The organism is Pseudomonas sp. FP2294 (genome assembly GCF_030687625.1).
GTDB classification, from domain to species: Bacteria; Pseudomonadota; Gammaproteobacteria; order Pseudomonadales; family Pseudomonadaceae; genus Aquipseudomonas; species Aquipseudomonas shahriarae.
This window is the reverse complement of the sequence record NZ_CP117441.1, coordinates 1,033,580-1,146,626: the sequence shown is the minus strand read 5'-3', so window position 1 is coordinate 1,146,626 and position 113,047 is coordinate 1,033,580. Positions and strand designations below refer to the sequence as shown.

109 protein-coding genes, 1 tRNA gene and 1 pseudogene (2 of these 111 cut by a window edge) are annotated in these 113,047 nt (G+C 60.9%); 44 read left to right on the top strand and 67 right to left on the bottom strand.

Translation table 11 applies throughout. The annotated features are described in order from the left end of the window. From guaB to PSH73_RS05040, 3 genes are all read right to left on the bottom strand, one after another. Positions 1–1,262 carry the 5' portion of an IMP dehydrogenase gene (gene guaB, locus PSH73_RS05050; RefSeq protein ID WP_003209646.1) on the bottom strand. It extends 208 nt beyond the left edge of the window, so the window shows 1,262 of its 1,470 coding nt (coding positions 1–1,262); its start codon is at positions 1,260–1,262; its stop codon lies beyond the left edge, outside the window. Positions 1,263–1,421: 159 nt separating this feature from the next. Beyond that, positions 1,422–1,970, bottom strand: a complete 549-nt coding sequence (locus tag PSH73_RS05045; protein ID WP_057437964.1) for a hypothetical protein — start codon at positions 1,968–1,970, stop codon at positions 1,422–1,424. A gap of 135 nt (positions 1,971–2,105) precedes the next feature. Continuing rightward, on the bottom strand, positions 2,106–2,873 hold the full coding sequence (locus tag PSH73_RS05040) for a sulfite exporter TauE/SafE family protein (protein WP_057960561.1): 768 nt from the start codon (positions 2,871–2,873) through the stop codon (positions 2,106–2,108). Between the two features lie 99 nt (positions 2,874–2,972). Between PSH73_RS05040 and PSH73_RS05035 the strand changes: the two genes are divergently transcribed. The 4 genes from PSH73_RS05035 (at position 2,973) to leuA (ending at position 8,171) form a co-directional block, all read left to right on the top strand. Next, positions 2,973–3,863 (top strand): LysR family transcriptional regulator, encoded by an 891-nt coding sequence (locus PSH73_RS05035; protein ID WP_057960562.1) that lies wholly within the window; start codon positions 2,973–2,975, stop codon positions 3,861–3,863. Between the two features lie 30 nt (positions 3,864–3,893). Beyond that, on the top strand, positions 3,894–5,273 hold the full coding sequence (xseA, locus tag PSH73_RS05030; protein WP_057960563.1) for an exodeoxyribonuclease VII large subunit: 1,380 nt from the start codon (positions 3,894–3,896) through the stop codon (positions 5,271–5,273). Positions 5,274–5,276: 3 nt separating this feature from the next. Further along, positions 5,277–6,098 (top strand): M23 family metallopeptidase, encoded by an 822-nt coding sequence (locus PSH73_RS05025; protein WP_057960564.1) that lies wholly within the window; start codon positions 5,277–5,279, stop codon positions 6,096–6,098. 393 nt (positions 6,099–6,491) lie between these two features. After that, positions 6,492–8,171, top strand: a complete 1,680-nt coding sequence (leuA, locus tag PSH73_RS05020) for a 2-isopropylmalate synthase (RefSeq protein WP_057960565.1) — start codon at positions 6,492–6,494, stop codon at positions 8,169–8,171. Positions 8,172–9,024: 853 nt separating this feature from the next. Here leuA and PSH73_RS05015 read toward each other — a convergent pair. From PSH73_RS05015 to trmJ, 21 genes are all read right to left on the bottom strand, one after another. Beyond that, a complete protein-coding gene (locus PSH73_RS05015) occupies positions 9,025–9,816 on the bottom strand; it encodes an amidohydrolase (RefSeq protein ID WP_057438035.1) in 792 nt (263 codons plus the stop codon). Further along, the gene (locus tag PSH73_RS05010) at positions 9,804–10,952 is read right to left on the bottom strand and encodes a pyridoxal phosphate-dependent aminotransferase (RefSeq protein ID WP_120731741.1); all 1,149 of its coding nucleotides are present in this window, start codon (positions 10,950–10,952) and stop codon (positions 9,804–9,806) included. Before PSH73_RS05010 ends, PSH73_RS05015 begins: the two co-directional genes overlap by 13 nt. A 218-nt stretch (positions 10,953–11,170) precedes the next feature. Beyond that, positions 11,171–12,640, bottom strand: coding sequence for a ribosome biogenesis GTPase Der (gene der, locus PSH73_RS05005; protein WP_057437955.1), 1,470 nt, complete (start codon positions 12,638–12,640; stop codon positions 11,171–11,173). A gap of 134 nt (positions 12,641–12,774) precedes the next feature. Beyond that, a complete protein-coding gene (gene bamB, locus PSH73_RS05000) occupies positions 12,775–13,926 on the bottom strand; it encodes an outer membrane protein assembly factor BamB (RefSeq protein WP_057437953.1) in 1,152 nt (383 codons plus the stop codon). After that, a complete protein-coding gene (locus tag PSH73_RS04995) occupies positions 13,919–14,560 on the bottom strand; it encodes a tetratricopeptide repeat protein (RefSeq protein WP_057437951.1) in 642 nt (213 codons plus the stop codon). The genes bamB and PSH73_RS04995 overlap by 8 nt, the downstream gene beginning before the upstream one ends. Positions 14,561–14,601: 41 nt before the next feature. After that, a complete protein-coding gene (hisS, locus tag PSH73_RS04990) occupies positions 14,602–15,891 on the bottom strand; it encodes a histidine--tRNA ligase (RefSeq protein ID WP_057437949.1) in 1,290 nt (429 codons plus the stop codon). Between the two features lie 23 nt (positions 15,892–15,914). After that, complete coding sequence (gene ispG, locus PSH73_RS04985) at positions 15,915–17,024, bottom strand: flavodoxin-dependent (E)-4-hydroxy-3-methylbut-2-enyl-diphosphate synthase (protein ID WP_057437947.1); 1,110 nt, start codon at positions 17,022–17,024, stop codon at positions 15,915–15,917. A gap of 2 nt (positions 17,025–17,026) precedes the next feature. Beyond that, the gene (locus tag PSH73_RS04980; RefSeq protein WP_198818063.1) at positions 17,027–18,022 is read right to left on the bottom strand and encodes a RodZ family helix-turn-helix domain-containing protein; all 996 of its coding nucleotides are present in this window, start codon (positions 18,020–18,022) and stop codon (positions 17,027–17,029) included. Further along, positions 18,022–18,780, bottom strand: coding sequence for a type IV pilus biogenesis/stability protein PilW (gene pilW / locus PSH73_RS04975; RefSeq protein WP_057437943.1), 759 nt, complete (start codon positions 18,778–18,780; stop codon positions 18,022–18,024). Before pilW ends, PSH73_RS04980 begins: the two co-directional genes overlap by 1 nt. Positions 18,781–18,792: 12 nt before the next feature. After that, entirely contained in the window at positions 18,793–19,941 is a 1,149-nt protein-coding gene (gene rlmN, locus PSH73_RS04970; RefSeq protein ID WP_057437941.1) for a 23S rRNA (adenine(2503)-C(2))-methyltransferase RlmN, read from the bottom strand. Between the two features lie 28 nt (positions 19,942–19,969). Beyond that, positions 19,970–20,395, bottom strand: a complete 426-nt coding sequence (ndk, locus tag PSH73_RS04965) for a nucleoside-diphosphate kinase (protein WP_017846179.1) — start codon at positions 20,393–20,395, stop codon at positions 19,970–19,972. 91 nt (positions 20,396–20,486) lie between these two features. After that, the gene (iscX, locus tag PSH73_RS04960; protein ID WP_057437937.1) at positions 20,487–20,687 is read right to left on the bottom strand and encodes a Fe-S cluster assembly protein IscX; all 201 of its coding nucleotides are present in this window, start codon (positions 20,685–20,687) and stop codon (positions 20,487–20,489) included. Positions 20,688–20,701: 14 nt separating this feature from the next. Further along, positions 20,702–21,043 (bottom strand): ISC system 2Fe-2S type ferredoxin, encoded by a 342-nt coding sequence (gene fdx / locus PSH73_RS04955; RefSeq protein WP_016977666.1) that lies wholly within the window; start codon positions 21,041–21,043, stop codon positions 20,702–20,704. A 3-nt stretch (positions 21,044–21,046) separates the two neighbouring features. Further along, the gene (gene hscA, locus PSH73_RS04950; protein ID WP_057960568.1) at positions 21,047–22,909 is read right to left on the bottom strand and encodes a Fe-S protein assembly chaperone HscA; all 1,863 of its coding nucleotides are present in this window, start codon (positions 22,907–22,909) and stop codon (positions 21,047–21,049) included. 51 nt (positions 22,910–22,960) lie between these two features. Beyond that, positions 22,961–23,482 carry a co-chaperone HscB gene (gene hscB / locus PSH73_RS04945; protein WP_057437935.1) on the bottom strand — a complete coding sequence of 174 codons (522 nt, stop codon included), beginning with the start codon at positions 23,480–23,482 and terminating at the stop codon, positions 22,961–22,963. A gap of 8 nt (positions 23,483–23,490) precedes the next feature. Further along, the gene (iscA, locus tag PSH73_RS04940; RefSeq protein ID WP_010565230.1) at positions 23,491–23,814 is read right to left on the bottom strand and encodes an iron-sulfur cluster assembly protein IscA; all 324 of its coding nucleotides are present in this window, start codon (positions 23,812–23,814) and stop codon (positions 23,491–23,493) included. A 28-nt stretch (positions 23,815–23,842) separates the two neighbouring features. Beyond that, a complete protein-coding gene (iscU, locus tag PSH73_RS04935; RefSeq protein ID WP_028617851.1) occupies positions 23,843–24,229 on the bottom strand; it encodes a Fe-S cluster assembly scaffold IscU in 387 nt (128 codons plus the stop codon). 99 nt (positions 24,230–24,328) lie between these two features. Continuing rightward, complete coding sequence (locus tag PSH73_RS04930; RefSeq protein WP_057437931.1) at positions 24,329–25,543, bottom strand: IscS subfamily cysteine desulfurase; 1,215 nt, start codon at positions 25,541–25,543, stop codon at positions 24,329–24,331. Positions 25,544–25,593: 50 nt separating this feature from the next. After that, positions 25,594–26,085 (bottom strand): Fe-S cluster assembly transcriptional regulator IscR, encoded by a 492-nt coding sequence (gene iscR / locus PSH73_RS04925; protein ID WP_038446306.1) that lies wholly within the window; start codon positions 26,083–26,085, stop codon positions 25,594–25,596. A gap of 299 nt (positions 26,086–26,384) precedes the next feature. After that, the gene (gene cysE / locus PSH73_RS04920; RefSeq protein WP_057960569.1) at positions 26,385–27,170 is read right to left on the bottom strand and encodes a serine O-acetyltransferase; all 786 of its coding nucleotides are present in this window, start codon (positions 27,168–27,170) and stop codon (positions 26,385–26,387) included. Positions 27,171–27,172: 2 nt separating this feature from the next. Further along, on the bottom strand, positions 27,173–27,943 hold the full coding sequence (gene trmJ, locus PSH73_RS04915; RefSeq protein WP_057960570.1) for a tRNA (cytosine(32)/uridine(32)-2'-O)-methyltransferase TrmJ: 771 nt from the start codon (positions 27,941–27,943) through the stop codon (positions 27,173–27,175). Between the two features lie 145 nt (positions 27,944–28,088). On the opposite strand from trmJ, the gene suhB reads away from it, so the two are divergent. Continuing rightward, entirely contained in the window at positions 28,089–28,904 is an 816-nt protein-coding gene (suhB, locus tag PSH73_RS04910; protein WP_003175971.1) for an inositol-phosphate phosphatase, read from the top strand. A 204-nt stretch (positions 28,905–29,108) separates the two neighbouring features. Here the strand turns inward: suhB and PSH73_RS04905 are convergent, their stop codons facing one another. The 6 genes from PSH73_RS04905 to queA form a co-directional block, all read right to left on the bottom strand. After that, positions 29,109–29,651, bottom strand: a complete 543-nt coding sequence (locus PSH73_RS04905) for a glycine zipper 2TM domain-containing protein (RefSeq protein ID WP_029298576.1) — start codon at positions 29,649–29,651, stop codon at positions 29,109–29,111. A 123-nt stretch (positions 29,652–29,774) separates the two neighbouring features. Continuing rightward, complete coding sequence (secF, locus tag PSH73_RS04900; RefSeq protein WP_057960571.1) at positions 29,775–30,689, bottom strand: protein translocase subunit SecF; 915 nt, start codon at positions 30,687–30,689, stop codon at positions 29,775–29,777. 9 nt (positions 30,690–30,698) lie between these two features. Continuing rightward, positions 30,699–32,567, bottom strand: a complete 1,869-nt coding sequence (gene secD, locus PSH73_RS04895) for a protein translocase subunit SecD (RefSeq protein ID WP_305462045.1) — start codon at positions 32,565–32,567, stop codon at positions 30,699–30,701. Positions 32,568–32,629: 62 nt separating this feature from the next. After that, positions 32,630–32,968 carry a preprotein translocase subunit YajC gene (gene yajC / locus PSH73_RS04890; protein WP_003175975.1) on the bottom strand — a complete coding sequence of 113 codons (339 nt, stop codon included), beginning with the start codon at positions 32,966–32,968 and terminating at the stop codon, positions 32,630–32,632. Positions 32,969–33,011: 43 nt separating this feature from the next. Beyond that, positions 33,012–34,127 carry a tRNA guanosine(34) transglycosylase Tgt gene (gene tgt / locus PSH73_RS04885; RefSeq protein WP_162947783.1) on the bottom strand — a complete coding sequence of 372 codons (1,116 nt, stop codon included), beginning with the start codon at positions 34,125–34,127 and terminating at the stop codon, positions 33,012–33,014. A 5-nt stretch (positions 34,128–34,132) separates the two neighbouring features. Next, complete coding sequence (gene queA / locus PSH73_RS04880; protein ID WP_057437921.1) at positions 34,133–35,182, bottom strand: tRNA preQ1(34) S-adenosylmethionine ribosyltransferase-isomerase QueA; 1,050 nt, start codon at positions 35,180–35,182, stop codon at positions 34,133–34,135. A gap of 108 nt (positions 35,183–35,290) precedes the next feature. Here queA and PSH73_RS04875 point away from each other — a divergent pair. The 3 genes from PSH73_RS04875 to PSH73_RS04865 all read left to right on the top strand — a co-directional run bounded on the left by PSH73_RS04875 (position 35,291) and on the right by PSH73_RS04865 (position 36,205). Next, positions 35,291–35,375 (top strand) — tRNA-Leu (locus PSH73_RS04875). A 94-nt stretch (positions 35,376–35,469) separates the two neighbouring features. Beyond that, a complete protein-coding gene (locus PSH73_RS04870) occupies positions 35,470–35,799 on the top strand; it encodes a hypothetical protein (RefSeq protein WP_057437918.1) in 330 nt (109 codons plus the stop codon). Between the two features lie 34 nt (positions 35,800–35,833). Continuing rightward, a complete protein-coding gene (locus tag PSH73_RS04865) occupies positions 35,834–36,205 on the top strand; it encodes a PH domain-containing protein (protein WP_057437917.1) in 372 nt (123 codons plus the stop codon). 114 nt (positions 36,206–36,319) lie between these two features. Here the strand turns inward: PSH73_RS04865 and PSH73_RS04860 are convergent, their stop codons facing one another. Beyond that, positions 36,320–36,397 (bottom strand): hypothetical protein, encoded by a 78-nt coding sequence (locus PSH73_RS04860; protein ID WP_305462685.1) that lies wholly within the window; start codon positions 36,395–36,397, stop codon positions 36,320–36,322. Positions 36,398–36,534: 137 nt separating this feature from the next. Here PSH73_RS04860 and PSH73_RS04855 point away from each other — a divergent pair, with 137 nt between their 5' ends. Next, a complete protein-coding gene (locus PSH73_RS04855; RefSeq protein ID WP_120731731.1) occupies positions 36,535–37,014 on the top strand; it encodes a hypothetical protein in 480 nt (159 codons plus the stop codon). A 12-nt stretch (positions 37,015–37,026) separates the two neighbouring features. Then, a complete protein-coding gene (locus PSH73_RS04850) occupies positions 37,027–37,269 on the top strand; it encodes a hypothetical protein (protein WP_120731729.1) in 243 nt (80 codons plus the stop codon). Positions 37,270–37,702: 433 nt separating this feature from the next. On the opposite strand, the gene PSH73_RS04840 is transcribed toward PSH73_RS04850, so the two are convergent. Continuing rightward, the gene (locus tag PSH73_RS04840; protein WP_057437911.1) at positions 37,703–38,215 is read right to left on the bottom strand and encodes a type VI secretion system amidase effector protein Tae4; all 513 of its coding nucleotides are present in this window, start codon (positions 38,213–38,215) and stop codon (positions 37,703–37,705) included. Between the two features lie 314 nt (positions 38,216–38,529). Between PSH73_RS04840 and psrA the strand changes: the two genes are divergently transcribed. The 4 genes from psrA (at position 38,530) to phnX (ending at position 42,829) form a co-directional block, all read left to right on the top strand. After that, a complete protein-coding gene (gene psrA, locus PSH73_RS04835; protein WP_198818064.1) occupies positions 38,530–39,621 on the top strand; it encodes an iron-containing alcohol dehydrogenase PsrA in 1,092 nt (363 codons plus the stop codon). Between the two features lie 92 nt (positions 39,622–39,713). Further along, on the top strand, positions 39,714–41,009 hold the full coding sequence (locus PSH73_RS04830; RefSeq protein WP_305462042.1) for an MFS transporter: 1,296 nt from the start codon (positions 39,714–39,716) through the stop codon (positions 41,007–41,009). A 37-nt stretch (positions 41,010–41,046) separates the two neighbouring features. Continuing rightward, complete coding sequence (locus PSH73_RS04825; protein ID WP_216312510.1) at positions 41,047–41,919, top strand: LysR substrate-binding domain-containing protein; 873 nt, start codon at positions 41,047–41,049, stop codon at positions 41,917–41,919. A gap of 82 nt (positions 41,920–42,001) precedes the next feature. Next, positions 42,002–42,829, top strand: coding sequence for a phosphonoacetaldehyde hydrolase (phnX, locus tag PSH73_RS04820; protein ID WP_198800090.1), 828 nt, complete (start codon positions 42,002–42,004; stop codon positions 42,827–42,829). A gap of 63 nt (positions 42,830–42,892) precedes the next feature. Here the strand turns inward: phnX and PSH73_RS04815 are convergent, their stop codons facing one another. After that, complete coding sequence (locus PSH73_RS04815; RefSeq protein WP_169960773.1) at positions 42,893–43,276, bottom strand: cytochrome c family protein; 384 nt, start codon at positions 43,274–43,276, stop codon at positions 42,893–42,895. Between the two features lie 55 nt (positions 43,277–43,331). Further along, on the bottom strand, positions 43,332–43,892 hold the full coding sequence (locus tag PSH73_RS04810) for a hypothetical protein (protein WP_216312508.1): 561 nt from the start codon (positions 43,890–43,892) through the stop codon (positions 43,332–43,334). 174 nt (positions 43,893–44,066) lie between these two features. Between PSH73_RS04810 and PSH73_RS04805 the strand changes: the two genes are divergently transcribed. After that, positions 44,067–44,786, top strand: a complete 720-nt coding sequence (locus PSH73_RS04805; protein ID WP_305462038.1) for an SDR family oxidoreductase — start codon at positions 44,067–44,069, stop codon at positions 44,784–44,786. Between the two features lie 17 nt (positions 44,787–44,803). On the opposite strand, the gene PSH73_RS04800 is transcribed toward PSH73_RS04805, so the two are convergent. Continuing rightward, complete coding sequence (locus PSH73_RS04800) at positions 44,804–45,736, bottom strand: hypothetical protein (protein ID WP_115127472.1); 933 nt, start codon at positions 45,734–45,736, stop codon at positions 44,804–44,806. A 193-nt stretch (positions 45,737–45,929) separates the two neighbouring features. Here PSH73_RS04800 and PSH73_RS04795 point away from each other — a divergent pair, with 193 nt between their 5' ends. The 3 genes from PSH73_RS04795 to PSH73_RS04785 all read left to right on the top strand — a co-directional run bounded on the left by PSH73_RS04795 (position 45,930) and on the right by PSH73_RS04785 (position 49,361). Further along, positions 45,930–46,307: a response regulator gene (locus PSH73_RS04795; RefSeq protein ID WP_057444523.1), complete on the top strand. Its 378-nt coding sequence runs from the start codon at positions 45,930–45,932 to the stop codon at positions 46,305–46,307. A 202-nt stretch (positions 46,308–46,509) separates the two neighbouring features. Next, the gene (locus PSH73_RS04790) at positions 46,510–47,124 is read left to right on the top strand and encodes a biliverdin-producing heme oxygenase (RefSeq protein ID WP_057437896.1); all 615 of its coding nucleotides are present in this window, start codon (positions 46,510–46,512) and stop codon (positions 47,122–47,124) included. Continuing rightward, positions 47,121–49,361: an ATP-binding protein gene (locus tag PSH73_RS04785; RefSeq protein WP_305462036.1), complete on the top strand. Its 2,241-nt coding sequence runs from the start codon at positions 47,121–47,123 to the stop codon at positions 49,359–49,361. Before PSH73_RS04790 ends, PSH73_RS04785 begins: the two co-directional genes overlap by 4 nt. A gap of 172 nt (positions 49,362–49,533) precedes the next feature. Here the strand turns inward: PSH73_RS04785 and PSH73_RS04780 are convergent, their stop codons facing one another. After that, the gene (locus PSH73_RS04780; protein ID WP_057960582.1) at positions 49,534–49,992 is read right to left on the bottom strand and encodes a transposase; all 459 of its coding nucleotides are present in this window, start codon (positions 49,990–49,992) and stop codon (positions 49,534–49,536) included. A 174-nt stretch (positions 49,993–50,166) separates the two neighbouring features. Here PSH73_RS04780 and PSH73_RS04775 point away from each other — a divergent pair, with 174 nt between their 5' ends. Both PSH73_RS04775 and PSH73_RS04770 read left to right on the top strand, forming a co-directional pair. Continuing rightward, positions 50,167–52,086, top strand: a complete 1,920-nt coding sequence (locus PSH73_RS04775) for an alkaline phosphatase D family protein (protein WP_120731716.1) — start codon at positions 50,167–50,169, stop codon at positions 52,084–52,086. Positions 52,087–52,224: 138 nt separating this feature from the next. After that, a complete protein-coding gene (locus PSH73_RS04770; RefSeq protein ID WP_057960584.1) occupies positions 52,225–53,238 on the top strand; it encodes a diguanylate cyclase domain-containing protein in 1,014 nt (337 codons plus the stop codon). Positions 53,239–53,241: 3 nt separating this feature from the next. On the opposite strand, the gene PSH73_RS04765 is transcribed toward PSH73_RS04770, so the two are convergent. After that, the gene (locus PSH73_RS04765; protein WP_057437889.1) at positions 53,242–54,270 is read right to left on the bottom strand and encodes an amino acid ABC transporter substrate-binding protein; all 1,029 of its coding nucleotides are present in this window, start codon (positions 54,268–54,270) and stop codon (positions 53,242–53,244) included. Between the two features lie 148 nt (positions 54,271–54,418). Here PSH73_RS04765 and PSH73_RS04760 point away from each other — a divergent pair, with 148 nt between their 5' ends. The 3 genes from PSH73_RS04760 to PSH73_RS04750 all read left to right on the top strand — a co-directional run bounded on the left by PSH73_RS04760 (position 54,419) and on the right by PSH73_RS04750 (position 57,920). Further along, the gene (locus PSH73_RS04760; RefSeq protein ID WP_128593804.1) at positions 54,419–55,345 is read left to right on the top strand and encodes a LysR substrate-binding domain-containing protein; all 927 of its coding nucleotides are present in this window, start codon (positions 54,419–54,421) and stop codon (positions 55,343–55,345) included. A gap of 1,037 nt (positions 55,346–56,382) precedes the next feature. Further along, a complete protein-coding gene (locus tag PSH73_RS04755; RefSeq protein WP_186626328.1) occupies positions 56,383–57,651 on the top strand; it encodes an aspartate aminotransferase family protein in 1,269 nt (422 codons plus the stop codon). After that, positions 57,639–57,920: a hypothetical protein gene (locus tag PSH73_RS04750; protein ID WP_057960587.1), complete on the top strand. Its 282-nt coding sequence runs from the start codon at positions 57,639–57,641 to the stop codon at positions 57,918–57,920. The genes PSH73_RS04755 and PSH73_RS04750 overlap by 13 nt, the downstream gene beginning before the upstream one ends. Positions 57,921–57,952: 32 nt before the next feature. Here the strand turns inward: PSH73_RS04750 and PSH73_RS04745 are convergent, their stop codons facing one another. The 3 genes from PSH73_RS04745 to PSH73_RS04735 form a co-directional block, all read right to left on the bottom strand. Then, positions 57,953–59,986 (bottom strand): c-type cytochrome, encoded by a 2,034-nt coding sequence (locus PSH73_RS04745; protein WP_120731713.1) that lies wholly within the window; start codon positions 59,984–59,986, stop codon positions 57,953–57,955. 164 nt (positions 59,987–60,150) lie between these two features. Then, a complete protein-coding gene (locus PSH73_RS04740; protein WP_170044835.1) occupies positions 60,151–61,758 on the bottom strand; it encodes a 5-guanidino-2-oxopentanoate decarboxylase in 1,608 nt (535 codons plus the stop codon). Between the two features lie 118 nt (positions 61,759–61,876). Beyond that, positions 61,877–62,761: a LysR substrate-binding domain-containing protein gene (locus tag PSH73_RS04735; protein ID WP_057960590.1), complete on the bottom strand. Its 885-nt coding sequence runs from the start codon at positions 62,759–62,761 to the stop codon at positions 61,877–61,879. 234 nt (positions 62,762–62,995) lie between these two features. On the opposite strand from PSH73_RS04735, the gene PSH73_RS04730 reads away from it, so the two are divergent. The 8 genes from PSH73_RS04730 (at position 62,996) to PSH73_RS04695 (ending at position 70,832) form a co-directional block, all read left to right on the top strand. After that, the gene (locus PSH73_RS04730) at positions 62,996–63,778 is read left to right on the top strand and encodes an ABC transporter ATP-binding protein (protein WP_038446245.1); all 783 of its coding nucleotides are present in this window, start codon (positions 62,996–62,998) and stop codon (positions 63,776–63,778) included. Between the two features lie 47 nt (positions 63,779–63,825). Beyond that, positions 63,826–64,599 carry a transporter substrate-binding domain-containing protein gene (locus PSH73_RS04725; protein ID WP_170060196.1) on the top strand — a complete coding sequence of 258 codons (774 nt, stop codon included), beginning with the start codon at positions 63,826–63,828 and terminating at the stop codon, positions 64,597–64,599. 18 nt (positions 64,600–64,617) lie between these two features. Next, positions 64,618–65,331 carry an ABC transporter permease gene (locus PSH73_RS04720; RefSeq protein ID WP_057437878.1) on the top strand — a complete coding sequence of 238 codons (714 nt, stop codon included), beginning with the start codon at positions 64,618–64,620 and terminating at the stop codon, positions 65,329–65,331. Between the two features lie 12 nt (positions 65,332–65,343). Next, positions 65,344–66,033, top strand: coding sequence for an ABC transporter permease (locus PSH73_RS04715; RefSeq protein ID WP_305462031.1), 690 nt, complete (start codon positions 65,344–65,346; stop codon positions 66,031–66,033). Between the two features lie 21 nt (positions 66,034–66,054). Further along, entirely contained in the window at positions 66,055–67,236 is a 1,182-nt protein-coding gene (locus tag PSH73_RS04710) for a pyridoxal phosphate-dependent aminotransferase (protein WP_057960592.1), read from the top strand. 132 nt (positions 67,237–67,368) lie between these two features. Further along, positions 67,369–69,105, top strand: coding sequence for an amidohydrolase (locus PSH73_RS04705; RefSeq protein WP_120731706.1), 1,737 nt, complete (start codon positions 67,369–67,371; stop codon positions 69,103–69,105). Further along, positions 69,102–70,019, top strand: a complete 918-nt coding sequence (locus PSH73_RS04700) for a GTP-binding protein (protein ID WP_305462029.1) — start codon at positions 69,102–69,104, stop codon at positions 70,017–70,019. Before PSH73_RS04705 ends, PSH73_RS04700 begins: the two co-directional genes overlap by 4 nt. Positions 70,020–70,127: 108 nt before the next feature. After that, complete coding sequence (locus tag PSH73_RS04695) at positions 70,128–70,832, top strand: hypothetical protein (RefSeq protein WP_169960557.1); 705 nt, start codon at positions 70,128–70,130, stop codon at positions 70,830–70,832. 661 nt (positions 70,833–71,493) lie between these two features. Here PSH73_RS04695 and cyoE read toward each other — a convergent pair. From cyoE to cyoA, 5 genes are read right to left on the bottom strand one after another with little or no spacing between them, the layout of a single operon-like run. Further along, positions 71,494–72,381: a heme o synthase gene (gene cyoE, locus PSH73_RS04690; protein WP_029300217.1), complete on the bottom strand. Its 888-nt coding sequence runs from the start codon at positions 72,379–72,381 to the stop codon at positions 71,494–71,496. An 11-nt stretch (positions 72,382–72,392) separates the two neighbouring features. Then, entirely contained in the window at positions 72,393–72,728 is a 336-nt protein-coding gene (gene cyoD, locus PSH73_RS04685; protein ID WP_029300215.1) for a cytochrome o ubiquinol oxidase subunit IV, read from the bottom strand. Next, a complete protein-coding gene (cyoC, locus tag PSH73_RS04680; RefSeq protein ID WP_038446230.1) occupies positions 72,728–73,354 on the bottom strand; it encodes a cytochrome o ubiquinol oxidase subunit III in 627 nt (208 codons plus the stop codon). The genes cyoD and cyoC overlap by 1 nt, the downstream gene beginning before the upstream one ends. Positions 73,355–73,357: 3 nt before the next feature. Further along, positions 73,358–75,376: a cytochrome o ubiquinol oxidase subunit I gene (gene cyoB / locus PSH73_RS04675; protein ID WP_057444528.1), complete on the bottom strand. Its 2,019-nt coding sequence runs from the start codon at positions 75,374–75,376 to the stop codon at positions 73,358–73,360. A gap of 3 nt (positions 75,377–75,379) precedes the next feature. Beyond that, complete coding sequence (gene cyoA / locus PSH73_RS04670) at positions 75,380–76,318, bottom strand: ubiquinol oxidase subunit II (protein ID WP_029300208.1); 939 nt, start codon at positions 76,316–76,318, stop codon at positions 75,380–75,382. A 27-nt stretch (positions 76,319–76,345) separates the two neighbouring features. Here cyoA and PSH73_RS26950 point away from each other — a divergent pair. Continuing rightward, a pseudogene (locus tag PSH73_RS26950) lies at positions 76,346–76,560 on the top strand (hypothetical protein). A 77-nt stretch (positions 76,561–76,637) separates the two neighbouring features. Here PSH73_RS26950 and PSH73_RS04665 read toward each other — a convergent pair. Together PSH73_RS04665 and PSH73_RS04660 are read right to left on the bottom strand one after the other, a co-directional pair. Beyond that, a complete protein-coding gene (locus tag PSH73_RS04665) occupies positions 76,638–76,958 on the bottom strand; it encodes a hypothetical protein (RefSeq protein ID WP_305462026.1) in 321 nt (106 codons plus the stop codon). Positions 76,959–77,113: 155 nt separating this feature from the next. Further along, positions 77,114–77,620 carry a disulfide bond formation protein B gene (locus tag PSH73_RS04660; RefSeq protein ID WP_057958354.1) on the bottom strand — a complete coding sequence of 169 codons (507 nt, stop codon included), beginning with the start codon at positions 77,618–77,620 and terminating at the stop codon, positions 77,114–77,116. Between the two features lie 355 nt (positions 77,621–77,975). On the opposite strand from PSH73_RS04660, the gene PSH73_RS04655 reads away from it, so the two are divergent. Further along, positions 77,976–78,938 carry an IS110 family transposase gene (locus PSH73_RS04655; protein ID WP_076965387.1) on the top strand — a complete coding sequence of 321 codons (963 nt, stop codon included), beginning with the start codon at positions 77,976–77,978 and terminating at the stop codon, positions 78,936–78,938. 88 nt (positions 78,939–79,026) lie between these two features. Here PSH73_RS04655 and hmpA read toward each other — a convergent pair whose 3' ends face one another. Continuing rightward, positions 79,027–80,208, bottom strand: a complete 1,182-nt coding sequence (gene hmpA / locus PSH73_RS04650; protein WP_057958353.1) for an NO-inducible flavohemoprotein — start codon at positions 80,206–80,208, stop codon at positions 79,027–79,029. A gap of 156 nt (positions 80,209–80,364) precedes the next feature. On the opposite strand from hmpA, the gene norR reads away from it, so the two are divergent. Beyond that, positions 80,365–81,906 (top strand): nitric oxide reductase transcriptional regulator NorR, encoded by a 1,542-nt coding sequence (gene norR, locus PSH73_RS04645; protein WP_057958352.1) that lies wholly within the window; start codon positions 80,365–80,367, stop codon positions 81,904–81,906. Positions 81,907–81,963: 57 nt separating this feature from the next. Here norR and PSH73_RS04640 read toward each other — a convergent pair whose 3' ends face one another. Continuing rightward, positions 81,964–82,875, bottom strand: a complete 912-nt coding sequence (locus tag PSH73_RS04640; RefSeq protein WP_252117581.1) for a DMT family transporter — start codon at positions 82,873–82,875, stop codon at positions 81,964–81,966. Between the two features lie 136 nt (positions 82,876–83,011). Here PSH73_RS04640 and PSH73_RS04635 point away from each other — a divergent pair, with 136 nt between their 5' ends. Next, positions 83,012–83,887 carry a helix-turn-helix domain-containing protein gene (locus tag PSH73_RS04635; RefSeq protein WP_128593284.1) on the top strand — a complete coding sequence of 292 codons (876 nt, stop codon included), beginning with the start codon at positions 83,012–83,014 and terminating at the stop codon, positions 83,885–83,887. A gap of 31 nt (positions 83,888–83,918) precedes the next feature. On the opposite strand, the gene dacB is transcribed toward PSH73_RS04635, so the two are convergent. The 8 genes from dacB to PSH73_RS04595 all read right to left on the bottom strand — a co-directional run bounded on the left by dacB (position 83,919) and on the right by PSH73_RS04595 (position 91,988). Beyond that, on the bottom strand, positions 83,919–85,373 hold the full coding sequence (dacB, locus tag PSH73_RS04630) for a D-alanyl-D-alanine carboxypeptidase/D-alanyl-D-alanine-endopeptidase (protein ID WP_198792275.1): 1,455 nt from the start codon (positions 85,371–85,373) through the stop codon (positions 83,919–83,921). A gap of 69 nt (positions 85,374–85,442) precedes the next feature. After that, entirely contained in the window at positions 85,443–87,866 is a 2,424-nt protein-coding gene (locus PSH73_RS04625; RefSeq protein WP_220172710.1) for a TonB-dependent receptor, read from the bottom strand. A gap of 110 nt (positions 87,867–87,976) precedes the next feature. Further along, positions 87,977–88,126, bottom strand: coding sequence for a type B 50S ribosomal protein L36 (gene ykgO, locus PSH73_RS04620; RefSeq protein WP_020297337.1), 150 nt, complete (start codon positions 88,124–88,126; stop codon positions 87,977–87,979). Between the two features lie 102 nt (positions 88,127–88,228). Beyond that, positions 88,229–89,206 carry a FecR family protein gene (locus PSH73_RS04615; RefSeq protein WP_057958349.1) on the bottom strand — a complete coding sequence of 326 codons (978 nt, stop codon included), beginning with the start codon at positions 89,204–89,206 and terminating at the stop codon, positions 88,229–88,231. Further along, a complete protein-coding gene (locus PSH73_RS04610) occupies positions 89,203–89,781 on the bottom strand; it encodes an RNA polymerase sigma factor (protein WP_057958348.1) in 579 nt (192 codons plus the stop codon). Before PSH73_RS04610 ends, PSH73_RS04615 begins: the two co-directional genes overlap by 4 nt. Positions 89,782–89,788: 7 nt before the next feature. Next, positions 89,789–90,115, bottom strand: a complete 327-nt coding sequence (locus PSH73_RS04605; protein WP_057437857.1) for a DUF3325 domain-containing protein — start codon at positions 90,113–90,115, stop codon at positions 89,789–89,791. Next, complete coding sequence (locus PSH73_RS04600) at positions 90,115–91,689, bottom strand: PepSY domain-containing protein (protein ID WP_120731693.1); 1,575 nt, start codon at positions 91,687–91,689, stop codon at positions 90,115–90,117. Before PSH73_RS04600 ends, PSH73_RS04605 begins: the two co-directional genes overlap by 1 nt. Further along, complete coding sequence (locus tag PSH73_RS04595) at positions 91,686–91,988, bottom strand: DUF3649 domain-containing protein (RefSeq protein ID WP_057958346.1); 303 nt, start codon at positions 91,986–91,988, stop codon at positions 91,686–91,688. Before PSH73_RS04595 ends, PSH73_RS04600 begins: the two co-directional genes overlap by 4 nt. A gap of 211 nt (positions 91,989–92,199) precedes the next feature. On the opposite strand from PSH73_RS04595, the gene PSH73_RS04590 reads away from it, so the two are divergent. From PSH73_RS04590 to fecA, 3 genes are all read left to right on the top strand, one after another. Then, entirely contained in the window at positions 92,200–92,688 is a 489-nt protein-coding gene (locus PSH73_RS04590) for a sigma-70 family RNA polymerase sigma factor (protein WP_057958345.1), read from the top strand. After that, positions 92,685–93,629: a FecR domain-containing protein gene (locus PSH73_RS04585; RefSeq protein ID WP_057958344.1), complete on the top strand. Its 945-nt coding sequence runs from the start codon at positions 92,685–92,687 to the stop codon at positions 93,627–93,629. Before PSH73_RS04590 ends, PSH73_RS04585 begins: the two co-directional genes overlap by 4 nt. 90 nt (positions 93,630–93,719) lie before the next feature. Beyond that, positions 93,720–96,065 carry a TonB-dependent Fe(3+) dicitrate receptor FecA gene (gene fecA / locus PSH73_RS04580; protein WP_305462019.1) on the top strand — a complete coding sequence of 782 codons (2,346 nt, stop codon included), beginning with the start codon at positions 93,720–93,722 and terminating at the stop codon, positions 96,063–96,065. A gap of 123 nt (positions 96,066–96,188) precedes the next feature. On the opposite strand, the gene PSH73_RS04575 is transcribed toward fecA, so the two are convergent. Further along, positions 96,189–96,596 carry an HPF/RaiA family ribosome-associated protein gene (locus PSH73_RS04575; protein WP_057437847.1) on the bottom strand — a complete coding sequence of 136 codons (408 nt, stop codon included), beginning with the start codon at positions 96,594–96,596 and terminating at the stop codon, positions 96,189–96,191. A gap of 212 nt (positions 96,597–96,808) precedes the next feature. After that, positions 96,809–97,756 carry a LysR substrate-binding domain-containing protein gene (locus tag PSH73_RS04570; RefSeq protein ID WP_057437845.1) on the bottom strand — a complete coding sequence of 316 codons (948 nt, stop codon included), beginning with the start codon at positions 97,754–97,756 and terminating at the stop codon, positions 96,809–96,811. A 138-nt stretch (positions 97,757–97,894) separates the two neighbouring features. Here PSH73_RS04570 and PSH73_RS04565 point away from each other — a divergent pair, with 138 nt between their 5' ends. From PSH73_RS04565 to PSH73_RS04555, 3 genes are all read left to right on the top strand, one after another. Continuing rightward, positions 97,895–99,271 (top strand): L-serine ammonia-lyase, encoded by a 1,377-nt coding sequence (locus PSH73_RS04565; RefSeq protein WP_057437843.1) that lies wholly within the window; start codon positions 97,895–97,897, stop codon positions 99,269–99,271. Between the two features lie 60 nt (positions 99,272–99,331). After that, the gene (locus tag PSH73_RS04560; RefSeq protein ID WP_057437841.1) at positions 99,332–100,621 is read left to right on the top strand and encodes a serine/threonine transporter; all 1,290 of its coding nucleotides are present in this window, start codon (positions 99,332–99,334) and stop codon (positions 100,619–100,621) included. 269 nt (positions 100,622–100,890) lie between these two features. Next, positions 100,891–101,208, top strand: a complete 318-nt coding sequence (locus PSH73_RS04555; RefSeq protein WP_057444533.1) for a DUF3509 domain-containing protein — start codon at positions 100,891–100,893, stop codon at positions 101,206–101,208. Between the two features lies 1 nt (position 101,209). On the opposite strand, the gene PSH73_RS04550 is transcribed toward PSH73_RS04555, so the two are convergent. After that, a complete protein-coding gene (locus PSH73_RS04550; protein WP_057958341.1) occupies positions 101,210–101,659 on the bottom strand; it encodes a phosphate-starvation-inducible protein PsiE in 450 nt (149 codons plus the stop codon). Positions 101,660–101,992: 333 nt separating this feature from the next. Here PSH73_RS04550 and PSH73_RS04545 point away from each other — a divergent pair, with 333 nt between their 5' ends. After that, positions 101,993–102,253, top strand: a complete 261-nt coding sequence (locus PSH73_RS04545) for a YebG family protein (RefSeq protein ID WP_003188807.1) — start codon at positions 101,993–101,995, stop codon at positions 102,251–102,253. Between the two features lie 32 nt (positions 102,254–102,285). On the opposite strand, the gene PSH73_RS04540 is transcribed toward PSH73_RS04545, so the two are convergent. Beyond that, positions 102,286–103,326: a Glu/Leu/Phe/Val dehydrogenase dimerization domain-containing protein gene (locus PSH73_RS04540; protein WP_057958339.1), complete on the bottom strand. Its 1,041-nt coding sequence runs from the start codon at positions 103,324–103,326 to the stop codon at positions 102,286–102,288. A gap of 185 nt (positions 103,327–103,511) precedes the next feature. Between PSH73_RS04540 and PSH73_RS04535 the strand changes: the two genes are divergently transcribed. Further along, positions 103,512–104,315, top strand: a complete 804-nt coding sequence (locus tag PSH73_RS04535; RefSeq protein ID WP_057437838.1) for a SirB1 family protein — start codon at positions 103,512–103,514, stop codon at positions 104,313–104,315. A gap of 81 nt (positions 104,316–104,396) precedes the next feature. Here the strand turns inward: PSH73_RS04535 and PSH73_RS04530 are convergent, their stop codons facing one another. The 4 genes from PSH73_RS04530 to hmgA form a co-directional block, all read right to left on the bottom strand. Continuing rightward, entirely contained in the window at positions 104,397–105,752 is a 1,356-nt protein-coding gene (locus tag PSH73_RS04530; RefSeq protein ID WP_057437836.1) for an aromatic acid/H+ symport family MFS transporter, read from the bottom strand. 67 nt (positions 105,753–105,819) lie between these two features. Then, positions 105,820–106,464 (bottom strand): maleylacetoacetate isomerase, encoded by a 645-nt coding sequence (maiA, locus tag PSH73_RS04525; RefSeq protein WP_305462016.1) that lies wholly within the window; start codon positions 106,462–106,464, stop codon positions 105,820–105,822. Positions 106,465–106,476: 12 nt separating this feature from the next. Continuing rightward, positions 106,477–107,775 (bottom strand): fumarylacetoacetase, encoded by a 1,299-nt coding sequence (fahA, locus tag PSH73_RS04520; protein WP_057958337.1) that lies wholly within the window; start codon positions 107,773–107,775, stop codon positions 106,477–106,479. A 3-nt stretch (positions 107,776–107,778) separates the two neighbouring features. After that, positions 107,779–109,062 carry a homogentisate 1,2-dioxygenase gene (gene hmgA / locus PSH73_RS04515; RefSeq protein ID WP_252117590.1) on the bottom strand — a complete coding sequence of 428 codons (1,284 nt, stop codon included), beginning with the start codon at positions 109,060–109,062 and terminating at the stop codon, positions 107,779–107,781. Positions 109,063–109,181: 119 nt separating this feature from the next. Here hmgA and PSH73_RS04510 point away from each other — a divergent pair, with 119 nt between their 5' ends. After that, complete coding sequence (locus PSH73_RS04510; RefSeq protein WP_057958335.1) at positions 109,182–109,970, top strand: IclR family transcriptional regulator; 789 nt, start codon at positions 109,182–109,184, stop codon at positions 109,968–109,970. A gap of 149 nt (positions 109,971–110,119) precedes the next feature. On the opposite strand, the gene PSH73_RS04505 is transcribed toward PSH73_RS04510, so the two are convergent. Both PSH73_RS04505 and PSH73_RS04500 read right to left on the bottom strand, forming a co-directional pair. Beyond that, positions 110,120–112,660 (bottom strand): LuxR C-terminal-related transcriptional regulator, encoded by a 2,541-nt coding sequence (locus PSH73_RS04505; RefSeq protein WP_305462013.1) that lies wholly within the window; start codon positions 112,658–112,660, stop codon positions 110,120–110,122. Positions 112,661–112,813: 153 nt separating this feature from the next. Further along, on the bottom strand, positions 112,814–113,047 hold the end of the coding sequence (locus PSH73_RS04500) for a DUF1329 domain-containing protein (RefSeq protein WP_169990148.1). It continues 1,134 nt past the right edge of the window; 234 of the gene's 1,368 nt are visible here — the last part of the coding sequence; its start codon lies beyond the right edge, outside the window — the gene reads right to left on this strand; it ends in the stop codon at positions 112,814–112,816.

Below are 113,047 nucleotides of genomic sequence, written 5' to 3'. Positions count from 1 at the left end.
CCTTCGATGCCTTCCGGTACGAGCTTCTCGGCGCCTGCCGAGGAGTCCTGGAAGTAACGATCGGAGGAACCTTGCGCCTGGGACATGGCGCCCAGCGAACCCATGCCACGGTAAGCCTTGTAGGAACGGCCCTGGAACAGTTCGATCTCGCCTGGTGCTTCTTCGGTACCGGCGAACATCGAGCCCATCATCACGCAGGAGGCACCGGCTACGATGGCCTTGGACAGGTCACCGGAGAAACGGATGCCGCCGTCGGCGATCAACGGTACGCCAGTGCCTTCAAGGGCAGCGGCAACATTGGCGATGGCGCTGATTTGCGGCACGCCCACACCGGCGACGATCCGCGTGGTGCAGATCGAGCCAGGGCCGATACCGACCTTGACCGCGTCAGCGCCCGCTTCGGCCAGGGCCTTGGCCGCTGCGCCGGTGGCGATGTTGCCGCCGATCACCTGTACGTCAGGGAAGTTCTGCTTGACCCAGCGCACGCGGTCGATCACGCCTTTGGAGTGACCGTGGGCGGTGTCGACCACCACCACGTCAACCCCGGCAGCGACCAGGGCCGCAACGCGGTCGCCGGTGTCTTTACCGGTACCCACGGCGGCGCCAACGCGCAGACGACCTTGGTCATCCTTGCTGGCCAGCGGGTAAGCCTTGGCTTTTTCGATGTCGTTGACGGTCATCATGCCTTTGAGGGCGAATTTGTCGTCGACGATCAGCACGCGCTCGATGCGGTGCTTGTGCAGCAGTTCACGCACATCGTTCTTGTCGGCGCCTTCCTTGACCGTGACGAGGCGCTCTTTAGGCGTCATCACTTCACGGACGGTGACTTCAAGACGGTTTTCGAAGCGCACGTCACGGGAAGTGACGATGCCGACCAGGTCGCCATCATGCAGCACGGGAACACCGGAGATGTTGTGCAGGCGGGTCAGGTCGAACAGGTCGCGTACGGTGGCGTCGGCTTCGATGGTGATTGGATCTTTCACCACACCGGCTTCGTAACGCTTGACCTTGCGCACTTCGGCAGCTTGCTGCTCGATGGTCATGTTCTTGTGGATGATGCCGATGCCGCCTTCCTGAGCCATGGCGATTGCCAAACGGGCTTCGGTGACGGTGTCCATGGCAGCGGAAACCAGGGGAATATTCAGCTCGATGCCACGGGTTAGGCGGGTCTTGAGACTGACTTCGTTAGGAAGCACCTCGGAATAACCGGGCACTAAGAGAATGTCGTCGAATGTCAGAGCTTCTTGGCTGATACGCAGCATCGCGGGGGCTCCCGAGCGGGAAAATGGAAGCGCGTCATTATACTCAGACACCCCTCGGGCCTCAACGTAAAACTCTGACAAACTTGGTAATACTGATAGATGGGGAATTTCCAGGCCCTGATCGTTCCCAGGCGGAGCGTGGGAATGATCGGGGCGCTCCTAGAGTTCGACTTTGACCCAGCTGATTTTCTGATCGAGCCAGTCGGCAAACTCGTCGATAAAGCTCTGCTTGAAACCCGCTTCCGCCCAGTTGTTGAAGATGAAGCCCAGGTTGGAGAAGCCGCATTCCTGCAGGAACAGAAACCCGTTGATGTCATCTTCATGCCCACACAACGGGCAGGTGAAGTTGTCGGTGTGGCCGGGCATCCAGTCTTCCAGGCTGTCGAACAGCGCCTCGCCGACTTCTTTAAGGCATTCCGGGCAGCCGGCTTCTTCGAGAAAGCCCTTGGCCGGAGTGTAGATGCAGCGTTTGTAGATGATTTCCAGGCCATTGACCGGCTCGTTGAACGGCAGCGCCTCGGGGTGCAGCACCACGGCGCGGGCACCGTCGGCCAGGGCGTAGCCCATGCGGTTGCCGGTGCGCCCGCAGGTGGTCAGTTCTTCCTTGATGATGTTCTTGCGCACCAGCCAGCGCACGATGGCCCGGGCGCGGGGTTCGTGGACGGGCAAGGTGGAGATTTTCGGGACAAGGATGCTTTGGGAATTCATGGGAGTCCTGCGGTGTGGCGTCTGACGCCATCGCGGGCAAGCCCGTTCCCACATTCGATTGCATTTCAATGTGGGAGCAGGCTTGCCCGCGATGAGGCCCTAGAGCCCGGCAGCTTAATCCCTGAAACCCACAGGTCAAGTACTCAAATACCGCCCAATCAAGGCAATGCCACTGGCCAGCACCAACCATGTCACCAAGCGCACAAACGCCTCACGGGACATGCGCAGGGTCAATCGCCGCCCCGCCCACAGCCCCAGGGCCATCGCCGGCAACAGGCACACCGCCAACATCAGCAACGGCAACTCGGCATACACCCCGGCGATCAAAAACAGACTCAGGCGCACCACCGTGCTCGCGCTGATCAGCGCGCTTTGGGTCGCCCGCGCGCCGTCCTTGGGCAGGCGGCTGTTCAGATAGATCGCATATAAAAAGCCGCCACTGCCAAACAACGCACCAAACAATCCGCCCACCACGCCCATGGGGACCGACCAGCCGGCAGCCAGGGCCGTGGGCTTGGCCCTTACCGCCAGGCTGTAGATGGCATAGGTGCTGATAAACAGGCCCATCAACAGCAGCAGCAGGTCCGAGTGCAGGTTGAGCAAGAAGATCACGCCGAGGGTGCAGCCAATCGCCATGCACGGCAGTAATCGCAACAGCTCCGGCTTGACCACATCCCGCCGCGATTGCAGCAGGTTGCCAAAGGCCGCGACGAAATCCAGCAGCACCAGCAGCGGGATGATCTTCGACAGCGGCATAAACATAATCAGGATCGGCCCGGCCACCAGCGCCGTGCCGAAGCCGGCGATGCCAAACACGATGTAGGCCAGGGCAATCCCCAGGCCGATTACCAACCAGTCCAGCGTCCCGAACGACCACTGCCCCATCCATTCAACCAGGCTCATGCAATATTCCTTGTCAGCGATGGCCCTCACTTTAGCCAAGCGGATGGGTTGCGACTAATATCTTCCAGACCCTCCACCCATCTCGAAAAGGCATGGCTCGTGATTTCCACCCGGCAACTGCGTTACTTCGTCGAAATCGCCGAGAGCGGCAGCTTCAGCGCCGCCGCCGAGCGCCTGTTTGTCGCGCAATCGGCCCTTAGCCGGCAGATCAAGGAGCTGGAAATTATCCTGCAAACCCCGCTGTTCGAGCGCACCGCCCGCCAACCCAGACTGACCGCCGCCGGCGAAGCGTTTTATCCACGGGCGCGCAACCTGCTGGGCGAGTTGCACAAGGCCAGTGAACTGGCGACCCAGGTCGGCCACGGCCAGCTCGGCACCCTGCGCCTGAGCCACTCCAGCACAGTGCCGATGAGTGGGCGGGTACTGCGCGGGATCAGCACCTGGCTGGAACAGTGCCCAGGGGTGTCGATGGATATCGTCAAACTGTCCTCCGAAGCGCAGTTGGAAGACATTGCCGATGGTCGCCTGGAGGTCGGCCTGCTGCGCCTGCCGGTACTGCGTCAGCGCGAAGGGGTGCGCATCGTGCCTTTATATAAGGAGCCACTGTTGCTGGCCGTGCCGCCGGCGCACCCTTTGGCCCGGCACACATCGGCCATTGAACTGGCACAGCTGAAAGACGAAGCGTTTATCTCGATCCCCCACCCGCAACGCGGGGGTCTGAGTTATCTGTCGGCCGAATTGTGCATGCGTGCCGGATTTTTCCCCAAGGCCGCACGGGTGATGTCGCGCAAGACCACCCAGTTGCAGCTGATCCAGGCCGGGTTTGGCATTGCCCTGCTGCCCGAGTCGATGCGCGATATTGCCCCAGCCAATATTCACTTCCTGCCCCTGGCCGACCCCGATTGCCACAGCACCGTGGCCCTGGCCTGCGCGCAGGCGCCGAGCGCGTTGGTGGCGCAGTTCTGTCAAACCTTGGGCGAATGCCTATAAACTGCCGCCCATGACTAAAGATCTCTTCCCATGATTAAAGACCCGTTTGCCCGCCTGGGCCTGGACCGCGAAGTCCTGACTGTCAGCCAGCTCAACGGCCGCGCGCGGGTGTTGCTGGAGGACGTGTTCACCAATATCTGGGTCGAAGGCGAGATCTCCAACCTCGCCCGCCCCGCCTCCGGCCATGTGTACTTCACCCTCAAGGACAGCGGCGCGCAGGTGCGTTGTGCACTGTTTCGCAACAATGCCGCACGGGTGCGTCAGGCGCTGAAGGATGGCCTGGCGGTCAAGGTGCGGGGCAAGGTCTCGCTGTTCGAGGGCCGTGGCGACTATCAGTTGATCCTCGACACCGTGGAACCGGCCGGTGATGGCGCGTTGCGCCTGGCCTTCGACGCCTTGAAGGAAAAGCTCAGCGCCGAAGGCTTGTTCAGTGCCGAGCGCAAGGTGGCGCTGCCGGCCCATCCACGCCGCATCGGGATTATCAGCTCGCCCACGGGCGCGGTGATTCGCGACATCATCAGCGTGTTCGGCCGCCGTGCACCGAACGTGCAACTGACCCTGATCCCCACCGCCGTGCAAGGCCGCGAAGCCGTGGCGCAGATTGTCCGCGCCCTCAAGCTGGCGGATGCCCGTGGCTTCGACGCGCTGATCCTGGCCCGTGGCGGCGGCTCCCTGGAAGACCTCTGGTGCTTCAACGAAGAAGCCGTGGCGCGGGCCATTGATGCCTGTATCACGCCCATCGTCAGTGCGGTCGGCCATGAGACCGATGTGTCCATCAGTGACTTCGTGGCCGATGTGCGTGCGCCTACGCCGTCGGCGGCGGCCGAGTTGCTGGCGCCGGATGCGAGCAATCTGGTGCGCCAGGTCGAAAGCCTGCACCGGCGCCTGGTGATGCTGATGCGCAATCGCCTGACCCACGACCGCCTGCGCCTGGAAGGCATGGCCCGCCGCCTGCGTCACCCCGGTGAGCGCCTGCGCCAGCAGGCCCAGCGCCTGGATGACCTGGATATGCGCCTGCGCCGCGCGTTCGAGCGCAGCCTCAACACCCGCCGCGAACGCCTGATCCGCCTGGAAACGCGCCTGGCCGGCCAGCATCCGGGGCGGCAACTGGCCCTGCTGCGCCAGCGCCTGGACAGCCTCGCCGAGCGCCTGCCCCGGGCCATGCGCGAAGGGCTCAAGGCCCGTCGTCTGCAACTGCAAAGCCAGGTGCAGACGTTGCAGGTGGTCAGCCCGCTGGCGACCCTGGGCCGTGGCTACAGCATCCTGCTGGACGAGCGCGGCCAGGCGATTCGCAATGCCGCGCAAACCCACACCGGCCAACGCCTGACCGCGCGCCTCGGTGAAGGCCAATTGCAAGTGCGGGTGGAAGATAACCACCTGACACCCGTCACCCTTTCATTACTGGATTGATTGATGCCTCGTCTATTTAGCCTGCTGATGCTGCTGTGCCTCGCCTTCAATGCCCACGCCGACAGCTACATCACCCGCACCCTGAACAAGCCGGTACCCGGCGGTGTGGCCGTGGTCGACCTGGGCCCCGCCGCCGCCGCACCGAAAGCCACCTACCAGGGCAAACCGGTGCTGGTGGTCAAGGAACAGGACAACTGGCTGGCGATTGTCGGCATCCCATTGACGGTAAAGCCCGGTAACGAGCGCATCAGCAGCGGTGGGCGCACCCTGCCGTTTATCGTCGGTTTCAAGAAGTACCCGGAACAGCGCATCACCCTGAAGAACAAAAGCCAGGTCAACCCCGCTCCGGCGCAGCTCAAGCGCATCGAAGGCGAACTGGCCGTGCAACTCAAGGCTTACCGCAGCTTCAGCCCGAACCTGCCAAGCAACCTGATACTGGACAAACCGGTGAACGGCCCGCTGTCGAGCAAGTTCGGCGTGCGTCGCTTCTTCAACGGTGAAGAACGCAACCCGCACTCGGGCCTGGACTTCGCGGTGCCTGCCGGCACGCCGATCAAGACCCCGGCCAATGGCAAGGTGATTCTGGTGGGCAATTATTTCTTCAACGGCAATACGGTGTTTGTCGACCATGGCCAGGGCTTTATCAGCATGTTCTGCCATATGTCGAAGATTGACGTGAAGGTGGGCCAGCAATTGGTGCGTGGAACGGTGGTGGGCAAGGTCGGGGCGACGGGCCGGGCGACCGGGCCGCATATGCACTGGAATATCAGCTTGAATGATGCGCGGGTCGATCCGGCGATCTTTATTGGGGCGTTCCAGCCTTGATGTGATCGCTGGGCATACGGGCGTTATCGCGGTGCAACGATTCAACGTGCCCGCGATGACGCCAGCTCAATTCCACTGATTGCGCATCCTTAAACCCTCACGCAAACAAAACAAAGCCTTGAGCGTTTCTCAACCATAAAATCTCGTTTCCCACAGAAATAGCAGAACTTCTCTCAATTTTTTTCGACTGCTTGCCATCTTTCACCCCGACGGTTAGGGTTGAGCTTATGAAAACCTCTCACACCCTCATTCAGCTCCGCCAGCACCGCAGCCTGTGCCTCGTCAGCGCACGACTGCCAGGCTGAATCGATCTGCCTCGTCCCCGGTTTGCATCCCTAATAAACGCTTTCTGGCAGGCCGCCTCTTCTCGGCCCTACAACAAGGATTCTTCTGATGAGCATGCTCAAAGACCCGTCTTCGAAATACCGCGCATTCCCGACCATTGATATCCCGGACCGCACCTGGCCGTCGAAGACCATCACCACCGCGCCGATCTGGTGCAGCTCCGACTTGCGCGACGGCAACCAGTCGCTGATCGAACCGATGGATGCGGTGAAAAAACTGCGCTTCTGGAAAACCCTGGTCGCGGTGGGCGTAAAGGAAATCGAAGCCTCGTTCCCGGCCGCTTCGCAGACCGACTTTGACTTCGTGCGCACCCTGATCGAAGACAACCACATCCCCGAGGACACCACCATCCAGGTGCTGACCCAGGGCCGTGAAGACTTGATCGCCCGCACCTTCGAATCCCTGCGCGGCGCCAAGAAAGCCATCGTGCACTTGTACAACGCCACCTCGCCGTCCTTCCGCCGTATTGTGTTCAACCAGGACAAGGACGGGATCAAGGCCATCGCGGTCGACGCGGCCAAGCTGTTCGTCAAGTACGCCGCCCAGCAGCCGGAAACCCAGTGGACCTTCGAATACTCCCCGGAGACCTTCAGCGCTACTGAACTGGAATTCGCCAAGGAAGTGTGTGACGCGGTGATCGAGGTGTGGAACCCGACGCCTGAGCACAAGATGATCCTCAACCTGCCGGCCACCGTGGAATGCGCCACGCCGAATATCTATGCCGACCAGATCGAGTGGTTCGGTCGCCATATCAACCGTCGTGACAGCGTGATCATCAGCCTGCACACCCACAACGACCGTGGCACCGGTGTCGCGGCTACCGAGTTGGGCCTGATGGCTGGCGCCGACCGTGTCGAAGGCTGCCTGTTCGGCAACGGCGAGCGTACCGGTAACGTTGACCTGGTCACTGTGGCGTTGAACCTCTACACCCAGGGTGTGGACCCTGAGCTGGACTTCTCCGACATCGACGGCGTGCGCAAAGTGGTCGAGGAGTGCAACCAGATCCCGGTGCACCCACGTCACCCATATGTCGGCGACCTGGTCCACACCGCATTCTCCGGCTCCCACCAGGATGCGATCCGCAAGGGCTTTGCCCAGCAGAAACCGGATACCTTGTGGGAAGTGCCGTACCTGCCAATCGACCCGGCCGACATTGGCCGCAGCTACGAGGCGGTGATCCGCGTCAACAGCCAGTCGGGCAAGGGCGGCATCGCCTACCTGCTGGAGCAGGAATACGGCATCAGCTTGCCACGCCGCATGCAGATCGAGTTCAGCCAGGTGGTACAGGCCGAAACCGACCGTGTGGGCCTGGAAATGACCGCCGCGCAGATCCACGCGTTGTTGCAGCGTGAATACCTGCAAGCCAACACCCCGTACGCGTTGGTCAGCCATCGCCTGCAGGAAGAAAACGGCAACAGCTCGGTAGAAGTCGAAGTTTCCGGCAAGGGCCAGGGCGAAACCAACCTGCGCTGGCACGGCAAGGGCAATGGCGCACTGGAAGCACTGGTGGCCGGCCTGCCGATTGGGGTCGAGATCATGGACTACAACGAACATGCGATCGGCGCGGGGACCAATGCCAAGGCCGCGGCTTACATCGAGCTGCGCGTGAACGGCGAACGCCCGGTGCATGGCGTGGGGATTGATGAAAACATCACCACCGCCAGCTTCAAAGCGGTGTTCAGCGCCCTGAACCGCTCGTTGAGCCAGCTGGAAGCGAAAGCAGCGTAACTGACCGCTGAAAAGCCAAAGGCCCCTGGATGCGAATCCAGGGGCCTTTTTAGTTTGGGGTTGTGGTGGTGGCCTCATCGCGGCATAGGTATCTACACAACTTTTTTTTCTAGTGCTTATTGGGTTTGTGTACATATCCGTTGCTGCGGTCATGGCCACTTAGGGTTCCGCCCTGACGGCCAGCGTGGTTTAACGGGGCGCCTAAGATCAAAAGCCAGATCAAAAGCAGAACAACAGCAACAGCAACAGCAAAGCCGGGGCGCGAAGCTGCATTCCCCCTTGTGGGAGCTGGCTTGCCTGCGAAGGCGGTGTATCAGCCAATACATTTATCGACTGATACACCGCCTTCGCAGGCAAGCCAGCTCCCACAGGTATATGCGTACATCTCGACGATCAGGTCGGCTGTCAGGCCGCCTCGCTTTGCTTTTGATCTTAGGCGCCCCGTTAAACCACGCTGGCCGTCATCCGATATTGATTTGGGGGGTAACCCGGCAGGACGCCGGGTTAGCCGCGCTGGGCCATGGATGGCCCAGCGCGGCGGCCCCCCAAATCAATGTCGGATGACGGGCACACCGAGCCTGGGCGAGGTGCCGAGTGGTGGGGCAAGAGCCCTTTTGGTTACTTTTGGCTGGGCCGGCACTCCGGGCTCTTTTCCAAAAGTGACCCGCCGTAAGGGCGGAACCAATAGCCGCCGTGACCGAAGCAACGGATATGTACACAAACCTAAGAATCACTAAAAAAATCTGTAGATACCTATCCTCATCGCGGGCAAGCCCGCTCCCACATTTGGAATGCATTCCCCTGTGGGAGCGGGCTTGCCCGCGATAGCTATCCCACTGACAACAGGCCCCTGTCAGACAAACTGAAAACTATCGGCATCCAGATTTGCCGGAAACCGCGTGCGATAGTCCGCCAATTGCGCCGCCTCCAGGCACACCTGGAACACCCCGTCCGCCTCCCCTGCGCTCAGCAGGCTTTCGCCCTGAAAGTCCAGGACCTGGCTGTCGCCGGTGTAGGCAAAGCCCTTGCCATCCGTACCCACTCGGTTCACCGCCGCCACATAACACAGGTTTTCGATGGCCCGAGCCGGCAACAGGCGGTTCCAGTGCTGGCGCCGTGCACCCGGCCAGTTGGCGGTATACAGCAGCAGGTCAGTGTCCTGGGCATCACGGCTCCACACCGGGAAGCGCAGGTCATAGCAGATCAGCGGGCGAACCCGCCAACCCTTGAGTTCGAATTGCACCTGGCGCTCGCCGGGGGTGTAGTGATTGTGTTCACCGGCCATGCGAAACAGGTGGCGCTTGTCGTAGTGCAACACTTCGCCATCGGGCCGCGCCCACAACAGGCGGTTGCGGTGGCTGCCGTCAGCGGCCTGGATGATCACGCTGCCGGTAATCACCGCGTTGTACTTCCGCGCCTGGGTCTTGAGCCATTCATGGGTCGGGCCGTTTTCGGCTTCGGCCAGCAATTGGGACTCCATGGAAAAGCCGGTGGTGAACATTTCCGGCAGCACGATCAGGTCGGCGCCCCTGGCCTGCTCCAGCAGCAGCTCGAAATGCTCCAGGTTGGCCTGGCGGTCATGCCAGGCCAGGGTGGTCTGCACCAGTGCAATGTTCAGGTCGGGTAAAGCACTCAGATCACGCATAGTTTCTCGGCTGCTTGACGCAGCGTCTCCTCGCGTTTGGCAAAGCACAGGCGCACCAGGCGCTGGCCTTGGGGTGGGGTCCGATAGAACACCGAGACCGGAATTGTCGCCACGCCATGCTCGCGAGTCATCCACAGCGACATGGCCACGTCATCCAGGTCCGGGCGAATCTGTGAGTAATCCACCAGTTGAAAGTAAGTACCGGCTACCCGCGTAAAACTGAAACGCGAGGGGGCCAGCAGATCGCAGAACAGGTCACGTTTGGCCTGGTAGAAAGCGGGCAGTTCCTCGACATGCTCCGGGTGTTCGGCCATAAAGTCGGCCAGGGCATACTGCAATGGCGTAACACCGCAGAAACTGACGTATTGATGCACCTTGCGCAGCTCCGCACTCAAGGCCGCTGGCGCCACCACGTAGCCGGTCTTCCAGCCGGTGACGTGGTAGGTCTTGCCAAAGGAGCTGACCACGAACGCGCGCTGATACAGCTCTTCGTGGGCCAGGACGCTGACGTGGGGTACGCCATCGAATACCAGGTGCTCGTAGACCTCATCGCTGACCAGATAGATATCGCGATCGCGGATCAGCTCGGCCAATTGGTCGAGCTCGGCGCGAGTGATCAGGGCACCACTGGGATTGTGCGGGGTGTTGAGGATGATCATGCGTGTACGCGGGGTCAGCGCGGCCTTGATCTGTTCGAAATCCAGGCTGAAATCCGCCAGCCCCAGTTGCACATGCACGCAACGCCCTCCAGCCAGCTCCACCGAAGGCTCGTAGCTGTCGTAGCACGGGTCAAAGACAATCACCTCGTCACCGCTGCGGATCACTGCCTGGATCGCACAGAAGATTGCCTGGGTGGCGCCGGGGGTGATGGTCACTTCGCTGTCGGGATTGACCGACACGCCGTAGCTGCGAGCGATCTTGGCTGCCACTTGCTGGCGCAGGGCCGGCAGGCCGGTCATCGGCGCGTATTGGTTATGACCACTGGCAACGTGTTTGCCCACCGCGTCGAGCAAGGCCTGGGGACCATTGAAATCAGGAAAACCCTGGGACAGGTTCAACGCGCCGGTTTCGACAGCGAGTTGCGACATGGTGGTGAAAATGGTGGTGCCGACATTCGGCAACTTGCTGGTGATCATGCGGTGGGCCCCTGGCGGTGAGTTACAAGTTGTAAGCTGCATGCGCCGAGGGGTCAATCGTGAGGCACAAAAAAGGGCTCATTCAGAGCCCTTTTTGGGTAACGCCTAACGTCTGTAGGAATTGGCTTGCCTGGGATGGCGCTGGGTCAGTCAGCAGGTTGGTGTCTGATCTATCGCTATCGCGGGCAAGCCCACTCCCACACAAGCCCACTCCACTGTCAGCGGCGGTCTTTACGCTTTTTGTCAGCCTTTTTGTTGTGGCTCATCAAGCGACGTTTCTTGTTCACTTGGCGGTCAGTCAGGCTGTTCTTGTTACCTTCGTACGGGTTCTCGCCACCTTTGAACTCGATGCGGATCGGTGTGCCGACCAGCTTCAAGACACGGCGGTAAGTGTTTTCCAGGTAACGCACGTAGGACTTGGGCACCTTCTCGATCTGGTTACCGTGGATCACGATAATCGGCGGGTTGGCACCACCCAAGTGGGCGTAACGCAGCTTGATCCGGCGGTTGTTGACCATCGGTGGCGCGTGTTCGCCCACCGCGTCTTCAAGGATCTGGGTCAGGCGGTTGGTCGGCCAGCGGGTGACCGCCGACTTGAACGAGTTCTGTACCGAAGCGTAGAGGTTGCCCACGCCAGTACCGTGCAGCGCCGAGATAAAGTGGATATCGGCGAAGTCGACGAAGAACAACCGGCGTTGCAGCTCGACCTTGACGAAGTCACGCTCGCTTGGGGTCATGCCGTCCCATTTGTTGATCGCGATCACCAACGCCCGACCAGCCTCCAGGGCAAAGCCCAGCAGGTTGAGGTCGTGGTCGACCACGCCTTCGCGGGCGTCCATCACGAAGATCACCACGTTGGCGTCTTTGATCGCCTGCAGGGTTTTGACCACCGAGAACTTTTCAACTTCCTCGTGGATCTTGCCGCGCTTGCGCACACCGGCGGTGTCGATCAGCGTGTACTTCTCGTCGTTACGCTCGAACGGGATGTAGATGCTGTCGCGGGTGGTGCCGGGCTGGTCGTAGACGATTACCCGGTCTTCACCGAGCATGCGGTTGACCAGGGTCGACTTGCCCACGTTGGGGCGGCCGATGATAGCGATCTTGATCCCGTCTTTTTCACTCGGGCCAGGAATGCGCTTGGCTTCCTCACCTTCAGCGACGATCTCTTCTTCGCCTTCAACCTCTTCGGCGTCATCCTTGGGGAAGTCGCGCAGGGCGATTTCCAGCATCTGGGTGATACCGCGACCGTGGGCACCGGCGACAGGAATCGCGTCACCCAGGCCCATCGGGCTGAATTCGGCACGGGCCGCTTCAGGATCGATGTTGTCGATCTTGTTGGCGATCAAATAGGAGCGCTTGTTACGTTTGCGCAAGTGCTCGCCGATCATCTGGTCGGCGGCGGTGTAGCCCGCACGGGCGTCCACCAGAAACAACACGACATCGGCTTCTTCAATGGCCAGCAGCGACTGCTCGGCCATCTTTTCGTCCATGCCATGCTCGTCACCGGAGATACCACCGGTGTCGACAATAATATAGGAGCGCCCTTGCCACTTTGCCTCACCGTATTGGCGATCACGGGTCAGACCGGACAAGTCGCCGACGATGGCGTCACGAGTCCTGGTCAGGCGGTTGAACAAGGTGGACTTGCCGACGTTAGGTCGGCCCACCAGGGCGATTACGGGAACCATGCGGCTCTCCACTGCGTTATTTCAGAAAATACAAAAGCCGCTGCAAGGCAGCGGCTGGTGCTCGGGGCAACACCCGAAGGTGTCGCATGCCCTGCCGAAGCAGGGCCGCCTGGGGGTTACCCCAAGCATAGTTCTTACTTGATGGTCAGGGCTTCCAGCTTGCCGCTGTTACCAAACACATAAAGCATGTTGCCTACTACCAGCGGACGCGCACGCAGGCCGTCGCTGTCGATACGTTCACGGCCGACAAAGCGACCATCTACCTGGCTCAGCAGGTGCAGGTAACCTTCCAGGTCGCCTACCGCTACATAGCTGGAGAACACTTCCGGAGCCGACAGTTGACGGCGAGCCAGCGAGTCATTGCTCCACAGGGCTGTGGTGGAACGCTCATCGACGCTTTCAACGGTGCCCGATGCCAGGCTCACGTAGACGCTGCCAAAACCTTGGGCGACACCGGCGTAGCTGGAGGCATCACGCTGCCAGAGGACGCGGCCGCTTTGCAGGTCCAGCGCCGCGACACGGCCCTGGTAAGTGGCGACGTACAGGGTTTCACCCGACAGCAGCAAGCCGCCGTCGATGTCCACCACACGGTCCAGCTCGGAACGACCTTGCGGAATGGCGACCCGCGATTCCCAGGCTGGCACGCCGTTCTGGGTATCCAGGGCGACCACTTTACCGGTCGAAAGACCTGCCAGCGCCAGGTTATTGGTCACAACCGGACCACTGGTACCGCGCAACGTCAACACCGCAGGGGTGCTGTCGTACAGCCAGCGCTGCTCACCGGTGTTGGCGTCAAGACCGATGACACGGTCATCCTGGGTCTGCACCACGACGATATCGCCGTTGGTGGCAGGCGGTGCGAGGACTTCACTGGTCACGCGAGCGCGCCATTTCTCTTCACCGGTGCTCGAATCCAGGGCCACGACTTCGCCTTTCAGCGTGCCGATCATCACCATGCCGTAACCCACGCCGACGGCGCCGGAAACAGGCAACTCGAGGTCTTTCTTCCACTTGACGTCGCCGTTCATGCGATCCATGGAGATCACCACGCCGGTCACGTCAGCGGCCACAATGTTGTCACCGTCGATTGCCGGTACCAACATGTTGTAGGTGTCGCCCTGGCCGTCACCGATAGAGCGGCTCCACTGCTTTTGCAGGACCACTTCTTCCTTGAAGCTGGTCAGCTCGGCGGGAGGCAGTTCTTTTTTGCTGTTGCTGCTGCAACCCGCGGCCAAAACGGCCAGAGCCAGCAATGCTGCATGTTTCCAACGGATCACGTCACGCATCCCCTTTGGCCAAGTCGTCCAGCTTGATTTGTAAGCCACCGACCGCTGCTTCATCAGACAGCGCAGCCTTGGCTTTTTGGTACGCAGCATTGGCTTCGTCGGTACGACCCAATTGGACCAGCAGGTCGCCCTTGAGCTCTTCGCGAGTGGCTACAAATGCCTTGTCAGCATCGCCGTCGAGCAGTTTCAGTGCTTCGTCGGCCTTGTTTTGTGCGGCCAGGACCTGGGCCAGGCGCTGACGTGCGATTTCACCCAGGGTCGGGTTGCTCGGCTTGTCGGCGATGGCTTTGAGCTCGGAGGCTGCATCATCCAGCTTGCCGGTATCGACCGCGACTTTCGCGACGAACAGGCTACCGTATTGGGCGTAGGTGCTACCGCCAAATTCGTTTTTCAGCTTGCCGGCCAGGTCCGCCACTTGGGCAGGATCAGGCTTGCCGGTAGGCGTCAGCGTGGTTTCCAGCAATTGCTGATAGAGCATCGAGGCGCCTTGCGACTGATTGCCCTGATACTTCTGGAACGCCTGCCAACCGAACACCACCACCAGCGCCAGCAGGCCGCCAGTTACCAGGGGTTTGCCGTTACGCTGCCACCAGTCTTTGAACTCGGCCAGCTGATCATCTTCAGTACTCGACACCCCAATACTCCTTAATCGCTAAATTCGGCTGTTTGACAGCTTCAACCCTGCACGATGCAGGTGGCCAAGTGCGCGGCAAGCGCATCAAAGGCAATGCTTTGTTGTTCGCCCTGGCCACGCAGGGGTTTGACACTTACCACTTGCTGGGCCAGTTCATCGTCGCCCAGGATCAGCGCGTACAACGCGCCGCTCTTGTCGGCTTTCTTGAATTGGCTCTTGAAGCTGCCAGCGCCGGCATTGACCTGCAGGCGCAGGTTCGGCAGTTGGTCGCGCAACTGTTCGCTCAAGGCCAGGCCAGCCAGTTCGGCTGCCTCGCCAAAGGCGCACAGGTACACGTCCACCTGACGGGAAATTTCTTCAGGGATCTGCTCCAGGGTTTCCAGCAGCAGGATCAGCCGCTCGATGCCCATGGCAAAACCCACGCCCGTGGTCGGCTTGCCACCCATCTGCTCAACCAGACCGTCGTAACGACCACCGGCACACACGGTGCCCTGGGCGCCGAGCTTGTCAGTGACCCACTCAAACACGGTCTTGCTGTAGTAATCGAGGCCGCGCACCAACTTGGGGTTGATCACGTAGGGAATCCCGGCCGCATCCAGGCGTGCCTTGAGGCCCTCAAAGTGCGTGCGGGACTCGTCGTCCAGGTAATCGGCCATTTTCGGCGCGTCGACCAGCACAGCCTGGGTCTCGGCGTTCTTGGTATCAAGGACGCGCAATGGGTTGGTCTTCAGGCGACGCTGGCTGTCTTCATCGAGCTTGTCCAGGTGAGCGGACAGGTACTCGACCAGGGCTTCACGGTAACGGCCACGGGACTCGCTGGTGCCCAGGCTGTTGAGCTCGAGCTTGACCGCGTCGCGGATGCCCAGTTGGCCCCACAGGCGCCAGGTCAGCACGATCAGCTCGGCGTCGATATCCGGGCCATCGAGGTTAAAGACTTCGCAACCGATCTGGTGAAACTGGCGATAACGGCCTTTTTGTGGGCGCTCGTGGCGGAACATCGGGCCGATGTACCACAGTTTCTGGGTCTGGCCACCACCGGTGATGCCATGCTCGAGCACAGCGCGCACGCACGCGGCGGTACCTTCCGGACGCAAGGTCAGGGAGTCGCCGTTGCGATCTTCGAAGGTGTACATCTCTTTTTCGACGATGTCAGTCACTTCACCGATGGAGCGCTTGAACAGCTCGGTGAACTCGACGATTGGCATGCGGATCTGCTTGTAACCGTAGTTATCCAGCAGGCGCGCGACCGTGCTCTCGAAATAGCGCCACAGGGGCGTCTGTTCGGGCAGGATGTCGTTCATGCCACGAATGGCTTGCAGAGACTTGCTCACATCAAATCCTTAAATTCGTTCGATCAGCCGCGAGCGATCAGCGCTGCGTCAGAGGCGACCTTCTCGGCCGCTTTCTCGCGGATCAGCCGTTCCAACTGATCCACCAGATTATCATTCGTCAATTTCTGCGACGGCTTGCCGTCGATGTAAATCAGGTTCGGGGTACCGCCGGTCAGGCCTACGTGCGCCTCCTTGGCCTCACCCGGCCCGTTGACCACACAGCCGATCACCGCAACATCCAGCGGTACCAGCAGGTCTTCCAGGCGTACTTCCAACTCGTTCATGGTTTTCACCACGTCGAAGTTCTGCCGCGAGCAACTCGGGCAGGCAATAAAATTGATGCCACGGGAGCGTAAATGCAGGGATTTGAGAATGTCGTAGCCGACTTTCACTTCCTCTACCGGGTCCGCCGCCAGGGAGATACGAATGGTATCGCCAATCCCGTCGGCCAGCAGCATACCGAGACCCACCGCAGATTTCACTGTGCCTGAACGCAAACCACCGGCTTCGGTGATGCCCAGGTGCAATGGCTGCACGATTTCCTTGGCCAGCAGGCGGTAGGCTTCTACCGCCATGAACACGTCGGAAGCCTTTACACTGACCTTGAAATCCTGGAAGTTCAGGCGTTCAAGGTGCTCGACATGGCGCAGTGCCGACTCGACCAGGGCTGCCGGGGTAGGCTCGCCGTATTTCTTCTGCAGGTCTTTTTCCAGGGAGCCAGCGTTGACACCGATGCGGATCGGGATCCCGCGGTCACGGGCGGCGTCGACCACGGCACGCACGCGGTCTTCGCGACCGATGTTGCCCGGGTTGATCCGCAGGCAGTCGACGCCCAGTTCGGCCACGCGCAACGCGATCTTGTAGTCGAAGTGGATATCGGCGACCAACGGTACCTTGACCAATTGCTTGATGCGGCCGAAGGCTTCGGCAGCGTCCATATCCGGCACGGAAACCCGCACGATATCGACGCCAGCGGCTTCCAGGCGGTTGATCTGGGCCACGGTGGCCGCTACGTCATTGGTGTCGCTGTTGGTCATGCTCTGCACGGCGATGGGGGCATCACCACCCACCGGCACGGAGCCGACCCAGATCTTGCGCGATACGCGACGTTTGATTGGAGATTCGCCGTGCATGACTATTGTCCCAACTTCAGGCGAGCGGTCTCGCCACTGGTGAACGGCGCCACGTCTACAGGCTGGCCGTTATAGGCCACTTGCGCGCCACGGGCAAAGCCCAGACGCAGCGTCAAAGGAGGCTTGCCGACCTGCTCAAGCGTATCTCCCTTACGCTTCAAAGCACTGAACAGGACTTTGCCATTGCCATCGGTGACTTGTGTCCAGCAGTCAGCGACGTAGGTAATGTGGAGACGGCCATCCCCCGGCAAGCCGGCAGGCGTCTGGGCGGCAGGTGCAGCGACTGTTGGTGCGACTGGCGCGGCCGGAGCCTGGGCCGGGACAACAGGCGTCTGGACCGTGGCGGCCGGGGCCTGGGTCACGGGAGCCGTTGGAGCCGGTGCAACGGCAGCCGGAGCTGGCTCACCGCCGGTTTCGGCAGGCTGCTGGCCCGCTTGCAGCTCAAGATTGGTTTCAGGGGCAGCCTGGCCCTGGACGACAGCCTGGTCTTCCGGCTCGTCCAAGGGGTGAATCTGGGTGGTACCGTCAGCGCTTTCGACTTCGACGTGTTCCAGGGCGTTGCTGATCAGATCCTTGCTGCGCAGCGAGGTCTGGTCCTGCCACCAGATAAAACCACCACCGATCACTGCAATCAGCAATAGCAGGCTGACAATTCGCAAAATAGTATGGGAAACCCGCACCGGCTCTTCAATACGACCGAGACCGTGTACGTTACTGCCCTGGGAATCCGTACCGGTGAACTGGTCGAATTGCTGGACCAGGATGGCCTGGTCGGTGCCCAGCAGCTTGGCATAGGCGCGGATGTAACCACGGGCGAAGGTATGCCCTGGCAGTTTGTCGAACGCGCCGTTTTCCAGGTTACCCAGGGAAGTGGTGGTCAAATTGAGCTTGAGGGCCACTTCTTCCAGCGACCAACCATTGCTTTCGCGGGCCTGACGCAAGGTCTCGCCTGGGTTTACGCGATTAGCGGCTACAACTTCCGGGTGCGCGGCTTTCATCATTGCTCCGACAGGTATTGCTGATATTCCGGGGTACCGGGATAGAGTCGTTCTAATTGCTGACCAAAACGTGCGGCCTTGTCGCGTTCTTCATGAACCGTGGCCAGGCGCACACCAAGCAATAGACTACGTGCATTTTGCCCACTGAGCAGGCTAAAACGCTCGTAATAGTCACGTGCCGGCACATAATGCCTGTCTTCAAACGACAACTGGGCCATTTCGAGCAATGCCCGTGGCTGGCGCTGATTCAGGTGCAGGGCTTTTTCCAGTTGCTGGCGGGCATCTTCACGCTGGCCGAGACGCACGGAGGTCACTCCCAGGTTCTCGAAAACCCGCGAACGTTCAGGATATAGGGTATCAGTGGCTGCTTGCTGGAAATAACCGGACGCTTGCTTATAACGCTCCTGCTGAAACAGGAAGCTGCCGTAGTTGTTGAGCAGGCGTGGATCATGGGGGCGAACAGCCAGGGCCTTGCGGTAATACTGGTCGGCCAGCTCGGGCTCGGCCTGGGCCTGGAACACCAGGGCCAACGCCGCATTCGCGTCGGCATCATGGTTGTCGAGGGCCAGGGCCATTTGCAGCGGCACCTTGGCCTGCTCGCTCAGGCCCTGGCGCAGGTATCCCAGCCCCAACTGCACATAGGCAGCACGCGCTTCGTCACGGCCCTTGCCGGTTTGCAACGGACTATCAGAGCCCGATGAAACACAGCCAACCGACAGGCTGGCAACAAGCAACAGCAGCGCAAGGCGCAAGGGCATAGAGATCCTCTCTCAGGTTCGTGTCGCGGCGTTCTGCGCCAGATCGCTGTCGGCGCTCAATTCGCGCACTGCGATGTAACGCTCGCTACGACGGGTGCGATCCAGCACCTGTCCTACCAATTGGCCACAAGCGGCGTCGATGTCCTCACCACGGGTGGTGCGCACAGTCACATTGAAGCCAGCCTGGTGCAGTTGATCCTGGAAACGACGGATGGCGTTGTTGCTCGGCCGCTCGTAGCCAGAATGGGGAAACGGGTTGAACGGAATCAGGTTGATCTTGCACGGGGTGTTCTTGAGCAACTCGATCATCTCGACCGCGTGTTCAACCTTGTCATTGATATCTTTGAGCAAGGTGTACTCGATGGTCAGGACGCGCTTTTCGCCCAGGGACGACATATAACGCTGGCAAGATTCGAGGAGCATCTTAAGCGGATACTTCTTGTTGATCGGCACCAATTGGTTACGCAATGCGTCATTGGGTGCGTGCAGCGACAACGCCAGGGAGACGTCGATGTGCTTGGACAGCTCATCAATCATCGGCACCACGCCGGAGGTCGACAGGGTCACACGGCGCTTGGAGATGCCGTAGCCCAGGTCGTCCATCATCAGGTGCATGGCCGCAACCACGTTGTCGAAGTTCAGCAGCGGCTCACCCATGCCCATCATCACCACGTTGGTGATGGCACGGTCGACGGTCGCCGGGACGCTGCCAAAGGATTTGTTGGCAATCCACACCTGGCCAATGACTTCGGCGGCGGTGAGGTTGCTATTGAAGCCTTGCTTGCCGGTGGAGCAGAAACTGCAATCCAAGGCACAGCCTGCCTGGGACGAAACGCACAAGGTGCCACGTTTGCCCTGGGGAATGTAGACGGTCTCGACGCAGCTGCCGGACGCCACGCGCACCACCCACTTACGGGTGCCGTCGCTGGAGATGTCCTCGCTGACCACTTCAGGACCACGGACCTCAGCAATCGCCTTGAGCTTGTCGCGCAGGGCCTTGCTGACGTTCGTCATGGCGTCGAAATCGTCGACGCCAAAGTGGTGAATCCACTTCATTACCTGACCGGCACGGAAACGCTTCTCCCCGATTGAGTCGAAGAATTTTTCCATTTCCTGTTGAGTCAGACCCAGCAGGTTGGTTTTTACAGTCGATGTAGTCATGGATTCACCTTCACTCTTAAGCCAATGCTTAGCGAGTGGTTACTTCAGTAGCTGCGAAGAAGTACGAAATTTCGCGAGCAGCAGCGGCTTCGGAGTCCGAACCGTGTACAGCGTTGGCGTCGATGGAATCAGCGAAGTCAGCACGGATAGTGCCGGCAGCTGCTTCTTTAGGGTTGGTAGCGCCCATCAGCTCACGGTTCAGAGCGATAGCGTTTTCGCCTTCCAGAACCTGAACAACAACAGGACCGGAGATCATGAAGGCAACCAGGTCACCGAAGAAACCACGAGCGCTGTGCTCAGCGTAGAAGCCTTCAGCTTCAGCCTTGGACAGTTGCTTGAGTTTCGAAGCTACAACCTTCAGGCCGGCTTTTTCGAAACGAGTGGTGATCTCGCCGATGACGTTTTTTGCAACAGCGTCAGGCTTGATGATGGAGAAAGTACGTTGAACAGCCATGGTGTAACTCCAGAAACGGTAATTTGCGAAAAATTAAACCCGCGAATTATACGCGGGTTCTTGGGTATTGCCTAACTGCGTAAGGGAGGCTTCAGTCCTGTTCTTCTTTCCAGGCAGTCTGGATCGCTTCGAGAACCTTTTCACCACCACGATCCCGCTCGTCTTCGAACCCTGGCAACGCCATGACCATGTCACGCAAAGCTACAAAGTTCACCGAATAGGGATCCGTATCCGGATGGCCGTCGGCCAGCAGAATAGCGATTTCTTGCACATCAACCCATTTAAGACTCATGACACTTCCTTGAATCAGTGCGGCGCTTCGGCGGCATGGTTGAGCGAATACTTTGGAATTTCGACGGTGAGGTCTTCTGTCCCCACCTTGGCCTGACAGCTCAGGCGCGAAGTCGGTTCCAGGCCCCACGCCCTATCAAGATAGTCCTCTTCCAGCTCATCAGCCTCTTCGAGACTGTTGAAACCTTCGCGGATAATGCAGTGACAGGTGGTGCAGGCGTTAACACCACCACACGCACTCTCGATCTCGATATGGTTGTCATGGGCAACTTCGAGAATGGACTTGCCGGTCTCAGCCTCCACGACCATACCGTCCGGGCAATGCTCGGCGTGTGGCAGAAAAATGACCTGTGGCATCAGTTATTCCTCGATTTCATTCAGGTTGCGTCCCGCCAGGGCGGCTTTCACCGTCTGGTTCATACGACGGGCAGCAAAGGCATCGGTTACTTGTGAAAGGCGCTTGGTCTGTTGTTCGATGGCATAGCCATCGGTGCCTTTCATCAATTGGGCCAGTTCCTGCATCTGCAGGTCGATGACCAGACGCTCTTCAGCATCCAGCAGGCGCTCGCCGTCGGCCTCAAGGGCGCCCTGCACCGCTTCAAGCAGGCGCTGGGCATCGACTTGCTGCTCACGCAACACCCGGGCGACCTTGTCATCACCGGCGTACTGGAACGAATCCTTGAGCATCTTGGCGATTTCGCCGTCAGTCAGGCCGTAGGACGGCTTGACCTGGATGCTCGCCTCAACGCCCGAACCCAGCTCGCGTGCTGCCACGCTGAGCAGGCCGTCGGCGTCAACCTGGAACGTCACGCGGATCTTCGCCGCACCCGCGACCATGGCCGGGATACCGCGCAATTCAAAACGCGCCAGGGAGCGGCAGTCGCTGATCAGCTCGCGCTCGCCTTGCAGCACATGAATCATCATGGCCGTCTGGCCATCTTTATAAGTGGTGAAGTCCTGGGCGCGGGCGACGGGAATGGTGGTGTTGCGCGGAATCACCTTCTCCATCAGGCCGCCCATGGTTTCCAGGCCCAGGGACAACGGAATCACATCAAGCAGCAACAACTCGCCGCCATCGCGCTTGTTGCCGGCCAGGGTATCGGCCTGGATCGCGGCACCGATGGCCACCACCTGATCCGGGTCGATTTCGGTCAGCGGCTGGCGACCGAAGGCGTCGGCTACCGCTTCGCGAACCCGTGGCACACGGGTCGAACCGCCAACCATGACCACCGCGCCAACTTCTTCCAGTTCGATGCCGGAATCACGTACGGCGCGACGGCAAGCCTTCAGACTACGGGCGACCATTGGCTCGATCAGCGCATCAAAGGCTTCACGGGTCAGTTGGGCCGACCAGGAGCCGTAGGAAACTTCAACAGATGCGGCGTCAGTCAGCGCTTCCTTGGCGGCGCAGGCGGTTTGCAGCAGGTTACGCTGCTCGCCCGGATCCAGGTCGGCGGACAAACCGGCACTGGTGATCATCCAACCGGCAATGGCGTGGTCGAAGTCATCCCCACCCAGGGCACTGTCGCCACCGGTGGCCAGCACTTCAAACACACCGCCAGTCAGGCGCAGAATCGAAATATCAAAGGTGCCGCCGCCCAGGTCATAGATAGCAACCAGGCCTTCAGCGTGCTGATCCAGGCCATAGGCCACAGCTGCCGCCGTCGGCTCGTTGAGCAGGCGCAGCACGTTCAGACCGGCGAGTTTCGCCGCATCCTTGGTGGCTTGGCGCTGGGCGTCATCAAAATAAGCCGGGACCGTGATGACCGCGCCGACCAATTCGCCACCCAAGGTAGTTTCTGCACGCTGGCGCAGCACCTTGAGGATATCGGCCGACACTTCCACCGGGCTTTTCGGCCCCTGCACGGTGTCGATGAACGGCATATGGGATTCGCCGCCGACAAAGCGGTACGGCAGTTGGTCGCCCAATTGCTTGACGTCGGACAACCCACGACCCATCAAGCGCTTGACCGACAGTATGGTGTTCAGCGGGTCGGCAGACGCCGCCAGCCGAGCGGACTCGCCCACTTCGATGCGGTCAGCGTGATAGCGCACGGCGGATGGCAGGATGACCTGGCCATCAGCATCGGGCAGCGGCTCGGAGAGACCGCTGCGCAGTGCGGCGACCAGTGAATTGGTAGTACCCAAGTCGATGCCAACCGCCAGGCGACGCTGGTGCGGTTGAGGACTTTGGCCGGGTTCGGCGATCTGCAGTAGAGCCATGGTAATCAGGTCTTATCTGTCTATCAGGCGTGCAATCTGTGCAGCACTGGGTTAATCGTCGAGGCGCTCTTCTAGCTGGCGCACTTCGTAAGTGAGCTTGTCGAGGAACTGCATGCGCCGCATCAGGCGTTCGGCCTGTTCACGTTGCGCTGCATCGTCCCAACAGGCTGCGAAGCTTTCGTTGAGTTCATCCTGGGCCACTTTCAGACGCCGCTTGAAGACTGCGACGCCAGCCAGATCGGCCTCGTCCTGCAAGTCTTCAAGCTCTTCACGCCACTGCATCTGCTGCATCAGGAAATCAGGGTCATGGACCGTGACTTCCAGCGGCATTTCGCCACCACCCATGGCGAGCAGGTAACGCGCGCGTTTGGGAGGGCTTTTGAGCGTCTGATAGGCTTCGTTGAGGCTGGCTGACTGCTCCAGCGCCAGGCGCTGCTCACGCTCGGAAGCGTCGGCAAAGCGATCCGGATGCACCCCACGCGCCAATTCACGGTAGCGCGTGGCAAGCTGCTCGAGGTCCAGCCGAAAGCTCGGCTGCAGCTCGAATAAAGCGAAATGACAAGGAGTACCCACAAATAGCCTCAGATGTTGAAGCTTTCGCCGCAGCCACATTCACCGCGTACGTTGGGGTTGTTGAACTTGAAGCCTTCGTTCAACCCTTCCTTGACGAAATCGAGTTCGGTGCCGTCCAGGTAGGTCAGGCTTTTCGGGTCGATGATCACTTTCTCGCCGTGACTTTCGAACACCTGATCTTCCGCAACCACCTCGTCGACGAACTCCAGCACGTAGGCAAGGCCGGAACAGCCTGTGGTGCGCACACCCAGACGAATCCCCTCACCTTTACCGCGCCCATCCAGGGAGCGTCGCACGTGCCGCGCAGCCGCTTCTGTCATGCTGATAGCCATCGTTGACTCCTTACTCGTCGCCAAATGCTTAGATCAAGCCTTTCTTCTGCTTGTAATCGCGAACGGCCGCCTTGATGGCGTCCTCTGCAAGTACCGAGCAGTGAATTTTCACGGGCGGCAGGGCCAGCTCTTCGGCCAACTGGGTGTTGCTGATAGTGACAGCTTCATCCAGGGTCTTGCCTTTCATCCATTCGGTCGCCAGGGAACTGGAGGCGATGGCTGAACCGCAGCCGTAGGTCTTGAACTTGGCGTCTTCGATAACGCCAGCGTCATTGACCTTGATCTGCAGGCGCATAACGTCGCCGCACGCCGGAGCGCCGACCATGCCGGTGCCCACATCAGGATCTTCCGCGTCCATCTTGCCGACGTTGCGCGGGTTTTCGTAGTGGTCGATGACCTTTTCGCTGTAAGCCATGGTACTGAATCCTCACTCATCAGGGCCGCTCTGGAACCCTGTAGAAACGCCTGCGTTTTCCGCCACGTTCCTACAGAGCTTGGGTGGCGGCTTCTATATTTAGTGTGCCGCCCACTCGATCTTGGAAATATCGACACCGTCTTTGTACATGTCCCACAGCGGCGACAGAGTGCGCAGCTTGGTGACCGCTTCGCAGACTTTCTGCGCTGCGTAGTCGACTTCTTCTTCGGTGGTGAAACGGCCGAACGTAAAGCGGATCGAGCTGTGCGCCAACTCGTCGTTGCGGCCCAGGGCGCGCAGGACGTAGGACGGCTCAAGGGAAGCCGAGGTGCAGGCCGAACCGGACGAAACCGCCAGATCCTTGAGCGCCATGATCAGCGACTCGCCCTCGACGTAGTTGAAGCTCAAATTCAGGTTGTGCGGTACACGGGCGGTCATGCTGCCGTTGATGTACAGCTCTTCAAGGTTCTCGACCTGCTTGTAGAAGCGATCGCTGAGAGCCTTGATGCGCACATTTTCGGCAGCCATGTCTTCTTTGGCTACACGGAAGGCTTCGCCCATGCCGACGATCTGGTGGGTCGCCAGGGTGCCCGAGCGCATGCCGCGCTCGTGACCGCCGCCGTGCATGGTGGCTTCGATACGGACGCGAGGCTTGCGGCTCACGTACAGCGCGCCAATGCCTTTAGGGCCGTAGGTCTTGTGGGCCGAGAACGACATCAGGTCGACTTTCAGCTTGGACAGGTCGATATCGACCTTGCCGGTGGACTGGGCAGCATCGACATGCAGCAACACGCCTTTGGAGCGGGTCAGCTCGCCGATGGCGGCGATGTCGTTGATGGTGCCGATTTCGTTGTTCACGTGGATCACGGAAACCAGGATGGTGTCTTCACGCATCGCGGCTTCGATCATTGCCGGGGTGACGATACCGTCGGTGGTGGGCTCGAGGTAAGTAACCTCGAAACCTTCACGCTCCAGTTGGCGCATGGTGTCGAGGACAGCCTTGTGCTCAATCTTGGTGGTGATCAGGTGCTTGCCCTTGGTCGCGTAGAAATGCGCGGCGCCCTTGATTGCCAGGTTGTCGGACTCGGTGGCACCGGAGGTCCAGACGATTTCACGCGGGTCGGCATTGACCAGGTCGGCGACCTGGCGACGAGCGTTTTCCACCGCTTCCTCGGCCTTCCAGCCGAAAACGTGGGAACGGGAGGCCGGGTTGCCGAAGTTTCCGTCAACCAGCAGGCATTCGCTCATCTTTTGCGCGACACGCGGATCAACCGGGGTGGTCGCTGAGTAATCAAGGTAAATCGGCAATTTCATGGACTTTCTCCTAAATCAGGCTGGCTGGCGTGCCGTTAGCTCTTCGGCTGTCACTCGACGGCGGACGCTTCAATCTTGTCCAGACGCGGCACCTTGGTGTTGCATCGGCGCTGGTCCTGACGCTGGGCTACTTCCTGCACCTCACGGCGAGTCACAAGATCAGCCAAGCTGATACCACTCAAAAACTCATGGATCTGCAGGCTCAGGTCACACCACAAGTGGTGTGTCAGGCAGGTGTCGCCGGCATGGCAATCACCCAGACCCTGGCACTTGGTAGCATCGACGGACTCATTGACCGCGTCGATCACCTGGGCCACCTGGATGCCCTGCATATCGCGGGACAACTGATAACCGCCACCCGGGCCACGCACACTAGAAACCAGGTTGCTGCGGCGCAGCTTGGCGAACAGCTGCTCAAGGTAAGACAGGGAAATGCCTTGGCGCTCGGAGATATCGGCCAGGGACACCGGCCCGTTTTGCGCGTGCAGGGCCAGATCGAGCATGGCGGTCACCGCATATCGGCCTTTTGTAGTCAGTCTCATGGACAAGTACCAAGGTGTTTCAGAATGGGAGCAAGTATGCGATTCCCGAGTATTTAAGTCAACTATAAGACCTAGTACTTTAGTCAGGAATACCCGTAAAAAGGGCGCGCGAATCATAGCAGGATGGGGTGGGATCGAACAGCAGGAACAGGGCCAGGGCTCAATCTCAAGACCAATGGAGATCAAATGGGGGAGCTGGCTTGCCTGCGATAGGGGTGGATCAGCAGCCCAAGGGGTGACTGGCAGACTGCTATCGCAGGCACGCCAGCTCCCACAGGGCATTTTATCGGACTTAAAACCTAACCAGCCTTGGTGGCACCGGCCTCATCCTTGATCTCAGCGAAGTCCTCTTCGCGCAACTCAGGGAGATCTTTCGCACAGTAAGGACTACCCAGATCCTTCAGCGCGCCGCACATGCCGTCCAGCTTGCCATCCACCGCCTGCAGGTGGTCGAGCAACTGGCCGATGGCGCGAGCCACCGGGTCCGGCATGTCTTCGCTGACGCCATAGGCGTCGAAGCCGATCTTCTCGGCCATGGCCTTGCGCTTGGCCTCCTGCTCATCGCCGACTTCCGGCTTGACGATGATCCGCCCAGGAATGCCCACCACGGTTGCGCCCGGTGGCACCGCCTTGGTCACCACCGCATTGGAACCAACCTTGGCACCGGCACCCACGGTAAACGGCCCCAACACCTTGGCGCCCGCCCCTACCACTACACCGTTTTCCAGGGTTGGGTGACGTTTACCCTTGTTCCAGGTGGTACCGCCCAGCGTCACGCCTTGATACAAGGTCACGTCATCACCAATTTCGGCGGTCTCACCAATAACGATGCCCATGCCGTGATCGATGAAGAAGCGACGACCGACCTTGGCCCCCGGATGAATCTCGATCCCGGTCAGCCAGCGACCAAAGTTCGACACCAGCCGCGCCAGCCACTTCCAGCCCATGCCCCACAAGGCACCGGACAAGCGGTGAATCCAGATCGCGTGCATGCCCGGGTAGCAGGTCAGCACTTCAAAGGCGTTGCGCGCCGCCGGGTCACGATGGAAAACACTCTGGATATCTTCTCGCAAACGCTCGAACATTTTTAATCCTTCCGCTTAAGAAGCTCGCCACGGGCCGCTTTCTGGGTTTCCGTGAGGATGCCACGCAATATATTCATCTCTGCCCGGCTGACCGAGCTGCGCCCATACAGCCGGCGCAGGCGCGCCATCAAGTGCCGTGGTTTTTCCGGATCAAGGAATTCAATGGCCACCAGGGTCTGCTCCAGGTGTTCATAGAACCGTTCCAGTTCATCCATGGTGGCCAATTCACCACTTTTGGTGGATGCGACCTCGTCCTTCTCCATCTTGCTCGGCTGGCCTTGTGCTGCCAGCCAGGCCATGCGCACTTCATAACTCAACACCTGCACGGCTGCCCCGAGGTTCAGCGAGCTGAATTCAGGGTCTGATGGAATGTGCACGTGATAATGACATCGCTGCAGCTCGTCATTGGTCAGGCCGGAGTCTTCACGGCCAAATACCAGAGCGATTTCAGCACCGCCAGCAGCCTCTTCGACCACTTTGGCCCCGCACTCGCGGGGATCGAGCAGCGGCCAGGGGATGCGCCGGTCACGAGCACTGGTGCCGAGCACCAGGTTGCAACCGACCAGGGCGTCTTCCAGGGTGGCGACAACCTGGGCTTTTTCCAGGATGTCATTGGCGCCTGAGGCACGAGCGTCAGCTTCGTGGTGCGGGAACACCCGTGGCTCCACCAGCACCAGGCGCGTCAGCCCCATGTTTTTCATGGCCCGCGCCACCCCGCCGATATTGCCGGGGTGACTGGTATTGACGAGGACGACACGAATGTTTTGCAGCAAGGGAGGCGCTCTCGGACATGGGAAAGGGGGGCAAATATTACAGAACAGCCTAAGGTTATGCCATGAAAGCGAACGTCGTCCTTCACCTGAAGAAAGTTTCTGCTAGAATGCCCGGCTTTCTTTAACAACCTTAGGTGACACATCCATGCAGCCCATGCTGAATATCGCGCTGCGCGCCGCCCGCAGCGCCAGTGAATTGATCTTCCGCTCCATCGAGCGCCTGGATACCATCAAGGTCGACGAAAAAGACGCCAAGGATTATGTATCCGAGGTGGATCGCGCCGCCGAACAGAAAATCATCGACGCCCTGCGCAAGGCCTACCCTACCCACGGCATCCTCGGTGAAGAAACCGGCCTGCACAAAGGTAGCGGCGAAGGCGAAGACTACCTGTGGATCATCGACCCACTGGATGGCACCACCAACTTCCTGCGCGGCATCCCACACTTTGCCGTGAGCATTGCCTGCAAATACCGTGGCCGCCTGGAACACGCCGTCGTGCTGGACCCGGTTCGCCAGGAAGAATTCACCGCCAGCCGTGGCCGTGGCGCCCAGTTGAACGGTCGTCGCCTGCGTGTCAGCGGTCGCACCAGCCTGGACGGCGCCCTGCTGGGCACCGGCTTTCCGTTCCGTGACGACCAGATGGACAACCTGGAAAACTACCTGGGCATGTTCCGCGCCCTGGTTGGCCAGACCGCCGGCATCCGCCGCGCCGGCGCCGCCAGCCTGGACCTGGCATACGTTGCCGCCGGTCGTTTTGATGCGTTCTGGGAGTCGGGCCTGTCCGAGTGGGACATGGCCGCAGGCGCCCTGCTGATTCAAGAAGCCGGCGGCCTGGTGAGCGACTTCACCGGCGGTCACGACTTCCTGGAGAAGGGTCACGTGGTAGCAGGCAACACCAAATGCTTCAAGGCAGTCCTGACGGCGATCCAGCCGCACCTGCCGGCTTCGCTGAAGCGTTAAGCGAGCGAGCACAAAAAAGCACCCCTCGGGGTGCTTTTTTTTATGCCTGGGATTTGGCCATGCCTCGCTTTCAGCGACAACACAAATCAAATATGGGAGCGGGCTTGCCCGCGATAGCGGAGTGCCTGGTTAGACACATTTGACTGATTCACCGCCATCGCGGGCAAGCCCGCTCCCACATTTTGAGCTGCGCCAGGCCTGGGATTACTGTTGATTTTGGCCCAAGATCAAACGCCCTTCTTTATCCACTGGAATCTGGCTACCCGGATCACGCTCCATGCGCACCGATCCTTCCTTGCCATCCAGGTTGTAACGCACGTCATACCCGACAACCTTGTCGCTGATGTCGTTGACGGTATTACAGCGCGTCTGGGTGGTGGTGTAGGTATCACGGTTCTGCATGCCTTCCTGAACCTTGTTACCGGCATAACCACCACCGACTGCGCCAGCTACGGTGGCAATCTTCTTGCCTGTACCGCCACCGATCTGGTTACCCAGCAGACCACCTGCCAGGGCGCCGACCACGGTACCAGCGATTTGATGCTGATCCTGCACCGGACGCTGCCGGGTTACGGTGACGTCCTTGCAGACCTCACGCGGGGTTTTGATCTGGGTCTTGACCGGCTGCACTGCCAGCACTTGCGCATACTCAGGGCCGCTTTTTACCAGGCTGTAGGTGGCGACAGCACCCCCGGCAGTCACACCGACAGCACCCAATACCGCACCAACCAGTAACGACTTGTTCACGTGAACCTCCTGACCATCACAAGCGGACTGAAACGTCCGCGCTATACCCAGCCTTGGAGCAAAAAAAAAGGCGCGAGTTCAATACTCGCGCCTTCTTTGTAACAGCCGATCAACAAAAACCCATCAAGGGCGCTCGTCGACCTCCTTGTCTGTCGCAACAGGAGGAATCAGGTCTTCGCTGTTGAGGTTCAGCCAGATCAGCACCACGTTGGCGATGTAGATCGACGAGTAGGTACCTGCCAGGACGCCGATGAACAGCGCCAGGGAGAAGCCCCACAGGTTGTCGCCACCGAAGATCATCAGCGCGCCAATCGCCAGCAAGGTGGAGATCGACGTCGCCATGGTACGCAGCAGGGTCTGGGTGGTGGAGATGTTGATGTTCTCGATCAACGTCGCCTTGCGCAGCACCCGGAAGTTCTCGCGAACCCGGTCGAATACCACGATGGTGTCGTTCAAAGAGTAACCAATGATCGCCAGCACCGCCGCCAGTACCGTCAGGTCGAAGGTGATCTGGAAGTACGCCAGGATACCCACGGTCACGATCACGTCGTGGATCAGCGAGATAATGGCACCGACGCCGAACTTCCACTGAAAGCGGAACGCCAGGTAGACCATGATGCCGGCCAGCGCCATCAGCATGCCGAGGCCGCCCTGGTCGCGCAGCTCTTCACCCACCTGCGGGCCGACGAACTCGACGCGCTTGACCGAAGCCGGGTTGTCGCCACCGACCTTGAGCAAGGCCTCAGCTACCTGGTGACCCAGTTGCGGGTCTTCACCGGGCATCCGCACCAGCAGGTCGGTGGTCGCACCAAAGCTCTGCACGATCGCCTCGTCATACCCGGCCTCGTTCAGTTGGGCACGCACCTTGGTGACGTCGGCCGGTTTCTCGTAGGTCAGCTCGATGAGCGTACCGCCGGTGAAGTCCAGGCCGTAGTTCAACCCCTTATGGAACCAGCTGAACAGCGCCAGGACGGTAAGGAGCACAGTGACGCCGAACGCAACGTTGCGAACGCCCATGAAGTTGATTGTACGTAACATGGCAGCCCCTTAAATCCACAACTTCTTGAAGTCACGCCCGCCAAAGGTCAGGTTGACCATTGCGCGGGTCACCAAAATGGCCGTGAACATCGAGGTAAAGATACCGAGGGACATGGTCACCGCAAAACCCTTGACCGGGCCGGTGCCCATGGCAAAGAGAATCCCGCCGACCAGCAATGTGGTCAGGTTGGAGTCGAGAATCGCGGTAAATGCCCGGCCGAAGCCTTCGTTGATTGCCCGCTGCACGCTCATGCCCGCTGCAATCTCTTCACGAATCCGCGAGAAGATCAGCACGTTGGCGTCTACCGCCATACCCATGGTCAGCACGATACCGGCGATACCCGGCAGGGTCAGTGTAGCCCCCAGCAGCGACATCAGGGCCAGCAGCATCACCATGTTGCCCGCCAGGGCTACGGTGGCGATGACGCCGAAGAAGCGGTAGATGGCAATGATGAACAGCGAAACGAACAGCATGCCCCACAGCGCCGCATCGACACCCTTGGTGATGTTGTCAGCACCCAGGCTTGGACCAATGGTGCGCTCCTCGGCGAAGTACATCGGTGCCGCCAGGCCACCGGCACGCAACAGCAGCGCCAGCTCGGAAGACTCACCCTGGCCGTTCAGGCCGGTGATGCGGAATTGAGCACCCAGAGGCGACTGGATGGTCGCCAGGCTGATGATCTTCTTCTCTTCCTTGAAGGTCTGTACCGCCACGTCTTTCTCGACGCCATTGACCATTTGCTTGGTGTAGGTGGTCACCGGGCGTTGCTCGATGAAGATCACCGCCATGCTGCGACCGACGTTGCTGCGCGTGGCGCGGTTCATCAGTTCGCCACCATGACCATCCAGACGGATGTTCACTTCAGGCGTGCCGTGCTCGCCGAAACCAGCCTTGGCATCCGTCACCTGGTCACCGGTGATGATCAGGCTACGCTCGATCTGCGCGGCTGGGCGGTTGCCCTCGCGGAACTCGAAGGTTTCGGAAGTGGCCCTGGAAGCACCCGGCTCGGCCGCCAGGCGGAACTCCAGGTTGGCAGTCTTGCCGAGGATGCGCTTGGCTTCAGCAGTATCCTGCACGCCCGGCAGCTCAACCACGATGCGATTGGCACCCTGGCGCTGAACCAGAGGCTCGGCCACACCCAGCTCGTTGACGCGGTTACGTACCGTGGTCAAGTTCTGCTTGATGGAGTATTCACGGATTTCCGCCAGCTTGGCCGGGGTCATCGCCAGACGCAGTACCGCCTGACCATTGAGGTCGGCCGGAACAATGTCGAAATCGTTGAAGTTTTTGCGGATCAGTGCACGGGCCTGTTCGCGGCTTGCTTCGTCAGCAAAACCCAGCTGGATGGCACCATTGAGCTGCGGCAGGCTGCGATAACGCAGGCGCTCTTTACGCAACAGGCTCTTCACATCGCCTTCGTAGACTTTCATGCGTGCGTCGAGGGCTTTGTCCATGTCCACTTCCAACAGGAAGTGCACACCACCGGACAAGTCCAGACCCAGCTTCATGGGATGCGCGCCAATGCTGCTCAGCCATTTTGGCGTGGTCTGAGCCAGGTTCAGTGCAACGACGTAGTCATCACCCATGACCTTGCGTACAACATCCTTGGCCGGCAATTGGTCTTCTTGCTTGGTCAGGCGCAGCAAACCGCCCTTCGCATCAACTGCCAATGTTGCCGCTTTAACCTGGATACCCGCGTCGATGAGCGCCTTGCTCGCACGGTCCAGGTCAGCCTGATTGACCTGCAGCGAAGTGCTGGCACCGGTGATCTGGATCGCCGGGTCATCAGGATAGAGATTGGGAGCGGAATAAATAAAGCCGATCGCCAGCACCGCCAGGATCAGTACGTATTTCCACAGAGGGTATTTGTTCAGCATCACGCCGCCCGCTTATGACGCGGGGCGCCTTGCGCGCCCCGTCGATTGGTAAAAGTTGTTACTCAGATCGCTTTGAGCGTGCCTTTTGGCAGCGTGGCGGCAATGGCGCCTTTCTGGAACTTCATTTCAACGGTGTCGGAGACTTCCAGTACCACGAAAGCATCGGAAACCTTGGTGATCTTGCCAGCGATACCGCCGGTGGTGACCACTTCGTCGCCTTTTTGCAGGCTACCCAGCAGGTTTTTCTGCTCTTTGGCGCGCTTGGCCTGTGGGCGCCAGATCATCAGGTAGAAGATGACCAGGAAGCCGACCAGGAAAATCCACTCGAAACCACCGCCCATAGGACCGGCAGCGGCCGGTGCAGCGGCGTCAGCCATAGCGTTAGAGATAAAAAAGCTCATTTAGCACTCCAGTTGCAAATAGTGAATCTTAGGGTCGGGAAACTCAGTCCAAGGGCGGCACGGGCAGCCCGCGCTTGGCATAGAAGGCATCGACAAAGGCGGCCAATGTACCCTGTTGAATAGCCTCGCGCAAACCAGCCATCAGGACTTGGTAGTGACGCAAATTGTGGATGGTATTCAACATGCTACCCAGCATTTCCCCGCATTTGTCCAGATGGTGCAGATAAGCACGGGAGAAGTTCTGGCAGGTGTAGCAATCACAGGTGGGATCCAGCGGCGAATCATCATGGCGATGGAACGCGTTACGGATCTTCAGCACGCCTGTATCAATGAACAGATGCCCATTGCGGGCATTACGGGTTGGCATCACGCAATCGAACATGTCCACACCGCGGCGCACACCCTCTACGAGATCTTCTGGTTTGCCAACGCCCATAAGGTAACGAGGTTTGTCAGAAGGCATCAGGCCTGGCAGGTAGTCCAGCACCTTGATCATTTCATGCTTGGGCTCGCCCACCGACAGACCGCCAATGGCCAGGCCATCAAAGCCGATCTTGTCCAGGCCTTCCAGCGAGCGCTTGCGCAGGCTTTCGTGCATACCGCCCTGGACGATACCGAACAACGCCGCCGTGTTTTCGCCGTGGGCATTCTTCGAGCGCTGGGCCCAGCGCAACGACAGCTCCATGGAGATCCGCGCCACGTCTTCATCGGCCGGGTACGGCGTGCACTCGTCAAAAATCATCACAATGTCGGAGCCCAGGTCGCGCTGGACCTGCATCGACTCTTCCGGGCCCATGAACACCTTGGAACCGTCCACCGGCGAGGCGAAGGTCACGCCCTCCTCCTTGATCTTGCGCATGGCGCCCAGGCTGAACACCTGAAAACCACCGGAGTCAGTCAGGATCGGGCCTTGCCACTTCATGAAGTCATGCAGGTCGCCGTGCTTCTTGATCACTTCCGTGCCCGGGCGCAGCCACAGGTGGAAGGTGTTGCCAAGGATGATCTCGGCGCCGGTGGCGACGATGTCACGCGGCAGCATGCCTTTGACCGTGCCGTAGGTGCCGACCGGCATGAACGCCGGGGTCTCCACGGTACCGCGAGGGAAGGTCAGGCGGCCGCGACGGGCCTTGCCGTCGGTGGCCAATAATTCAAACGACATACGACTCATAGTTGTTCCTCTGGGCCGCGCGGCGCCGGATTACGGGTGATAAACATCGCATCACCGTAGCTGAAAAAGCGGTATCCATTGTCAATGGCTGCGTTATACGCGGCCATTGTTTCGGGATAACCCGCGAAGGCCGACACCAGCATCAACAGCGTGGATTCCGGCAAATGGAAGTTGGTGACCAGGCAGTCGACCACATGAAACGGCCGGCCTGGGTAGATAAAGATGTCGGTGTCGCCACTGAACGGCTTGAGCACGCCATCGCGCGCCGCGCTCTCCAGGGAGCGCACGCTGGTGGTGCCCACTGCGACCACCCGCCCACCGCGCGCCTTGCAGGCGTTGACCGCGTCCACCACGGCCTGGCTGACTTCCAGCCATTCGCTGTGCATATGGTGATCTTCGATGTTCTCCACACGCACCGGCTGAAACGTCCCGGCCCCCACGTGCAGGGTCACATAGGCAGTCTCGACACCCTTGGCGGCAATCGCATCCAGCAGCGGCTGGTCAAAATGCAACCCGGCCGTCGGCGCGGCGACGGCGCCGAGGCGTTCGGAGTAAACCGTCTGATAGCGCTCGCGGTCCGAGTCTTCGTCGGGACGGTCTATATAAGGAGGCAACGGCATATGGCCGACACGCTCCAGCAGCGGCAACACTTCCTCGGCAAACTTGAGCTCGAACAGCGCGTCATGGCGCGCGACCATCTCGGCCTCGCCACCGCCATCAATCAGAATGCTCGACCCCGGTTTCGGCGACTTGCTGGAGCGCACATGGGCCAGCACACGATGGCTGTCCAGCACCCGCTCGACGAGAATTTCCAGCTTGCCGCCGGAAGCTTTCTGGCCAAACAGCCGCGCCGGAATCACCCGGGTATTGTTGAAGACCATCAAATCGCCTGGGCGCAAATGCTCAAGCAAATCAGTGAATTGACGGTGTGCAAGGGCACCGCTGACCCCGTCCAGGGTCAACAGTCGGCTGGCGCGACGCTCGGCCAAAGGGTGGCGGGCGATCAGCGAATCCGGGAGTTCAAAAGTAAAGTCAGCAACGCGCATGATGGGGTTCGTCTAGCAGGGCCGGGAAGTCTAGCGGAAATAGTGAAAATAGACCATGAAACGTGATTGACCAACGGTAATCACCTCTCTATACTTCGCCGCCATTGAGCCCTGATGGCGGAATTGGTAGACGCGGCGGATTCAAAATCCGTTTTCGAAAGGAGTGGGAGTTCGAGTCTCCCTCGGGGCACCATCTTAAAAAAAGACCTTGAAATTCAAGGTCTTTTTTTTCGCCTGTAGAAAAGTGATCATCGCCCACCGCACCAGACAGTAGAGGTACCAGGACCATGGAATTGACACTCGAAGCCGTTGCTCTGTTCGCCCTCAAACTGGTGCATGAGACGGAAGATGGCAGCCCGATCCTGCGCGACGATCTGGTCATGGATGGGTATGAGCGGGAGGTGTTTGGGTTGTTGGTGCGCACTGGCGACCTGACAACGATCCAACGCAAGTTGGATGAATGCATGAAGTTGGCCCTGGAGACGTTGGGGGGTGCCAACACGGTCATGGGCCGTGAGCTGCAAAAGCTGGCGGCTGAAGTCCAGCAAGCCTCGACGCTGGAGGAACTAAAGACCCCGCTCGACGCACTTATGGACTACCTCAAGGCCATCTTGTAACGCACCCTCCCTGCCCCACCACAAGGACCGCCCAATGATCGACTTCAACAACAAAGGCTTCTTCAAGCTCAAGCAAAACAATGAATACGCCGAACGCGTTGCATCCCTGCTGCTCGATGACGAACAGGTAGTAGATGCCTACAAAGCCATGCGCGACGGCGTAGTGTTTACCACCAAGCGCATCATCGCCGTAAACGTGCAAGGCATCACCGGCAGCAAGAAGGACTTCACTTCCCTGCCGTACAAAAACATTGTCGCGTACTCGGTGGAAACCTCCGGCACGTTCGACCTGGATTCGGAGTTGGAGATCTACTTCTCTTCATTGGGCAAAGTGAAGTTCGAGTTCACGGGCAAGACCTCGATGGTGGAAATCTCCAGGCTGATTTCCAAACACCTGCTGGGTTGATCGGCCGGTAAAAACCAAGGTCTTTTTACCGCAAGCCGTGTGATTCAGCGGCTGTACGCCATCAAGTGTGGGAGCTGGCTTGCCTGCGATAGCGCCCACCCCGGCACCATTGAACTACCCGTCTGCAGCGACTCTCTCACCCAGCGCTCCAGGTCCTTCCTCGGTCAACCATACCGATTTGTTCCGCTTCACCGGATCACAGATGCCCCCCTGCTCATGCAATCAGCACCTTACGGCGGGCAACGCACCTTGCCAGGCAGGTGAAATGATTTGAATCCAGCGCGCGCCTTCTAGACAATCCCCACCTTTGGCTCGAAAGGATGCGTGCAATGAAGTTCGAAGGGACTTTCCAATACATGGGCAATCACGGGATCGTGTTCAACGTCTCGCAGATCACCCTCACCGACAGCGAGCGCGGACGCCTGGGCGAGCTGCATTTTGGTGAAGCGAAAAGCGCCCACTATGAGGTCAACCGCAAGGTCGTCGAGGTGTACGACAAGATGCTGGCCAAGAACCTGCCGTGCCTGATGATGATCGGCATCTCCAAGCCGCTGACCCGGCAGCAGGGCGATGTTCTCAATGCCCAACGCACCAAGATCGCTAACCTCGCGGCCTCGGCCTTCGCTGGCGCCACCTCTTATATAGCCTCCCCCTACGTGGGTGCCCCTGTCGGCGCCGGTGTGCGCATGTATGTGAATGAAACCCTGCCCACCTATCATGCAGGCGACATACTGGTCAGCATCGAGGCGCAGGTGAATGGCGGCATCGGCCCACAACGTAGCGCCTCGACACTGATCATCAAGACCTGATGGGAGAAACACATGTCTGACATAACCCAGTTGGTCATTGCCCTGGTGCTGTTCTTTCTGCTCGATCGGTTTCTGAAGCCGTACCCACTTCGCAAATGGCTAGGGGGGCTGCTGGTAGCGATCGGAGCGGTCGGCTGCGTGGCTGCAAGCCAAATCCGTTTGTTTGGGTTTGACCTGGGGCTGCTGTCGATCTTTGCCGTTGCACTGGGGGTGGGGTTGTTCCTGAAGCGGCGGCGGTTCGAACAGAGGGGGTGAAGGTGGCAGGAATTTGCGCTGATTAGCGCCCAAAAGCCCCAGCAGTAAAAAGGGGACGGACTTGTTTGAAAATAAATCCGTGCCCTTTTCCTGATCAGGATGCAGCACTGCAGATCGGGATTGCCTGCCAAGCAACGGATACATTTACTCCCAGCGGGGCCTGAAGTATTCAGGAGCAAGCCAAAAAAGAGGTTCCTAGAGCTGGGCTCCTACCCCCGAAGCAAACGCCGACGGAACCAAACAACTCCAACTAAGATTGAAACCCCAACTACCACCCCATTCCCTAACAACCAAATCCCAAAATTCCGACTCTGGTCCGCATCATTCTCGTAAAACGGCCCAAAGTAAGCCGAAGCCGCTACAACCAACCCGTTAAACACCGCAACCGTCACAGCCACCACCAACGCTACAAATAACACGCCCTTAACTACCGTCATAAAACCTTCCAAAACCAAATCTCCCTGGACTCGTGATAATCCGAGAACGTCCCCTCAATCGAAAACCCAAGTTGAATACGCGGGTAGCTCAACCAATCCGTCAACCGCCGCCCATTCCACAGATCAATGTGATCACCACTGCGATTGCCAAATGTCTCGCTCCCCCGGCGCCAAAAGTCCTTGAAGAAAATGATGCCTCGCTGCCCTTGCAGCTCATCCTCGAAACCTTCGGGTGTGACCTTTCTCATTCGTTGCAAGCCGGGAATGTTCGTACCGCTTAATGCTCTGGCCATTTCTTCTGCTGCCAGTACATGGCCCTCAGCCTTGGGATGCTGCCAACAATAGCGCACGCCTCTTAATTTGCTCAGATCAGCGCCTGATCTGCGCAGTGCAACACCAAGGTTGATCGCGCATTGATCACTGAAGTTTTTGGCACCGTTGGTCCGGCATGGCGCTGCGTCTCCATAGATCTGCGGGTGGTTTTTCCATAGGGAATCGAAAGTGAGCATTCCGCGTCTCCATCGCGTATTTTTCACGCAAAAGTAGCAAACGCAGTGCTGCCAAAGACGGGGCTACATGAAAACAGGAAAGATCCTACCAGCACGCAACGTTTAGGACAGAAAAGCAGCGGCGGTAAGCTTAGAGCTCGTATCGGCGCGGTCGTGGCAAAGACCCAACCACGCCAAGGCAGGCACTTGCCCTTGACCGTCCTACATCTCATATCGGCCCAGCCAATCCATCCCCCCAATCTATCGATTTGAGCTCTCCCCCACCCTCCCCGACTATTGGTGCCACTTCCAACAACAAAAACCAGGAACACGCCATGACTGCCCGATTCCATAACCCGGTAGACACCCGCTTCGGCTGGGGCTGCCTGCAAGACCTGGCCAGTATCACTGCGCAGCAGACCGTCGCCCTCGTCACCTTCCCGGAGGCCCGTGGCCTGGGCTTGGTCGAGCGGATCCAGGGATTGCTGGGCGAGCGTCTGGTGTATGTCGTCGAGGATGTGCAGCCCAATCCCGATGTCGCGCAATTGCGTGAAACCTACGAGCGCTTCTGGCTGCAAGCCGGGGATTGCGATGTGGTGCTGGCCGTCGGTGGCGGCAGTGCGATTGATACGGCCAAGGCGCTGATTGTCGGCACTGAGTCCGGGCAGTTCGATGAATTACTGGGATTGTTGGCGACCGGCCAGCCGTTTGTGCCGGCGCACTGCAAAACCTTGATCGCTGCGCCGACCACGGCGGGCACCGGCAGTGAGGTGACGCCCTGGGCGACGATCTGGGATTCGGCCAGCCACAAGAAGTATTCCCTGCACCTGGATTGCACCTGGCCGAAGGTGGCGATTGTCGACCCACAGTTGATGCTGACCGTACCGGCCGGGGTCACGGTGTCGACGGGGCTGGACGCCTTGTCCCACGCGCTGGAGGCGATCTGGAACATCAATGCCAATCCGATTTCGGACACGTTCGCGGTATCGGCCATCGAGGACATCCTGGAATGCCTGCCACCGCTGCGGCGCGACCTCGGTAATCAGGAGTTGCGCTCGCGCATGGCCTTGGCCGCGCTCAAGGCCGGCCTGGCGTTTTCCAATACCAAGACTGCGCTGGCCCACTCCATTTCCTACGAGATGACCCTGCACCACGGCCTGCCCCATGGCATCGCCTGCTCCTTTACCTTGCCGCTGGTCCTTGGCTTGGCGTGGGGACATGACGCGGCGCGGGATCGCACCCTGCAACGGGTGTTCGGTGATGACCTGGACAAAGCCCAGACCCGGTTGCGCAACTTCCTGCATAGCCTGGAGGTAAAAACCGAGTTTGCCGATTACGGCGTCACGCCCACCGAGGCCGCCGCGATGATCCGCTTCGCCCTGCAAGGTGCACGCGGCAAAAACTTTATCGGTTCGAAAGCCGCCTAGGCTCAACGCAATTCAGTCTTTCCTCTTGCACCTGTAAAGGGTGCCACCCCGTCGCTGCGGCTTCGGGGGCGAATAACAATAAGGAAAACATCATGAATCGTGCACAAACCCTGCCTGTCCCTGCCGCTCGCTCGGCGTCGTTCCGTTTTGCCCAGTGGCGCATGCTGCTCGCGGCGATGTTTTGTTACCTGTTTTTCTACACCGGGCGCCAGACCTTCGGCTTCGCCATCCCGGGAATCCAGGCCGAGTTCGGCCTGACCAAGGAGGTGCTGGGCTGGATCTCGGCCGTCATGCTCTGGTCCTATGCCATCGGCCAGGCGATCAACGGCAACCTGGCCGATAAGTTCGGCGGACGGCGCATTATGACCCTGGGCGCGGTGCTGTCCTGTGGCGCCAACTGGGTCACCAGTTTTGCCAGTGGTTTTGCCGGATTGATCCTGCCGTGGGGCATCAACGGTTACTTCCAGGCCCTGGGCTGGGCGCCGGGCAGTCGCTTGATCTCCAACTGGTGGAGCGCCAGCGAGCGCGGCCGGGTCTATGGCTTCTACGTGTTCGCCGCCGGCTGCGCGTCGGTGCTGTCCTATGTGACCTCCATCGTGGTGTTGGAGGTGCTGCAACTGGAGTGGCGCTGGATCTTCCGCCTGCCGGTCCTATTGATGTTGGCCGGGGGCATCCTGTTTTACCTGGTAGCCCGTGAGCGCCCGCAGGACCTGGGCTTCGAACCCCTGGCCGAGACCGGCGTGGCCAACGCCGAGGATAAGGGCCATGAAGTGGCCCACGGTGAAGAGGAAACCTCGGCCCAGCGCTACAAGGCGGTGCTGAAAAACGCGCGCCTGATCATTGCCGCCGTGTCCCTGGGTTTCCAGAACGCTGCGCGCTACGGCCTGATCGTGTGGGTGCCAGTGCATTTCCTCGGCGCCAACTGGAAAAGCGGCGACAGCATGATCGATCCAAAGTGGATCACCGTCGCCCTGCCGGTGGGCATGGCCGTCGGCGCCCTGAGCAATGGCTGGGTGTCGGACAAGCTGTTCGGCTCCAAGCGCTACCTGGCGATCATGCTCTATATGTTCCTCGGCGCCGCGACCAGCCTGTGGATGTGGAGCCTGCCGCCCCATAGCGCGGTCGGCCTGGTGGCGCTGTTTCTCTGCGGGTTCTTTGTCTACGGCCCGGCGTCCAGCTTCTGGGCTTTGTGCCCGGACCTGGTGGGTGCCAAGCGCGCAGGCACGGCCACGGGTGTGATGAACTTCTCGTCTTATCTGTTCGCCGGCCTGGCAGAACCGCTGATCGGCAGTATGCTCGACAGTACCGGCAATACGTCGCTGATCTTCATCGTCGTCACCTCGGCCTGCCTGTGCAGCGCGGTGGTGGCCCTGTTTATCCGCCGTTGATGACCCGGCTCGGCTGATCCCTGGAACAGGATGTGTTATGTACCAGTACCACAAGTGGCTACGGTCCTTTCATGCGGTGGCGAAGACCGGCAGTTTCACCCTCGCCGCCGAGTACTTGAGCGTCGGCCAGCCGACTGTCAGCGAACAGGTCAACGGCCTGGAAAAGCAGTTCTCGGTGGAGTTGTTCCACCGCCGTGGGCGCTTTATCGAGATGAGCTCGGCCGGCCATGCGCTCTACGGGATCACCCAGGGCCTGTTCGGCCAGGAGGATGAGGCCATGCAACTGCTGCACAGCTTCAAGCAGCGCAAGACCGGGATGTTGCGCCTGGGCGCTGTTTCGCCGCCCATCGCCATGAACCTGACGTACGAGTTGATGCAGCGCCACCCGGATATCACGCTGGAGACCTCGTTTTCCCCGGAGAAGGAGACCCTCGACCGCCTGTTCAATTTTGATATCGACGTGGCAATCCTGGCCCTCTCGGAGTTTGACCAACGCTTCGATACGCAGCTGTACCGGCGTTACCCAATCATTGCGGTGGTGCGCGACGACCATCCCTGGGCTGCGCAGAAAGAGGTACACGTCGAGCAGATCAGCCAGGAGCGTTGGGTCATGCGCGAACGCAGCTCGCGCACCCGGCAACTGGTGGAAGAAAGCTGCAAGCGCCTGGGGGTGAACCTCAACTGCGTGATGCAGCTCAACAGCCGCGAAGCCATCGTGCATGCCATCGCCAAGGGTATCGGCATTGGCTTTGTATCGGCGGTGGAATACGCCGAAACGCCGGGTACCACACCGATCACCTTCGTCGACCACCCGTTTTCCATCGACTACCACCTGTGTTGCCTGGGCATCCGGCGCAACCGACCGATGATCGCCGAACTGTTCGAGGCCAGCCCCATACCGGCTACCTGATTCGCTTCACCCTTTTGCACTCAACCGGCTTACCTCGTGAATCGAGGGACGGCCTGCTCATACCCGAAAATGGAGATTGATCATGCATTACCAACAACCTTCTACGTTGCAAGCCGTGGTCCTGGACTGGGCCGGCACCGTCGTCGACTTCGGCTCGTTTGCGCCCACGCAGATTTTCGTCGAGGCCTTTGCCGAGTTCGGCGTCGCCGTGTCCCTGGAGGAAGCCCGCGGGCCGATGGGCATGGGCAAGTGGGATCACATCCGCACCCTGTGCAATCAGCCGCAGATTGCCGAGCGCTATCGTGCGGTGTTCAACCGCCAGCCGACCGACGCAGACGTCACCGCCCTGTACGAGCGTTTCATGCCGTTGCAGATCGAGAAAATCGCCCTGCACTCGGCACTGATTCCCGGTGCACTGGAGGCGATTGAAACCCTGCGTGCCAAGGGTTTGAAGATCGGCTCGTGCTCGGGCTACCCGGCGGTGGTGATGGCCAAGGTAGTCGAGTTGGCGCGGCAAAATGGCTATGTGGCCGATCATGTGGTGGCCACCGACGAAGTGCCCAACGGTCGCCCGCATCCGGCCCAGGCCCTGGCCAATGTGATCGCCCTGGGCATCAGCGATGTGGCGGCGTGCGTCAAGGTCGATGACACCTGGCCGGGAATCCTGGAAGGACGCAGTGCCGGCATGTGGACAGTCGCCCTGACCTGCTCGGGCAACGCACTGGGACGGACCTACGCGCAATACAAGGCGCTGCCGGCCGAAGAACTGGCGCAGGAACGCGAGCGTATTACACAGATGTTTGAAGGGTCACGGCCGCACTACCTGATCGACACCATCGTCGACCTGCCGGCAGTAATCGACGATATCAATGCGCGACTGGCACGCGGGGAAACACCTCAAGGCAGTTGAAATCGCTGCCAATCCTGCAGGAGCCGGTTTGCCGGCTCCTGCAATGGATTTGGGTGTATCGCGCTATTGCGCCTGAAAGGTCTCCAGATAGGTCAGCAGATTCTCGATCTTCTGCTGATCACTGATCCCCCAGAAAATCATGCGGGTGCCACTCACCACCTTTTTCGGGTTCTCGATATAGGCCGCGAGGGTTTCCCGCGTCCACACCACGCCCGAATTTTTCATCGCGGCGGAATACTGATAGTCCGCCGTGGTGCCCGCCAGCCGCCCGATCACCCCGTTGAGCTGTGGCCCAAAGCCGCCACGGGCGTTCAACCCGACACTGTGGCAACCGCCACAGGTCTTGGCGAACAGCCGGCCGCCTGCCTCGGCATCGCCTGCTGCCACCGCCGACGTGTTGAAAAGCATGGCCGTGAGTAACAGGGTCAGTAAGGCAGCGGGTTTCATCAGGGGCTCCAGGTCACGGGCTTCAGGCGGTAGAGGCGGCAATTATGCCTGCGGTTTACTTGTTCTCGTCCACGTTATTGAAGCGTGCCCGGTTGATCTGCCAAGGCAGGGCTGGCTGTGTGCGCTCTCGCTTGTGTTTGCCATGGCTGAAAACGTGCGTTTGCAGTTCCAGGAAGTGCCGGTCGCGCCCTACCTGTTCAAACGTCACAACAAAAAAGATCAGCGGTTTGCTGGCTTCGGCCCAGAGGTTGGAAACCCTCTCGATAGCTGCGGGCAAATGGCTAATGGTGCTGTAGGAGATGAACGTGGAAAACGCCGCAGGTTCAGATTGCTCCAACAGCTTGGTGATTTCCTTCACTTTTTCGTTATGAGGCTCGTCCCACTCCCATTCGACATGGGACAGGACGCTTTTGTCAGGGAATCTCAATACGGCATCAGTGCGCCGGCTCTGTTCGAAATAGGCGCGCGCGCCGAGCAACTTGGCACACTCGCGTATCACCAGCCCCACATGAATTGTCCAGCCGGCACGGTTGGTAACAGCATCGACCTCCACCGGAAAATCCTGGTACCACAGGCAATTGAACAGGGTGATGAAGTCGCGTTCGATCTGTTTCATTTTCTTCCTTGACTTTGACTGAATAAATAGCAAAGAGCCATCACTCTAAATCAGCCGAAGAAAAGTCGCGCCCTCCCCCGCAAAACATTTGGACACAGCCATTCAATTGCCATCACTCCCGCCCTCTGTTTGCATGCGCACTTTCCATCAGCACGTGAGTTCAAGGAGAGATCAATGAGAACCATGGTGGTCGGTGCAAGCAAAGGTTTGGGCAGGGCATTTATGGAAGGCTTGGGCGGCGTGGGGGATACCTTGATCGGGGTCTCGCGCAGCCGTCCTACAGGCTTGATATCCAGCAGCGGCGCCGAAGTGTCATGGGTGGAAGCCGACCTTGGCCAGCCGGCGCAAGCCGCGCAGGTCATCTCGCAGGCGGTGGCACAGGACGGCCTGGATACGCTGATCTATAACCTGGGTATTTGGGAAGAACAGGCGTTCGATGAGGCCTACAGCTTCCTCAAGGATGAAGACACGCAGTTGGAGGCCATTGTCAGCTGCAACATCACCGCCCCCTTGCTGCTGATCAAGCGCCTGCTGCCCGTGCTGTTAAAAAGCCCCAACCCACGCATCATCTTTACCGGCTCTACCTCAGGCCTGCCACAGAGTGGGCGCCCGGAGGTGACGTTCGGCGCGTCGAAGTTCGCCTTGCGCGGCATGGCCGATGCCTTGCGTGAAGGTTATCGGCACCAGCGCCTGGGCGTGACCTGCCTGAACCTGGGCTACCTGAATACCGAGGATCCATTGAGCACCTCCCGCCTTGAGGCCGAGCAGCGTGGCGACGGGCAGTTGATCCCGGTACACGACGTGGTGCAAGTGGTGCGCATGGCCTTGAGCCTGTCATCGGCCAGCTTTGTCAAAGAGCTGACTTTGCCGGCCCTGCTGGACGAACGCTTCTGACGGAACAGGCCGAATCTTCAGACAGCCAGATAAAGCGCCATCAGGCACAACGGCACCAACACCAGCCCCAGCAGCATCATGAACACCACACTCATGGCGTTGGTCCGGGGCGTGCCGACGTGGCTGACAAAGCCCATGCACAGCCGTCGCAACAGCTCCGCGCCTCGGGCGAATTGATAGACTACGCCGATGGTGAGTAGCGAGAGGGTTCCGGTCGCAGCGCAGTAAAACAGGATCGGCTCAGGCATGAAGTAACTGGAGATAAAGCCTTCGGAGGTGGCATAGATAAACGTCACGGGCTGAAACAGCGCGATCGAATACAGCACATTGCGCAACGGGTTGAACGCGATCGTCGGCCGCACTTCGTCAGCGGGCAACATGGCGTACAGCTCGTTCATGTCCGACCAGCGAAACCAGTAGACCGCCACACTGAACAACAGGTAGGCCAAGGCAATCGTCGCCGAAAAGCACCCCAGGAACTGCCACGAACCAAACCCGCGACGCGTTCCCACGTTGATGCTCCATTTGGTCAACTGGATGGTCACGCAGTCGATCACCATCGCCACCAGCAGCCCCTTGCCGTAGAAGTCCTTGATGGCTTGCAGCACATTCGGCGGCGGCGGCACATTGAACACGTGCTCGGGATTTTTAAACAGGTAGAGATCCAGCAGCCACACCACAAAAAACACCAGCGACACGAGCAAGGTGTACAGCGGGATACTGATCAGTTGGCGCCGGGCGAGGTACGTTTGCCCGAACACCCGTTGGAAGAGGTTGGCCCACAACTGGGCGATCCCGATAAAGCGGTCGCGGCCAAGGCTCATGCCGCCCAAGGTCTTGAGTATTTCCAGGCGGCTTTTCTGGGTGGTAAACGCGACGGCGACCAATACCCCGGTACACCCGAACAACACGGTGGCAACGACGATCAACGCCCCAATCAGTTCTTTCACACTCGCATCCCTTGCTGTGAAGTTACGTGGCCCACATCCTGGCTTATCCCACCCGCGGCTCGCAAGCAGCGGCCGTTTTATCCACGCTGGCGACACGCCCAAGTGACCACCCATCGAATAAAAAATATTCAGTAGAACCTATCCCGTGGCCTGCCACTCCACCTTACTCAACCCAGATGGTGGAGTAAGGATCATGGCTCAGCCATCGATATTGGTACTGGAAGACGACGAGATCATTCGCTCGTTGATGGTGGATGTGCTGGAGGAGTTCGGCGCGGTGGTGACCTCGTTCCCATCGGCCGATGAAGGGATGATTTTTCTGGAGCGGACCAGTGATCCGGTAGACCTGATTGTCAGCGATATCCAGATGCCCGGCCTGCTCAACGGGTATGACCTGAGCAAGGTCGTGGCCCATCGCTGGCCGTCCTTGCCGGTGGTGCTGACCTCGGGCAATACGGTGATGGCGGCGCAACTGGGCAATACGGTGAAATTCCTGCCCAAGCCATGGAGCACCGAGCGCCTGCTTGACTGTGTGCAGTCGGCATTGGTGCAGGGTACCTCCCTGCACTGATAGCGTCACAACACGGCGGCAATCGAACTTCGCGATAAGGTGTGGGGTCTGTTTTTGAATATTGGGTTATTTTTCTGACAACAACGTCAGATTTTTTACCTGACTTTTCAGATACAGACGACGGGACAAACAGAATCGTTGCCCGCCCTTCACCCACGCGTCAGCCATGGTTTGCCCTGGCCGACCAGTCCGAGCTTACTGCATGCATCCACAGGCCCATGACGTCGCGGCGCCCTCCCTGCTTGAAGCCTTGCGCGCAGGCACAGCCCTGCTCCATGTGGCCCTGGAAAAACGCTTGCCATTCTTTTCCCCGCAGCTGGATGCCGACGGGTATCGGCGTTTGTTTGAGGCTTACTACGGTTTCTACCACCCGCTGGAATCACGACTGTACGACTGCGCCTTGATTCCTGTGGGATTCAACCAGGCGCTGCGGGTGAAAACTCCTACCCTACACAGTGACCTGATTGCCCTGGGCCTCACCAGCCAGGCGATTGCCGCCCTGCCCCTCTGCCCTCGCCTGCCACGCCTCGACACCCCGGCCGCCTGCCTGGGCGTGTTGTATGTGCTCGAAGGCGCGACCCTCGGCGGCCAGGTACTGCGCCGGGAGATGGCCCGGCGCCTGGCGCTGGACGCCAGCAATGGCGGCGCCTTTCTCGATATATACGGCACCGAGACTGGTCGGCGCTGGAAAGACTTTCTCGACTACTTGGGCCACGTCCCGCTGGACGACCTCGGCCGGCAGCAGGCGGAGGACGCGGCCTGCTCGACATTCAGCTGTTTTGAGCAATGGCTCGACAGCCAGGAGGTACTGCTATGAAACCCGAAGATTTTGAAGAACTGCTGGCCAACTGTGCCGACGAGCCGATCCGCTTCCCTGGCGCGATCCAGCCTCATGGCGCACTGCTGACCCTGCGCGAACCGGACCTGCAGATCGTGCAAGTCAGCGCCAACGTGGCCAGCCTGTTCAATCACCCGCCTGAGACCTTGCTTGGCCAGCCACTGGATACGCTGTTGGGCGCGGACAACGCGCGCACGGTGCAGCAGATCGCCAGTCAACTTAACTTTATCGACGCCCCGGCGCTGCATGTCACCCTCAACGGGAGCGAGTTCGAAGGCCTGCTGCACCGCCATCAAGGCGTGCTGGTGCTGGAGTTCGAGCCACGCTACGAGCACTTCCAGCCCAAGTCGGTGAACGGCCGCGCCAGCAACCTGGGCAAGATGTTGCAACGTTTGCAGTCGGCGAAAACCCTGCAAGCCTTGTACGAAATCAGCGTGAGCGAAATCCAGGCCATGACCGGCTATGACCGTGTGCTGATTTATCGCTTCGAAGAGGAAGGCCACGGCCAGGTCATCGCCGAAGCGTCCGCGCCGTCCATGGAACTGTTCAACGGCCTGTTCTTCCCGGCGTCCGACATTCCGGAACAGGCCCGCGAGTTGTACCGCACCAACTGGCTGCGAATCATCCCCAATGCCGACTACGAGCCGGTGCCGCTGCTACCCAAGCTGCACCCGGACACCGGGAAACCGCTGGATTTGAGCTTCGCCACCCTGCGCAGCGTGTCGCCGATCCACTGCCAGTACATGAAGAACATGGGCGTGCTGTCGTCCATGAGCATCTCGCTGATGAAAGGCGACAAATTGTGGGGGTTGATCAGTTGCGGCAACCGCGAGCCGCTGCACGTGCCCAACGACCTGCGCACCACCTGCCAGACCATCGGCCAGGTGCTGTCGTTGCAGATCAGCGCCATGGAGGCCCTGGATATCAGCCGCCAGCGTGAAGAAAAAGTCGAGGCCCTGGACACACTCAACCAGGCAATGAGCGCGTCAGCGGACACGGTGTTCGACGGCCTGGCCCAATGCCCGCAGGTGTTGATGGACCTGGTCCTGGCCGGTGGCGTGGCGATCATTGAGGGCCAGCAACTGCATCGCTATGGCAACTGCCCGGAACCGGCGCAGATCCGCGCCTTACACAAATGGCTGCAGGACACCGGGCAACCGGTGTTTGCCAGCCACCACCTGTCAGCGGTCTACCCGCCCGCAGCCGACTATCAGCCAGTGGCCAGTGGCGTCCTGGCCATGAGCCTGCCCAAGCCGGTGGACAACGGCGTGCTGTGGTTCCGCCCGGAAGTCAAAGAGAACATCCAGTGGAGCGGCGACCCGCAGAAACCGCTGGCCCTGGAAAAATCCGACGCGGGCCTGCGCCTTCGCCCACGCACCTCGTTTGAAATCTGGAAGGTGGAAATGGCTGGCATCTCCACCAAGTGGAGCTCTGGCGACCGTTTCGCCGCCAACGACCTGCGCCGTTCGGCCCTGGAAAACGACCTGGCCCGCCAGGTCCTGCGCGAGCAACAAGCGGTGCGCGCCCGGGATGAACTGGTGGCGGTGGTGTCCCATGACCTGCGCAACCCGATGACCGTGATTTCAATGCTGTGCGGCATGATGCAAAAGGCGTTCAGCTCTGATGGCGCCCACACCTCGCGGCGAATTTCCTCGGCCATCGACACCATGCAGCAGGCCGCCGCGCGCATGAATGTGTTGCTGGAGGATTTGCTAGACACCTCAAAGATCGAGGCGGGCCGCTATACCGTCAAGCCGGTGCCCCTGGACGTCAGCCAGATCCTCGAAGAAGCCTATGCGCTGCTGGCGCCCCTGGCCCAGGAAAAGGGGGTTGACCTGTCGTTCAACGCCGAACCCGGCCTGCAGATCAACGCCGACCCGGAGCGTTTGTTCCAGGTACTGTCGAACCTGATCGGCAACGCCATCAAGTTCACCCCGCGCCAGGGCAAGATCGGGATTTCGGCGATGAGCAATGGCGAGGAGATTGTGTTTGCGGTGCGCGACTCCGGCGAAGGCATTGCCCCTGACCAACTGCCCCACGTGTTTGATCGCTACTGGACCCTGACCGAAAACAACCCCACGGGCAGCGGCCTTGGGCTGTACATCACCCAGGGCATCGTCAAGGCCCACGGCGGGCGGATCGAAGCCGAAAGCGAGCTGGGGCGTGGCAGTGAATTCCGCTTTACCGTCCCCAAGGTCACGCAGCCCCCATGCTGACCGCGCGGCCCACTGTGCCTACCTCTGTGGCGAGCGGGCTTGCCCGCGCTGGGCTGCGCAGCGGCCCCCTTCAGACCTCTACGGTGTGTCAGGCATACCATAGCGCCCGGTTTTGGGGCTGCTGCGCAGCCCAGCGCGGGCAAGCCCGCTCGCCACAACCACATCACAAAACTCAGAGCCAGACCGCATCCCATAATGGGTAGTCACCGATATGCTCCACCAGCCCTGCCCTCAGCGGATTGGCAATAATATAGCGAGCGATTTTCCGGTGGTCCTCTTCAGCCCTCACCGCACGGTCATGATAACCACGCTGCCAAAACGGCCCCGTGGTACCGCGAGCACGGTTTATCGTCAGCGTGCTCCGGGACTTGGTCCGCCCCATGACTTGCGCCAACCCCATCTCTTGCAGCTCAAACAGCCAATGAAGGTGATCCGGCATAATGACCCAGGCCAGCGAGTTGACCTGGCCTGAGTCATGGGTACGCTTAAGCTCGGCCACCAACAATCGGCCCAGGCGCAGATCACGGAACAATGGCCGTCGCCCATACACGACGGCGGTTATCAGATAGGATCGGCCTGGCTCCGAGTACCGGCCACGGCGTAACAAATGAGAGTCTGGCTGACGAAGCATTCCTTTGCGCCTTTGAACAATAAGTACATGTCGAGGCTAGCAGCGGATATCAGCCAATGACCGTAAGATTGGTGAACACATGTATCCGCTTGCCACAGTGAGCCTGCTTTGACAAAACACCGACATCCACTGCGTTAACCTACCCAGTCCAATCCCGCACAGAGCCGTGTTTTCATGCTGCAACCCGACACATTGCCCGCCGTCCTCGCCGGCCCCTTATTGCGTCGCCTGGAGCCGGGCCGCCTGGTGTTGTGGCTGGTGGGCAGTCGCGCGCTGGCATTGACCTTGCGGCTGCAGTTCTGTCAGGACGAAGGCGAACAGTCCCTGGATATCGACCTCGACGCCACACGCTGCCAGGTCATTGCCGTGGGCCGCGCGGCGTTTATCCACCTGATTGATGTGTCGCTGGCCACGCCGCTGCCCCAGGACGTGCCCATCCGTTATGACCTGCTGATCGAGGGTGGCGCCGGCATCGCCCAATGGGCCCCGCATCTGTTGTACCCAGGCGCCCAGGCCCCGGACTTCATCCTGCACAGCCGTATCCGCCAGTTGCTGCACGGTTCTTGCCGCAAACCCCACCATTACGCCGACGAGGGCCTGCTCTGCGCTGATCGCCTGTTGGCCGCCGACCGCAGCCTGGCCCAGCGCCCGGCGTTGTTGATGATGAGTGGCGACCAGGTGTACGCCGACGATGTGGCCGGGCCGATGCTGCGCGCCATCCATGGGCTGATTGCGCGCCTGGGCCTGTTCGATGAGCACCTCGATGGCGCCGTGGTGGACGACAGCGCCAAACTCTACGACCACCCTGCCAGCTATTACCATCGCGCCGATCTGTTGCCGGCCCTGGAGAGCAACGAGACCCTGCGCGAACGCTTTTTTGGCGGGGTGAAAAAGCCGATCTTCACCAGCAGCACCGCCGACAACCACCTGGTGACCTTCGCTGAAGTCATGGCCATGTACCTGCTGGTCTGGTCGCCCACCCCCTGGACCCTGATCGCCACACAGCCGCCCACTCGGCTCACTGCCGAGGAACGGGCGCGCTACGCCCGCGAACAGGTGCCTGTGGATAAGTTTCGCGACGGTCTGGGCGGTGTGGCCCGGGTGTTCGCCCATGTGCCGTGCCTGATGATTTTCGATGATCACGACATCACCGATGACTGGAACCTCAGCGCCCAGTGGGAACAGACCGCCTATGGCCATCCGTTCTCCAAACGCATCATCGGCAACGCCTTGCTCGCCTATATGCTCTGCCAGGGCTGGGGCAACAACCCCGATGCCTTCGCCGCGCTTGTGGAAAAAACCCTGGCCCTGAGCGCGACGGCCCAGCAGCACGACAACCATTTACCCGCGCCCGCCCAGGACCAATTGCTCGAAGAACTCCTGCAGTTTCAACAGTGGCATTACGTGCTGCCCACCACCCCGGCGCTGGTGGTCATCGACACCCGTACGCGTCGCTGGCGCAGTGAATTCACCCTCAAGCAACCGTCCGGCCTGCTGGACTGGGAAGCCTTGAGTGAGCTGCAACAAGAACTGCTCGACCACCCTTCGGCAATCATCGTGTCGCCCGCGCCGATCTTCGGCGTCAAGCTGATCGAGACGGTACAGAAAGTCTTCAGTTGGTGCGGTTACCCACTGTTGGTCGATGCCGAAAACTGGATGGCCCACCGTGGCGCCGCGCAGGTGATCCTGAATATCTTCCGCCACTCGCGCACCCCAGGTAACTACGTGATTCTGTCGGGGGATGTGCACTACTCGTTCGTCTACCAGGTGCTGATCCGCCATCGCAACGGCGGGCCGAATATCTGGCAGATCACCAGCAGCGGCATCAAGAACCAATTCCCGCCGCGCCTGCTGGAATGGTTCGACCGCCTCAACCGCTGGCTCTACTCACCACGCTCGCCCCTGAACTGGCTGACCCGGCGCCGGCGCATGCAAGTGGTGCCGTATATCCCGGAACATGCCGAAGCGGGAGAGCGTCTGTGGAACAGTGCCGGCATCGGCCAGGTGTTTTTCAATGAGCAAGGGCAGCCGGAGGCGATTTACCAGCACAACGCCAACGGCTCGGCTCCTACCCGCATGGTGGAACCGCTCTAGCTTGGCCATCAACAATAATGGCGTTTAGCCACAATTTTACCCAGGCAAACCTCGCTGTACAGTACGCCCAGCCACGGAGTATCGGCGTTAACACCTGACTGGCCACAATGAGCCGGCATCCTCGCAGGGAGCGCGCAGATGGGCGATACATCCGATTTGGATCCGTTGAACAGTGAGCTTTTCGACGTCAACGCCGACCTGGTCCATGCCATCATGGAACTGGTCAGCGATGGAATCTGGGACTGGAATGCCAACACCGGGTTTGTCTATCGCAACCCCGGCTGGTACGAAATGCTCGGTTACGATCACCATTCCCTGGAAAACACCGTCTTCACCTGGGAAAGCGTGATCCACCCCGACGATTACCCCCATGTGATGAAAGTCTTCGATGACTACATCAATAGCCGCACCCCTCACTATCAAGCCGAATACCGCTGTCGAAAAAAAGACGGTACCTGGCTGTGGATCGAAGACCGTGGCTACATCATTGCCCGCAATGCCGATGGCTCGGTGTCGCGCATGGTCGGCGCCCACCGCAGCATTCATGAGCGCAAACGCTCCCTGGAACAGCTTGAGCGGCGCAACCAATCCCTTGAAGCGCTGGTGGCTGAACGCACCCGCGAACTGTCGCGGGTCAACCAGCAACTGCAGTTACAGCTCGAGGAAAACCGCTCCCTGGCCGAGCGCGATACCTTGACCCGCATCGCCAACCGCTATCGCCTGGAAAAAGCCCTGCTCGAAGAGTGTGCGCGCGCTCAGCGGTTTCGTCTGCCGCTGGCGGTGATTGCCATGGATGTCGATGACTTCAAGTTGATCAACGACCAGCATGGACACGCCGTGGGCGATGCCACCCTGCTGCGGGTAGTCGAATGCCTGGAGCATTGCGTGCGTCAGGGCGACCTGCTGGCACGTTGGGGGGGCGACGAGTTTATGCTGATTATGCCCAAGAGCACCGTGGAAACCGCCCGGATACTGGCCGAGCGCATTCGCCGGGCGGTGCTCGACCTGCCTCCCATGGGCGATTTCAACGTGACCCTGAGCCTGGGGGTGGTACAGCGCCTCGATGGCGAATCACCCGCCGACCTGATGGCCCGGGCGGACCAGGCGCTGTACCGGTCCAAGGCCGCGGGCAAGGACCGGGTTTCGCAATAACCGTTAGCGCACCGGCGGCGCGTACTGGATGCCGCCGTTGTTCCACAGCGCATTGAGGCCGCGCGGGATCTTCAGCACGCTGCCCTGGCCAATGTTGCGCTCGAACACCTCGCCATAGTTGCCTACTTGCTTGACGATCTGCACCACCCAGTCCTTGCGCAGCTTCAAATCCTTGCCGTACTCCCCATCGGCCCCCAGCAGGCGGGCGATGTCGGGGTTCTTGGTGGTCTTGGCCTGTTCCTCGACGTTCTTCGAGGTGATGCCCATTTCCTCGGCATTGAGCATGGCAAACAGCGTCCACTTGACGATGCTGAACCAGTCGTCATCACCCTTGCGCACCAGCGGGCCCAGGGGTTCCTTGGAGATCACTTCCGGCAGCACGATAAACTCATCCGGGTGCGCCATCTTGATCCGCTGGGCGTACAGGCCCGACTGGTCGGTGGTCAGCACGTCGCAACGGCCGGCTTCCAGGCCCTTGGCACTTTCATCGGCGGTGTCGAAGGTGATCGGGGTGTATTTCATGCCATTGGCACGGAAGTAATCCGAGACGTTCAACTCGGTGGTGGTGCCGGCCTGGATACAGATGGTCGCGCCATCCAGCTCCTTGGCGTGGGCCACTCCCAGCTTGGTATTCACCAGAAACCCGATACCGTCGTAATAGGTCACGCCGGTAAACACCAGGCCCATTCCGGAATCCCGGGAGCTGGTCCAGGTGGTATTGCGCGAGATCACGTCGATTTCCCCGGATTGCAACGCGGTGAAGCGCTCCTTGGCGGTCAGTTGGGTGAATTTGACCTTCGAAGCATCGCCAAACACGGCGGCGGCAACGGCATGGCACACATCAACGTCGATGCCGGTCATCTTGCCCTGGGCGTCCGGCACGCCGAAGCCTGGCAAGCCGTCGCTGACCCCACATTGGATAAAGCCCTTTTTCTGGATCGCGTCCAGGGTCGCGCCTGCGTGAGCGGTGCCGGCCAGGCCCAGGACAGTGGCGGCGGTGAGTGCTGCCAGGGTGGATTTCAGATGCTGCATGCAAGGCTCTCCGTGTTGGATTTTATTATTTGGCGCCGCAAACCCGGGCCAGTTTATTTATAGTGTTGCCGGTCAGTATCAACGGCTTTACACCTGGGTCACAAATGACGTTTAGGCAAAGGCTCCTTCCTGTTTGGAATGAACTCCCATGATCTCAAAACGCTTGACCCCTTCGATGACTGCCCTGCAATGCTTCGAAGCCGCTGCCCGGCACCTGAGCTTCACCCGTGCCGCCGAAGAACTGCACCTGACCCAAAGTGCGGTGAGCAAGCAAGTGGCGCAACTGGAGGAAATGCTCTGCCACAAGCTCTTCGAACGCGTGCGCCAGCGTCTGTACCTGTCGCCGGCGGGCTCGCTGTACCTGGCAGAAGTGCACAAGATCCTGACCCAGGTGGATATCTCCAGTCGCTATATCCTCACCTACGGTGGTGAAACCGAGGTGCTGCGCATCGCCACCCAACCGACCTTCGGCGACCGCTGGCTGGTGCCCAAGCTCAAGGACTTTGCCGCCCGTCATCCGAATATCCACCTGGATGTGCGCAACGAGCTCGAACCCTTCGACGTGCTGCAGGCCAAGGCCGATATCGCGTTCTTCTTCGGCCAGGGGTCATGGCCGGGGGCCACCTGCATTGAGCTGTTTCGCGAAGCGGTAGTGCCGGTGTGCGCACCGGGGTTTGTCGCCCAGGGCAGCGACGCTTCATCGCAACACACCTTGCTGCAATGCACCTCACGGCCCGAGGCCTGGCACGAGTGGTTCCTGGAACAGGGCCTGCATTCACAGAACAGCTACCACGGGCCGCGCTTCGACACGTTCTACATGTGCATACGCGCGGCGCAATCGGGTTACGGCGTGGCACTGGTGCCGCACTACCTGGTGGCTGACGAATTGGCCCAGGGCAGCCTGGTGGTGCCATGGGACTATGCGATGCCCAGCAGTGGCGCGCACTTTATCGCCCATGCCGAGCATGCTGGGGAGATTCCCAAGGTGAAGGCGTTTTTGCAGTGGATGGTGGAGTACACCCACTCTCACTGTGGGGGCGGGCTTGCCTGCGATGGTGGTGTATCAGTCAACTGATGGGCTGCCTGATGCTCCCCCATCGCGGCATAGGTATCTACACACTCTCTTCTGGGTATGTGTACATATCCGTTGCTTCGGTAACGGCGGCTATTGGTTCCGCTCTTACAGCGGGTCACTTTTGGAAAAGAGCCCCAAAAGTAACCAAAAGGGCTCTTGCCCCACCACTCGGCACCTCGCCTAGGCTCGGTGTGCCCGTCATCCGACATTGATTTGGGGGGCCGCCGCGATGGGCCATCCCTGGCCCAGCGCGGCTAACCCGGCGTCCTGCCGGGTTACCCCCCAAATCAATATCGGATGACGGCCAGCGTGGTTTAACGGGGCGCCTAAGATCAAAATCACAAGCAAAGCGAGGCGGCCTTAGAGCCGACCTGATCGTCGAGATGTACGCATATACCTGTGGGAGCTGGCTTGCCTGCGATGGCGGTGTATCAGCCAATACATTTATCGACTGATACACCGCCATCGCAGGCAAGCCAGCTCCCACAGGGGGAATGCAGCTTCGCGCTCTGGCTCTGCTGTTGCTCTGCTGTTGCTCTGCTTTTGCTCTGCTTTTGATCTGGCTTTTGATCTTGATCTCAGGCGCCCCGTTAAACCACGATGGCCGCAGGCAGGTATTGCGCAGTGGGCACCCCGGCATGGATGCCGGGGTAGCCGCGACACGGCCAGGGATGGCCGATCGCGGCGGGCCCACGGAGCAATGCCTGGCTGCGGGCATGCCGAGCCTAGGCGAGGCACCGAGTGGTGGGGCAAGAGCGCTTTGCTTACTTTGGCGCTCTTCCAAAGTGAGCCGCCGTAAGGGCGGAACCCTAAGTGGCCGTGACCGCAGCAACGGATATGTACACATCCCCAACAACCAAATCAACCAACCCATCTGCTGACTGATACACCACCATCGCGGGCAAGCCCACTCCCACAGCAAAGCCATTGCCACATCCCGATTTTTGCGAATGACCCGGCGACTTTATTTCGTTTGCCGGGCCACCGCGCTCGCGGCTTAGATAGGCGCAAACCGCCCTTTTGCGAGCCCGTGATCCATGAGCCACGAAACCATCAGCCAGTCGATTTCCATCGTCCATCCCATCTGCCTGAGCCACGGGCGCAACGCCGAAGTCTGGGACACCGAGGGCAAGCGCTATATCGACTTTGTCGGCGGCATTGGCGTGCTCAACCTCGGCCATTGCCACCCGACTGTGGTCGAGGCGATTCGCGAGCAGGCTACCCGGCTCACCCATTACGCCTTCAATGCCGCGCCGCACGCGCCCTATATCCAGTTGATGGAGCGCCTCAGCGCCTTTATCCCGGTGGCTTACCCGGTCAGCGGCATGCTGACCAACAGCGGCGCCGAAGCCGCCGAGAACGCGCTGAAGATCGTCCGTGGCGCCACCGGCCGCACCGCCGTGATTGCTTTTGACGGCGGCTTCCACGGGCGCACCCTGGCCACCCTCAACCTCAACGGCAAGGTGGCGCCCTACAAGCAAAAAGTCGGCGTGCTACCCGGCCCGGTTTATCACCTGCCCTACCCCAGCGCAGACAATGGCGTGACCACAGACGATGCACTCAAAGCCATGGAGCGCCTGTTCAGCGTCGAAATCGACATCGCCGACGTGGCCTGTTTCATCCTCGAACCGGTGCAGGGCGAAGCCGGTTTCCTGGCCCTCGACATTCCCTTCGCCAGAGCCCTGCGGCGCCTGTGCGATGAACACGGCATTCTGTTGATCGCCGACGAAATCCAATCCGGCTTTGGCCGCACTGGCCAGCGTTTCGCCTTCTCACGCCTGGGCATCGAACCCGACCTGATCCTGCTGGGCAAAAGCATCGCCGGCGGCGTGCCCCTGGGCGCCGTGGTCGGACGCAAGGCCTTGCTGGACAACCTGCCCAAAGGCGGCCTGGGCGGCACCTATTCCGGCAACCCGATCGCCTGCGCGGCCGCCCTGGCCACCCTGGATGTGATGAGCGACGAACACCTGCAAGCCTGGGGCGAACAACAGGAAGCCGCGATCTGCGGGCGCCATGCCGCCTGGCAGGCGAAAAAAATCTCGCCCTACCTCGGCCGCCTGACCGGCGTCGGCGCCATGCGCGGTATCGAGTTGGTCAACCCCGACGGCAGCCCAGCCAGCGCCCAACTCCAACAACTGCTGAACCTGGCCCGCGACGCAGGATTGCTGCTGATGCCCAGCGGCAAGGCCCGGCATATCATCCGCTTACTGGCCCCGCTGACCATCGAGCCGGCGGTGTTGGAGGAAGGCTTGGATATTCTGGAGAAATGCCTGGCACAGCTCGACGCGCCGGCATGTCGCAGATGACCCAGCGGGCTCTGGAGCGAGGCGATGCGGCTGTCACCCTCGGCCTGTCTGTGCTGCAGGTACTGGGTTTGGGACAGGACATAGCCCATATCGCCGCCAAAGGTGGCGATTGGCAACGGATACTGATTGCTCCAGGCAGAACATTGGGCGGCGCACGTCCAATGCGACGGCCACCTGCGGATCGCCAATGGCCGACATTGGCCAACGCCATGGACGTATCTCGTCAAGAACAGGATCGGATGAGCCGGGAATTCAGGCTGGCGCTGTAGGAGCCGACAAGTCGGCCCCTACAGGGTTGAGGTCAGTAACGCGCGTCCACCGGCTTACCGCCGTTCGGCCAGTCCTTCACCTTGTCCGGGAAGTCCGGGCGTGGTTTTTGCGAGAAGTAGGCGGCAACGTCTACCGCTTCCTGGTCCGACAAGCCGCCCTGGCCCAACGGGAATTTCTCGTGGAAGCCGATCGGCATATTGCGTTTGACGAACGCGGCCGCCGTGTAGGTGCGGGCCATGCCAGCGCCGATGTTGAAGGACTGGTCGCCCCACAACGGTGGGTACACCAGGCTGCCGTCGGCACGGGCCAGGCCCTCGCCGTCGCTGCCGTGGCACACCGCGCATTGCTTGGCGTAGACCTGCTCGCCATTGGCCAGGTCGGGCTTGATGGCCGGGTCGATCTTGCCGACACCACGGCCAGGGACTTTATCCTCGGGCTTGGTGTTGTTTTTCATCCAGTCGAAGTACGCCACCATCGCCTGCATATCCGCCGATTGAGGCGGTATTGGCTTGCCGTTCATCGAGCGGCGGAAGCAGCCGTTGATGCGCTCCTCCAGGCTCACCACCTTGCCGGCACGTGGGGCGTAGCTGGGGAAGAAGGCCGACACGCCCACAAACGGCGAGCCATCTGCCACGGTGCCAGCGTTGAGATGGCAACTGGTGCAGTTCAGCGCGTTGCCGACATTGTCTGGCAGCAGTTCCTTGGTTTGCAGGTGCAGGCGCATGCCGCGGACCACTTGATCGGCATTGGATGCTGCCAGCAGGTTGGCCAGGCGCGGCGTCTCGAACGCCGAGGAGTCGGTGCTCACCGGGTTGAGTTGGTCACGCATTTTCTTCACCTGGGCGGTGCTGATCGGCGTGCCTTCGTTGCCCCAGCGTGTGCGCACAAAGGTGAGGATTTCCGCCACTTCGTTGTTCGCAAGCCTGGCAAAGCCCGGCATGGTGTAGACCCGTGGATGGGCGGCGGTCTCGGCGGTTTCCCAACCGGTCAGGGTGATGTGCAGCAACGAGGTCGGGTTGCTGGCAACCACGCCGGTGTTGCCGGCCAATGCCGGGAACAGGCCCTTCACGCCCGCGCCATCGCTGCGGTGGCAATCGCTGCAGAACTGCATATAGCCCAGGCCGCCACGGCTGGTGAACAAGTCCTTGGGCAGTTCGGCCGGGCCTTTGGCGACGGCCGGCATCGGCAGGTCATCCTTGCCCGGTGGCAGGGATTTGAGATAGGTCGCAATGGCCGTCAGGTCAGCATCCGTGAAGTGCTGGGTGCTGTGCCGGATCACGTCCACCATGTTGCCCGATACCGTGGCAAAGCGGTTCTGCCCGGTCTTGAGCAGTTGCACGGTGTCTTGCACCGTCCATAGGTTGCGCAGGCTCAAGGCGCGCCAATGCTCGACGGTTTCCCCGCCCAGGTAATGCTCGCCGCTGCTGCCGGCGTCGCTCATGGCTTTTTCCTGGAAGGCGATACCGCGCGGGGTGTGGCACGAGCCACAGTGGCCGAGGCCCTGGACCAGATAGGCGCCCCGGTTGAGCACGGCATCCCGGGCCGGGTCGGGCTGGAACGGTTGCTTGTCGAGGAACATGAAATTCCACAACGCCAGGCCCCAGCGCTGGTTGAACGGGAAGCCCATGTCGGCTTCGAGGTTGGCCTGTTTCACCGGCTCGACGGCGTGCATCAGGTAGGCGAACAAGGCACGCATGTCCTCTTCGCTCATCTTCGCGTAGGACGGATACGGCATCGCCGGGTACAGGTTCATACCCGCCGGCGTCACGCCTTCGCGCATCACACGGTCGAACTGTTCGAAGGTATAGGCACCAATCCCGGTCTCGCGGTCCGGGGTAATGTTGCTGGAGTAGATGATGCCCATGGGCGTGCTCAGCTCCAGGCCACCCGCCATCTCGGGGCCTTGCTTGGCGGTGTGGCAGGCGATGCAGTCACCCAATTGGGCAACGTATTTGCCCTGGGCAATCAGTTCGGTATCGGGTTTGGCGGGTTCGTTGGCGTGCAGGGGAAGCGCAAGACACAGCGTCGCCCCCATCCAGGCCAAACGTGACAGAGAAAGGGCCATCGCATTATTCCTTTAATAACCTGGCCGGGGGGTTGGCCCCTGGGTACAGGTTTGTCTGCGTTTTTATGAGGTCATCAGGCGGACAACCGGGGCTTTGTAAGCCCCGGTTTGTTGTAGCGGATTTTCGAGGGGAGCCCGTTGATATGGATCAGGCCGAGGGCGGTTCAGGCGTTTTGCAGGTAGTGCGCGGCGTCGAGCTCGATCATCACCGGTTGACGGCTGTCGACCAGGGTTTGCAACAACCCGTGCAAGGCCTGTGGCGTGTCGGCCGTGTGATAGGCGACGTGGCAGCTGCGGGCCATCGCGGCAAAGTCCGGGGTCAGGATATCCACCCCCAGCGGCGCGATTTCCCGGGCCTGCATATAGTCCCGGATCTCGCCGTAGCACTGGTTGTTCCACACCACCAGGATCACACCGATGCCGGCCTCGCGGGCCGCGATCAGTTCGTTGCTGGCAAACTGCAGGCCGCCATCGCCGACCAGTGCCACCACTGGCCGTTCGGGCTTGGCCAGCTTGGCACCAATGGCCGCTGGCAATCCGTAGCCGAGGGTGCCGTAGCCGGTGCCGGCGTTGAACCAACTGTTGGCCGCCGGCGCTTGGTAGCCCACCGCACCCTGGTACACCGGCTGGGTCGAGTCGCCGACGATCAGCGGGTCGACCAGGCTGTCGCGCAGCAGGTCCAGCAAGCCTTGCAGCCCCTGTTGCTTGGCGTTCCAGCTCTCGCGTTCCAGACGGTTGACGCGCTGCACGCTGTCCTGTGCCCAACGCCCGCTCGGCGCTGGCGGGCTGACCGCAGCCAGCAACGCCTGCAAGCCTTCGCGGGCATCGCCCAGCAGCCCGACATGGGCGCGTTGCACGCCCATGACTTGCATCGGGTCGATATCCAGGCGGATCAGCGGTGCCTTGAATTTCAGTGGGCCAAGGCCGAAGAAGTCGTAGTCGGTTTCTCCCAATTCAGTGCCCACGGCGAGGATCACATCGGCCTCGTCAAACAACGAGCGGCCATGCCTGGACGACTGCACACCATCCAGCAACAGCGGGTGACCCATGGGCAGCAGGCCACGGGCATTGGTGGTCAGGGCCACCGGCGCTTGCAGGCGTTCGGCCAGTTGCTGCAACACCTCAGCGCAATCACGGGCGCCGCCGCCGGCGAGGATCAGCGGCCGCCGCGCTTCATTGAGCAGGCTCAGCGCCGCCCGCAGCGAGGCCGGCGCCGGAGCCGGGGCGCCGGGCAGGCTGCGGGGCATCAGGTTGAGGTCGATGGCCGGCATCTCCAGCACATCCAGGGGGATTTCCAGATGCACCGGGCGCGGGCGCGCGCACTTGAACACGGCGAAGGCGCGGGCCAGCAGTTCCGGCAATTGCTCCGGTGATTGCAGGGTATGGCTGAAGGCACACACACCGGCGACCATCGCCCGCTGGTCCGGCAGCTCGTGCAGATGCCCGTGGCCCAGGCGCAGATGTTCGCGGCGGTTGGTGGTGGATATCACCAGCATCGGCACCGAGTCGGCATAGGCCTGGCCCATGGCGGTCAGAATATTGGTCATGCCGGGGCCGGTAATGATGAAACACACGCCCGGCTTGCCACTGGCGCGGGCGTAGCCGTCGGCCATAAACCCGGCGCCCTGCTCATGGCGCGGGCTGACATGCCGCAGACGGCTGCCATGCAGGCCGCGATAGAGCTCGACGGTGTGCACACCGGGGATGCCGAACACGGTATCTACCCCATAACCTTCCAGCAGGCGAACCAGGGACTGGGCACAGGTGGTCATTGCTCATTTCCTTCTTATTGTTCTGTGTCGATTGGTCGGACCTTAGGGGGCGCTCCGAGGGCGGACAAGCAAAAAATTTGCCGGCCATTGGCAAAAAAAATTCACGGATTGCCGCGCACTACAGCCCGCCACCCAGCTGCGACTTCACCCACTCGCCAAACGCCTGCACCACCGGGCGCTCGACTTTCTGGTGATCGGCCACCAGGTAATAGCCACGGTTGGATTCGATCTCGGTCTCGAACGGCCGCACCAGCAAGCCCCTGGCCAGGGCCTCGCCGCTGATCAGGTTGTCGCCCATGGCGATGCCCTGGCCGGCGATGCACGCCGACTGCACAAAGTGCGCATCGGCAAACACGATGCCACGCTGCACATCCACATTCGGCGCCCCGGCGGCGGCCAGCCATACGCGCCAGTCGGAGTAGTCGATCATATGCAGCAGCGGTGCGCCGGCCAGGTGTTCCGGGTTCTTCAGGCCGCCCATGGTGTTGACCAGGCGCGGGCTGCACACCGGGAAATAACGCAGCGAGACGATCTTCTGCACATGCTGGTTAGGCCAGTCGCCCATGCCGTAGGCGATAAACAGGTCGGCGCCGTGGTCGCTGGTGTCGTCCGGGGTGCGCGGTGATATCAGGTGCAGTTCGACCTGTGGATAAAGTGCCTGGAAGTCGGCGATATGGGTGCACAGCCAATAGGTGGCAAACCCCGCCGGGCTGCTGATACACAGGCGCCCGCTGACCTGCTGGCCATCGAAACGCTGCCCGGCTTCAAGGATATTGGCCAGCAGCCCGTGGATATCCCGAGCATAGCGCTCGCCCTGCCAGGTGATGCGGATGTTGCGCCCGGTGCGCTCGGTCAGGGCAAACCCCAGGGTCTGTTCCAGGCTTTTGATCTGGTGGCTGATGGCGCTGGGGGTGAGGTTCAGCTCGGCGGCTGCCTCGGACACGCTGCCCAGCCGGGCCACCGCGTCCAGCGCCCGCAAAGCGGTCATGGAGGGGTAACGCATGGATGTTCACCTGCTCGAAGATACCCGCACCATAGCCGGAATCAGCCGTCAGACATAGCCACCGGCGAACGGGACAGTTGAATTAAATTTCAATATCGAGCGAAAAATGCTCGATTGACCTCATGTGGCCAGTGGCTATTCTCGATCCTCATCACTGCATGCCTGTGCAGCTTTGCGCAGGAGCCGGCTCCTGCAGAAAACTGCCTAATCTACAAAAATAAAGAGGGATAACCCTTGAACCCAGTCACCCCGGTGGTCGCCATTGATGCTCTGCACAAGAGCTATGCCGCGCACCATGTTCTCAAAGGCATTTCCCTGCGCGCCAACGAAGGCGATGTGGTGTCGCTGATCGGCTCCAGCGGTTCGGGCAAAAGCACCCTGCTGCGTTGCATCAACCTGCTGGAGATCCCGTGCAGCGGCAGCCTGCGCATCAATGGCGAAGAAGTGCGCCTGAAAAAGGACCGCGCCGGCAACCCGCTGATCGCCGATCCCGACCAGGTGGCACGCCTGCGCACGCAACTGGGCATGGTGTTCCAGAGCTTCAACCTGTGGCCCCACCGCACCGTGCTGGAAAATGTCATCGAAGCACCGGTGTATGTGCTGGGTGAAGACCGCAAGGACGCCATCGCCCACGCCGAGCACCTGCTGGAAAAAGTCGGCCTGGCGAGCAAGCGCGATACCTTCCCGGCCTTCCTCTCCGGTGGTCAGCAACAGCGCGTGGCCATCGCCCGCGCCCTGGCCATGCGCCCGCGCGTATTGCTGATGGATGAACCCACCTCGGCCCTCGACCCGGAGTTGGTCGGCGAAGTGCTGAAGGTGATCCAGGGCATCGCCGAAGAAGGCCGCACCATGATCCTCGTCACCCACGAAATGGCGTTTGCCCGGGATGTATCGAGCAAGGTCATGTTTTTGCACCAGGGATTGGTTGAAGAAGAAGGCACGCCCCAGCAAGTCTTCCAGAACCCCACCAGCGAGCGTTGTCGCCAGTTCGTCATGGCCCAGGACAATCGCGTTTGAACTGCCGCTTCCATCCTTCAAAACAATAACTTCGAAAGGGTCAAGCCATGCATAACTCTCTGAAATCCCTCGCCGCCGGCTGCGTGCTCGCCGTGCTTTCCCACAGCGCAGTGGCCGCCGAAAAAATAGTGTTCGGCATCGCCCTGGAACCCTACCCGCCGTTCTCCGAAAAAGCCGGCAATGGCGCCTGGAGCGGTTTCGAACCAGACCTGATCAAGGCCCTGTGCGAACGCCTGCAAGCCCAATGCCCGCTCAAGGAAGTGTCCTGGGACGGTTTGATCCCGGCGCTGCAATCGAGCCAGATCGACGTGATCCTCAACTCCCTAAGCATCACCGAAGAGCGCGAAAAGGTCATCGCCTTTACCGCCCCCTACTACCAGACCCCGGCCATGTGGGTCGCCGACAAAAGCCTGGACCTGGTCACCACCCCCGAAGGTCTAAAGGGCAAGTTGATTGGTGTGCAGGGCTCGACCTCCAACGCCACCTACCTCAAGACCTACTACGCCAAGGGCTCGACCCTGCGCTACTACAACACCCAGGACGACATGACCGCCGACCTGCAAAGCGGGCGCATCGACGTGATGCTGGCCGACGCGCTGACCATCGAGCCGATGCTCAAGTCCAATGCCGGCAGTGGCCTGGCTGACAAGGGCCTGGCGCCCAAAGACCCGTTGTTCGGTTCCGGTATCGGTGCCGCCGTGCGCAAGGGCGACGACAGCCTGCGCGAGCAGCTCAACACCGCGTTGGCGGCGATCAAGGCCGACGGCACCTACGACAAAATTCGCAGCCGCTATTTCAGCGTCGATATTTCCGCGCAATAACGTCCAACGGAACGCGCCATGATTTCTTTGTCCGAACTCACCCAGTTGTTCGTCGCCGACGGCTGGCTCAACGCGCTGCTCCAGGGCGCGGTGGTGACCTTGCAGATTTCCGCCGGGGCTTTTGTGCTGGGCCTGGGCATCGGTTTGCTGGTGGCCATGATCAAGCTCAAGGGCCCACGCTGGATGGTGCGCCTGGCCAACCTGTACACCACGCTGTACCGCGCGGTGCCGGAGCTGCTGCTGATTTTGCTGCTGTATTACGCCGGCACCGACCTGCTGAATATGGCGATGGCCGCCATGGGCCGCGACAGCGTGACGGTCAACGGTTTTATCGCCGCCGTGCTGGTGCTGGGCATCGTTCAGGGCGCGTACTCCGCGGAGATCATTCGCGGCGCGATCCAGGCCATTCCCGTCGGCCAGCTGGAAGCGGCTCGGGCCTTTGGCATCGAGCGCTGGCTGCTGGTGCGCCGGGTGTTGCTGCCGAGCATGTTGCCGTTTGCCATGGCCGGTCTGTCGAACCTGTGGCTGGTGCTGGTCAAGGACAGCGCACTGATCAGCATCGTCGGCTACAGCGAGTTGCTCTCGGTGGGCAAACAGGCGGCCGGCTCCACCAAGCATTACCTGGTGTTCTACCTGGCGGTGGCGGCGGTGTATTTCATCATCACCCTGATTTCCAACGGCGCCTTCCGGGTGTTCGAGCGACGGATCAACCGCTGGATGCCGCAGCACTAAGGAGCGCAGCCGATGGACTTTTCATGGATCAACAGTTTTGGCAACGATCTGCTGCACGGCCTGGGTATCACCCTGAAGTTGCTGGCCTTGTCCGGGGTGTTTGGCTTTTTGCTGGCGGTGCTGGTGGCCTTGGGGCGCTTGTCGTCCAACCCGCTGATCAGTGGGCCGTTGCGCGCCTATACCGCGGTGTTCCGAGGCACGCCGCTGCTGGTGCAGATCTACATCCTGTATTACGGCGTGGGCAGCGTGTTTGCCAGCTACCCGCTGATTCGCGGCAGCTTCCTCTGGCCGTATTTGCGTGAAGGCTTCTGGTACGTGGCCCTGGCCCTGATTCTGTGTGTCGGCGCGTATGTCGGCGAAGTGCTGCGCGGCGCCCTGCGTGCGGTGCCACGGGGCGAGCTGGAAGCGGCGCGGGCGTTTGGCATGAAGCGCCTGATGGTACTGCGCCGGGTCTGGTTGCCACGGGCCCTGGAGCTGGTGAAGCCGACCCTGGTGGGCGAAACCGTGTTGCTGCTCAAGGCGACCGCGCTGGCCTCCACCGTGGCCGTCACCGACCTGCTCGGCGCCGCCAACCTGGTGCGGGCGCAGACGCTGCGGGTGTATGAGCCACTGTTGGCCGTGGCGGTGATCTACATTGTCCTGGCGTTCGTGATCGAACACGTCTTCTCGCGCTGGGGCAAAGTCCCGCAGCGCCAGGCTTGAATCAATTTTAGGAGAACAAGGATGCGTTATTCACCGTTTGTCGAGCGCATTAGTGGCGAGTCCGTTAGCGCCTGGGATATTCACTACGCGGCCGTCGAAGCCCGTGGCCGTGGCGAAGATGTGATTGTGTTGAGCGTCGGCGATCCCGACTTCGCCACCGCCAGTGCCATTTGCGAAACCGCCGTCGACGCCCTGCGCGCCGGCGACACTCACTACACCCATGTCCTCGGCCGACCGGCCCTGCGCGAGGCGATTGCGGCCAAGCAAAGCCGTCTGCAAGGCATCGCCGTACACGCCGATAACGTGGCCCTGGTGGCCGGTGCGCAAAACGGCCTGTTCGCCACCTCGCTGTGCCTGTTCAGCCATGGCGACGAAGTGCTGGTGCCGGAGCCGATGTACCTGACCTATGAGGCGTGCATCCACGCTTCCGGGGCGCGCATCGCGACCATCGAGCAACCGGCAGCCAACGGCTTTCGCCTGACCCGCGCGGCCCTGGAAAAAGCCATTACCGCCAAGACCCGGGGCATTGCCCTGGCCACGCCGTGCAACCCCACCGGGAACGTCTACAGCCGTGAAGAGCTGGAGTGGGTGGCCGAAGTCGCCCGTGAGCACGACCTGTGGGTAATTTCCGATGAGGTCTACGGCCAGATCACTTACGACCAGCCGCACCTGAGCATTGCCTCGCTGCCAGGCATGGCCGAGCGCACCGTGGTGCTCAACAGCCTGTCGAAAACCCACGCCATGACCGGCTGGCGCGTGGGCTGGGTGGTGGCGCCGACCGCGTTGGTCGGCCACCTGGATAACCTGCTGCTGTGCATGCTCTATGGCTTGCCCGGGTTTATCCAGGAAGCGGCGATCAAGGCCCTGGAGCTGGATGACGAGGTGGTGAGCGACGCGCGCACGGTGTATCGCCGCCGGCGCGACCTGGTGGTGGCCGGCCTGGGTGGCATCGCCGACCTTGATTGCCGGGTGCCACAGGCCGGCATGTTTATGCTGGTGGACGTGCGCCGCACCGGGCTGTCGAGCATGGACTTTGCCTGGCAGCTGTTCCGCGCCACCGGGGTGTCGGTGCTCGATGCCCAGGCGTTTGGCGCCAGTGCCGAAGGCTTTGTGCGCATCTCCTTTACCGTCGCCGACGACACCCTCAAAGACGCTTGCCAGCGGATTGCCGGGTTTGTCGAGGGCCTGCGCGCCAACCGCTGAGCTTTATGTGGGAGCGAGCGTGCTCGCGATGCGGGCAACTCGGTCCCACAGGCACAACGCGGTGATGCCATCGCAGGCAAGCCAGCTCCCACCCTTTGATCGTCGCCGCTTCTGAATATTGAGGTTTCCCCCGTGACCGCTTCCGACCAATTCACTTCCACCCACTCCGTTGTCGGCGAGCACGCTGACCTGGTGCTGCACCACGGCCGCTTCTACACCCTCGACCCGGCCCAGCCGTGGGCCGACGCGGTGGCGATTCGCGGGGGACGTTTTATCGCAGTCGGTACATTCGCCGACCTGCAACACCTGATCGGCCCGCAGACCCGCCAACATGACCTGCTGGGCGCATTCTGCATGCCCGGCCTGCACGATATGCACACCCATCCCGACCTCGCCCTGGCGCCACGCTACAGCGATGACCTGGATGTGGGCATCGAAGATCCCACCCCCGAACAACTGGCGGCGGCGATCCACGCCTACGCCGATGCCCACCCCGGCGATGGCTGGATCTACGGCCAATACTGGGTGCGCTACACCTTCCGCGAAGCCGGGCTGACCCCAGGGCGCGAATGGCTCGACAGCATCATGCCGGACCGCCCGGTGGCGCTGCTGGACCGTATGTGGGGGACCATGATGGTCAACTCCTGCGCCTTGAAACTGGCCGGCATCGACCGCCACACCGCCGACCCGCGCAACGGCTATATGGAGCGCGACGAACTCAGCGGCGAACCCAACGGATTGATGATCGACGGTGCCTACGCGCTGATCCACGCGGCCATGCCGCCGACCCCGGTGGCGGTGCTGCGCCGGGCCTATCGCGACGGCGTGCATTTCCAGAGCTCGCGTGGCGTTACCGCGACCAAGTATGTTCACGTCTGCGAGCGGCGTCTGGACGCCCTCAAGGAGCTGGACGATGCGGGCGAATTGAGCCTGCGCGTGGAAGCCGCGATCAGTTGGCAGGACGATATCTTCCCGGTGCGCCGGCGCTGGGAACTGCTCGGCGGCGAGCGTCACTACTATCGCAGCGCGCGGCTGAACGCCAACGCGGTGAAATTCCACTTCGACGGCACCGTGGAGCCCAAGTCTTCGTACCTGATGACCCCCTGGGCGGCCGACTCCACCTGGCGCGGCAAGCTCAACCTGACCCCGGAACATATCACCGACATGGTGGTGGACATGGACCGCCGTGGCCTGCGGGTGATCGCTCACTGCACCGGCGACGGCGCTTCCGATGTATTCCTTGATGCGGTCGCCGAAGCGCGGCGGGTCAACGGTGACAGCGGCATTCGTCACCAATGCGCCCACAGCACGTTGCTGCATCCGGGCAACCTCAAGCGCTTCAAGGCGCTGAATGTGATCGCCGAATTCTCCCCGGCGGCCTGGTACCCGACGCCGTTTGCCAGCGGCGCCCGCTCCGGTTATGGCGCCGAGCGCCTCAAGCGCATCTACGACTTCAAAGGCGTGCTGGCCGAAGGCGGCCTGGCGGTAATGGGCACCGACTGGCCGGTGGCCTCGATTGACCCGTGGCTGGCCCTGGAAACCATGGTCACCCGGCAGAACCCCTGGAACCAGGAACCGGACTGCTTCGGCGAGCCGATCACCCTGGAACAGGCACTGCAAGTGGCGACCCTCAACGGCGCCCACGCCATGGGCCTGGAGCACTCCACCGGCAGCCTGGAGGTGGGCAAGTGCGCCGACCTGATCGTGATCGACCGTGACCTGTTCGCCCAGCCGGCGCGCAACTACATCCACCAGACCCAGGTGCTGCTGACCCTGGTCGATGGTCGGCCGGTGTACGACCGCCTCAACACCTTTGAAGGCACGGCGCTGCAAGCCGTGTGGCAAGGCCTGCCGCCGGTGATCGAATGAATAGCGAGAGCATTGCAGTCACGGTAGTTTCGGGCTTTCTCGGCGCAGGCAAGACCACCCTGCTCAACCGCATCGCCCAGCAGCCGCAACATGGGCGCATGGCGGTGATCGTCAATGACTTCGGCGAGCTGAACATCGATGCGGCGATCATCGCCGAAGTCACCGACGCCGTGTTCAGCCTGCAGAACGGCTGCATCTGCTGCACCGTGCAAGAGGACCTGCTGGCGCAGCTGGTGAGCCTGAGCCAACTGCGCCCCCGCCTGGACCGTATCGTCATCGAGTGCAGCGGTGTGTCCGACCCGCAACGCATTGTGCAAACCCTGGGTTATCCACAGCTCAAGGCGCACCTGCATCTGGATACGGTGATCACCCTGGTGGACGCCAGCAGCTATGGCGCCCTGGAAGGTGAGTTCGCACGCTTGTCCCGGGCTCAGGTGGCCTGTGCCGACCTGGTGCTGCTGAACAAAGCCGACCTGGTCAGCGCCGCCGAACTGCAAAGCCTGCGCGCAACTATCGGTGCCCGCACACGCGTGATCAGCACCGTTCAGGCGCAGATCCCCGATGCCCTGCTGCTGGGCGAGCGCACCCCGCGCAACGGCTTCACTCCCGTGCCGACGCCGCACCACGAACTGTTCGAAAGCTGGACCTGGCAAGCCACCCAGGCCCTGCCGGCCAAAGCCCTGCGCGATTGGCTGGGGCAACTGCCCAAGGACTTGTTCCGCCTTAAAGGCCTGGTGCATTTACAGGGCAATGAGCAACCCTTCTGGTTGCAACATGTGGGCAACCGCAGCCAGTTCAGCCTGGCCAGCGGCGAGCACGCGCAGGACTCGGCGCAACTGGTGTTTATCGCCCGACGGGATAGCGGGCTGCGGGAAACGCTGGAGGCGCAATTGCAGGAGATGCAGGAACTGTAAGCGCGGATGACGATGAAGGCAGAGTGCCGCCTTGACCTTGCTACCCCGGCCCTTGAAAATGCCCGACGTTTTTCCCGTCTCCCCGCTTACAGAAGTAGTGAAATTTCAATGTCAGATTCCCGTACTGAAGAATCCGTAGTCACTTTGCAGTCCAAAGCTGAATACGAAAACGCCATCAATCTTTCACAGCATGTGCCAGCGGCCAAGAACATCAGTGAAATGGTGCTGGACGCGTTCCACACCTCCAAGGAAAGCGACCAGATCCGCGAATTGCGCGTCGCCATCCGCCAGGCCCACGATGCCTTTGACGATGACCAGGCCTATGACTTGATGGGCCAGCTCAAGCAGCTCAAAGACGCCGAAGCCGCCGACAACGCAGCCCTGGAAGACCTGAGCAGCAAGTTTTCGATCAGCCGAATCCTTTCCAGCTTCAAGGACGACCCCGAGTTCCAGGAACTGGTGTATGGCCTGGCGCTCAAGGTGTTGAACCAGACCCACCAGGCCATCAGCAACCCGAGCGCCGGCAAGGGCAAGGCTGCGCGGGCGAAGAAGGAAGTTGAGGTATTTGTGATCAGCAAGGACGGGATCAGCGTGACCCTGCCGATGCGCACGCCGCGTTCCAAGCTCAATGTTGACCGCGAGGCGCTGGAGTTTTTGGGCTTTAGTTTTGTGGGTGAAGGGGATGAGGCAGAGCTTGAGAGTGAAAGCTTTGTGGATAACTCCGGTGCCGAGCAGCCTTTGACGCGCAAGAGTATTGTGACGGCGCTGCAACAGCAGACGGCGTTTGCTGGGTACAGCATTGCTCAGCAATAGGTCTTGATTGAGTACATATCCGCTTTTTGTAATGGCGGCTATTGGTTCCGCTCTTACAGCGGCTCACTTTTGTAGAGCGCGAAAGTAAGCAAAACACTCTTGCCCCACCACTCGGTGCCTCGCCTAGACTCGGCATGCCCCTCATCCGACATTGATTTGGGGGGCCGCCGCATCGCTGTGATGACGGTGTATCAGTCGATAAATCTATTGACTGACCTGCCGCCATCGCAGGCAAGCCAGCTCCCACAGGGGAAGGCAGCTTCGCACCCCGGCTTTGCTGTTGCTGTTGCTGTTGCTCTGCTTTTGCATCTGGCTTTTGATCTTGATCCTAGGCGCCCCGTTAAACCACGATGGCCGCAGGCAGGTATTGCGCAGTGGGCACCCCGGCATGGATGCCGGGGTAGCCGCGACACGGCCAGGGATGGCCGATCGCGGCGGGCCCACGGAGCAATGCCTGACTGCGGGCATGCCGAGCCTAGGCGAGGCACCGAGTGGTGGGGCATGAGCGCTTTGCTTACTTTGGCGCTCTTCCAAAGTGAGCCGCCGTAAGGGCGGAACCAATAGCCGCCGTTACCGCAGAAATGGATATGTACCCATACCCCCCCCCCACAAAAAAGCCCCGCTCTTCTCTCAAAGGCGGGGCTTTTCATGACATCCCAACTCAGTGGGCGTAAGTCAGCAACAACTCTTTCGGCACCTGGAAATCCAGGGACATCATCACGCTCAAAGCCGTAATGGTGAAGATCGAGAAGACAAACAACTTACGCGCCCAGACAGTGTCATCCACCGCCTTGTAGCCGGTCCAGGCCATGTACAACCAGTACATGCCCATGGCCGCGGCGACGGCGAGGTAGCTCATGCCGGCATACCCACTGAAGGTCAACATCAAGGTCGCCACAAGGAAGGCCAGGATGTACAGCAGGATGTGTTTCTTCGCCACCTGGATGCCACGCTTGACCGGCAATACCGGAATCGAAGCCGCCAGGTAGTCGTTGAAACGGAAGATCGCAATGGCGTAGGAGTGCGGCATCTGCCACAGGCTGAACATCACCAGCAGCACCAGCGCAGCCATGTCGAAGCTATTGGTCACAGCCACATAACCAATCACCGGCGGCATCGCCCCCGACAGGCTGCCCACCAGCGTGCCGTGAACCGACTTGCGCTTGAGGTACAGGCTGTAGAGGCCGACGTAGATGACAAAACCGATCACGGCAAACAACGCCGCCAGCGGATTGGCCACCGTGTACAGCAATGCCACGCCGGCAACACCGAGGACGGTCGCGAAGATCAGTGCCAGTTTCAGGGAGATAAGGCCCTGGACCAGCACGCGATTCTTGGTGCGCTCCATCTTGATATCGATGTCACGGTCGATGCAGTTGTTGAACACGCAACCGGACGCCACAACAAGGGAAGTGCCGATCATTGCCGCCAGGAAGATGGCCAGATCGACATGCCCCTTGGAGGCCAGGAAGAAACCGCCTGCCACAGAAAGCACGTTACCGAAAATGATCCCCGGTTTGGTGATTTGGATAAAGTGCTTAAGCGACATCGGGTCTTACCTCACTTCGCCATCATGTAGGTGTGGATGCTGAACATGATCCACAACGACAGGCCAACCAGCAGCAGGATCACAATGGCCGTGAACACAAACGCAATCACGTTGTTGCGCTGGGCCTGGGAGCGATCCAGGTGCAGGAAGTAATACAGGTGGACAACCACCTGGATCACCGCGAACAACAGCACGATGGCCAGTGTCGTGGCCTTCGGCAAGGTTGGGTACATCACCAGGCCGAATGGGATGATCGTCAGGATCACCGACAGGATGAAGCCGATAGCGTAAGACTTTACGCTGCCGTGGCTCGCATCATGGCTGTCATGGGAGTGTGCATTAGCCATTACAGAGTCCCCATCAAGTAGACAACGGTGAAGACGCAGATCCAGACCACGTCCAGGAAGTGCCAGAACAGGCTCAGGCAGCTCAGGCGGGTCTTGTTGGTCGACGTCAGGCCATGCTTGTTGACCTGGTACATCATGATCGCCATCCAGATCAGACCGGCGGTTACGTGCAGACCGTGGGTACCGACCAGGGTGAAGAACGCCGACAGGAAGCCGGAACGGCTAGGGCCGTAGCCTTCGGAGATCAGCAGGTGGAACTCGTTGATCTCCATGGCGATAAAGCCAAGGCCGAGCAGGAAGGTCAGGCCCAGCCACTTGAGCACGCCTGCCTTGTTGCCACGGAAGAACGCCAGCATGGCGAAGCCGTAGGTGATCGAACTGAACAGCAGCAAGGCGGTTTCGCCCAGCACGTAATTCAGTTCGAAGATGTCGTGGCCCGACGGGCCACCCGCTACGTTGTTTACCAGTACCGCGTACACCGCGAAGATCGACGCAAACAGGATGCAGTCGGTCATCAGGTAGAGCCAGAAACCGTATACGGTCATCTCGCCCGAGTCGTGGTGATGGTCATCGTGCCCATGGTCATCGACATGGGCGTGTCCAGCATTGGTCACTAAGTTCGACATGGTTTAAGCCTGTTCCAACGAGGTTTCAACACGGTTGGCCGGAATCTTCTTCTCGGCTACCAGGCGAGCGTGCTGCTCGGCTTCGATGCGCTCGATCACGTCGACCGGCACCATGTAGCCTTGATCATCACGCGCCGCGTGGATCACGAAGTAGATCACGGTGCCAGCCAGGCTAGCGATGGCCAGCCACCAGATGTGCCAGATCATCGCGAAACCGAAGACCGTCAACAGCGCGCCCATCACCACGCCAGTGGCGGTGTTGTTCGGCATGTGGATCGGTTCGTAGCGCACAGGTCGCTGGTACGCAGTACCGTTTTCCTTGGCTTCGGTGAACGGGTCGATGGTCTCGGCCTTCGGCAGTACAGCGAAGTTGTAGAACGGCGGTGGCGACGAGGTCGACCATTCCAGGGTGTGTGCATTCCATGGGTCGCCGGAGTCGCAGGCGTTTTGCTTGCGGTCACGGATACTCACGTACAGCTGGATCAGCTGGCAGGCGATGCCGACAGCGATCATCACCGCACCGAACATGGCGACGTACAGGTACGGCACCCACTCAGGGTTGGTAGTGGCGTTCAGACGACGGGTCATGCCCATGAAGCCCAGTGCATAGAGCGGCATGAACGCGACGAAGAAGCCGGTGATCCAGAACCAGAACGCAGCCTTGCCCCAGCCTTCGTGCAGCTTGAAGCCGAACGCTTTCGGGAAGTAGAAGCTGAAACCAGCGATGTAGCCGAATACCGCACCACCGATGATCACGTTGTGGAAGTGCGCGATCACGAACAGGCTGTTGTGCAGCACGAAGTCAGCACCCGGGATGGCCAGCAGTACGCCGGTCATGCCGCCGATGGCGAACGTCACCATGAAGCCCAGGGTCCACAGAACCTGGCTGGTGAAGCGCAGGCGGCCGTGGTAGATGGTGAACAGCCAGTTGAATAGCTTCACCCCCGTAGGGATCGAAATCAGCATCGTCGCCAGGCCGAAGAAGGCGTTGACGCTGGCCCCCGAACCCATGGTGAAAAAGTGGTGCAGCCAGACCATGAAGCCCAGTACGGAGATCGCGCCCGAGGCGTAGACCATCGAGTGGTGACCGAACAGGCGCTTGCCGGTAAAGGTCGAGATCACTTCGGAGAAGATACCGAACGCTGGCAGGATCAGGATGTACACCTCAGGGTGACCCCATGCCCAGAACAGGTTCACGTACATCATTGGATTGCCACCAAGTTCATTGGTGAAAATGTGGAAATCCATGTAACGGTCAAGCGTCAACAGTGCCAGGGTAGCGGTCAGGATCGGGAACGAAGCCACGATCAGAACGTTGGCCCAGGTGCAGGTCCAGGTGAAGATCGGCATGTCCATCAGTTTCATGCCTGGGGTACGCATTTTCAGCACGGTGGCCAGGAAGTTGACCCCCGTCAGCGTCGTACCTAACCCGGATAGCTGTAGCGCCCAGATGTAGTAATCCATCCCCACGCCCGGACTGTATTGCAGCCCCGACAACGGCGGATAGGCAACCCAACCGGTCTTGGCGAATTCGCCGACGCCCAGGGACAGGTTGATCAGCACCACGCCGGAAACCAGCAGCCAGAAGCTCAGGGAGTTGAGGAACGGGAACGCAACGTCACGCGCACCGATCTGCAGCGGCACTGCCAGGTTCATCAGGCCGGTGAAGAAAGGCATCGCCATGAAGATGATCATGATCACACCGTGGGCGGTGAAGATCTGGTCATAGTGTTCAGGCGGCAGGTAGCCAGGCGAACCCTCGGTGGCCATGGCCAACTGGGTACGCATCATGATGGCGTCGGCAAAACCACGCAGCAGCATGACCATGGCGACGATGATGTACATCACGCCGATTTTCTTGTGGTCGACCGACGTCAGCCACTCGGTCCACAGGTAGGTCCACTTCTTGAAGTAGGTGATTGCCGCAAACAGTGCCAGACCACCCAGCGCGATCATGGCGATGGTCACCATCACGATCGGCTCGTGGAATGGGACCGCTTCCCAACTTAATTTACCAAACATCGTTTACTCCTCTGCCCCGGCAGCTGAATGCGAATTTGCGTCCGTCCCTTCCACAGCAGCCACTTCTTTCTTCTCGTGCTTGACCGGCTTGCCTGGTTTCATCCCTTCATACTTGTCGATGATTTTCTGAAACAGGTCCGGCGTGTACGAGGAGTACAGCTCTACAGGGTTGTTCTGGCTTGGCTTGGCAAGGGCTTCGTATTCAGCTTTTTCAAGCTGTTTTGGTGAGCTCTTGGCTTCTTGTACCCAGGCGTTGAAGTCTTCCTGGGTGGTGGCGATTGCTTTGAATTTCATGCCGGTAAAGCCCGCGCCACTGTAGTTGGCGGAGATACCGTCGAGCTCGGCGTTCTGGTTGGCAATCAGGTGCAGCTTGGTCTGCATGCCCGCCATCGCGTAGATCTGACCACCCAGGCCCGGGATGAAGAACGAGTTCATCACCGCATCCGAGGTCACTTTGAAGTTGATCGGGGTGTTGGCCGGGAACACGATCTTGTTGACGGTGGCGATCCCTTGCTCGGGATAGATGAACAGCCACTTCCAGTCCAGCGCGACCACTTCGATAGTGATTGGCGGCACGTCGGATTCCAGCGGACGGTAAGGGTCCAGCTCGTGGGTCGACTTATAGGTGATGTAACCCAGGGCGATAATGATCAGTACAGGTACCAGCCACACCGCGATTTCAATCTTGGTGGAGTGCGACCACTTCGGCGCGTAGGTCGCCTTGGTGTTGGACGCGCGGTATTTCCAGGCGAACGCGAAGGTCATCACGATCACCGGCACCACGACCAACAGCATCAGCAAGGTGGCCGTGATGATCAGGTTACGTTGCTCTACGCCGACCTGACCCACAGGGTCGAGCAGCGTCCAGTTGCAGCCTCCCAGCAATAACATGCCGAAAAGCGGCACTATGCCTAGTAATCGGGTGTACCTGTTTTTACTCATCTCACGACCTCTAAAGCAGCTTGCGCAATGCAGTTGGGTTTTGATCGCCAACACTTCACCCTGCCAAGGGTTGGCATTTCTCTTCGATTGAATAAGGGCCTGCCCGGCGCTTCATGCGCTGATCGACACGTCCAGGTCTGGCGGTGAATTCTTATTCGATTTCGTTGGTCAAAGGCCTTGTTACAGACCAATTCCATTTGGTGCGGATAGTTGAAAGGCTGCCGGCACCTGGGGTCGCATGAAGCATTGTTTCCGCCTCTCGACCGCCCTATTTGCTCAGGGTTGAGCAGCACCGGACACTCAGTGCGGGCGATTGTAGTTAGCTGGCGATGTATAAACCATGACCTATAAAGAAATAATTTTTATCGTTTCCAGCAATAATCCTGCGCCATTGTTGCAAAGGTTCGGGATCGTATCGCGTTTGATTCTCAACAAAAACCCCAAAAAAAGCCGTGTTATTGCCCATTCTGTCGCACCCAGAGACCTCTTCCAGGGTCGCCAAACCCCAGGCAAGCCCTCTAAAAACAAGGCATTCGCCCATCATCGGATGTTCTGTAGAGCACGCCGCGCGCGGGGTCGGCCAGGGTGGAAAGTGACAGGCAAAAGCGCCCAACCCATGGTCGATTAAGCGCTGTGCCATGGGGTATGAAATGTCCTGCGGCGCCCTCAGTGTGACAACGTGTCGCACGTTGCGCGCAGCCAATCTTGTCCAGCGTCATGACCCCTTCACAAAATGCCCACACACAAAAACGCCCCTGCCTGCATCAGCAGGACAGGGGCGCTTTGTAGGACGATTTAAGCGTTGTGCTTGCGATTACGGTAAATGCCCAGGGGCACCAGGATCACCGTCAACACAAACGCCACCAGCGCCCACTGGGCCAGGGACAAGCCCAGGACCGGCGGGTACGGGGTACTGCAGAAACCATCGACCTGGAAGCCCAGGGGGAAGATCTTCGCCAGGGGCAGGTCATCGACAATCGGCTGCAGCACATCGACGCCACAACTGATGGTCGGATAGAACTGGGTATACACATGGTGCCCGGCGGCAGCGACACCACCGAGGGCGCTGAGCACGACCAGCACTTCAAAGACCGTGACACTGCGCTGGGTGCGCATGGCCGCGCCAATAAAGGCAAAGAGCGCAATCAGCAACAAGGCATAGCGTTGCAAGATGCACAAAGGGCATGGCGCTTCGCCCAGCACTATCTGCATATAAAGCGCGCCACCGATCAGCGCCAGGCAGATGATGCCCAGCAACACCAGGAAGCGCCGCTCACGGCCCAACCGCATTTCGTCAATCATCCCCGTTTCCCTTTGCCTAATGATGGGTGTGCCAATGGCCGCAAGTTTACACACAGGTGGTGAAAATTTAGCAGTAGGCGTCGCAATCTTAGGCGCAGGCGGGTTAACGACACATTAATGTGGTGGTCTTTCGGGCCTCTTCGCGAGCAAGCCCGCTTGTATGGTTAGACTTGTAGGGGTGGTGGGACTAAAAGCCAGCATCTGACTCTAGCCAGTACAGACCGTGGGAGACTTCGTCCCACCCCTTCACCAAAGCGCCGATAAGGAATGCATCGGCCATGACCGACGATAGAAGCAAGCCAGCGCAACGGTGAAGCCCCGACAAGCCCGTAAACCCTAACCCGGAGCTTTTCTCATGGCAATGACTGTCTCGCAATCAATCATTGGAGTGGATGTCGCTAAAGCCGAAGTAGTTGTTTATCAAAGTGAAACTGCTGAAACAAAGATCGTATCGAACAAGAAAAGCGAGCTGAAGGCATGGCTGAAGTCTTTGCCTGCGGGCAGCGCCATCGCAATTGAAGCCACCAATATCTATCACGTGGATACCGTCAACTTGGCTCATTCGATGGGCCATATCGTTTACGTGATTGATGGATATCGCCTTAGCCATTACCGCAAAGGCACAGGTGGTCGCGCTAAAACAGACTTCAGTGATGCGCAGTTGCTGGCTCGCTACTTGAAGAATGAACAGGCTGATTTACGCGCCTGGAATCCGCCGCCGAAGATTTATACCAAGCTTCAAAGCTTGCTGCGTCGACGCGCAGCGCTGGTGAAAATGCGTGTTGCGCTGAATCAGAGCTGGGCGGGCGAGCCATCACTCAAGGCCTCGTCCAAGAGCATTTCAGCGTGTCTTGATAGGCATGAGGGGCTCATTGAGAAAAGGATATTAGATGCTGTTACTGAGGCGGGGCTTTTGCATCAGGTCAAGCGCTGCCAAGCCGTCGAGGGCATTGGTTTTCTGACAGCGGTTGCCCTGGTAATGGCGTTTCAGCGAGGAGAATTTGAAAGTGCTGACGCTTACATCGCGTTCTTGGGAATGGACTTGAGAGTATCCGATTCTGGGCAAATGAGCGGACGCCGCTCATTGAGCAAGAAGGGAGATTCAGAGATACGCAGATTGCTGCATAACGCGGCGTCAGCAGGTATCAGGTCAGAAGCCTGGAAACCTTTATACGAGGGTTATCTGGCCAGGGGCCTGAAAACGACTCAAGCCCTGGTCATCATTGGCCGCAAGCTGGCGCGCATCGCCTTTTCGCTCATGAAAAACCTGAGCGAATACCAGTCAAAAGCGGTTTTGGGGGCTTCCCCAAAACCATAGAATCTCCCACATTTGAATGTATTCACAGATCAAATGTGGGAGCGGGCTTGCTCGCGAAGAGGCCAATACGGTGTTGAAGAGCGGCCGCTTATTCCAGCGCCGCCGCCGGCCCGAAGAACTCATACCGGCTCTGCTTCTCAGGTACACCGAGCGCCTTGAGGTGACGCTTGATCGCGCTCATAAAACCCTTCGGCCCCAGGAAGTAGGCATCCACATCACGCTCTTCGGGCAACCACGCCGCCAGTTGCTCCTGGGTCAGCAAACCGAGCTTGTCCGCCGCCGGGCTGATGCCGTCGTCTTCGGCATAGCAGTAAAAGCGCTGCAGTTGCGGATGGCGCGCAGCCAGGGCATCGACCCAATCGCGGAACGCATGCACGCCGCCATTGCGTGCGCAGTGGATAAAATGCACCGGGCGCTCGGTGGCCAGGGCCGCTTCCAGCATCGGCAAGGTCGGGGTGATGCCCACCCCGCCGCTGATCAGCACCAGGGGTTTGTCGCTGGGCACCAGGGTGAACTCCCCCGATGGCGGGAACAGGTCGATGGTCGCGCCCACGTGCATCTGGTCATGCAGGTAATTGGACACGCGCCCGCCCGCTTCACGCTTGACGCTGATGCGGTACAGGCCCGCATCGGTGCGCGCCGACAATGAATAGTTGCGGCGCACTTCTTCGCCATCGAGGATCAGCTTCAGGCCGATGTATTGGCCGGGCTCGGCGGCGAGGATCGGGCCATTGTCCACCGGGGCAAAGTACAGGGAGACGATTTCACTGCTCTCCTCCACACGCTTGACCAGCAGAAACGCACGCGCCCCGCGCCAGCCGCCAACGGCCTGGGCTTTTTCGTCGTAGATGGCGCTTTCTGCGCCGATCAGAATGTCGGCCAACTGACCATAAGCCGCGCCCCACGCGCTCATCACTTCTAGGGTGGCGATTTCGTCACCCAGCACCTCGGAAATCGCCCGCAGCAGGCAGTTGCCGACAATCGGGTAGTGCTCCGGGAGGATTTGCAGGGCCACGTGCTTGTTGATGATCTTGGCCACCAGGTCGCCCAACTGATCCAGTTGGTCGATATGCCGGGCGTACATCAGCACGCCATTGGCCAGGGCGCGGGGCTGGTCGCCGCTGGCCTGGTGGGCCTGATTGAACAGCGGGCGCACTTCGGGGTACTCGGAGAGCATCATGCGGTAGAAGTGGGTGATCAGGGCTTCGCCACCGCTTTCGAGCAGCGGCACAGTGGACTTGATGATGGCACGGTCTTGAACGCTAAGCATGGGGAGACTCCTGAGCCTTTAAGGCTTCTGAATGATTACCCTGTAGCAATCAGTATTCATGCCAACTAACAAACCCTTATTTATCAACAATTTAAATTAAGCATAGTCAATATGACTTCCTACACCTTATAGTCATTAGGACTACAAGGAGTCATTATGACTGCACACTCCCTGCTCACCACCCTGCTGCCACTGGTGGCTGACCTGTCCCGTGAACTGCCGGAAGGCGAGCGTTACCGACGCCTGCTGCAAGCCATGCGCACCCTGCTGCCCTGCGATGCCGCCGCGCTGTTGCGCCTGGACGGCGAATGGCTGGTACCCCTGGCCGTGGACGGCCTGAGCCCGGATACCCTGGGCCGGCGCTTCAAGATCAGCGAACACCCGCGCTTTGCCGTGCTGCTGAGCAGCCCCGGCCCGACCCGCTTTGACAGTGACAGCGAACTGCCCGACCCCTACGACGGCCTGGTCGATGGCCTGCACGGGCATCTGGAGGTCCACGACTGCATGGGCTGCCCGCTGTTTGTCGACGACCATCCCTGGGGCCTGCTGACCCTGGATGCCCTGGACACCGAGCGGTTTGACCGGGTCGAACTGGACGCCTTGCAGGCCTTCGCCAGCCTCGCCGCCGCTACGGTCAATGTGGCCGAACGCATGGAGCACCTGGCCCTGCGCGCCGAAGACGAACACCAGCGTGCGGAAATCTATCGCCAGGCCAGCGGCCAGCAGCACAAGGAAATGATCGGCCAGAGCAAGACCCACAAGCGCCTGGTGGAAGAAATCAAACTGGTGGGCGGCAGCGACCTGACCGTGTTAATCACCGGTGAAACCGGGGTCGGCAAGGAGCTGGTGGCCCAGGCCATCCACGCTGCCTCGCCCCGCGCGGAGAAGCCGCTGATCAGCCTCAACTGCGCCGCCCTCCCGGAAACCCTGGTGGAAAGCGAGCTGTTCGGCCACGTGCGCGGCGCGTTTACCGGCGCGCTGAACGAGCGTCGGGGCAAGTTTGAATTGGCCAACGGTGGCACCCTGTTCCTCGACGAAGTGGGAGAGTTGTCACTGACGGTCCAGGCCAAGCTGTTACGCGTCCTGCAAAGCGGGCAGTTGCAGCGGCTGGGTTCGGATAAGGAGCATCAAGTGGACGTGCGCCTGATCGCCGCCACTAACCGCGACCTGGCCGCCGAGGTGCGCAACGGCCGCTACCGCGCCGACTTCTATCACCGCTTGAGCGTGTACCCCCTGCAAGTGCCGGCCCTGCGTGAACGCGGGCGCGACGTGTTGTTGCTGGCCGGATTTTTCCTTGAACAGAACCGTTCACGCATGGGCCTGGGCAGCCTGCGCCTGACCAGCGATGCCCAGGCGGCATTATTGGCTTATGGGTGGCCCGGGAATGTGCGCGAGCTGGAACACCTGATCGGCCGCAGCGCATTGAAGGCCCTGGGCAATTGTCGCGAGCGACCGAAGATCCTCAGCCTCAGTGCCAAGGACCTGGACTTGCCCAATGACTCTGCGCCCTTGATAGAGGAGCCTGGCGAAATCCCCGTGGTGACTGGCGATCTGCGCCAGGCCACCGAGCACTACCAAAGGCAAGTGATCAGCGCCTGCCTGGAGCGCCACCAGCACAACTGGGCCAGCGCCGCCCGCGAACTGGGCCTGGACCGCGCCAACCTGGGGCGCATGGCCAAGCGCCTGGGCCTGAAGTAACGCGGATCACACTGTGGGAGCTGGCCTGCCAGCTCCCACATTAGATCTTCTTGCACATTAGGTTTGCTTCGGTTGCAAAAGCGGGCTCACAGGCGCGACCGCCCTGGGCTTACGAAACACCAGCACATTCCCCAGCATCACCAATACCAACCCGGCCAGCGCCGGGGCGCTCCATTGGTAGCCCTCGAACAGCGCCGAGACGTTCAATGCCACCACCGGGAACAGCACCGTGCAATACGCCGCCCGCTCCGGGCCCATGCGGCCGACCAGGGTCAGGTACGCGGTAAAGCCAATCACCGAACCGGGGATCACCAGGTACAGCAGCGAGCCGATATAGCGGGTGTTCCACTCCATCTCAAACGGAATGCCCTGGACCACGCAGTACAGCGCCAGCATCGACGCGCCATAGGCCATGCCCCAGGCGTTGGTGGTCAACGGCCTGAGCCCGGCTTTCTGTTGCAGGCTCGACAACATATTGCCTGCCGAGAAACACAGGGTGCCCAGCAGCGCCAGGCCCAGGCCCAACAGTGTTTCGGGGCTAGCGGTATGCCCGACCAGTTCCGGCCAGAACAGCAGCCCCAGCCCAAGCAACCCAAGGCCGCCGCCCAGCAGTACATTGCGCGCAACTTTCTGGCCAAAGAACAACCGCGCATTCAACGCATTCCACAGTGTCGCGGTGGAGAACACCACGGCCACCAGGCCACTGGGGATCCACTGGCTGGCCGTGAGGAAGCACATGAAGTTCACACAAAACAGGCACAAGCCCTGGGCCAGGCAGATCAGGTGACCCCGACGGTTCATCACCTGCAATTTGCGGCTGAGCAACAGCAGCCCAAACAGCACCAGTGCCGCCAGGCCGAAGCGATAGACGATCGAGACCGGAATTTCCACCACGCCCAATTGCCACTTGAGGGCAATCCAGGTGGTGCCCCAGATCAGAACGGTCAGTAAATACAGGGATAGGTTCATGGCGCACTCCGGTGGTTGAGCCACAGTTTCACCCCGCCTTGCTGCTGGGCACTTGCAGATTCTTGCGCTTTTGTCGGGCCGAGGGATCACAGCGCCAGCCGCCGGGAGTAGGATGCAAGGCGTCGGAGAGAGCCCCATGTCTGCACTGGAAAACCTGCAAGTCTTCAAAGCCCTGAACAGCTCGCCCAACGCTCGCCTGGAGCTGTCTGCCGAGCTTGGGGACGGCTTGTCTGCAGCTTTGTGGAGCAACCACCACGACGCCCAGGATTACCAGGCGCCCAGCCATCACACCTTGTCTTGCTATGTGGCCGGCGGCACCGGCACTTTCCGGCGCAACCAGCCCGGCACCAAGGGCGGCCCCGACAAGCTGTGCATCCTGCCCGCCGAGCATCAGTCGGCCTGGGTGATCAATGGTGAAATCCGCCTGGCCCATGTGTACTTCAGCCCCGAGCAATTTGCCCTGGGTTGCGTCACCTTGCTGGACCGTGAACCCCGCGCCTTGCAACTGCGCGAAAGCACCTTTCTGGAAGACGAACAGCAAGCGCGGCGTTTTCATCAACTGATCCGCCTCAATTGGCAGGAACCGGCAGAACGCTTGCTGACCAGCAGCCTGGCCTTTGAAATGCTCAACCATACCCTGCTCAGCCAGGTCGGCCTGCGTGAAGGATTGCGGCTCAAGGGCGGCCTGGCGGCGCACCAGCGCCGGCAGTTGGTGGAGTACATCGACCAGCAACTGGCCGAACCGATCAGCCTGGGGCAACTGGCGGGGCTGTGCGCCTTGTCGGAATACCACTTCGCACGGATGTTTCGCGCAAGCTTTGGCCTGCCGCCCCATCAATATGTACTGGCCCGCCGCCTGTCGCGGGCCCAGGCCCTGTTGCGCAGCGGCTCACTGCCGCTGGGGGAGATTGCCCTGGCGTGTGGGTTTTCCAGCGCCAGCCACTTTACCAACCGGTTTCGCCAGGCAATGGGAGCGACACCGGGGGAATACCGGCAGGCGTTCCAGCCCTAGAGGCCTTACACAAAACCAATGTGTGTGGGTTTCAATCGAGGCTTTGTGCCAGGACCACGGCCAGTCGATCTTCCAGCGCCTTGATCCGGCTCCCCTGGACCACATAGTTGTTGGTCAGCATCGAAAACACCAACCGCCGCCCACCCGCATCGGTGATGTAGCCCGTCAACGAAGACACCCCACCCATCGACCCCGTCTTGGCCTGCAGGTTGTTTTGCGCCGCTGTCCCGCGCAGGCGGTAACGCAGGCTGCCGCCGTCCAGCCGGTCCGGGTTGCCGGCGATGGGCAGTGCGTCGTACCAGGCGTTGAACCACGGCTGCTTGTTAATGGCCAGCAACAGGTCGGTGAAGTTCTGCGCCGACACCAGATTACGTCGCGACAAACCCGAGCCATCCACCTGGCTTAATGTTGCCGGGTCCAGGCCCTGGCGCTTGATAAAGTCGGCCACCGCCGCAACCCCGGCCGCCGCCGTGCCGGCACTCGCCTGCTGGCGCCCCATGGCCTTGAGCAGCGCTTCGGCCATGCTGTTATTGGACAGTTTGAGCAAGGGCCTGATCAGCTCCTGCAACGGTGCCGACTGGTGTGTTGCCAGGACAGTGGCGGTCGCCGGACTCACACCACCGATCACCCGCCGCCCCTGCACGCTGATCCCCTGCTCCGCCAAGGCCTGGGCAAACAGATTGGCCACCAGTTGCGTCGGCTCCCACACGCTGACCCATTGGCGGCTTTGCTTGCCCGGCGGTAACGCGCCGCTCAGGCGCAGCAGGTTGCTGCCATGCTGGCGATTGAGCCCATAGCTATTGCCTGGGCCGCTGACGGCCAGGTTGCTGAGCTGTACATAGTCGGTGGGCGGACTCAGGGTGACACTCACCAACTGGCCGACCGTTGTGGGCGCCTTGGCCGTGACGATCAAGGTGCCCGCATCAAAATCAGCATTGGGTGACACGGTCAGCGCGGAAATCTGCGCGCCGTAATACTTGTCTTCGTCGTCATGGGCCCAATCCACACCCAAGCGCTCGGCGTCGAACCAGCTGTCATCGAACACCATATCGCCCTGGACCTGCCGGATGCCCTGGGCGGCGAGGCTCGCCGCCAGCGCCTGGTAATCCGCCCACTGGATCGTCGGGTCACCCAGCCCCCGCAGGTACAGGTTGCCCAGCAGGCGCGTGCCCTGTTGGCTGCCATTGCTCAGCAACTGCGTAGAAAACCGATACTGCGGGCCCAGTACATCCATGGCCGCCGCAGTGGTCAGCAGTTTCAGGCTGGAGGCCGGCACCAGCCGCGTGCGTGGGTTGTGCTGGTACAGCGTGTTGCCGCTGCGAGCATCACGCACCATCAGCGAAACACTGGCACCCGCCAAGGCAGGATCAGCCAGCAATTGGTCCAGCGCCTGTTCGCCGGTTTTCGAAGGCGTGGCACAGCCACCCAATAACAGGCTCACGCCCACCAGCATGGCGCTGGTGTGTATCCATCGTCCCAACTGCATCAAACCGTCCCGGCAATCATCAAAGAGCGCAACGCTAGCAGCTCAGGCCGCCAGCGTCATCGCCGACGGTCAGAACTCCAGGGTGCTGGACAACGACACCTGGCGCGCATCGCCCATGGACACAAACAAGCGGCTGACGGCCGAGGTGTAGTAGGTACGGTCAAACAGGTTCTTCACATTGAGCTGGAACTTGACCTTCTGCCCGTCAACCTTGGTGTCATAGGTGGCAAACGCATCGGCCACGGTGTAGCCCGGCAGGTCGAAGCTGTTGAGGGCATCGCCAGCCCGCTCGCCCACGTAACGCGCACCGGCACCGACACGCAGTTGATCGCCGCCGACGATGGTGCCGAAGTCATATACGGCTGAAACAGAGCCGGAATTTTTCGCCACGTTCTGCAGGCCCTTGCCTTTGAAGGTCGGGTGTTCGGTGACCTCGGCATCGGTGTAGGCATAGCTGCCGATCAGGCTCCACTGGTCGGTCAACTGCCCACTCAGGTCCATTTCCAGGCCACGGGAGCGCACCTTGCCGGCGACGCTGTAGATCGAGGTCGCGCCCTCGGTGATCGACACCAGCACGTTGCGTTTTTGGATATCAAACAAGGCCACGTTAGCGGTAATACGCCCCGGCATATCGAGCTTGGCCCCCAGCTCCCAGGATTTGGACTGTTCCGGGGCGATGCTGCCGTCGATCACCATTTTGTTGTCCAGCGGCGCAATGGTGGAGTTGGGTTTGAACGATTCGGTGTAGCTGCCATAGAACGACAGCTCATCGGTGTAGCGATACACCAGGCCGGCACGAGGTACCCACTTCTGGCCGTTGCTGTTGGTGTTGGCCGTGAACGGGCGGCCCTTGCCGGCGTATTGGTCGTATGCTTGGAAGCGCGCACCGCCGACCAGGATCCACTGGTCGGTGAGGTGAATGGCGTCCTGGAAAAACACCGAATCGCTGCGCAGCAGGTCGGTCTGGTTGCTGTCCGGCGCGCTGACGTTGGTGCCCGCCACTTCGCGGCCGTACACCGGGTCGTTGTAGTTGAACACGCTGCGGCTGGCCTGGCGGATCAGGTCGGCGCGGTAGATTTTGCGGTACTCGTCATCCAGGCCGAATACCAGGTCATGGCGCATGCCGGCCACGTCCACCTTGCCTTCAAGGCTCACAGTGGTGAAGCGGTCGGTGGTCAGCGCGCCTTGGGTGCCGTCCATGTTGCGCGTCAAGGTGCCATTGGCATTGACCTTAGTCACGCGCACCTGGCTGGCGTCGTAGGTTTCGCGGTTCCAGCTGTAGCCGAAGTGGGCCGTCCAGTCGTCGTTCAGGTCGTGGTCGACTTGGACGCGATACAGGTCCGAGCGGCCTTCCATATTGTTGAAGGGCTCATCCAGGCGGCGCGTGGCAGGGATGTTAAGCGGGTGATTGGTCTTGGGGTCGATGGCCGTGCCACGGTCGAACGGCGAGAGAAATTCGCGGTGCTCGTAGGCCAGCAGCACCTGGGTGGTGTCGCCGTACCAGGCTAGGGACGGCGCGATCAGGCTTTCGCGATAGGTGCCGAAGTTGCGCCAGTAGTCCTCATCCTGATGGTCGACGATCAAGCGGTAAGCCAGGCCGCTGTCGCCCAACGGGCCGGTGGTGTCGAGGTTGCCGCCGCTGCCGTTCTTGCCGCTGCCATAGGTCGAGCCACGCACGGTCAAGGCGGTGGATTGGGTCAGTTCGGGTTTCTTGCTGACAATGTTGATCACCCCGCCCGGGTCCTGAATGCCATACAGCAACGACGCCGGGCCCTTGAGCACTTCGACGCGCTCGGCGGTTTCGTTCAGCGCCCGGCCTTGCACCACCGGCATGCCATCGCGCATCACCGAGCCATTGCGGTTGTCGCCAAAGCCACGCAGCATCACCGCATCCTGGGTGCTGCCCAAGGTGTTGGTCTGGGTGATGCCGCTGATGTTGGCCAAGGCATCGTCGAGGTTGCGCGGCACCTGGTCGCGCATCACCTGGGCCGGCACCATGTTCACGGTTTGCGGGGTTTCCAGCAGCAAGCCCTGGGAGCGCATGACCGAGCTGGTGGGCGGTGGCTGGTAGCTGGTGGTTTGCTGCTGGTTGACACCGCTGATGGTGGTGGCGCCGAGGTTGACCGCGCCTTCGCTAGGCAGCGGTTCCAGGGCCAGGGTGCGGGCGTCGATCTGGCGGAAGGTCAAGCCGGAGTTGCCCAGCAGGCGCTGCAGAGCCTGGGCGGCACTCATCTGCCCACTGACGGCCGGGGCGTTGAGGGTGTAGGGGGCTTCGTCGGTGTAGACCACGCTGATGCCGGTCACCCGGCTGAAATCGCTCAGGGCCTGGGGCAACGGCTTGGCCGGCAGCGCAAAGCTGAAGACTGCGCTCTGCTCCTGCGCCGCTTGCGCCAGGCTCAGGGGTTGTAATGCCAGGCCTGAAGCGGCCAGAAGGGAGGCTCCCAGCCACTGTTTAACCGAACCGCCTACCGCCGCTTTTGCCCTGGACTTCATGCTTGAGAACCCGTGTAGAAAACGCTGTTAATGCGAATTGATCGCAGTTTCAAGCACTACACGGATGGCGTGGGGTTTTACCTCAGGTGAAATTGAAAATAATTTCAACATCAGCCTTTATTCTTGTTTTTCGCCCCGCCCTGCCGGGCCTTGAAGCGGGGGTTGGATTTGCAGATCACATAGATCCGCCCCCGGCGCTTGACGATCTGGCAGTCGCGATGACGGTTCTTGGCTTCTTTGAGGGAGGACAGGACTTTCATAGGGTGGCTCCTTTGCATGAATGTAATAACATATCATAAATGCAAATAAGAATAATTATCAACTTTCTCTTCAGGCGTTCACGATTCCTGTGGGGCTGGTTTTTAGCGGACCACGATCAACCGCCCCAACACACTGTGCTGCTCAAAGCCCAGCACCGCTTGCAATGCCTTGAGCACCGCCTCGGGGTCTTTGCTCGGAAAGCTGCCGCTGACCCGGCGGGCGCCGAGTTCGTCATTGAACAGCAGGATGCGGCCGGGGTAGTAACGGCCCAGGTCCTTGACCACATCGGCCAGCGGGGTCTTGTAGTAGTTGAGCCAGCCATCGCGCCAGCCCAGGCGCGATTCACTGTCCACCGCATGCCGCTCATCAGCCACACCCTCGGCGTAGGCCACTTGCTGGCCGGCCGTCAGTATTTGCTGAGGACCCTGGGCCGACGGCGTAACCCCTACCCGCCCCGACAGCACCGTCACCTGGGCGCCCGCCGGTTGCAGGCGCACTTCAAATTGGGTGCCCAGCACCCGCACTTCGCCGCTGTCGGCGTGCACCACAAAGGCTTGCCCGGTGTGGGCCACGCTGAAGAAACCGGCACCGCGACGCAATTGGATATGCCGCTCACCGTGACTGAAATCCACGGCAATCGCGCTGTCGGCATCCAGGGTGACTTGGCTTTGATCAGCCAGGGTCACGGTTTTGACTTCACCCGGCGCACTGACGTAATCGGCGCCCAGGTCATCGACCCAGCGCTGCGGCTGCCACCCCGCGCCCAGCGACACCATCAGCACCAGGCACGCCGCCACTGCCAGCGCTGCAGACCAGCGGCGCATGCGCGAGCCTTTCGCACCGTCCATGGCCTTGAGGTAACGCTGCAAGGCCAACGCGTCTTCGTCAGCCAGAGTGCTCGCCGGGACTTCGCTCAGTTCCCACAGCACCTGGGCCTGGGCATACGCTTCGACATGGGCCGGGTCGGCACGCAACCAGTGGCTGAAGGTAGCCTGGTCGCCACTGCTCGGCGCATCGTGCAGCAGGCTGAGCCAGGCCAGGGCGGCCTGTTCCTGGGCGGGTGTCGGGGTGACGTTCACGGTGCTTTCCCTGGCGAGCGTGGCGGATGGGCTTGCCGAAGGCTGGCTTTGCAGGCCTCGAGGGCGCGCATCATATGTTTTTCCACGGCACTTTGGGACAGGCCCATGGCCTTGGCGATTTCTGCGTATTTGCGCCCGTGGATGCGGTTGAGCAAAAAGATCTGCCGCGTACGCTCCGGCAAGCTGCGCAGCGCCGCTTCGACATGGCGCAGATCGTTGCCCGCTTCCAGCGCGGCCTGGGGCTCGGAACTGTGATGGTCGTGCTGCTCCGGCATCCAGCCTTCAGTGCCGCGCACCCGCGCGTTTTCGCTGCGCAGGTGGTCGATGGCGATATTGCCGGCGCAGCGCAGCAGGTAGGTGCTGAGTTCTTCGACCTGCACCAGGGGCCGGCGCCAGAAACGCAGAAACAGATCCTGTACCAGGTCCGCTGCCGTCGCCCGGCAGCCTACGCGGCGGCTGACCAACGCCTCCATCTGTGAACGCTGGGACAAAAATACCTGCAGGAAATGTGCGCGCCCGCCCGACGCTTCTGCGTGGGGCTGATCCTGGGACTCGGGCGGCGTGGTGATCATCAAAAGGGGCTCAGAGGGTCGCGAAAGCCGCAACGGGGCTGACCAGCAGGCCGACGCCTGCGAGAACCAGGGCCAGCCTTGGCCGATACGGCAACAGCAGCACCAGCAACAGCCCACTGAGCATCAGCACCGCGCACCAGTCCACCAGGCCCCGGCTCCAGCCGGCCATGTGTACCGCCGGCCAGATCGACAGCCCCAGCAACAACCAACCGCCCACGCGCAACCCCAGGCGCCGTCGTGGCGAAGGTTTGCTGTGCAGCAACTCGCCATGGTGACGGTCCAGGGACAGGCACAGTGCAACAAAGCCCGCATAGCACAGCAACAAGGCCAGCAACATCAGTGCACCTCGCTTTTGAGGGTCAGTGGGCGGGCGCGCTCGGCCCGGGGCTGGGCGGCGCTGCGGTGCTGCATTTTCCAGGCAGCCCAGGCCAGGAACAGGCCGCTGCCCAGGCAGGTCAGGTCAAAGCCGGCCATGGCCCAATCACCCTTGGCCACTGACACGCCCAGGTGCTCGGAGGTGGTCAGCACATTGAGCAGCGGCACCGCCATAAACAGTACGGCGCCCAGGCCCAGTTGCTCGATCCAGGCACGGCGGCCACGGCGCAACATGGCATGGAGCAGGGTCAGGCCCCAAGCGATAAAGAAACTTTGCACTTCCCAGTCCGAGCGTTCGGCGAAGCTCACAGGCAGCAGGCGATTGGCCCAGAAAAACGCGGCAATGGCGATGACCAGCCCGGACATGCTGGCAATATTCAGCACTTCCACCAGGCGCAATTCAAACGGCATCACCCCGGTCTTTACATGCTTGAGCTGACGCTTGCCCAGCCAGATCACCAGGCCGGTGCCAATCATCGCCGTGCCCGCCAGGCCGCAGATAAAGTACAACCAGCGCAGCAGCGGGCCGGCGAAGTGCCCCATGTGCAGGCCGTAGAAACTGCCACCGATTGCCATCGGCAGCGACTGCTCGGCACTGACCCGCAGCAGTTCGCCGGTGGAGCCATTAAAGGACACGGTGCTGCCGAAATCATGCACCACCCGGTCAGAACCGGCGCGGGAGACATTGACTGCGGCATTCACATCGCCGGGGTTGTTCACCGCCAGCCGCCCCACGTGCCCACCGTCCCACTGCGCCCGTGCCTGTTCTACCAGCGGCGCCAAGGGCAGCAGCTTGCCCGGCTGGCCGAGGGCCGGTGCGTTGTTGGTGGCCGGGAACAGTTCATTGAAGAAGGCGCGGGTATCGCCGTCATAGGACGCAAGGATGCTGGCGGGCATGACCATGGTCATGAAGATCACCAGGCTGCTGTAGGTGATCATCAGGTGGAACGGCAGCACCAGCACGCCCACCGCGTTGTGCCCATCGAGCCAGGAGCGCTGGCCCTTGCGCGGGCGGAAGGTGAAGAAGTCCTTGAAGATTTTCTTGTGGGTGATGATCCCGGTGATCAGCGCGACGAACATCACCATCGCCGCAATGGTCGACAACCAGCGACCCCACGGGTGAGGCATCTGCAACTGGAAGTGGAACCGGTAGAAGAACTCGCCGCCCATGGTTTCCCGGGCCTGGAGTTGCTCGCCGGAGACCGGGTCGAGCATTTTCTCAATGAAATTGCCGCGCCGGCCAGGGTCGACCTTGTCTTGCCACATCACCGACAAACCGGGGTCGCGGCTGTTGGGCAGGCCGATAAACCAACGCGCCGCCGTGGGGGCGTGCTGTTCCAGATAGCTTTGCGCCACGGCCACACTGCGCGCATCGTCCACCGCATGGGCGGGCACTTCCGGCTGCATCCAATGGGTGATTTCGCCCTTGAAGTAAGCCAGGGTGCCGGTGAGGAAAATCGCGAACAGCAACCAGCCGAAAATCAACCCGGCCCAGGTGTGCAACCAGGCCATGGCCTGACGGAAACCCTCTTTCATGGGCGCGCCATCCAATAGGCCAGGCCTGCCAGGGTGGCCAGTATCGCGCAGGGCACCAGCACGCCAAACCAGGCGCGGGCGGCACTGCGGCAGGCAAAACACCAGATCACTGCCAGCAGGTAGAACACAAAGGAACTGAGCATGCCGCTGACCACCGCATCGGCGCGGGAGATTGGCAGCCACAAGGTCAGGCACACGCTGGCCAGGGACGCCAGCACATAGCCACCGACCACAGCCGCCAGCAGCCGCGACGTCACGCCGAGACGATAGGAAACAGGAAGTGATGCTTTGCTTTTCATGCCAGTGGCACCTGGTTTATCAGGGGCGGGAGTTTAATGATAATTATTCTTATAAGCAAAAGAGAACGGATGAAGCCAACACCCACAGGGTCTTGTGGCGACTTTAAAACGGCTATCGGTCCTGTGCTGATTGCCGAATGCCACCTGGCCACTCTACAATGCGAACAATTCTCGTTATCTAAAGCATGCAGATGCTGCCGGAGTGTTCGCGTTGCGGCCGTCCAATACCGTCGAAGTCCTGTATCACGACCATCACCACTGGCTGACCGGCTGGTTGCGACGCAAGCTCGGCTGCCCGCACAGCGCCGCCGACCTGGCCCAGGACACGTTCATCCGGGTGTTAAGCGCCCGCGAAACCCCGACGTTGATCGAGCCCCGCGCCTTCCTCACCACCATCGCCAAGCGCGTGCTGTTCAACCACTACCGCCGCCAGGACCTGGAGCGCGCCTACCTCGACGCCCTGGCGCAAATGCCTGAACTTGCTGCGCCATCGGAAGAAGCGCGGGCGATCATCCTGCAAACCCTGATGGAGCTGGACCAACTGCTCGACGGTTTGCCCGTGCTGGTCAAACGCGCCTTCCTGCTGGCCCAGCTCGATGGCCTGACCTACGCGCAAATCGCTGCCGAACTGGGGATTTCCATCGCCACCGTCAAACGTCATCTGAACAAAGCAGCCATGCGCTGCTATTTCGCCCTATGAACCCCACCACACACTTCTCGACCCAGGTCGCCGAACAGGCGGTGCAGTGGCTGATGCAAATGCAGCAAGGCCCGCTCAACCCGCGCCAACAGGCCAAATGGCAACACTGGCTGGAGGCCCACAGCGAGCATCAACGGGCGTGGGAGCATATTCAGCGGGTCAACCAACGCCTGCGCGGCATGCCCTCGCCCCTGGCCCACGCGGCGTTGAACGCACCGCAATCCAGCAGCCGGCGCCAGGCCCTGAAACTGCTGCTGATCCTCGGCGTCGGCTCGGCGGCTACGTGGGGCTTGCGCCAGCAGCACTTGATCCCGCCGTTGACCGCCGACTACCGCAGCCCCCTCGGCCAGCGCCGCAAGGTACAACTGGCCGACGGCAGCCAGCTGCAACTCAATACTGCCAGTGCGGTGGATGTGCAATTCGATGGCCCACAGCGCCTGATCCGCCTGCTCGAAGGCGAGATATTGCTGCGCACCAGCACCCCGTTGCAGATCATCACCGGCCAGGGCGTCGTCAGCACCCAGGCAGCACAGGTGAATGTGCGTCAGTTCAACGATCACACCCAGGTCGCGGTGCTGGATGGCCAGGTGGAGATTGCACCCAGGTCCTACAGCGGCCTGCCCCTGCCCTTGGAAAAATCCCACCAGGTCAACCTCACCCGCAAAGGTTGGGATACCCCGCGCCTCACCGATGCCAACACGGGTGCCTGGGCCGACGGCATGCTGGTGGCATCGCACATGCGCCTGGCAGATTTCCTCGAGGAACTGAGCCGTTATCGCCGCGGCCAATTGCAGTGTGATCCGCAGGTGGCCAACCTGCTGATCTCCGGCAGCTACCCGCTGGACGACAGCGAACGCATCCTCGACCTGCTGCAAATCAGCCTGCCGGTCAAAGTGCGGCGGTTTACCCGCTATTGGGTCAGCGTCGAAGCCCGCGCCTGAATTATTTTCGACACCCGTGAGCCGTTTTCCGTACCTCGCGTGACAGAGAGGGAAAGCCACCCTGTTTCCCACCTCTGAGGAACGTTCTTCATGCCCCAGCAACCGACTCGCCTGACGCCACTTGCCCGTACGCTGCGCCACTTGCTGCTGGGCGCCAGCCTCAGTTTCAGCGCCCTGCCTTACGCCCTGGCGGCCGAGGCCAAGCCTTATCACATCGCCCCGGCGTCTCTGGAAGCGGCATTGAATCAATTTGGGCGTGAGGCTGGCGTGCTGATTTCGTTTGGCTCCGAAGTGACTGCCGGCGCGCAAAGCCAGGGCCTGCGGGGCAACTACACCACCGAGCAAGGTTTGAACGCATTGCTCAAGGGCACCGGCCTGCAAGCCCGCGCCGAAGGTGACAATGCCTATAGCCTGCAACCCCTGAACGCGCCGGCGCCGCTGGAGCTGGGCACCTCCAATGTGGTGGGCGACTGGCTCGGCGATGCGGCGCAGATCAATGTCTTCGAACACCCCGGCGCCCGTGATGTGATCCGTCGTGAAGAATTCGAGCGCCAGGGCGCAACCCAGGCCCGTGACGTGCTCAACCGTATTCCCGGGGTCAACGCGCCGGAAAACAACGGCACCGGCAGCCACGACATGGCGCTGAACTTCGGCATTCGCGGGCTCAACCCGCGCCTGGCGTCGCGCTCGACGGTATTGATGGACGGCATTCCGGTGCCTTTCGCGCCGTATGGCCAGCCGCAGCTGTCGTTCGCGCCCATCAGCATGGGCAACATGGATGCCGTGGACGTGGTGCGCGGCGGTGGCGCGGTACGCTACGGGCCGCAGAACGTCGGCGGCGTGGTCAACTTCGTGACCCGGGCAATTCCCGATGCACCGATGGTCAAGGGCGGCCTGCAGACCGAGACCAGCCCGTCTTCCAGCCACGATGGCTTCAAGACCACCGGCAACCTGCTGGCCGGCGGCACCGCCGACAATGGCCTGGGCGGCGCGCTGCTGTATTCCGGCACCCGCGGCGGTGACTGGCGTGAACACAGCGACACCCAAATCGACGACCTGATCCTCAAGGGCCACTACCAGCTGGACGAAGCCAACAGCTTCAATGCCATGGCCCAGTACTACGAGGGTCAGGCCGATATGCCCGGTGGCTTGAGCACGGCGGCCTACAAGGCCGACCCGTATCAATCCACCCGGCCCTACGACAAGTTCTGGGGCCGCCGTACGATGTTCAACGTAGGCTATCGCTACCAGGAAGATCGCCGGGAATTCACCGTCAACAGCTTCTTTACCAAGACCTTGCGCAGCGGTTATCTGGACCAGGGCAGCTTCCTTTCGCTGTCGCCGCGCGAATATTGGGTACGCGGCCTGGAAACCCGCCTGGCCCAAGGCTTCGACCTCGGCCCGAGCAGCCACGAGGTGGGTGTGGGCTACCGCTACATCAACGAGGCCGGGCATGAATTGCGCTACCGCACGCCGATCAGCGCCAACCAGCAACTGCCCAATACCGACAGCCGCAACGACCGCGACACCCGAGGTGGCACCGAAGCCAACGCGTTCTTTATCGACGACCGGATCGATATCGGCAAGTGGACCGTGACCCCGGGCATCCGCTACGAGATGATCAAGTCCCAGCAGACCAACAACCTGACCGACGTCAAATACAAGGGTGACTACAACACCGCCCTGCCGGCGTTGAACGTGCTGTATCACCTGACCGACGACTGGAACCTGTACGCCAACACCGAAGGTTCCTTCGGCAGCGTGCAGTACAGCCAGATGCCCAACCGTGTGAGCAGCGGTGCGGTCAAGCCAGAAAAGGCCCGCACCTGGGAAGTCGGCACGCGCTACGACAATGGCGCGCTGCGCGCAGAAATCGGCGCGTTCCTGATCAACTTCGACAACCAGTACGAAAGCAACCAGACCAACGACTCGGTGATCGCCCGGGGCGAAACGCGGCACCAGGGTATCGAGTCCAGCGTCAATTACGCCCTCGACGGCTTGAGCCCGGCGCTAGCTGGCTTTGATGTGTACGCCAGCTACGCCTATGTCGATGCAACCATCCGCGAAGACGGCCCGAACAAAGGCAACCGCGTGCCCTTCTCGTCCAAGCACAAAGGCACCCTGGGCGTGGGCTACACCGAAGGCCAATGGAAGTTGAACCTGGACAGCACCTACCAGAGCAGCCAATTCGCCGATAACGCCAACACCCAGGCCGAAAGCGTGGATGGCAGCAATGGGCGCATCCCCGGCTACATGCTGTTCAGCAGCCGCGCGGCATACGACTTCGGCCCGCAGTTGTCGGATCTGAATGTGGCGGTGGGGGTGAAAAACATCTTCAACACCCAGTACTTCACCCGTTCGTTTGACGATAACAACAAGGGCAAATACGTGGGAGAACCGCGCACCGTGTATGTGCAGACCTCAGTCGCGTTCTGACGGGCCGGCAAAGATCCTGAATACACTGCTGGCCAGCTCCGACATTTGATACCTATCAGCCACAAAAAAAACGGGCCTGCATCTGCAGGCCCGTTTTGTATGGGGTTGAAAAACAGTCAGCAATCAGCTGTTAAGCGCAGCCTGTTCGTTTTCCAGGAATTCCTCTTCAAGCCCGGCTTCATCGACTTGGTTGTTGGGCGTGCGTTTCTCTGCACGCGGCTTGCCTTGCAGTCTGCCGAACAGATGTTCCAGCGCGTTATCCAGCTTGGTGGCCGCCCCGTCGATCGCTTGTTCCAGGGTGTCGGCTTTATGGATGACCGAAATCGGTTGATGACCCTTTGGCCGCGCTTCCAGGCGGCAACTCAAATCATGGGGGCCCGGCTTGTCGCCGTTCTCATCCCGCAGGTAGACCTCGACGCGGGTCAGGTCTTCTTCATAACGTTCGAGCGTGCTCTCAATGGTAGTACGTACCCACTCCTCCAGTCGGATGCTGCTTTCAATATGGTTGTCGCTGTTGACTTGGATTTGCATAGTGTTTCCCTTATTTCAGCTAGCTCGCCAGAGATCACCACTGCAACACCGATGCGGTGAAACCATGACCTCTTAACTACACAATTGAGCACCTGAAGGAACAATTCAACCCCTATGCAAAGATAAATCCCACATTACAAATTAAGCCTGACAGCCGCCCAAAGCGCTGTTATCGTCGGGAGTTGGGTATCCCCACCTACCTGCGTAATTCCTCACAATTGCCCCTCTCCCAAGGGGTGCAATCCGCGAAAAATCCCCGCCTCTTCCACCAGCCAATCATGCACCGCACGCACGCCGGGATGGTTCAGTGCGCCTGGCGCATACAGCAGCACGTAGCGCTTGTGATTCGGTACCGCAAGGCCGAATGGCACGATCAGGGTGCCGCGCTCCAATTCGTCATTGAGCAGGGTGCGCCGGGCAATCGCCACGCCCATGCCGGCAATCGCCGCCTCGATGGTCAGGTGGTTGCGGTTAAAGGTGTGCCCACGTCGCACGTCGGCGTCGGGATAGCCGATCGCATTCAGGTAAAACTCCCACTCGGCGTATTCATAACTCCCACGCCAGGCCGTGATGTCGTGCAACAGCGGGAAGTGGGCCAGGTCGGCCGGACCGTGCAGCGGCGGCCGCCCGCGCAACAGGCTTGGCGCGCACACCGGGAATATCTGCTCGTCGAGCAAGGCTGTGGATAACAAACCGGGATAACTGCCGTCGTTGAGGTCGATGGCCAGGTCAAAGTCGCCTTCGTGCAGGGCAATGCTGCTGTCCTCGGCCACCAACCGTAACTGGATATCCGGGAAACGCTGCTGCAGACGCGGCAAACGCGGCGTCAACCATTTGCCCAGAAAGGACGGAATCGAGCGCAGCCGCAGGGTGCCGCTGATCATCCCCGCATCCAGGCGCTGCAACTCGGCATCAATGCTGCCGTAGGCCTCGCTTACCGTGGTCGCCAGCCGCTGCCCTTCGGCACTCAACTCCACGCCACGCGCCCGGCGATGGAACAGGCGAAAGCCCAGACGCTCCTCCAGTTGGCGAATCTGCTGGCTGACCGCCCCAGGGGTGATGTGCAGTTCTTCGGCGCAACGGGTAAAGGATAAATGCCGTGCAGCGCAGGCAAATACGTGCAACCAGACATAGGTCTGGGCATGCAGGGGGCGAGCCATAGAGTTTAGTCCTGCTAAAGGGTGTCTTAGGATAATTCGTTGGTCAGTGCCGATCTAGAGGCTCAGTATCGCGCTTCTTCCGCTTGTCCTACAAAACATGGCAGCGATTTCCTACTCCATAGCTTGTAAGGCTTTAGCATGGCTATCAGCGTTTTTGATCTATTCAAGGTGGGCATCGGCCCATCCAGCTCCCATACCGTGGGCCCTATGCGGGCTGCGGCAACTTTCGCCCAGTCCCTCACCGACCAACAATTGCTGGAGCACACCCAACGCGTGGAAGTGCGCCTGTACGGCTCGCTGTCTGCCACCGGCGTGGGCCACGCCACCGATCGCGCGTGTGTGATGGGGTTGATGGGCGAATGGCCAGATCGGGTTGACCCCACCTCGATCGGGCCGCGTATCCAGCAGTTGCGCGAATCCTCCAGGTTAATGCTTGCAGGCCAAAAAGAAATTGCCTTCAACTGGCAGCACGATCTCCTGTTGCTGGAAGAAAGCCTGCCCTACCACCCCAACGCCATGTCCCTGCATGCCTACGGGGCAAACGGCCTGTTGAGCGAACAGACCTACTACTCGGTGGGCGGTGGTTTCATCATTGAGGCGGCCGAGGCCGAGTCGGGTATTGCTCCCACCAGCGATGTAGAACTGCCCTACGACTTTTCCAGCGCCGTCGAACTGCTGGCCCTGTGCAACAAGCATGGCCTGCGTGTCTCTGAATTGATGATGGCCAACGAACGCGCCTGGCGTAGCGATGAAGAAATCCGTAGTGGCCTGCTGCATATCTGGTCGGTAATGCGCGAGTGCGTCGAGCAAGGCCTGCGTGATGAAGGCATCTTGCCCGGCGGCCTGGATGTGCCGCGCCGCGCCGCAAAACTGCACCGCAGCCTGCTGGAAATCGGCAAACCGAATGTGATCACCTCGACCTTGTCGGCCATGGAGTGGGTCAACCTGTTCGCCCTCGCCGTCAACGAAGAAAACGCCGCCGGTGGGCGCATGGTCACCGCACCGACCAATGGTGCAGCCGGGATCATTCCGGCAGTGCTGCACTACTACATGAAGTTCAATGCCGACGCGTCCGACGATGATGTAGTCAACTTCTTCCTGGCCGCAGCCGCCGTCGGCATCCTGTGCAAGAAAAACGCCTCGATCTCCGGCGCTGAAGTCGGCTGCCAGGGCGAAGTCGGTTCGGCCTGCGCCATGGCCGCTGCGGGCCTGGCGGATATTCTCGGCGCCACCCCCGAGCAACTGGAAAACGCCGCCGAAATCGGCCTGGAGCACAACCTCGGCCTGACCTGCGACCCCGTCGGCGGCCTGGTCCAGGTGCCCTGCATCGAGCGCAACGCCATCGCCGCCGTCAAAGCCATCAACGCCACGCAAATGGCCCTGCGCGGCGACGGCAAACACTTCATTTCCCTCGACCGGGTGATCCGCACCATGCGCGATACCGGCGCCGATATGCATGACAAATACAAAGAAACTTCACGGGGCGGCCTGGCGGTCAGCTGGGTGGAGTGCTGAGGAGCACTGCTACCTGCCCCCTACGTGAGCCCGCGCAAAAATAATAATGAGGCAATAACGATGACCGATGTACGTACACCTGCTGCCGAAAACCCCGCTGCTGTCACGCAAACCGTAACGACCGGCTGGAGCAAACACGACACCACCTGGATGCTGGGCCTCTACGGTACCGCCATCGGTGCTGGCACTCTGTTTCTGCCGATCAACGCCGGGGTCGGCGGCTTCTGGCCGCTGATCGTGCTGGCGCTGCTGGCCTTCCCCATGACCTTCTTCGCCCACCGTGGGCTGACGCGCTTTGTGCTGTCGGGCAAATCCGGCGACATCACTGACGTGGTGGAAGAACATTTCGGCGTCGGCGCCGGCAAGCTGATCACCCTGCTGTACTTCTTCGCCATCTTCCCGATCCTGCTGGTGTACAGCGTCGCGCTGACCAACACCCTCGGCAGTTTCATGGAACACCAACTGCACATGACTGCGCCGCCACGGGCGATCCTGTCTCTGGTGCTGATCCTCGGCCTGATGGCCATTGTGCGATGCGGCCAGGGCGTGATCGTCAAGGCCATGAGCGTGCTGGTCTACCCGTTCGTCGCCGCCTTGCTGCTGTTGGCCGTAAGCCTGATCCCCAACTGGAACGGCGCGTTCTTCGCCTCCGCCAGTGAGGGCATGCCCCTGCCGGTGTTCTTCAAGACCCTGTGGCTGGCGATTCCGGTGATGGTGTTTTCGTTTAACCATTCGCCGATCATCTCGGCCTTTGCGGTGGACCAGAAACGCGTGTACGGCGCCCAAGCCGAACGCAAGAGCAGCGGCATCCTGGCCACGGCCCACGGCATGATGGTGCTGACGGTGATGTTCTTCTGCTTCAGTTGCGTACTGGCGCTGTCACCGGCTGATCTTGCCGCCGCCAAGGCGCAGAACATTTCGATCCTGTCCTACCTGGCCAACCACTTCCAGACCCCGGTCATCGCCTACGCGGCGCCGTTGATCGCGCTGGTGGCCATCACCAAATCCTTCCTCGGCCACTACATCGGCGCCAGCGAAGGCTTCCAGGGCCTGATCGTCAAAACCCTGCGCGGGCGCAACCGCACCTTGTCGGCGCGCTGGCTGGAACGCTGCACCGCGGTGTTCATGATCCTCAGTTGCTGGGCCGTGGCCACGTTCAACCCAAGCATCCTGGGCATGATCGAAACCCTCGGCGGGCCGATCATCGCGTGCTTGCTGTTCCTGATGCCGATGTACGCAATCCGCCGCGTGCCATCGCTGCGCCAGTATTCGGGCCAGGTGTCGAATGTGTTTGTGGTGTTGGTGGGGCTGATTGCGCTGTCAGCGGTCATTTTCTCGCTGGTGCCCTGAAACAGCTCACTGCACAGATCAACCTGTGGGAACGGGCTTGCCCACGATAGCGCTGCATCAGTCACTGAATGGTTGGCTGATCCACCGCAATCGCGGGCAAGCCCGCTCCCACAGGGGCAGTTCGTCGTCAGAAAGATAGCTGTACGGCACGCCCCTTGCTGTACACCCACTGAAGGAAAACGGAGCTTGCGACCGGTGGTCAGGCAACACGAACCAATCGCCATACCGGTCGTCAATCAGTGCATGTTCTTATCAGGCGGTAACGCACCATGGACAATCCTTTTCAACTGATCACCGACACGTTCGCCCCTCAATACCGGGTCAACCTGAGCATCCAGCGCCTGGACGGCAGCATCATGCTGACCCTCTCCGACGACAGCGGCGTGGTCGCCAAACGCATGATCAGCGCCGAACAGCGCAACGACCCGCAACGCCTCAAACGCCTGGTGCAAAGCGTGCAATTCGGCATTGCCATTGAACAAGGGCACAGCGCCATGGAGATTTTGGCAGTGATGACCGACGGCGACAGTCACAAACTGCTGCAGCGCCCGCCGAGCAACCGGCCGCCCATCGCGGCCGGGCTCTGACTCAGGATTCGGACTTTTCCTTGACCGATGGGTAGCGCGACGAAGCAAAACGCACCACCAGGATGGCGAACGCCAACAACAGAATCCCGCCACACAAGTAAATGATGCCCAGGTCCGGGGCATTGTGGTGGGACACGTCGCCGATCAGCAGGCGGGTCAACGCCGTGATCGCCACGTAGAGCAGGAAGCGGATGGGCATGTGGTTGGTCTTGAAATAGATCCCCACCATGGCGCCCAGCTCCAGGTAGATAAACAGCAGCAGGATGTCATCAACGCTGATGCCGCCTTTTTGCAACATGTCGATAAAGGTCATTATTGCCGCATAGGCGGTGATTGCACCGATACCAAAAAGCGCCAGATAGTGAAATGCCTCCACTGCCAGGTTGCCCAGGGAATCTGCACTCGCGTGCAGGCTTTTGCGCACTTTGTCGGCCCACTTCATTTCTGTCATCACTCACCACCACTGTTTAAAAAATAGCCAACTATTTGCCATTGCCTAAGCCATGCTTCGGCTCGGGGGGGATAATGCCCGTTTGGCATGACGATTTCTCTGCATGCAGAAAGAAGGCCAGAGATTGCAGAATGAGATGATGGTGGAATGACATGAGACACTTATCTTGCCGTTGGGGTTTACGACTGCGGCACTCCGACACCTGACAAACCCCATTTCCCAACTACATTAAAAAGCTGCTACCCAAACCCCATGGATTGGCTTATCCTTTTAGCTGTATATAAATACAGTAGTCGCAATAGACAACTATCGTGAAGGCATGTGAGGTGGTGAATGGCCGTCGAAGTGGTATACCGCAGCAGCCGAGATCTGGAGCGTTTGTTCATGGATAAAGCCGAAGCTGACCGTCATGACAAGATGCTTGAACTCGCTGAGTTGCTCGCAGAAGTGTTGCAAAAAGCCGTGCCGTCCCTGAGCGAGCAGCAGGTGGAGGAAGCCGGGATCTACATGGCGAAGAATCGCGATGTGTTTGCCAAGGCGTTCAAGAGCCAGCCGGATGCGTTGTCCGAGTTGCTGAACCCGGCGGCGGAATAAAGCCCGAATTGAACAGGCCCTGAATCATTGATTCAGGGCCTTTTTAATAAGGGCTCGGCGTACAGCAGCCGTTCGGCCAGCTCATCGGCCACTCGGGCAGGTGAGCGTTTTTCGGCCTGGGCGTGGCCGAAGATTTCGGTCAGGCGGGTGCCGATGTTGGACAGGTGCGCGGTGATGGTCGCCAGGTCCGCGCCGTTGTGCTTGAGGGCGACATAGATCAGGCCGCCGGAGTTGATCACGTAGTCCGGTGCGTAGAGGATCCCACGCGCCTCCAATTGGTCGGCCACTTGCAGGTGGGTCAGTTGCGCGCTGGCGGAGCCGGCCACGGCGGCGCAGCGCAGTTGGGCGACGCTCTGGCGGTTGAGGACGGCGCCCAGGCCGCACGGCGCGAGAATGTCGCAGGGGGTGCTGAGCAAGGCTTCGTTGGCAATCGGGTGCGCGCCCAGTTGCTCCATGGCCAGTTGCACTTTGCCAGGGTCGATATCGCTCACCAGCAATTCGGCGCCAGCGGCGTGCAGTTGTTCGGCCAGGGCGTAGCCGACGTTGCCCAGGCCCTGGATTGCCACACGCAGGCCTTCCAGGTTGTCGCTGCCCAGGCGGGCCATGGCGGCGGTGCGGATGCCGGCGAATACGCCCATGGCCGCATGGGGTGACGGGTCGCCGGCGGCGGTGGTGCTGGTGACAAAGCGCGTGTGCTGGGCGATGCAGTCCATGTCGGCCACAGAGGTGCCGCTGTCGATGGCGGTGATATAGCGGCCATCGAGCTGCTCGATACACCGGCCGAAAGCTTCGAACAGCGCGGCGCGGCTTTCCACATGGGCCGGGCGGATGATCACCGCGTTGCCACCGCCCACCGGCAGACCGGCCAGCGCGGCCTTGTAACTCATGCCTTGGGCCAGGCGCGCGGCATCGGCCACGGCGCTTTCATCGTCGGGGTAGGCCAGGTAGCGACAGCCACCCAGGGCCGGCCCCAAGCGACTGCTGTGGATGGCAATGACCGCCTTCAACCCGGTCACCGGGTCAACGCTCAGGTGCAGGGATTCAAGGCGGGTGCTGTGCATGAGAGCAAACATCGTCAAGCTCCCGAATCACTTCTTGTAGTCGCCAAGTATAGGCTGCCGGAAAAAGGTTGCCGGAGCGTGCAGGAATAAGCAGCCCGCAATTACAGGCTTTGCGACATATCCAGGTAGGCCGGTTCTCAAGAAGCTGGACGAAAGTTCTTGGCAAGGCTAAAACGGGACATCCGACGGAGAATGCAATGAATCCCCGCCAAGCCTTTTTCGAATGCCTGCACCGCTCGCCTCCGGCGCTGTTTGAAGCCGCGTTATGGATCGCTGCCGAGCACGACCCTGCCGTGGACCCGCAGGCGATCCTGGCTGACTTCACGGTGCTGCAACAGCAAGTCAGCCTCGGCATGCCGCTGCTGCCGGCCGATGAGCTGGGCCAGCCGTTGCTGCGGATAATGAATGACCTGGGGTTCGCCCAGGATGACTTCACCCCCTTGCGCCCCGCCGCCGCCCTGCTGGACAAGGTCTTACAGCGCCGCCGCGGACAACCCCTGGCCCTGGGCCTGATCGCCCTGGAGTTGGCGCGACGCCTGGAGATCCCTATGGTGGGGGTCAATTTCCCGGGGCACTTCCTGCTGCGGGTAAGCGGTGCCGATCATTTGCTCGACCCCTGCGGCGGGCGGCGGCTGTACCCCAACGACTGCCGCGAACTGCTGCAACGCCAGTACGGCCCCAATCTCAAGCTGCAAGCCGAACACCTGCGCAGCGCCGAGCCGCGACTGATCCTGCAGCGGCTGTCGCGCAACCTGCGGCAACTGCACCTGACCAATGACCATCACCTCGCGGCGCTGATCGACGCCGAGCGCGTGCTGGAGCTGGGCGACGCCAGCGCCGCCGACTATCTGGCGCGGGCCAGTCTGTACAAGCACCTGGATTGCCCGAATGCCGAGCGCTTCGATCTTGAGCATGCGCTGTTGCTCAGTGAAGACCCGGTGCAGCGGCTGCGCCTGACGGAGCGGCTGGGGCATTTGCCGCCTGGGGCGGTGGTGCATTGACGGGGGCTGACCTTGAACCGCGCCGCCCCCATCGCAGCCTCGCTGGGGCTCGACAGCTCCCACAAATAAGGGGGTTGCACTTCAGGATTCAAGCGGGTGCTGAAGGATCTCAACCGGCGCCTTGGCCTCGGGCGAGCGCACCTGAATGATCAACAACGCGGCGATCACCGCCGGAATCGCGCAGAAGAAGAAAATCTGCTGCACCGGCACGTGCATCGCCAGCAACATGCTGCCAAACAACGGCCCCAGGATCGAACCAAACCGCCCGACACCCAGCGCCCAGCCGGTGCCCGTTGCACGTACATGGGCCGGGTAGAAGTTGCTGGCAAATGCATTGAGGGTCAACTGGCCGCCGATGATGCAAAAGCCCGCCGCAAACACAAACGCCACCAGGTAACGCGGGTTGTCATGGTTGAGCCCCAACAGAATCGTGCACACCGCCGCTGCCGCCAATACACCGGAAAGCAGGCGCACTTTGCTTTTCAGGCGGTCGGCAAACCAGGCCATGCCAATCGCGCCCAGGGTGCCGGCGAACAGGAACATCGAGGTCACCAGGTTGGCTTTGTTCAAGGCCATGCCACTTTCCAGCAGCAGTGACGGCAACCAACTGATCATGAAATACAGCAGGATCAGGCTGACAAAAAAGGTCGACCAGATCAGCAGCGTCGGCCGTGCATAGCCATTACGAAACAACTCCACGACAGTCAGCTTGCTGCCCTGCTCCTGGCGATTCTGTTCTTCGCTGGCTGCCGGTGCCTGCCAACCGGGCAGCATGCGCGCCGTGACTTTCTGCAGGCGCGTATAGGGCGGTGCATCGCGCAACAAACGCGGCAAGGATTCAGGCAGCAGCCATACCAGAAAGGGAAACAGCAGCAACGGCGTCACGCCACCGGCAAGGAACACCGCCTGCCAGCCAAAGCTGTCGATAAACCCCGCCGCGACAAAACCGCCTGCTGCCCCGCCGAACGAGAACCCGCAGGCCGCCAGCGTCACCATCAACGTGCGCATACGCGGTGGCGAATATTCCGACATCAAGGCCATGGCGCTGGGCATCGCGCCGCCCATGCCAATGCCGCAGATAAAACGCGCGGCCATCAGGGTATTCAGGGAGTTGGCGAATACCATCAGCACCGTGAGGCTGGCGTAGATCAGTACGCAGGCGAGCAGGATGCGGCGCACGCCGAAACGGTCGGCCAGGGGCGTCACAGCCAGGGAGCCCAAGGTCAGCCCCAGCAGGTTGGCACTGAACACCGGGCCGAAGGCGGCCTTTTCCAGGCCCCAGTCCTGGGCCAGGGCCGGGACCACGTAGCCCAACACTTGAGCGTCATAGCCATCGGTGACCAGCAACAACGCTAACAACAGGAGAATCAACCACTGGTAGCGCGACACCGGACGGGCGTCGAGTGCCGCGCGAAAGCTGGCAATCTGATTGTGCATCGCAAGGACCTTTTTATTTTTATGGGGCATCACTTGTGGGAGCTGGCAAGCCAGCTCCCACATGGATCTAGGGGGTGTCAGGGGTGTCAGGTTGGTTGGAGGGGTGGGCCTGGATGAAGGCGGGGTGTTTGGCTGCCAATGCGGCGACACGCAGGATTCGCGGGTAACCCTCCAGCGCCACCTTGAAGCGCTCTGCCGCATACAACTGCGGGATCAGAAACGCATCCGCCAGCCCTGGCTGGTCACCGAAGCAATAGCCCTGGTCACCGATCAATTGCTCCACGGCGCCCAGGCCCTGGCTGATCCAGTGCCCGATCCACTCCAGCAATTGCGCCTCGTCATGCCCCCACTGACGCAGCAGGTTCTGAGTGCTGGAGTTGTGCAGCGGGTGGATGTCACAACCGATGATCGACGCCACTGCACGCTGATGGGCGCGGGCCGCCAGGTCCTTGGCGAGCAGCGGTACCTGTGGATAACGTTCGTCCAGGTATTCGATGATCGCCAGCGACTGGATCAACAGTTCGCCCTCGTCGGTACGCAACGCCGGGACACGGCCCTGGGGGTTGATCGCCAGGTACTCGGGCTGGCGGTGGGCGCCGCCCTTGGGCACCAGCAGGTTGACCGGCAGCGCGGTAAAGTCCAGGCCCTTGAGCGCCAGGGCGATACGCACCCGATAAGACGCCGTGGAACGATAGTAGGTATAGAGCTCCATCCCCTCGCCCCCTTAGCGCGCGGCGACCACAGTGCCACGGCATTCGCCGAAACCAATGGAGGCAAACCCCTCACGCTGGCAGCGGGCGCGCAGGATGATTTCATCGCCGTCTTCAAGGAACTTGCGCACTTCGCCGGAGGCCAGTTCGATCGGCTTTTTGCCGCCTTCGGTGATTTCCAGCAGGCTGCCGAACTGACCGGCCTCGGGGCCCGACAGGGTGCCCGAACCAAACAGGTCGCCGGCCTGCAGTTGGCAGCCGTTGACGCTGTGGTGCGCGACCATTTGCGCCACGGTCCAGTACATGTGTTGGGTGTTGCTCAGGGTCAGACGATGGGGCGCCAGGTTCTGCTCGCGCATCGCGGCGGTGGTCAGCAGCACTTCCAGTTCGATATCAAAGCCGCCAGCGGCCTGATCACGGGGGTCCAGCAGGTACGGCAGCGGTTGTGGATCGCCGGCCGGGCGTGCGGGCTGGGCCTTGCGGAACGGTTCCAGGGCTTCGGCCGTAACCACCCAGGGCGAGATGCTGGTGATAAAGCTTTTCGACAGGAACGGCCCCAGTGGCTGGTATTCCCAAGCCTGGATATCGCGGGCCGACCAGTCGTTGAGCAGGCAGAAGCCAGCGATATGCTCGGCGGCATCGCCAATGGCAATCGAGTCGCCCATGGCATTGCCCTGGCCGATCCAGATGCCCAGTTCCAGCTCGTAGTCCAGGCGTGCGCACGGGCCGAAGGTCGGTTCGGTCTGGCCGGCTGGCAGGGTCTGGCCCTTGGGCCGGCGCACCTCGGTGCCGGAGGTACGGATGGTCGAGGCGCGGCCGTGATAACCAATCGGCACGTACTTGTAGTTGGGCAGCAAGGGGTTGTCCGGGCGGAACAGTTTGCCGACGTTCTGCGCGTGTTCGATGCCGACGTAGAAGTCGGTGTAATCGTTGATTTTCGCCGGCAGGTGCATCTGGCAATCGGCGGCCAGTGGCAACACCTGGGCGCCCAGGGCTTGCAGCTGGGCTTGCTGGCTGCTGCCCTCGGCGAGCAGTTCCAGCAGGCGTTCGCGCAGTGCCACCCGTGGGCCGCGGCCCAGTTCGAAGAAGGCGTTCAGTTGGCCGTCCGCCATAGCGTCGATGGCGCGGCGCGCTTCACCGTCAAACAGGTCACGGGCCGCTTGCAGATCAAAAATGTGCTCGCCGATCGCCACGCCACTGCGCGGTGCCGAACCGTTGTGGCTGAAGATGCCCAGGGGCAGGTTCTGCAGGGGGAAGTCCGTGTGACCGTTGGCCGAGGCCACCCAACTGCGGGTGAGAGTGGACTGCGTCATGGCTTATCTCCGATTCGGGTTGAAGGTTGCCGGCAGCGTGGCCCAGCAAGCGTCGTAAGTGTTTTGCAATTGCGGGCAATCCAGGGCGAAGCGGGTCGGGCGCAGCACCTGGCTGGTCTCGAACATAAAGGCCATGGTGTTATCAATTTTGTGCGGCGCCAGGTCGACGGCGATGGCCTTGGTGCAGGTCTCTCCATCCGGACCGTGGGCGCTCATACAACTGTGCAACGACGCGCCGCCGGGCAGGAAGCCTTCGGCCTTGGCGTCATAGGCACCCTGGATCAGGCCCATGTATTCGTTCATCAGGTTGCGGTGGAACCAGGGTGGACGGAAGGTGTTCTCGGCCACCATCCAGCGCGGCGGGAAGATCACGAAGTCGAGGTTGGCCAGGCCGTGAACGCTGGTGGGCGAGGTCAACACAGTAAAGATCGACGGGTCCGGGTGATCGAAGCTCACCGTGCCGATGGTGTTGAAGCGGCGCAGGTCATATTTGTACGGCACGTTATTGCCATGCCAGGCCACCACGTTCAGCGGCGAGTGGTCGAGGGTGCAGCCCCACAGCTCGCCGAGGAACTTCTGCACCAGGGGCGTCGGTTGCGAAAGATGTTCGTAACGGGCGACCGGGGTCAGGAAGTCCCGGGGGTTGGCCAGGCCATTGCTGCCAATCGGCCCCAGGTCCGGCAGGCGCAGCGGCGCGCCGTGGTTTTCGGCGACGTAGCCGCGAGCCTGGGCATCCAGCAGCTCGATGCGAAATTTCAGGCCCCGTGGCAACACGACGATTTCCAGCGGCTCGACCTCCAGCACCCCAAGTTCGGTGGCGATGCGCAGGCGGCCTTGCTCGGGAACGATCAACAGTTCGCCGTCGGCATTAAAGAACACCCGCTCCATGGAGCAGTTGGCACGGTAGTGATAGATGCTGATACCGGAGGGTTTCTCGGCGCCGGCGTTGGCCACCATGCCGACCAGGCCATCGATAAAGTCGGTGGGTTCTGCAGGTATATCCAGCGGGTTCCAGCGCAGGCGGTTGGGCGTGACCTCGCCCAGCGGGCCGCCGGCCAGTTGCCGGTCCAGCTTGATGAATGCCGGGTGATTGGCCGACGGCTGGATGCGATACATCCAGGTACGCCGGGCTTCGCTGCGCACCATGGTGAACGCGGTGCCGGAGAACAGTTCGGTGTACAGCCCGTAGGGCGCTTTTTGCGGGGAGTTCTGGCCGACCGGCAGTGCACCTGGCAAGGCTTCGCTGGCGAATTCATTGCCAAAGCCCGATTGATAATCGAGGGTCATGGATCGTCCTCAGTAAGGAAGTTGTTTTTATCGTAATCCAGTTACGCATAACGTAATTTGCTCCGTATCGACCGTCAAGCTATAAAGACCGCCATTCGTCTTTCGGACACACGCTCTCCATGGAAAAGCCGCCCGCCCCCCGCGACACCGGTAAACAGAAAGTCCGCTCGGCCGAAGTCGGCACCGACATCCTCAAGGCCCTGGCCGAACTGTCGCCGGCCACATCCCTGTCGCGTCTGGCCGAGCACGTGCAGATGCCGGCCAGTAAGGTCCACCGCTACTTGCAGGCCCTGATTGCCTCGGGGTTTGCCGAACAGAACGCGGCCACCAACCATTACGGCCTGGGCCGCGAGGCCTTGCGCGTGGGGCTGGCGGCGCTGGGCAGCATGGACGTACTGAAAGTCGCCACCCTGCCCCTGGCGCAGCTGCGCGACGAGTTGAATGAAACCTGCTTTCTCGCGGTATGGGGCAACCACGGCGCGACCGTGGTGCATATCGAACCGGCGGTGCGTGCGGTCACGGTGGTGACGCAATTGGGCTCGGTGCTGCCGCTGCTCAGTTCCTCGACGGGCCTGGTGTTCAGCGCGTTTTTGCCTGAGCGCGAAACCGTTGACCTGCGCGCGCAGGAGATCCAGGCCGGCATCGCCCATGCGCTGGCGGACGACCAGGCGTATGTGCAGGCCTGTGAACAGATTCGCCAGCGTGGCCTGCACTTTGTGCATGGTTTGCTGATGCCGGGGGTCGATGCACTGTCGGCGCCGGTATTCAATGCGCTGGGGCAGGTGGTGGCGGTGATGACGGTGGTGGGGCCGACCTCGTTGTTCCATGCCGATGAAGATGGACCGGCGGCCCGGCAATTACTGGCAGCGAGCCAGGCGGTGAGTTGGCGGATGGGTTATCAACCCTGATCCACCAATACTGAATGCACACAGACTAATGTGGGAGCTGGCTTGCCTGCGATGGCGGTGGGTCAGTTGATACATTCTGCGACTGATACACCGCCATCGCAGGCAAGCCAGCTCCCACAGTTGATCTCCATTGCCTGTAGTACCGTCGCTCAGGCCATCAGGCCCAGGCTCTTGGCCTTGGCCACCGCCTGGGTGCGCCGCTCTACCCCCAATTTGCTGTGAATCCGCCGTGCATGGGTCTTCACCGTGTGCAGCGAGATAAACAACAGGTCGGCAATTTCCAGATTGGAGTTGCCCAGCGCGATCAGTTGCAACACTTCCAGCTCCCGTTGGCTCAACGGGTTTTCCCCCGGCGCCGCCACTGCCTCCTGAGGTTCAAGCCCCAATTCACTGAGCAACCCCGGCTGGCGCAGGCGCAGTTCACGCACCGCCTGCTGCACCTGACAGCGCGCCGCCAGGGCCAGACCGGTTTGCAGCGCACGCACCGCCAGCGCTTTCTCCCCCAGTTGCCAGGCCACCTCGCCCAGCACCAACTGCAACTCCACTTCCAGGCACTGCATGCCAGACTCGCGGGCGGTGTCGAGCAAGGCGGTGAGCCGCTGGATGGGGTGCTCGGCACGGCGTAGTTTGACCTGGGCCAGCACCAGCAGATACTCCAGCCGGGGGATCAACTCCAGGGTCGCCGGCGGCGCCTGCTTGGCGTGGGGGCCGTGATAATGGCGCAGCACCCGGCTGACCGCTTCCAGGGTCAGTTCGGCCCGCCCCTGCTGTAGCCAGAAATGCCCGCTGAGCAACAGCAACACCGCCCGGTACACCGTATCGGGCACCTGCCGGCGCTGCATCAGGCGCTCGGCGTCGCGCAGTTGGATAAACGCCTGGGCGTAGTCGCCGCGGTTGGCCGCCAGCATTGCCAACCCGAGGAAGCCATACAGCACGCGCTTGTCCTGGCTATGCAGGCACATGCCCAGGCCGGCTTCGATACATTCGGTGGCCAGGGCGTCCTGCCCCTGGCGCAGTGCCAGATGCCCTCGGCGCAAGGCAATCCGGCCCATCAGCGGCCCGGTCTTGAGACGCTGCTGGATCAACATGGCCTGCACGCCTTCCAGCAGGCTCTGGGCCCGGTACGGTGCGCCCCGCTGCTCCAGCAGTTGCGCATGATCCAGCTCCAGTAGCGCCTCCAGCAACAGCGAACCATGGGCCCGCGCCAGACACAGCGCCTCGCGGTTGAGGGCCTGGGCCACGTCCAGTTCGCCGCGCAACAGCGCTTGCTGGGTCAGCCCGGACAGGCACATCAGGCGCGACGTCCAGGCGCTGTCCGGCAGATCATTCAACGCATCGAGAAAGTGCGCGCGGGCCCGCACCGCTTCGCCCCCCAGATGCAACAACCACCCCCACTGCGCCTGCCAGCGCGCCAGCAGATGCCGTTGCAAGGCGGCCGTGGGTTGCGGGGTGAAACGTGCCAGTTGATCAACACATTGCGCGGCCTGCTCGAAACGCCCGGCAAACAGCAAGGCGGCGGTGACCAGCCCCACCCGTTGCGCCGAGCCGAGCATCAACTCGTCACCGTGCTGCTCATGCAGGCGCAACAACAACACAGCGTTTTGCTGACGGAACAGGTCTTCGAAACTGAAGTGCTCCAGCAGGCTGACCGCCGCTTCGTACTCCTCGGCCAACAGCGCCTGCTCGAACGCCGCCTGCCAATCCTGGGCCGCACTGAACCATTGGCAGGCGCGCCGGTGCCAGGAGCGCCGGGCCGGCCAGGGTTCGTCGCGCAGCAACTGGGCCAGGGGGGTGAAGACCTGCAGCCAGTCCGGCGAGTCTTCCCAGGGCTCGATAAACGCCCCCAGGGCCTGAAGTTCACGCAGGTAGTCGGCGCCATCGCCAAAGCCAAACAGGTGTTCGCATAACCCCTGGTTAAAACGTGGCAAGTGCGCCAGTACGCGCCAGGCCTCCTCCAGCTCTTCAGGCAGGGTGCTGAACAGCTCGTGCTGCAGATAGTCGAGCAGGGTCTGGGAACGCCCATGCCAGGCGCCGCTGTCGGGATGGCTGTCGCCTTCCAGCAGGGCAATACGCACCCCAGCGCACCAACCGGCGCTGAATTGCAGGACCTTGTCGGCAGTCTGCCCGGCTGCGGCGTGATGCTCGAGCAGTTGCTGGACCTCGCGCTGATCGAACGCCAACTCGGTGCCGCCGCACTCCCACAATTCATCATCGAGCAGCAGCCGCGGCCAATTGCAGGCCGGTCGACGCCGCGCCCCCAGCCACCAGACCAAGGCCGGGCTGCTGGCCGTCAGCACCCGGTCGAGCAAGGCATCCAGGGCCGGTGCCGACACCCGGCAATAGTCATCGAGAAACAGCCAGGCCGGCGCTTGCCAGCGGCTCAGGTCCAGCAGCAAGCTGGCTTCATCGACAAACGCCAGGCCCAGGCTCTGGGCCAGGCGCTGGCAGAAATCCAGCGGGGCCAAAGCCGCGCCATTGAGCGGCAACCAATACACCTGGCAGCTCGCCGGGGCCTGCAGGGCACATTCGGCCAACAACGCACTCTTGCCGCTGCCGGCCGGCGCGCACAGCAACCGGACCCGCGCCTCGGTACCCCGCAACGGCTCGGCCAGGCGTGGGCGCAGCAAATGGTGGGAAGACAGACGTGGCATGAATCCAGGACGATCCAGGCGACGGGTCATGGCGGTCATTACAGCGTCCCTTTTTTATTGTTATGCGGCGTGCGGACTACCGTAGTCCTGTCAATGGGCGTTGTTGAAGAAGTATTCAGCGGGCTGATTGCCGAGCATAAAAAAGCCGGGCTTCATTTGAGCCCGGCACAGGATTGGGTTTACAACCTCAGGTCAGCGTACGCCCGAGGCGCGCAAGGCCGCCGGGGTGTAGTCCGCTGCCTTGGCGTTGAAGCCGAACACAAAGCTGCTCTTCTCCTCGTTCTTCATGCCCAGGGCGATGTAGCGCCCGGCGATGATGTCGTACAGGGTCTCGACCGTGTAGGCCGGGGTCTGGTGGTTGTAGTAGAACTGCGCATGGCCTTCGGCAACGCGCCACAGTTGGCCACGGCCGTCATAGTGATCCAC

Coding starts and splice junctions, on each gene's coding strand:
- PSH73_RS05045 (WP_057437964.1), bottom strand. CDS start 1,970: ATGAATTCCCAAAGCATCCTTGTCCCGAAAATCTCCACCTTGCCCGTC.
- PSH73_RS05040 (WP_057960561.1), bottom strand. CDS start 2,873: ATGAGCCTGGTTGAATGGATGGGGCAGTGGTCGTTCGGGACGCTGGAC.
- xseA (WP_057960563.1), top strand. CDS start 3,894: ATGATTAAAGACCCGTTTGCCCGCCTGGGCCTGGACCGCGAAGTCCTG.
- PSH73_RS05025 (WP_057960564.1), top strand. CDS start 5,277: ATGCCTCGTCTATTTAGCCTGCTGATGCTGCTGTGCCTCGCCTTCAAT.
- leuA (WP_057960565.1), top strand. CDS start 6,492: ATGAGCATGCTCAAAGACCCGTCTTCGAAATACCGCGCATTCCCGACC.
- PSH73_RS05015 (WP_057438035.1), bottom strand. CDS start 9,816: ATGCGTGATCTGAGTGCTTTACCCGACCTGAACATTGCACTGGTGCAG.
- PSH73_RS05010 (WP_120731741.1), bottom strand. CDS start 10,952: ATGATCACCAGCAAGTTGCCGAATGTCGGCACCACCATTTTCACCACC.
- der (WP_057437955.1), bottom strand. CDS start 12,640: ATGGTTCCCGTAATCGCCCTGGTGGGCCGACCTAACGTCGGCAAGTCC.
- bamB (WP_057437953.1), bottom strand. CDS start 13,926: ATGCGTGACGTGATCCGTTGGAAACATGCAGCATTGCTGGCTCTGGCC.
- ispG (WP_057437947.1), bottom strand. CDS start 17,024: ATGCACGGCGAATCTCCAATCAAACGTCGCGTATCGCGCAAGATCTGG.
- PSH73_RS04980 (WP_198818063.1), bottom strand. CDS start 18,022: ATGAAAGCCGCGCACCCGGAAGTTGTAGCCGCTAATCGCGTAAACCCA.
- pilW (WP_057437943.1), bottom strand. CDS start 18,780: ATGCCCTTGCGCCTTGCGCTGCTGTTGCTTGTTGCCAGCCTGTCGGTT.
- rlmN (WP_057437941.1), bottom strand. CDS start 19,941: ATGACTACATCGACTGTAAAAACCAACCTGCTGGGTCTGACTCAACAG.
- ndk (WP_017846179.1), bottom strand. CDS start 20,395: ATGGCTGTTCAACGTACTTTCTCCATCATCAAGCCTGACGCTGTTGCA.
- iscX (WP_057437937.1), bottom strand. CDS start 20,687: ATGAGTCTTAAATGGGTTGATGTGCAAGAAATCGCTATTCTGCTGGCC.
- fdx (WP_016977666.1), bottom strand. CDS start 21,043: ATGCCACAGGTCATTTTTCTGCCACACGCCGAGCATTGCCCGGACGGT.
- hscA (WP_057960568.1), bottom strand. CDS start 22,909: ATGGCTCTACTGCAGATCGCCGAACCCGGCCAAAGTCCTCAACCGCAC.
- iscA (WP_010565230.1), bottom strand. CDS start 23,814: ATGGCTATCAGCATGACAGAAGCGGCTGCGCGGCACGTGCGACGCTCC.
- iscU (WP_028617851.1), bottom strand. CDS start 24,229: ATGGCTTACAGCGAAAAGGTCATCGACCACTACGAAAACCCGCGCAAC.
- PSH73_RS04930 (WP_057437931.1), bottom strand. CDS start 25,543: ATGAAATTGCCGATTTACCTTGATTACTCAGCGACCACCCCGGTTGAT.
- iscR (WP_038446306.1), bottom strand. CDS start 26,085: ATGAGACTGACTACAAAAGGCCGATATGCGGTGACCGCCATGCTCGAT.
- cysE (WP_057960569.1), bottom strand. CDS start 27,170: ATGTTCGAGCGTTTGCGAGAAGATATCCAGAGTGTTTTCCATCGTGAC.
- suhB (WP_003175971.1), top strand. CDS start 28,089: ATGCAGCCCATGCTGAATATCGCGCTGCGCGCCGCCCGCAGCGCCAGT.
- secF (WP_057960571.1), bottom strand. CDS start 30,689: ATGTTACGTACAATCAACTTCATGGGCGTTCGCAACGTTGCGTTCGGC.
- secD (WP_305462045.1), bottom strand. CDS start 32,567: ATGCTGAACAAATACCCTCTGTGGAAATACGTACTGATCCTGGCGGTG.
- yajC (WP_003175975.1), bottom strand. CDS start 32,968: ATGAGCTTTTTTATCTCTAACGCTATGGCTGACGCCGCTGCACCGGCC.
- tgt (WP_162947783.1), bottom strand. CDS start 34,127: ATGTCGTTTGAATTATTGGCCACCGACGGCAAGGCCCGTCGCGGCCGC.
- queA (WP_057437921.1), bottom strand. CDS start 35,182: ATGCGCGTTGCTGACTTTACTTTTGAACTCCCGGATTCGCTGATCGCC.
- PSH73_RS04870 (WP_057437918.1), top strand. CDS start 35,470: ATGGAATTGACACTCGAAGCCGTTGCTCTGTTCGCCCTCAAACTGGTG.
- PSH73_RS04865 (WP_057437917.1), top strand. CDS start 35,834: ATGATCGACTTCAACAACAAAGGCTTCTTCAAGCTCAAGCAAAACAAT.
- PSH73_RS04855 (WP_120731731.1), top strand. CDS start 36,535: ATGAAGTTCGAAGGGACTTTCCAATACATGGGCAATCACGGGATCGTG.
- PSH73_RS04850 (WP_120731729.1), top strand. CDS start 37,027: ATGTCTGACATAACCCAGTTGGTCATTGCCCTGGTGCTGTTCTTTCTG.
- PSH73_RS04840 (WP_057437911.1), bottom strand. CDS start 38,215: ATGCTCACTTTCGATTCCCTATGGAAAAACCACCCGCAGATCTATGGA.
- psrA (WP_198818064.1), top strand. CDS start 38,530: ATGACTGCCCGATTCCATAACCCGGTAGACACCCGCTTCGGCTGGGGC.
- PSH73_RS04830 (WP_305462042.1), top strand. CDS start 39,714: ATGAATCGTGCACAAACCCTGCCTGTCCCTGCCGCTCGCTCGGCGTCG.
- PSH73_RS04825 (WP_216312510.1), top strand. CDS start 41,047: ATGTACCAGTACCACAAGTGGCTACGGTCCTTTCATGCGGTGGCGAAG.
- phnX (WP_198800090.1), top strand. CDS start 42,002: ATGCATTACCAACAACCTTCTACGTTGCAAGCCGTGGTCCTGGACTGG.
- PSH73_RS04815 (WP_169960773.1), bottom strand. CDS start 43,276: ATGAAACCCGCTGCCTTACTGACCCTGTTACTCACGGCCATGCTTTTC.
- PSH73_RS04810 (WP_216312508.1), bottom strand. CDS start 43,892: ATGAAACAGATCGAACGCGACTTCATCACCCTGTTCAATTGCCTGTGG.
- PSH73_RS04805 (WP_305462038.1), top strand. CDS start 44,067: ATGAGAACCATGGTGGTCGGTGCAAGCAAAGGTTTGGGCAGGGCATTT.
- PSH73_RS04795 (WP_057444523.1), top strand. CDS start 45,930: ATGGCTCAGCCATCGATATTGGTACTGGAAGACGACGAGATCATTCGC.
- PSH73_RS04790 (WP_057437896.1), top strand. CDS start 46,510: ATGCATCCACAGGCCCATGACGTCGCGGCGCCCTCCCTGCTTGAAGCC.
- PSH73_RS04785 (WP_305462036.1), top strand. CDS start 47,121: ATGAAACCCGAAGATTTTGAAGAACTGCTGGCCAACTGTGCCGACGAG.
- PSH73_RS04780 (WP_057960582.1), bottom strand. CDS start 49,992: ATGCTTCGTCAGCCAGACTCTCATTTGTTACGCCGTGGCCGGTACTCG.
- PSH73_RS04775 (WP_120731716.1), top strand. CDS start 50,167: ATGCTGCAACCCGACACATTGCCCGCCGTCCTCGCCGGCCCCTTATTG.
- PSH73_RS04770 (WP_057960584.1), top strand. CDS start 52,225: ATGGGCGATACATCCGATTTGGATCCGTTGAACAGTGAGCTTTTCGAC.
- PSH73_RS04765 (WP_057437889.1), bottom strand. CDS start 54,270: ATGCAGCATCTGAAATCCACCCTGGCAGCACTCACCGCCGCCACTGTC.
- PSH73_RS04760 (WP_128593804.1), top strand. CDS start 54,419: ATGATCTCAAAACGCTTGACCCCTTCGATGACTGCCCTGCAATGCTTC.
- PSH73_RS04755 (WP_186626328.1), top strand. CDS start 56,383: ATGAGCCACGAAACCATCAGCCAGTCGATTTCCATCGTCCATCCCATC.
- PSH73_RS04750 (WP_057960587.1), top strand. CDS start 57,639: ATGTCGCAGATGACCCAGCGGGCTCTGGAGCGAGGCGATGCGGCTGTC.
- PSH73_RS04745 (WP_120731713.1), bottom strand. CDS start 59,986: ATGGCCCTTTCTCTGTCACGTTTGGCCTGGATGGGGGCGACGCTGTGT.
- PSH73_RS04740 (WP_170044835.1), bottom strand. CDS start 61,758: ATGACCACCTGTGCCCAGTCCCTGGTTCGCCTGCTGGAAGGTTATGGG.
- PSH73_RS04735 (WP_057960590.1), bottom strand. CDS start 62,761: ATGCGTTACCCCTCCATGACCGCTTTGCGGGCGCTGGACGCGGTGGCC.
- PSH73_RS04725 (WP_170060196.1), top strand. CDS start 63,826: ATGCATAACTCTCTGAAATCCCTCGCCGCCGGCTGCGTGCTCGCCGTG.
- PSH73_RS04720 (WP_057437878.1), top strand. CDS start 64,618: ATGATTTCTTTGTCCGAACTCACCCAGTTGTTCGTCGCCGACGGCTGG.
- PSH73_RS04715 (WP_305462031.1), top strand. CDS start 65,344: ATGGACTTTTCATGGATCAACAGTTTTGGCAACGATCTGCTGCACGGC.
- PSH73_RS04710 (WP_057960592.1), top strand. CDS start 66,055: ATGCGTTATTCACCGTTTGTCGAGCGCATTAGTGGCGAGTCCGTTAGC.
- PSH73_RS04700 (WP_305462029.1), top strand. CDS start 69,102: ATGAATAGCGAGAGCATTGCAGTCACGGTAGTTTCGGGCTTTCTCGGC.
- PSH73_RS04695 (WP_169960557.1), top strand. CDS start 70,128: ATGTCAGATTCCCGTACTGAAGAATCCGTAGTCACTTTGCAGTCCAAA.
- cyoE (WP_029300217.1), bottom strand. CDS start 72,381: ATGTCGCTTAAGCACTTTATCCAAATCACCAAACCGGGGATCATTTTC.
- cyoD (WP_029300215.1), bottom strand. CDS start 72,728: ATGGCTAATGCACACTCCCATGACAGCCATGATGCGAGCCACGGCAGC.
- cyoC (WP_038446230.1), bottom strand. CDS start 73,354: ATGTCGAACTTAGTGACCAATGCTGGACACGCCCATGTCGATGACCAT.
- cyoB (WP_057444528.1), bottom strand. CDS start 75,376: ATGTTTGGTAAATTAAGTTGGGAAGCGGTCCCATTCCACGAGCCGATC.
- cyoA (WP_029300208.1), bottom strand. CDS start 76,318: ATGAGTAAAAACAGGTACACCCGATTACTAGGCATAGTGCCGCTTTTC.
- PSH73_RS04665 (WP_305462026.1), bottom strand. CDS start 76,958: ATGGCACAGCGCTTAATCGACCATGGGTTGGGCGCTTTTGCCTGTCAC.
- PSH73_RS04660 (WP_057958354.1), bottom strand. CDS start 77,620: ATGATTGACGAAATGCGGTTGGGCCGTGAGCGGCGCTTCCTGGTGTTG.
- PSH73_RS04655 (WP_076965387.1), top strand. CDS start 77,976: ATGGCAATGACTGTCTCGCAATCAATCATTGGAGTGGATGTCGCTAAA.
- hmpA (WP_057958353.1), bottom strand. CDS start 80,208: ATGCTTAGCGTTCAAGACCGTGCCATCATCAAGTCCACTGTGCCGCTG.
- norR (WP_057958352.1), top strand. CDS start 80,365: ATGACTGCACACTCCCTGCTCACCACCCTGCTGCCACTGGTGGCTGAC.
- PSH73_RS04640 (WP_252117581.1), bottom strand. CDS start 82,875: ATGAACCTATCCCTGTATTTACTGACCGTTCTGATCTGGGGCACCACC.
- PSH73_RS04635 (WP_128593284.1), top strand. CDS start 83,012: ATGTCTGCACTGGAAAACCTGCAAGTCTTCAAAGCCCTGAACAGCTCG.
- dacB (WP_198792275.1), bottom strand. CDS start 85,373: ATGCAGTTGGGACGATGGATACACACCAGCGCCATGCTGGTGGGCGTG.
- PSH73_RS04625 (WP_220172710.1), bottom strand. CDS start 87,866: ATGAAGTCCAGGGCAAAAGCGGCGGTAGGCGGTTCGGTTAAACAGTGG.
- ykgO (WP_020297337.1), bottom strand. CDS start 88,126: ATGAAAGTCCTGTCCTCCCTCAAAGAAGCCAAGAACCGTCATCGCGAC.
- PSH73_RS04605 (WP_057437857.1), bottom strand. CDS start 90,115: ATGTTGCTGGCCTTGTTGCTGTGCTATGCGGGCTTTGTTGCACTGTGC.
- PSH73_RS04600 (WP_120731693.1), bottom strand. CDS start 91,689: ATGAAAGAGGGTTTCCGTCAGGCCATGGCCTGGTTGCACACCTGGGCC.
- PSH73_RS04595 (WP_057958346.1), bottom strand. CDS start 91,988: ATGAAAAGCAAAGCATCACTTCCTGTTTCCTATCGTCTCGGCGTGACG.
- PSH73_RS04585 (WP_057958344.1), top strand. CDS start 92,685: ATGAACCCCACCACACACTTCTCGACCCAGGTCGCCGAACAGGCGGTG.
- fecA (WP_305462019.1), top strand. CDS start 93,720: ATGCCCCAGCAACCGACTCGCCTGACGCCACTTGCCCGTACGCTGCGC.
- PSH73_RS04575 (WP_057437847.1), bottom strand. CDS start 96,596: ATGCAAATCCAAGTCAACAGCGACAACCATATTGAAAGCAGCATCCGA.
- PSH73_RS04570 (WP_057437845.1), bottom strand. CDS start 97,756: ATGGCTCGCCCCCTGCATGCCCAGACCTATGTCTGGTTGCACGTATTT.
- PSH73_RS04565 (WP_057437843.1), top strand. CDS start 97,895: ATGGCTATCAGCGTTTTTGATCTATTCAAGGTGGGCATCGGCCCATCC.
- PSH73_RS04560 (WP_057437841.1), top strand. CDS start 99,332: ATGACCGATGTACGTACACCTGCTGCCGAAAACCCCGCTGCTGTCACG.
- PSH73_RS04555 (WP_057444533.1), top strand. CDS start 100,891: ATGGACAATCCTTTTCAACTGATCACCGACACGTTCGCCCCTCAATAC.
- PSH73_RS04550 (WP_057958341.1), bottom strand. CDS start 101,659: ATGACAGAAATGAAGTGGGCCGACAAAGTGCGCAAAAGCCTGCACGCG.
- PSH73_RS04545 (WP_003188807.1), top strand. CDS start 101,993: ATGGCCGTCGAAGTGGTATACCGCAGCAGCCGAGATCTGGAGCGTTTG.
- PSH73_RS04540 (WP_057958339.1), bottom strand. CDS start 103,326: ATGTTTGCTCTCATGCACAGCACCCGCCTTGAATCCCTGCACCTGAGC.
- PSH73_RS04535 (WP_057437838.1), top strand. CDS start 103,512: ATGAATCCCCGCCAAGCCTTTTTCGAATGCCTGCACCGCTCGCCTCCG.
- PSH73_RS04530 (WP_057437836.1), bottom strand. CDS start 105,752: ATGCACAATCAGATTGCCAGCTTTCGCGCGGCACTCGACGCCCGTCCG.
- maiA (WP_305462016.1), bottom strand. CDS start 106,464: ATGGAGCTCTATACCTACTATCGTTCCACGGCGTCTTATCGGGTGCGT.
- fahA (WP_057958337.1), bottom strand. CDS start 107,775: ATGACGCAGTCCACTCTCACCCGCAGTTGGGTGGCCTCGGCCAACGGT.
- hmgA (WP_252117590.1), bottom strand. CDS start 109,062: ATGACCCTCGATTATCAATCGGGCTTTGGCAATGAATTCGCCAGCGAA.
- PSH73_RS04510 (WP_057958335.1), top strand. CDS start 109,182: ATGGAAAAGCCGCCCGCCCCCCGCGACACCGGTAAACAGAAAGTCCGC.
- PSH73_RS04505 (WP_305462013.1), bottom strand. CDS start 112,660: ATGACCGCCATGACCCGTCGCCTGGATCGTCCTGGATTCATGCCACGT.